120 protein-coding genes, 1 other RNA gene and 1 riboswitch are annotated in these 112,708 nt (G+C 58.5%); of the genes, 37 read left to right on the forward strand and 84 right to left on the reverse strand.

Translation table 11 applies throughout. The features are described from left to right. Positions 1-82 precede the first annotated feature (82 nt). From aceF to ampD, 4 genes are all read right to left on the reverse strand, one after another. Positions 83-1,960: a pyruvate dehydrogenase complex dihydrolipoyllysine-residue acetyltransferase gene (aceF, locus tag AACW87_RS16850; RefSeq protein ID WP_241325614.1), complete on the reverse strand. Its 1,878-nt coding sequence runs from the start codon at positions 1,958-1,960 to the stop codon at positions 83-85. Positions 1,961-2,045: 85 nt separating this feature from the next. Beyond that, on the reverse strand, positions 2,046-4,706 hold the full coding sequence (gene aceE, locus AACW87_RS16855) for a pyruvate dehydrogenase (acetyl-transferring), homodimeric type (RefSeq protein ID WP_042868032.1): 2,661 nt from the start codon (positions 4,704-4,706) through the stop codon (positions 2,046-2,048). Between the two features lie 68 nt (positions 4,707-4,774). After that, the gene (gene pdhR, locus AACW87_RS16860; RefSeq protein WP_042039018.1) at positions 4,775-5,539 is read right to left on the reverse strand and encodes a pyruvate dehydrogenase complex transcriptional repressor PdhR; all 765 of its coding nucleotides are present in this window, start codon (positions 5,537-5,539) and stop codon (positions 4,775-4,777) included. Positions 5,540-5,815: 276 nt separating this feature from the next. Further along, the gene (gene ampD / locus AACW87_RS16865) at positions 5,816-6,388 is read right to left on the reverse strand and encodes a 1,6-anhydro-N-acetylmuramyl-L-alanine amidase AmpD (RefSeq protein ID WP_241325615.1); all 573 of its coding nucleotides are present in this window, start codon (positions 6,386-6,388) and stop codon (positions 5,816-5,818) included. A 148-nt stretch (positions 6,389-6,536) separates the two neighbouring features. Here ampD and AACW87_RS16870 point away from each other — a divergent pair, with 148 nt between their 5' ends. From AACW87_RS16870 to yacG, 9 genes are all read left to right on the forward strand, one after another. Then, positions 6,537-7,007, forward strand: a complete 471-nt coding sequence (locus tag AACW87_RS16870; protein ID WP_181003660.1) for a retropepsin-like aspartic protease family protein — start codon at positions 6,537-6,539, stop codon at positions 7,005-7,007. Positions 7,008-7,012: 5 nt separating this feature from the next. Further along, the gene (gene nadC / locus AACW87_RS16875) at positions 7,013-7,870 is read left to right on the forward strand and encodes a carboxylating nicotinate-nucleotide diphosphorylase (protein WP_241325616.1); all 858 of its coding nucleotides are present in this window, start codon (positions 7,013-7,015) and stop codon (positions 7,868-7,870) included. Between the two features lie 321 nt (positions 7,871-8,191). Continuing rightward, positions 8,192-8,644: a type IVa pilus major pilin TapA gene (gene tapA, locus AACW87_RS16880; protein ID WP_103472236.1), complete on the forward strand. Its 453-nt coding sequence runs from the start codon at positions 8,192-8,194 to the stop codon at positions 8,642-8,644. A 3-nt stretch (positions 8,645-8,647) separates the two neighbouring features. Next, positions 8,648-10,354: a PilB family type IVa pilus assembly ATPase TapB gene (tapB, locus tag AACW87_RS16885; RefSeq protein ID WP_103472093.1), complete on the forward strand. Its 1,707-nt coding sequence runs from the start codon at positions 8,648-8,650 to the stop codon at positions 10,352-10,354. 132 nt (positions 10,355-10,486) lie between these two features. After that, positions 10,487-11,728, forward strand: a complete 1,242-nt coding sequence (locus AACW87_RS16890) for a type II secretion system F family protein (RefSeq protein WP_103472092.1) — start codon at positions 10,487-10,489, stop codon at positions 11,726-11,728. 94 nt (positions 11,729-11,822) lie between these two features. Beyond that, positions 11,823-12,623: a type IVa prepilin peptidase/methyltransferase TapD gene (tapD, locus tag AACW87_RS16895; RefSeq protein ID WP_241325659.1), complete on the forward strand. Its 801-nt coding sequence runs from the start codon at positions 11,823-11,825 to the stop codon at positions 12,621-12,623. An 18-nt stretch (positions 12,624-12,641) separates the two neighbouring features. Next, positions 12,642-13,256 (forward strand): dephospho-CoA kinase, encoded by a 615-nt coding sequence (gene coaE / locus AACW87_RS16900; RefSeq protein ID WP_241325617.1) that lies wholly within the window; start codon positions 12,642-12,644, stop codon positions 13,254-13,256. A 37-nt stretch (positions 13,257-13,293) separates the two neighbouring features. Next, on the forward strand, positions 13,294-14,016 hold the full coding sequence (gene zapD / locus AACW87_RS16905; RefSeq protein WP_241325618.1) for a cell division protein ZapD: 723 nt from the start codon (positions 13,294-13,296) through the stop codon (positions 14,014-14,016). A gap of 9 nt (positions 14,017-14,025) precedes the next feature. Next, entirely contained in the window at positions 14,026-14,220 is a 195-nt protein-coding gene (gene yacG / locus AACW87_RS16910; protein WP_043139929.1) for a DNA gyrase inhibitor YacG, read from the forward strand. A gap of 89 nt (positions 14,221-14,309) precedes the next feature. On the opposite strand, the gene mutT is transcribed toward yacG, so the two are convergent. The 20 genes from mutT to AACW87_RS17010 all read right to left on the reverse strand — a co-directional run bounded on the left by mutT (position 14,310) and on the right by AACW87_RS17010 (position 37,227). Beyond that, positions 14,310-14,717: an 8-oxo-dGTP diphosphatase MutT gene (gene mutT / locus AACW87_RS16915; protein WP_098981871.1), complete on the reverse strand. Its 408-nt coding sequence runs from the start codon at positions 14,715-14,717 to the stop codon at positions 14,310-14,312. Between the two features lie 8 nt (positions 14,718-14,725). Further along, a complete protein-coding gene (locus AACW87_RS16920) occupies positions 14,726-15,910 on the reverse strand; it encodes a tetratricopeptide repeat protein (protein WP_241325619.1) in 1,185 nt (394 codons plus the stop codon). Between the two features lie 73 nt (positions 15,911-15,983). Beyond that, positions 15,984-18,704, reverse strand: a complete 2,721-nt coding sequence (gene secA, locus AACW87_RS16925; protein ID WP_043139934.1) for a preprotein translocase subunit SecA — start codon at positions 18,702-18,704, stop codon at positions 15,984-15,986. Between the two features lie 59 nt (positions 18,705-18,763). Continuing rightward, the gene (locus AACW87_RS16930; protein WP_042868002.1) at positions 18,764-19,669 is read right to left on the reverse strand and encodes a M23 family metallopeptidase; all 906 of its coding nucleotides are present in this window, start codon (positions 19,667-19,669) and stop codon (positions 18,764-18,766) included. Between the two features lie 140 nt (positions 19,670-19,809). Continuing rightward, positions 19,810-20,733, reverse strand: a complete 924-nt coding sequence (lpxC, locus tag AACW87_RS16935; protein WP_043139938.1) for a UDP-3-O-acyl-N-acetylglucosamine deacetylase — start codon at positions 20,731-20,733, stop codon at positions 19,810-19,812. Between the two features lie 101 nt (positions 20,734-20,834). After that, complete coding sequence (gene ftsZ / locus AACW87_RS16940) at positions 20,835-21,986, reverse strand: cell division protein FtsZ (protein WP_005305686.1); 1,152 nt, start codon at positions 21,984-21,986, stop codon at positions 20,835-20,837. Between the two features lie 39 nt (positions 21,987-22,025). Next, a complete protein-coding gene (gene ftsA / locus AACW87_RS16945) occupies positions 22,026-23,285 on the reverse strand; it encodes a cell division protein FtsA (protein WP_042867998.1) in 1,260 nt (419 codons plus the stop codon). Beyond that, complete coding sequence (locus AACW87_RS16950) at positions 23,266-24,018, reverse strand: cell division protein FtsQ/DivIB (protein WP_172955262.1); 753 nt, start codon at positions 24,016-24,018, stop codon at positions 23,266-23,268. Before AACW87_RS16950 ends, ftsA begins: the two co-directional genes overlap by 20 nt. Positions 24,019-24,115: 97 nt before the next feature. Then, positions 24,116-25,570 carry a UDP-N-acetylmuramate--L-alanine ligase gene (gene murC, locus AACW87_RS16955; protein WP_042867995.1) on the reverse strand — a complete coding sequence of 485 codons (1,455 nt, stop codon included), beginning with the start codon at positions 25,568-25,570 and terminating at the stop codon, positions 24,116-24,118. Continuing rightward, a complete protein-coding gene (gene murG, locus AACW87_RS16960) occupies positions 25,567-26,652 on the reverse strand; it encodes an undecaprenyldiphospho-muramoylpentapeptide beta-N-acetylglucosaminyltransferase (RefSeq protein WP_043139943.1) in 1,086 nt (361 codons plus the stop codon). Before murG ends, murC begins: the two co-directional genes overlap by 4 nt. Continuing rightward, positions 26,649-27,833, reverse strand: a complete 1,185-nt coding sequence (gene ftsW / locus AACW87_RS16965) for a cell division protein FtsW (protein WP_098981864.1) — start codon at positions 27,831-27,833, stop codon at positions 26,649-26,651. Before ftsW ends, murG begins: the two co-directional genes overlap by 4 nt. Continuing rightward, complete coding sequence (murD, locus tag AACW87_RS16970) at positions 27,830-29,113, reverse strand: UDP-N-acetylmuramoyl-L-alanine--D-glutamate ligase (RefSeq protein ID WP_241325620.1); 1,284 nt, start codon at positions 29,111-29,113, stop codon at positions 27,830-27,832. Before murD ends, ftsW begins: the two co-directional genes overlap by 4 nt. Before the next feature lie 3 nt (positions 29,114-29,116). Next, positions 29,117-30,199, reverse strand: a complete 1,083-nt coding sequence (gene mraY, locus AACW87_RS16975; RefSeq protein ID WP_042867986.1) for a phospho-N-acetylmuramoyl-pentapeptide-transferase — start codon at positions 30,197-30,199, stop codon at positions 29,117-29,119. Further along, positions 30,193-31,548 (reverse strand): UDP-N-acetylmuramoyl-tripeptide--D-alanyl-D-alanine ligase, encoded by a 1,356-nt coding sequence (locus AACW87_RS16980; RefSeq protein WP_241325621.1) that lies wholly within the window; start codon positions 31,546-31,548, stop codon positions 30,193-30,195. Before AACW87_RS16980 ends, mraY begins: the two co-directional genes overlap by 7 nt. Further along, positions 31,545-33,029, reverse strand: a complete 1,485-nt coding sequence (gene murE / locus AACW87_RS16985; RefSeq protein ID WP_241325622.1) for a UDP-N-acetylmuramoyl-L-alanyl-D-glutamate--2,6-diaminopimelate ligase — start codon at positions 33,027-33,029, stop codon at positions 31,545-31,547. The genes AACW87_RS16980 and murE overlap by 4 nt, the downstream gene beginning before the upstream one ends. A 198-nt stretch (positions 33,030-33,227) precedes the next feature. Then, positions 33,228-34,979: a penicillin-binding transpeptidase domain-containing protein gene (locus AACW87_RS16990; RefSeq protein WP_043139955.1), complete on the reverse strand. Its 1,752-nt coding sequence runs from the start codon at positions 34,977-34,979 to the stop codon at positions 33,228-33,230. Further along, entirely contained in the window at positions 34,976-35,290 is a 315-nt protein-coding gene (gene ftsL / locus AACW87_RS16995; protein ID WP_043139958.1) for a cell division protein FtsL, read from the reverse strand. Before ftsL ends, AACW87_RS16990 begins: the two co-directional genes overlap by 4 nt. A gap of 3 nt (positions 35,291-35,293) precedes the next feature. Further along, positions 35,294-36,232: a 16S rRNA (cytosine(1402)-N(4))-methyltransferase RsmH gene (rsmH, locus tag AACW87_RS17000; RefSeq protein WP_043139960.1), complete on the reverse strand. Its 939-nt coding sequence runs from the start codon at positions 36,230-36,232 to the stop codon at positions 35,294-35,296. Further along, positions 36,233-36,691, reverse strand: a complete 459-nt coding sequence (gene mraZ, locus AACW87_RS17005) for a division/cell wall cluster transcriptional repressor MraZ (RefSeq protein ID WP_043139962.1) — start codon at positions 36,689-36,691, stop codon at positions 36,233-36,235. 239 nt (positions 36,692-36,930) lie between these two features. Next, positions 36,931-37,227, reverse strand: coding sequence for a hypothetical protein (locus tag AACW87_RS17010; RefSeq protein ID WP_042867971.1), 297 nt, complete (start codon positions 37,225-37,227; stop codon positions 36,931-36,933). A 257-nt stretch (positions 37,228-37,484) separates the two neighbouring features. On the opposite strand from AACW87_RS17010, the gene AACW87_RS17015 reads away from it, so the two are divergent. Then, the gene (locus AACW87_RS17015; RefSeq protein ID WP_241325660.1) at positions 37,485-38,339 is read left to right on the forward strand and encodes a lytic transglycosylase domain-containing protein; all 855 of its coding nucleotides are present in this window, start codon (positions 37,485-37,487) and stop codon (positions 38,337-38,339) included. A gap of 380 nt (positions 38,340-38,719) precedes the next feature. On the opposite strand, the gene lafU is transcribed toward AACW87_RS17015, so the two are convergent. The 23 genes from lafU to lfgB all read right to left on the reverse strand — a co-directional run bounded on the left by lafU (position 38,720) and on the right by lfgB (position 57,598). After that, the gene (gene lafU / locus AACW87_RS17020; protein ID WP_241325623.1) at positions 38,720-39,667 is read right to left on the reverse strand and encodes a lateral flagellar motor protein LafU; all 948 of its coding nucleotides are present in this window, start codon (positions 39,665-39,667) and stop codon (positions 38,720-38,722) included. Next, positions 39,667-40,524 (reverse strand): lateral flagellar motor stator protein LafT, encoded by an 858-nt coding sequence (gene lafT / locus AACW87_RS17025; protein WP_005314215.1) that lies wholly within the window; start codon positions 40,522-40,524, stop codon positions 39,667-39,669. Before lafT ends, lafU begins: the two co-directional genes overlap by 1 nt. A 47-nt stretch (positions 40,525-40,571) precedes the next feature. After that, complete coding sequence (lafS, locus tag AACW87_RS17030; protein WP_241325624.1) at positions 40,572-41,285, reverse strand: lateral flagellar system RNA polymerase sigma factor LafS; 714 nt, start codon at positions 41,283-41,285, stop codon at positions 40,572-40,574. Positions 41,286-41,292: 7 nt separating this feature from the next. Further along, positions 41,293-41,751, reverse strand: coding sequence for a lateral flagellar basal body-associated protein LafF (gene lafF, locus AACW87_RS17035; RefSeq protein WP_241325625.1), 459 nt, complete (start codon positions 41,749-41,751; stop codon positions 41,293-41,295). 38 nt (positions 41,752-41,789) lie between these two features. After that, a complete protein-coding gene (gene lafE / locus AACW87_RS17040; RefSeq protein WP_241325626.1) occupies positions 41,790-42,878 on the reverse strand; it encodes a lateral flagellar hook-length control protein LafE in 1,089 nt (362 codons plus the stop codon). Continuing rightward, positions 42,869-43,207 (reverse strand): hypothetical protein, encoded by a 339-nt coding sequence (locus tag AACW87_RS17045; protein ID WP_042867960.1) that lies wholly within the window; start codon positions 43,205-43,207, stop codon positions 42,869-42,871. The genes lafE and AACW87_RS17045 overlap by 10 nt, the downstream gene beginning before the upstream one ends. A gap of 122 nt (positions 43,208-43,329) precedes the next feature. Beyond that, positions 43,330-43,722 (reverse strand): lateral flagellar export chaperone LafC, encoded by a 393-nt coding sequence (lafC, locus tag AACW87_RS17050; protein ID WP_042867958.1) that lies wholly within the window; start codon positions 43,720-43,722, stop codon positions 43,330-43,332. A 54-nt stretch (positions 43,723-43,776) separates the two neighbouring features. Next, positions 43,777-45,060, reverse strand: coding sequence for a lateral flagellar capping protein LafB (gene lafB / locus AACW87_RS17055; RefSeq protein WP_241325627.1), 1,284 nt, complete (start codon positions 45,058-45,060; stop codon positions 43,777-43,779). A 120-nt stretch (positions 45,061-45,180) separates the two neighbouring features. Then, positions 45,181-46,020, reverse strand: coding sequence for a lateral flagellin LafA (gene lafA / locus AACW87_RS17060; RefSeq protein WP_042867953.1), 840 nt, complete (start codon positions 46,018-46,020; stop codon positions 45,181-45,183). A 186-nt stretch (positions 46,021-46,206) separates the two neighbouring features. Then, positions 46,207-46,482, reverse strand: a complete 276-nt coding sequence (locus AACW87_RS17065; RefSeq protein WP_241325628.1) for a hypothetical protein — start codon at positions 46,480-46,482, stop codon at positions 46,207-46,209. Beyond that, on the reverse strand, positions 46,479-47,765 hold the full coding sequence (locus tag AACW87_RS17070) for a motility associated factor glycosyltransferase family protein (RefSeq protein WP_241325629.1): 1,287 nt from the start codon (positions 47,763-47,765) through the stop codon (positions 46,479-46,481). Before AACW87_RS17070 ends, AACW87_RS17065 begins: the two co-directional genes overlap by 4 nt. Positions 47,766-47,815: 50 nt before the next feature. After that, positions 47,816-48,817 carry a hypothetical protein gene (locus AACW87_RS17075; RefSeq protein WP_241325630.1) on the reverse strand — a complete coding sequence of 334 codons (1,002 nt, stop codon included), beginning with the start codon at positions 48,815-48,817 and terminating at the stop codon, positions 47,816-47,818. A 21-nt stretch (positions 48,818-48,838) separates the two neighbouring features. After that, on the reverse strand, positions 48,839-49,738 hold the full coding sequence (gene lfgL / locus AACW87_RS17080; protein WP_241325631.1) for a lateral flagellar hook-associated protein LfgL: 900 nt from the start codon (positions 49,736-49,738) through the stop codon (positions 48,839-48,841). A gap of 10 nt (positions 49,739-49,748) precedes the next feature. Continuing rightward, entirely contained in the window at positions 49,749-51,068 is a 1,320-nt protein-coding gene (gene lfgK / locus AACW87_RS17085) for a lateral flagellar hook-associated protein LfgK (protein WP_241325632.1), read from the reverse strand. Further along, on the reverse strand, positions 51,068-51,466 hold the full coding sequence (locus AACW87_RS17090; RefSeq protein WP_059112804.1) for a rod-binding protein: 399 nt from the start codon (positions 51,464-51,466) through the stop codon (positions 51,068-51,070). Before AACW87_RS17090 ends, lfgK begins: the two co-directional genes overlap by 1 nt. Positions 51,467-51,474: 8 nt before the next feature. Next, positions 51,475-52,581, reverse strand: coding sequence for a lateral flagellar basal body P-ring FlgIL (gene fgIL, locus AACW87_RS17095; RefSeq protein ID WP_241325633.1), 1,107 nt, complete (start codon positions 52,579-52,581; stop codon positions 51,475-51,477). Positions 52,582-52,589: 8 nt separating this feature from the next. Then, entirely contained in the window at positions 52,590-53,261 is a 672-nt protein-coding gene (gene flgH / locus AACW87_RS17100) for a flagellar basal body L-ring protein FlgH (protein WP_059112802.1), read from the reverse strand. Then, positions 53,261-54,046, reverse strand: a complete 786-nt coding sequence (lfgG, locus tag AACW87_RS17105; RefSeq protein ID WP_005314259.1) for a lateral flagellar basal-body rod protein LfgG — start codon at positions 54,044-54,046, stop codon at positions 53,261-53,263. Before lfgG ends, flgH begins: the two co-directional genes overlap by 1 nt. A gap of 78 nt (positions 54,047-54,124) precedes the next feature. Beyond that, the gene (gene lfgF, locus AACW87_RS17110) at positions 54,125-54,859 is read right to left on the reverse strand and encodes a lateral flagellar basal-body rod protein LfgF (RefSeq protein ID WP_103472069.1); all 735 of its coding nucleotides are present in this window, start codon (positions 54,857-54,859) and stop codon (positions 54,125-54,127) included. 10 nt (positions 54,860-54,869) lie between these two features. After that, positions 54,870-56,063, reverse strand: coding sequence for a lateral flagellar hook protein FlgEL (flgEL, locus tag AACW87_RS17115; protein ID WP_241325634.1), 1,194 nt, complete (start codon positions 56,061-56,063; stop codon positions 54,870-54,872). Between the two features lie 18 nt (positions 56,064-56,081). Then, complete coding sequence (locus AACW87_RS17120; protein WP_065402449.1) at positions 56,082-56,777, reverse strand: flagellar hook assembly protein FlgD; 696 nt, start codon at positions 56,775-56,777, stop codon at positions 56,082-56,084. A gap of 3 nt (positions 56,778-56,780) precedes the next feature. Continuing rightward, on the reverse strand, positions 56,781-57,206 hold the full coding sequence (gene flgCL, locus AACW87_RS17125; protein ID WP_059112799.1) for a lateral flagellar basal body rod protein FlgCL: 426 nt from the start codon (positions 57,204-57,206) through the stop codon (positions 56,781-56,783). A gap of 2 nt (positions 57,207-57,208) precedes the next feature. Further along, entirely contained in the window at positions 57,209-57,598 is a 390-nt protein-coding gene (gene lfgB / locus AACW87_RS17130; protein ID WP_042867927.1) for a lateral flagellar basal body rod protein LfgB, read from the reverse strand. A gap of 57 nt (positions 57,599-57,655) precedes the next feature. On the opposite strand from lfgB, the gene lfgA reads away from it, so the two are divergent. The 3 genes from lfgA (at position 57,656) to lfgN (ending at position 59,242) form a co-directional block, all read left to right on the forward strand. Continuing rightward, on the forward strand, positions 57,656-58,450 hold the full coding sequence (gene lfgA / locus AACW87_RS17135; protein ID WP_059112798.1) for a lateral flagellar basal body P-ring formation protein LfgA: 795 nt from the start codon (positions 57,656-57,658) through the stop codon (positions 58,448-58,450). A gap of 76 nt (positions 58,451-58,526) precedes the next feature. Further along, positions 58,527-58,802, forward strand: coding sequence for a flagellar biosynthesis anti-sigma factor FlgM (gene flgM, locus AACW87_RS17140; protein WP_042867924.1), 276 nt, complete (start codon positions 58,527-58,529; stop codon positions 58,800-58,802). Next, on the forward strand, positions 58,799-59,242 hold the full coding sequence (gene lfgN, locus AACW87_RS17145) for a lateral flagellar protein LfgN (RefSeq protein WP_103472066.1): 444 nt from the start codon (positions 58,799-58,801) through the stop codon (positions 59,240-59,242). Before flgM ends, lfgN begins: the two co-directional genes overlap by 4 nt. On the opposite strand, the gene lfiJ is transcribed toward lfgN, so the two are convergent. The 16 genes from lfiJ to rsmI form a co-directional block, all read right to left on the reverse strand. Beyond that, the gene (gene lfiJ / locus AACW87_RS17150; protein WP_103472065.1) at positions 59,239-59,664 is read right to left on the reverse strand and encodes a lateral flagellar protein LfiJ; all 426 of its coding nucleotides are present in this window, start codon (positions 59,662-59,664) and stop codon (positions 59,239-59,241) included. The genes lfgN and lfiJ overlap by 4 nt on opposite strands. 9 nt (positions 59,665-59,673) lie before the next feature. Further along, entirely contained in the window at positions 59,674-61,005 is a 1,332-nt protein-coding gene (gene lfiI, locus AACW87_RS17155; protein ID WP_241325635.1) for a lateral flagellar FliI-like assembly ATPase LfiI, read from the reverse strand. After that, positions 60,998-61,690 (reverse strand): lateral flagellar assembly protein FliH, encoded by a 693-nt coding sequence (gene lfiH, locus AACW87_RS17160; RefSeq protein WP_241325636.1) that lies wholly within the window; start codon positions 61,688-61,690, stop codon positions 60,998-61,000. The genes lfiI and lfiH overlap by 8 nt, the downstream gene beginning before the upstream one ends. Positions 61,691-61,702: 12 nt before the next feature. Beyond that, the gene (gene fliGL / locus AACW87_RS17165; RefSeq protein WP_059112792.1) at positions 61,703-62,731 is read right to left on the reverse strand and encodes a lateral flagellar motor switch protein FliGL; all 1,029 of its coding nucleotides are present in this window, start codon (positions 62,729-62,731) and stop codon (positions 61,703-61,705) included. Beyond that, positions 62,718-64,460 (reverse strand): lateral flagellar M-ring protein FliFL, encoded by a 1,743-nt coding sequence (gene fliFL / locus AACW87_RS17170; RefSeq protein ID WP_241325661.1) that lies wholly within the window; start codon positions 64,458-64,460, stop codon positions 62,718-62,720. The genes fliGL and fliFL overlap by 14 nt, the downstream gene beginning before the upstream one ends. A 17-nt stretch (positions 64,461-64,477) precedes the next feature. Beyond that, complete coding sequence (lfiE, locus tag AACW87_RS17175) at positions 64,478-64,804, reverse strand: lateral flagellar hook-basal body complex protein LfiE (RefSeq protein ID WP_081097860.1); 327 nt, start codon at positions 64,802-64,804, stop codon at positions 64,478-64,480. An 11-nt stretch (positions 64,805-64,815) separates the two neighbouring features. Continuing rightward, positions 64,816-66,192 carry a lateral flagellar response regulator transcription factor LafK gene (lafK, locus tag AACW87_RS17180; RefSeq protein WP_241325637.1) on the reverse strand — a complete coding sequence of 459 codons (1,377 nt, stop codon included), beginning with the start codon at positions 66,190-66,192 and terminating at the stop codon, positions 64,816-64,818. Between the two features lie 139 nt (positions 66,193-66,331). Beyond that, a riboswitch (cyclic di-GMP riboswitch) is annotated at positions 66,332-66,419 on the reverse strand. 195 nt (positions 66,420-66,614) lie between these two features. Continuing rightward, the gene (gene lfhA / locus AACW87_RS17185; protein ID WP_241325638.1) at positions 66,615-68,690 is read right to left on the reverse strand and encodes a lateral flagellar biosynthesis protein LfhA; all 2,076 of its coding nucleotides are present in this window, start codon (positions 68,688-68,690) and stop codon (positions 66,615-66,617) included. A 3-nt stretch (positions 68,691-68,693) separates the two neighbouring features. Then, positions 68,694-69,830, reverse strand: a complete 1,137-nt coding sequence (gene flhB, locus AACW87_RS17190) for a flagellar biosynthesis protein FlhB (RefSeq protein WP_103472060.1) — start codon at positions 69,828-69,830, stop codon at positions 68,694-68,696. Continuing rightward, positions 69,827-70,609, reverse strand: a complete 783-nt coding sequence (gene lfiR / locus AACW87_RS17195; protein ID WP_241325639.1) for a lateral flagellar biosynthetic protein LfiR — start codon at positions 70,607-70,609, stop codon at positions 69,827-69,829. Before lfiR ends, flhB begins: the two co-directional genes overlap by 4 nt. After that, positions 70,606-70,875 (reverse strand): lateral flagellar biosynthetic protein LfiQ, encoded by a 270-nt coding sequence (lfiQ, locus tag AACW87_RS17200; RefSeq protein ID WP_005314303.1) that lies wholly within the window; start codon positions 70,873-70,875, stop codon positions 70,606-70,608. The genes lfiR and lfiQ overlap by 4 nt, the downstream gene beginning before the upstream one ends. 1 nt (position 70,876) lies before the next feature. Then, a complete protein-coding gene (gene fliP, locus AACW87_RS17205) occupies positions 70,877-71,611 on the reverse strand; it encodes a flagellar type III secretion system pore protein FliP (protein WP_103472058.1) in 735 nt (244 codons plus the stop codon). Beyond that, a complete protein-coding gene (gene lfiN / locus AACW87_RS17210; RefSeq protein ID WP_103472057.1) occupies positions 71,611-71,988 on the reverse strand; it encodes a lateral flagellar motor switch protein LfiN in 378 nt (125 codons plus the stop codon). Before lfiN ends, fliP begins: the two co-directional genes overlap by 1 nt. A 7-nt stretch (positions 71,989-71,995) precedes the next feature. Next, entirely contained in the window at positions 71,996-72,871 is an 876-nt protein-coding gene (gene lfiM / locus AACW87_RS17215; RefSeq protein ID WP_241325640.1) for a lateral flagellar motor switch protein LfiM, read from the reverse strand. A gap of 227 nt (positions 72,872-73,098) precedes the next feature. After that, positions 73,099-73,484, reverse strand: an RNA gene (gene rnpB / locus AACW87_RS17220) — RNase P RNA component class A. Positions 73,485-73,545: 61 nt separating this feature from the next. Then, positions 73,546-74,379 carry a 16S rRNA (cytidine(1402)-2'-O)-methyltransferase gene (gene rsmI, locus AACW87_RS17225; RefSeq protein ID WP_241325641.1) on the reverse strand — a complete coding sequence of 278 codons (834 nt, stop codon included), beginning with the start codon at positions 74,377-74,379 and terminating at the stop codon, positions 73,546-73,548. A gap of 199 nt (positions 74,380-74,578) precedes the next feature. On the opposite strand from rsmI, the gene AACW87_RS17230 reads away from it, so the two are divergent. Genes AACW87_RS17230 through dolP form a run of 4 tightly spaced genes read left to right on the forward strand, consistent with a single transcriptional unit; the run spans position 74,579 to position 77,862 of the window. Next, the gene (locus AACW87_RS17230) at positions 74,579-76,366 is read left to right on the forward strand and encodes a penicillin-binding protein activator (RefSeq protein ID WP_241325642.1); all 1,788 of its coding nucleotides are present in this window, start codon (positions 74,579-74,581) and stop codon (positions 76,364-76,366) included. Next, entirely contained in the window at positions 76,287-76,679 is a 393-nt protein-coding gene (locus AACW87_RS17235) for a YraN family protein (protein ID WP_241325643.1), read from the forward strand. The genes AACW87_RS17230 and AACW87_RS17235 overlap by 80 nt, the downstream gene beginning before the upstream one ends. A gap of 9 nt (positions 76,680-76,688) precedes the next feature. Beyond that, on the forward strand, positions 76,689-77,279 hold the full coding sequence (locus tag AACW87_RS17240) for a D-sedoheptulose-7-phosphate isomerase (protein WP_005305871.1): 591 nt from the start codon (positions 76,689-76,691) through the stop codon (positions 77,277-77,279). A gap of 4 nt (positions 77,280-77,283) precedes the next feature. After that, the gene (gene dolP, locus AACW87_RS17245) at positions 77,284-77,862 is read left to right on the forward strand and encodes a division/outer membrane stress-associated lipid-binding lipoprotein (protein WP_042867884.1); all 579 of its coding nucleotides are present in this window, start codon (positions 77,284-77,286) and stop codon (positions 77,860-77,862) included. 47 nt (positions 77,863-77,909) lie between these two features. On the opposite strand, the gene AACW87_RS17250 is transcribed toward dolP, so the two are convergent. From AACW87_RS17250 to zapE, 8 genes are all read right to left on the reverse strand, one after another. Further along, entirely contained in the window at positions 77,910-78,335 is a 426-nt protein-coding gene (locus AACW87_RS17250) for a ClpXP protease specificity-enhancing factor (protein WP_043554320.1), read from the reverse strand. Next, positions 78,332-78,961: a stringent starvation protein SspA gene (gene sspA / locus AACW87_RS17255; RefSeq protein ID WP_011707594.1), complete on the reverse strand. Its 630-nt coding sequence runs from the start codon at positions 78,959-78,961 to the stop codon at positions 78,332-78,334. Before sspA ends, AACW87_RS17250 begins: the two co-directional genes overlap by 4 nt. An 87-nt stretch (positions 78,962-79,048) precedes the next feature. Beyond that, complete coding sequence (locus tag AACW87_RS17260; RefSeq protein ID WP_065402434.1) at positions 79,049-79,783, reverse strand: cytochrome c1; 735 nt, start codon at positions 79,781-79,783, stop codon at positions 79,049-79,051. Continuing rightward, positions 79,780-80,997 (reverse strand): cytochrome b, encoded by a 1,218-nt coding sequence (locus AACW87_RS17265; protein WP_042867879.1) that lies wholly within the window; start codon positions 80,995-80,997, stop codon positions 79,780-79,782. The genes AACW87_RS17260 and AACW87_RS17265 overlap by 4 nt, the downstream gene beginning before the upstream one ends. A 2-nt stretch (positions 80,998-80,999) precedes the next feature. After that, positions 81,000-81,590, reverse strand: a complete 591-nt coding sequence (gene petA / locus AACW87_RS17270; RefSeq protein WP_005305890.1) for a ubiquinol-cytochrome c reductase iron-sulfur subunit — start codon at positions 81,588-81,590, stop codon at positions 81,000-81,002. 295 nt (positions 81,591-81,885) lie between these two features. Continuing rightward, positions 81,886-82,278 (reverse strand): 30S ribosomal protein S9, encoded by a 393-nt coding sequence (gene rpsI / locus AACW87_RS17275; protein ID WP_042019610.1) that lies wholly within the window; start codon positions 82,276-82,278, stop codon positions 81,886-81,888. Between the two features lie 15 nt (positions 82,279-82,293). Then, positions 82,294-82,722, reverse strand: a complete 429-nt coding sequence (rplM, locus tag AACW87_RS17280; protein WP_042039071.1) for a 50S ribosomal protein L13 — start codon at positions 82,720-82,722, stop codon at positions 82,294-82,296. A 266-nt stretch (positions 82,723-82,988) separates the two neighbouring features. Continuing rightward, entirely contained in the window at positions 82,989-84,083 is a 1,095-nt protein-coding gene (gene zapE / locus AACW87_RS17285) for a cell division protein ZapE (RefSeq protein ID WP_241325644.1), read from the reverse strand. 140 nt (positions 84,084-84,223) lie between these two features. Here zapE and AACW87_RS17290 point away from each other — a divergent pair, with 140 nt between their 5' ends. From AACW87_RS17290 to AACW87_RS17345, 12 genes are all read left to right on the forward strand, one after another. Further along, positions 84,224-84,604, forward strand: coding sequence for a YhcB family protein (locus tag AACW87_RS17290; protein ID WP_042867875.1), 381 nt, complete (start codon positions 84,224-84,226; stop codon positions 84,602-84,604). Between the two features lie 81 nt (positions 84,605-84,685). Beyond that, positions 84,686-86,047 carry a Do family serine endopeptidase gene (locus AACW87_RS17295; protein ID WP_042867873.1) on the forward strand — a complete coding sequence of 454 codons (1,362 nt, stop codon included), beginning with the start codon at positions 84,686-84,688 and terminating at the stop codon, positions 86,045-86,047. Between the two features lie 89 nt (positions 86,048-86,136). Further along, positions 86,137-87,276: an outer membrane-stress sensor serine endopeptidase DegS gene (gene degS, locus AACW87_RS17300; RefSeq protein ID WP_043139974.1), complete on the forward strand. Its 1,140-nt coding sequence runs from the start codon at positions 86,137-86,139 to the stop codon at positions 87,274-87,276. Positions 87,277-87,593: 317 nt separating this feature from the next. Next, positions 87,594-87,956 (forward strand): transcriptional regulator, encoded by a 363-nt coding sequence (locus AACW87_RS17305; RefSeq protein WP_043139978.1) that lies wholly within the window; start codon positions 87,594-87,596, stop codon positions 87,954-87,956. Further along, positions 87,957-88,322, forward strand: a complete 366-nt coding sequence (locus AACW87_RS17310; RefSeq protein WP_042039079.1) for a glycine-rich SFCGS family protein — start codon at positions 87,957-87,959, stop codon at positions 88,320-88,322. Beyond that, positions 88,322-88,618, forward strand: a complete 297-nt coding sequence (locus AACW87_RS17315) for a DUF4312 family protein (protein WP_103472048.1) — start codon at positions 88,322-88,324, stop codon at positions 88,616-88,618. Before AACW87_RS17310 ends, AACW87_RS17315 begins: the two co-directional genes overlap by 1 nt. Before the next feature lie 40 nt (positions 88,619-88,658). Further along, positions 88,659-89,435, forward strand: a complete 777-nt coding sequence (locus AACW87_RS17320; RefSeq protein WP_043554311.1) for a DUF4311 domain-containing protein — start codon at positions 88,659-88,661, stop codon at positions 89,433-89,435. 11 nt (positions 89,436-89,446) lie between these two features. Further along, positions 89,447-90,097, forward strand: coding sequence for a DUF4310 family protein (locus AACW87_RS17325; protein ID WP_043554310.1), 651 nt, complete (start codon positions 89,447-89,449; stop codon positions 90,095-90,097). A 42-nt stretch (positions 90,098-90,139) separates the two neighbouring features. Then, complete coding sequence (locus AACW87_RS17330) at positions 90,140-91,279, forward strand: amidohydrolase/deacetylase family metallohydrolase (protein ID WP_241325645.1); 1,140 nt, start codon at positions 90,140-90,142, stop codon at positions 91,277-91,279. Continuing rightward, positions 91,263-92,378, forward strand: a complete 1,116-nt coding sequence (locus AACW87_RS17335; protein ID WP_241325646.1) for a DgaE family pyridoxal phosphate-dependent ammonia lyase — start codon at positions 91,263-91,265, stop codon at positions 92,376-92,378. The genes AACW87_RS17330 and AACW87_RS17335 overlap by 17 nt, the downstream gene beginning before the upstream one ends. Then, positions 92,378-93,118, forward strand: coding sequence for a 2-dehydro-3-deoxy-phosphogluconate aldolase (gene dagF, locus AACW87_RS17340; protein ID WP_241325647.1), 741 nt, complete (start codon positions 92,378-92,380; stop codon positions 93,116-93,118). The genes AACW87_RS17335 and dagF overlap by 1 nt, the downstream gene beginning before the upstream one ends. Before the next feature lie 103 nt (positions 93,119-93,221). Beyond that, on the forward strand, positions 93,222-95,126 hold the full coding sequence (locus tag AACW87_RS17345; protein ID WP_241325648.1) for a BglG family transcription antiterminator: 1,905 nt from the start codon (positions 93,222-93,224) through the stop codon (positions 95,124-95,126). A gap of 18 nt (positions 95,127-95,144) precedes the next feature. Here the strand turns inward: AACW87_RS17345 and npr are convergent, their stop codons facing one another. From npr to AACW87_RS17395, 10 genes are all read right to left on the reverse strand, one after another. After that, positions 95,145-95,417: a PTS phosphocarrier protein NPr gene (gene npr, locus AACW87_RS17350; RefSeq protein WP_005314403.1), complete on the reverse strand. Its 273-nt coding sequence runs from the start codon at positions 95,415-95,417 to the stop codon at positions 95,145-95,147. Positions 95,418-95,437: 20 nt separating this feature from the next. Beyond that, positions 95,438-96,304: an RNase adapter RapZ gene (gene rapZ / locus AACW87_RS17355; protein ID WP_103472043.1), complete on the reverse strand. Its 867-nt coding sequence runs from the start codon at positions 96,302-96,304 to the stop codon at positions 95,438-95,440. A gap of 42 nt (positions 96,305-96,346) precedes the next feature. After that, positions 96,347-96,793, reverse strand: a complete 447-nt coding sequence (gene ptsN, locus AACW87_RS17360; RefSeq protein ID WP_241325649.1) for a PTS IIA-like nitrogen regulatory protein PtsN — start codon at positions 96,791-96,793, stop codon at positions 96,347-96,349. Between the two features lie 2 nt (positions 96,794-96,795). Beyond that, entirely contained in the window at positions 96,796-97,083 is a 288-nt protein-coding gene (hpf, locus tag AACW87_RS17365) for a ribosome hibernation promoting factor (protein WP_005305957.1), read from the reverse strand. A 21-nt stretch (positions 97,084-97,104) separates the two neighbouring features. Beyond that, entirely contained in the window at positions 97,105-98,544 is a 1,440-nt protein-coding gene (locus AACW87_RS17370) for an RNA polymerase factor sigma-54 (RefSeq protein WP_241325650.1), read from the reverse strand. Positions 98,545-98,609: 65 nt separating this feature from the next. Then, positions 98,610-99,335 carry an LPS export ABC transporter ATP-binding protein gene (lptB, locus tag AACW87_RS17375; RefSeq protein WP_042867841.1) on the reverse strand — a complete coding sequence of 242 codons (726 nt, stop codon included), beginning with the start codon at positions 99,333-99,335 and terminating at the stop codon, positions 98,610-98,612. 3 nt (positions 99,336-99,338) lie between these two features. Continuing rightward, positions 99,339-99,866, reverse strand: coding sequence for a lipopolysaccharide transport periplasmic protein LptA (gene lptA / locus AACW87_RS17380; protein WP_241325651.1), 528 nt, complete (start codon positions 99,864-99,866; stop codon positions 99,339-99,341). Further along, positions 99,853-100,413, reverse strand: coding sequence for an LPS export ABC transporter periplasmic protein LptC (lptC, locus tag AACW87_RS17385; protein ID WP_241325652.1), 561 nt, complete (start codon positions 100,411-100,413; stop codon positions 99,853-99,855). Before lptC ends, lptA begins: the two co-directional genes overlap by 14 nt. After that, positions 100,410-100,964, reverse strand: coding sequence for a 3-deoxy-manno-octulosonate-8-phosphatase KdsC (gene kdsC / locus AACW87_RS17390; protein ID WP_241325653.1), 555 nt, complete (start codon positions 100,962-100,964; stop codon positions 100,410-100,412). The genes lptC and kdsC overlap by 4 nt, the downstream gene beginning before the upstream one ends. Continuing rightward, positions 100,964-101,959 carry a KpsF/GutQ family sugar-phosphate isomerase gene (locus AACW87_RS17395; RefSeq protein WP_043140012.1) on the reverse strand — a complete coding sequence of 332 codons (996 nt, stop codon included), beginning with the start codon at positions 101,957-101,959 and terminating at the stop codon, positions 100,964-100,966. The genes kdsC and AACW87_RS17395 overlap by 1 nt, the downstream gene beginning before the upstream one ends. A gap of 207 nt (positions 101,960-102,166) precedes the next feature. Between AACW87_RS17395 and mlaF the strand changes: the two genes are divergently transcribed. The 7 genes from mlaF to murA are packed head-to-tail and all read left to right on the forward strand — an operon-like array spanning position 102,167 to position 106,686. Beyond that, on the forward strand, positions 102,167-102,967 hold the full coding sequence (mlaF, locus tag AACW87_RS17400; protein ID WP_043140015.1) for a phospholipid ABC transporter ATP-binding protein MlaF: 801 nt from the start codon (positions 102,167-102,169) through the stop codon (positions 102,965-102,967). Next, on the forward strand, positions 102,967-103,746 hold the full coding sequence (mlaE, locus tag AACW87_RS17405) for a lipid asymmetry maintenance ABC transporter permease subunit MlaE (RefSeq protein WP_042868353.1): 780 nt from the start codon (positions 102,967-102,969) through the stop codon (positions 103,744-103,746). Before mlaF ends, mlaE begins: the two co-directional genes overlap by 1 nt. Before the next feature lie 7 nt (positions 103,747-103,753). Beyond that, positions 103,754-104,245, forward strand: coding sequence for an outer membrane lipid asymmetry maintenance protein MlaD (mlaD, locus tag AACW87_RS17410; protein ID WP_241325654.1), 492 nt, complete (start codon positions 103,754-103,756; stop codon positions 104,243-104,245). A gap of 9 nt (positions 104,246-104,254) precedes the next feature. Further along, on the forward strand, positions 104,255-104,887 hold the full coding sequence (mlaC, locus tag AACW87_RS17415) for a phospholipid-binding protein MlaC (RefSeq protein ID WP_241325655.1): 633 nt from the start codon (positions 104,255-104,257) through the stop codon (positions 104,885-104,887). After that, the gene (locus AACW87_RS17420) at positions 104,884-105,156 is read left to right on the forward strand and encodes an STAS domain-containing protein (RefSeq protein WP_042868359.1); all 273 of its coding nucleotides are present in this window, start codon (positions 104,884-104,886) and stop codon (positions 105,154-105,156) included. The genes mlaC and AACW87_RS17420 overlap by 4 nt, the downstream gene beginning before the upstream one ends. Then, positions 105,156-105,413, forward strand: coding sequence for a BolA family iron metabolism protein IbaG (ibaG, locus tag AACW87_RS17425; protein ID WP_005306001.1), 258 nt, complete (start codon positions 105,156-105,158; stop codon positions 105,411-105,413). Before AACW87_RS17420 ends, ibaG begins: the two co-directional genes overlap by 1 nt. Before the next feature lie 16 nt (positions 105,414-105,429). Further along, positions 105,430-106,686, forward strand: a complete 1,257-nt coding sequence (murA, locus tag AACW87_RS17430) for a UDP-N-acetylglucosamine 1-carboxyvinyltransferase (protein ID WP_042868361.1) — start codon at positions 105,430-105,432, stop codon at positions 106,684-106,686. 86 nt (positions 106,687-106,772) lie between these two features. Here murA and pmbA read toward each other — a convergent pair whose 3' ends face one another. Then, a complete protein-coding gene (gene pmbA / locus AACW87_RS17435) occupies positions 106,773-108,116 on the reverse strand; it encodes a metalloprotease PmbA (protein WP_043140022.1) in 1,344 nt (447 codons plus the stop codon). 113 nt (positions 108,117-108,229) lie between these two features. Between pmbA and yjgA the strand changes: the two genes are divergently transcribed. Next, the gene (gene yjgA, locus AACW87_RS17440) at positions 108,230-108,754 is read left to right on the forward strand and encodes a ribosome biogenesis factor YjgA (protein WP_042868365.1); all 525 of its coding nucleotides are present in this window, start codon (positions 108,230-108,232) and stop codon (positions 108,752-108,754) included. Between the two features lie 87 nt (positions 108,755-108,841). On the opposite strand, the gene AACW87_RS17445 is transcribed toward yjgA, so the two are convergent. Both AACW87_RS17445 and tmaR read right to left on the reverse strand, forming a co-directional pair. Further along, positions 108,842-111,925 carry a transglycosylase domain-containing protein gene (locus AACW87_RS17445; protein WP_241325656.1) on the reverse strand — a complete coding sequence of 1,028 codons (3,084 nt, stop codon included), beginning with the start codon at positions 111,923-111,925 and terminating at the stop codon, positions 108,842-108,844. 217 nt (positions 111,926-112,142) lie between these two features. Next, positions 112,143-112,460, reverse strand: a complete 318-nt coding sequence (tmaR, locus tag AACW87_RS17450; RefSeq protein ID WP_042868369.1) for a PTS system regulator TmaR — start codon at positions 112,458-112,460, stop codon at positions 112,143-112,145. Positions 112,461-112,708 lie beyond the last annotated feature (248 nt).

Here is a 112,708-nt window from a genome sequence, read left to right on the forward strand (position 1 = left end):
ACCGTGAAAAAACGGGGCAAGTTTACAATCCTGTTAATGAAATGAGAAGTAAAAAGGGCAGGCTCTGGGCCCGCCCTCTCACTTACAGGACCAGTCGACGAATGTCGGACAGCACGCCACTCATGGTGGTGATGAAGCGGGCTCCATCGGCACCATCGATGACGCGGTGGTCATAGCTCAGGGCCAGCGGCAGCATCAGGCGCGGCACGAACTCCTTGCCATTCCACTTCGGCTTCATCTCGGACTTGGATACGCCCAGGATGGCCACTTCCGGCGCGTTGACGATCGGGGTAAAGCTGGTACCGCCGATGCCACCCAGGCTGGAGATGGTGAAGCAACCGCCCTGCATGTCGGCAGCGGTCAGCTTGCCGGCACGGGCCTTCTTGGAGATCTCGGCCAGATCGCGAGACAGCTCGTAGATGCCCTTCTTGTTGACGTCACGCACCACAGGCACCACCAGGCCCCCCGGGGTGTCTACCGCCACACCGATATGGATGTACTTCTTCATGATCAGCTTGCTGCCGTCTTCGGACAGGGCGCTGCAGAAGCGTGGGTGTGCTTCCAGGGCCTTGGCGGCGGCTTTCAGGATGAACACCAGCGGGGTGATCTTCACGTCCAGCTTCTGCTTCTCGGCCAGCAGGTTCTGCTCTTTGCGGAACGCTTCCAGATCCGTGGTATCGGCTTCGTCGAACTGGGTAACGTGCGGGATCATGGCCCAGTTGCGATGCAGGGCAGGACCGGAGATCTTCTGGATCCGGGTCAGTTCCAGCTCTTCGACCGGGCCGAACTTGCTGAAGTCAACCTTGGGCCACGGCAGGACACTCATGCCGTTGCCAGTACCTTGACCTGCAGCCGGGGCGGACTCGGCGCGCTTGACCGCATCCTTCACATAGGCCTGTACGTCTTCTTTGACGATGCGACCCTTGCGACCTGAGGCTTTCACCTTGGCCAGGTTGATACCGAACTCACGGGCCAGGCGACGTACGGCCGGGGCGGCATGTACGTAGGCGTCGTTGGCAACGAAGTCGGAGGAGGCAGCAGCCTGGGCAACCGGAGCCGGAGCCGCGGCAACAGGTGCAGCAGCGACCGGGGCGGCGGCCTGAGCAACCGGAGCGGCAGCGGCCGGAGCAGCGCCAGCCACTTCGAATACCATGATCAGGGAACCGGTGGAGACCTTGTCACCCGCCTTCACCTTGATCTCTTTGACGATGCCGGCGAACGGTGCAGGCACTTCCATGGAGGCCTTGTCACCTTCCACCGCGATCAGGGACTGGTCGGCGTCGACCTTGTCACCCACGGCGACCATGATTTCGGTCACTTCGACTTCGTCACCGCCGATGTCGGGCACGTTGACGTCTTTGGCAGCGGCAGCAATAGGCGCAGCAGCCACGGGAGCGGCAGCCTGAACCGGCGCGGCAACGGCGGCAGGAGCGGCACCGGCCACTTCGAATACCATCACCAGGGAACCGGTCGCAACCTTGGCGCCGGCGGCAACCTTGATCTCGACCACGCGGCCCGCGAACGGCGCCGGTACTTCCATGGAGGCCTTGTCACCTTCCACGGCGATGATGGACTGGTCGGCTTCAACCATGTCGCCCACGGCAACCATGATCTCGGTCACGTCCACTTCGTCGTCACCTATGTCAGGGACATGGACGTCTTTGCGAGCGGCGGCCACAGGGGCGGCAACCGGGGCGGCAGCCTGAACCGGCGCCGGCGCGGCAGCGCCTTCCGCTTCGAAGATCATGATCTGGGAACCGGTGGCAACCTTGTCGCCCACCTTGATCAAGATCTCTTTGACGATACCGGCAGCCGGAGCCGGGACTTCCATGGAGGCTTTGTCACCTTCCACGGCGATCAGGGACTGGTCGAGCTCGACCTTGTCACCCACGGCCACCATGATCTCGGTGACTTCAACTTCATCGGCGCCGATATCCGGAACCATAATCTGTTTGGACATAGTGCTTTATCCTCTTACGCGTCTGTCGCGTTAACCTTTGCAAGGCAGTGCCGGGCAATGTGTCCCGGCACTGCACTCGATCCTCTTACGCGTACAGCGGGTTGACCTTGTCGGCATCGATGCCGTACTTGGTGATGGCATCGGCCACAACCTGCTTGTCGATCTCGCCGCGCTTGGCCAGTTCGGTCAGGGCAGCAACCACCACGTAGAATTCGTTCACTTCGAAGTGACGACGCAGGTTGGCACGGCTGTCGGAACGGCCGTAACCGTCGGTACCCAGCACGCGGTAGTTCTCGGTCGGTACGAAGGCACGCACCTGATCGGCGAAGGACTTCATGTAGTCGGTCGCGGCTATGGTGGCATCGGAACCCAGTACGGTGGCGATGTAAGGCACGCGAGCCTCAGCAGTCGGGTGCAGCATGTTCCAGCGATCCACGTCCTGACCGTCACGGGCCAGTTCGTTGAAGGAGGTGACGCTGAACACGTCGGAACCCACGCCGTATTCGCTGGCCAGGATCTGGGCGGCGGTGCGCACATGACCCAGGATGGAACCACAACCCAGCAGCTGTACCTTGGCCTTGTTGCCGGCCACGGTTTCCAGCTTGTAGATCCCCTTGCGGATACCTTCCTCGGCGCCTTGCGGCATGGCCGGCATGGCGTAGTTCTCGTTCAGGGTAGTGATGTAGTAGAAGACGTTCTCCGGCTTCTCACCGTACATGCGGCGCAGACCGTCCTGCACGATCACTGCCACTTCATAGGCATAGGACGGGTCATAGGAGACACAGTTCGGGATGGTGTTCGCCAGGATATGGCTGTGACCATCTTCGTGCTGCAGACCTTCGCCGTTCAGGGTGGTACGACCCGAGGTCGCGCCCAGCAGGAAGCCACGGGCTTGCTGGTCACCGGCTGCCCACGCCATGTCGCCGACTCGCTGGAAGCCGAACATGGAGTAGTAGATGTAGAACGGGATCATCGGGCAGTCATTGGTGCTGTAAGAGGTCGCAGCAGCCAGCCAGGAGGACATGGCACCCAGCTCGTTGATACCGTCTTGCAGAACCTGACCCTGCTTGTCTTCCTTGTAGTAGGAGACGATGTCGCGGTCTTGCGGGGTGTACTGCTGACCGTGCGGGCTGTAGATGCCGATCTGGCGGAACAGGCCTTCCATACCGAAGGTACGGGCTTCGTCAGCCAGGATCGGTACTATGCGCTTGCCGATGGACTTGTCTTTCAGCAGCACATTCAGGGAACGCACGAACGCCATTGTGGTGGAGATCTCGCGAGCCTGCTCGCCCAGCAGGGGACCAAAGGTCTCCAGCGCCGGGATTTCCAGCTGAGTGGTGGTCTCACGCAGACGGGTCGGTACATAGCCCTTGAGCGCGGCACGACGGGCGTGCAGGTACTTGTGCTCTTCGGTACCCTCTTCGATCTTCAGGTACGGCAGCGCTTCCAGCTGCTCGTCGGTGACCGGCAGGTTGAAACGATCGCGCAGGTGACGCACCGAGCCCAGATCCATCTTCTTGACCTGGTGAGCAATGTTCTTGCCTTCGGCCGCTTCGCCCATGCCGTAACCCTTGATGGTCTTGGCCAGGATGACAGTCGGCTTGCCCTTGGTCGCTGCGGCTTTGGAGAAGGCGGCGAACAGTTTACGGGGGTCGTGACCACCACGGTTCAGGGCGAAGATCTCCTCGTCGGTCATGTCTTTGACCAGCGCGGCGGTTTCCGGGTAACGGTTGAAGAAGTGCTCACGCACGTAGCCGCCATCGCGGGACTTCATGGTCTGATAGTCGCCGTCCACGGTTTCGTTCATCAGCTGGATCAGCTTGCCGGACGTGTCTTTCTTCAGCAGCTCATCCCACTTGCGACCCCAGATAACCTTGGTGACATCCCAGCCGGCGCCTGCAAACAGACCTTCCAGCTCGTTGATGACCTTGCCGTTACCCACGACCGGACCGTCCAGACGCTGCAGGTTGCAGTTGACCACGAACACCAGGTTGTCGAGCTTTTCACGCACGGCAACGGTCAGGGCGCCCTTGGCTTCCGGCTCGTCCATCTCGCCGTCACCCAGGAAGGCGTAAACGGTCTGCTCGGAACAATCCTTGATGCCACGGTCGGTCAGGTACTTCAGGAAGCGAGCCTGATAGATGGCGGCGATGGGGCCCAGACCCATGGAGACGGTCGGGAACTGCCAGAAGTCCGGCATCAGTTTTGGGTGCGGATAGGAAGGGATACCCTTGCCGTCCACTTCCTGACGGAAGTTGTCCAGCTGATCTGCGGTCAGGCGACCTTCAGCGAACGCACGGGCATAGATGCCCGGAGAGATGTGACCCTGGAAGTAAACCAGATCACCACCGTCCTTCTCGCTGCGAGCGCGGAAGAAGTGGTTGTAGCAGACTTCGTAGATGGTCGCGGAAGAAGCGAAGGAAGACATGTGACCGCCGAGGTCCAGGTCTTTCTTGGAGGCGCGCAGCACTATCATCATGGCGTTCCAGCGGATGATGGCGCGGATGCGACGTTCCATCTCCAGATCGCCCGGGTAAGCCGGTTCGTCACTGGACGGGATGGTGTTGATGTAGTCGCGATTCGCCTTGGCAGCCACGTCCACGCCGCTTACGCGGGCTTTTTCGGCAAGCTGTTCAAGAATGAACTGAGCGCGTTGTGGACCCTCTTCACGCAGCAGGGATTCCAGAGAGGCAAGCCACTCCAGCGTTTCTATCGGGTCCACATCGTTCTTCAGGATATCAGACATGGCTGGTTCCTATTGTTATTGCACGGCGGTTAAGATGCGCAAGAATTCGACAATAAAGCCTTGTGGGATTAGTTTTCCTGCTGACGGATCCGACGCATGGATCGCTGGATCCGGCTGTCTTCCCTCTGCATATCCAACAAGGTGTCCTCGATAAAGGCCAGGTGCTCATGACAAGCAGCCCTGGCCCGCTCCGGAGCCCCCGACAGGATAGCCTCGATCAGATGCGCACGATGACGACGGATCTTGGCTACCACTCCCGGACGGCGATTCAAAATTTCGTTATTGCGTAAAATATTCTGCTCGAGCATGGGGCCCATGGCCCGCAACAGGTGCAGCAGCACCACGTTGTGGGACGCCTCGGCCACCGCCAGATAGAACTGGGTCACGGCGGCGGATTCGGTGACCAGCGAACCTTGCTGGCCGGCTTCCTCGATGGCGGACTGCGCCTGACGAATACGCTCGGCATCGGCTTCCGTCCCCCGCAACGCAGCATAGTAGGCACAGATGCCTTCCAGCGCGTGACGAAACTCCAGCAGGTCATACTGGGCTTCGGGGTGGGTGCTGAGCAGCTCGAACAGGGGATCTGCGATCCCCTTGCTCAAGGCATTTTGTACGTAAGTGCCACCGCCCTGACGGCGATACAAGAGTCCTCTGGCTTCCAGGCGCTGGATGGCTTCGCGCAGGGAGGGGCGCGATACCTGAAACTGGATGGCGAGTTCCCGCTCGGGCGGCAACTTCTGGCCCGGCTGCAAACTGCCTTCCAGAATCATGCTTTCCAGCTCGGCGACGATGGCGTCGGCCAGCTTGGGTTGAGTTATCTTGAGATAGGGCATGAGGCTACTTTGTTAAATTGGTATTACCAATTTCATGAATGGGGCGAAAATTAGCAGAGGAGTTGGGAAAAGTCCACCCAAAAGATGATCTGAATCAAGGTTCAGCCTTGCCACTAAAGGGGTAAAGAGAGGGATTTATGATTTAGCTCATAGAAATTGGTCTGACCAATATTTTTGAGCTGGCTCACAGGCAACATTTGATCAACAGCAGGAAAAAATGGCCTGCCATAAAGGCAAGCCATTGATTTTAAAAACACTAACTTATCTTTAGAAGATTTACTTAAAGTTGAGCGATTTTCGATATCGCTGCCATTCGAAACTGCCACCCGGATCCGTCTTGCGCCCTGGCGCTATATCACAATGGCCGACAATTCGTTGTGCCGTAATGGCAGGGTAATGGCTGGAGATGGTTCGACTGAGCCCCACCAGCACCTCATATTGCGCATCGCTGTAGGGCAGCTCATCGGTTCCCTCCAGCTCGATGCCGATGGAAAAATCGTTGCAGGCCTCCCTCCCCTCCCAGCTCGATATACCGGCATGCCAGGCACGTGCGCCAAACGGCACGTATTGCACCAGCTCGCCGTCCCGCCGGATCAGGCAGTGGGCCGAGACCCGCAACTGATGAATGCCGGCGAAGTAAGGGTGCGCCTCGGGGTCCAGCCGTCCCATGAAGAGATCGTCGATCCAGGGCCCGCCAAACTCCCCCGGCGGCAGGCTGATGCCGTGTACCACCAGCAGGGAGATATCGTCCAAACTGGCTCGCTCGTTGTGGTGCGGTGACGGCACCTTGCGGGCCTGCTCACACCAACCCTCTGAATCAATGGAAAAAACTGTTTTAGGCTGGGTCATCATCTACTCGATCTGCAATGGAATGACGCATGAGATAAAGCCGGATGGGCAACCAAGCGATCCACCTCTCAGGCTCGTCGCAATCGTCTCAATCCACCCAGGCAACTGTGATAGGCTGGACCATCTTCTGCTCAACTCTGGAAAGGATATGCACCCGATGGCACGCCGCTTCTGGTTGCTGGCCTGGCTCTCTCTGATGGGGCTGCTGACCCTCTATTTTCACGCCCGCTCGCAACCCACAGTCACCGCCAGCGGCGAACTGCTGCTCAAGGCCGATGCCAGCGGCCACTATCGACTGGAGGGTGCCATCAACGGCCAACCGGTGCAACTGCTGCTGGACACTGGGGCAACCCGGGTCACAGTGCCACGTCAGGTGGCCGAGCGCATCGGGCTGAGCCCCAACGGCAACAGCCTGGTCAACACGGCAGCAGGCACTATCCAGGTGCAGACCGGCCAGATTGAAACGCTGGTGATGGGTCCGCTGACCTTGTACGATTTGCCCATCTATATCAATCCGGCGGCCGATGGGGACGAGATCCTGGTGGGCATGAATGCCCTGGGCCGGCTGGAATTGCGCCAGAAAGACAGACAGTTGCTTCTCAGACCCTTGCAGGAATAACAGGCATGTTACAACAGGACATCCGCCGCGCCGTGCGCGCCGCACTACTCGAAGACTTAGGTCAAGCCCTCACCACGCTGGACCAACCGGATGCCAGCGCCGATATCACGGCCCAGCTGATCCCGGCGGATCGCCTGGCCAGCGCCCGGGTCATCACCCGCGAGGCTGGCGTATTCTGTGGCCAGCCCTGGGTGGATGAGGTGTTCGTCCAGCTCGGTGGCGAGGTAAAAGTGGAGTGGTTGGTACAGGATGGCGAACTGCTCTCCCCCAATCAGGAGCTGTTCCGCCTGCATGGCCCGGCCCGCGTGCTGCTGACCGGCGAGCGCAACGCACTGAACTTCGTACAGACGCTCTCCGGCGTCGCCACCCTCACCGCCCGCTACGTGGCCGAACTGACGGGCACCGACTGCCGCCTGCTCGATACCCGCAAGACCCTGCCGGGGCTGCGCAGCGCCCAGAAATATGCCGTGACCTGCGGCGGTGGCAAGAACCACAGAATCGGCCTGTTCGATGCCTATCTCATCAAGGAGAACCATATCCTCGCCTGCGGCGGCATAAGCGAGGCCATCAGCGCAGCGCGCAGCCTCAATCCGGGCAAACCGGTCGAGGTGGAGGTGGAATCCCTGGCCGAGCTGGAACAGGCGCTGCTGGCCGGCGCCGACATAGTGATGCTGGACAACTTCGATATGCCCATGATGCACGACGCCGTGGCCCTCAATCAGGGCCGTGCCAAGCTGGAGGTATCCGGCAATGTCACCCTGGACACGCTGGCAGATTATGCCGCCACCGGCGTCGATTTCATCTCGGTCGGGGCACTGACCAAGCATGTGCGGGCACTGGATCTCTCGATGCGCTTTGTCTAGTCGGGGAGGTGTCACAATCGCAGGATGACGCCGGTGACATATAACAAGATGAAGGACTTGCAAAAGGCGCCACGGGCGCCTTTTCTTTATGCAGGATCCCTCAGCAAAGGAGTGTGATGATGGACCCAGTCCCGCCAGTTAAAAAGAGTCGATAGAGACTCTTTGTCTATGATTTATATCAAGTTATCAGTAAATGATAGAAAAGTGGTTAACAAAGGCCACAACCTCTGTTGCCAAGCCGGACAGCTCGGATAAGATATTGACGTGTGGATAGTTTTCCACCGGCACTTCCCAGGAACCAAGGACAAAAGGATATTTGACATGAAGAAACAATCAGGCTTTACCCTTATCGAATTGATGATCGTGGTCGCGATCGTCGCCATCCTGGCGGCCATTGCACTGCCCGCTTACCAGACATACACGAAAAAGGCAAAATTTTCAGAGGTTGTCGCTGCAACGGGCGCATTTAAAACAGCTATTGAAGTATGTGCTCAGACAACCGCAGCTCCTGATGGCACTCTTGCCACCTGTGACTCAGGCTCGAATGGTGTTCCCGCAGATGTCTCTGCAGCAAATGGCAACGTTGCAACGGTAACGGTCAATGCCACTACCAACGCAATAACAGCCACAGCTGTCGGCGTCAGCGGAACTCCCGTAAATGGTTTGTCAGGTGAAACCTATATCCTGCTGCCAACAGTTGCTAGTGGGAAAGTAAACTGGGCCGCCAACCCCTCAGGGTCTGTAGGTACATGTGTTGCGGCTGGCCTTTGCTAACGCATGACATCTAGCCCCAATAGCGGCCTGGCGTTAAGCCTGGCCGCTTCTTCCCTGCTCAGTGAGTCCGACTCACAGCGCTACCTGAGCCAAGCCAAGGCCCAGCGCAAGCCCTTTGTGACCTTTCTGATAGAGAACGAGATCCTCGACAGCAAGGCGCTGGCGGATTTCTGCGAGCTGGAGTATGGGGTACCTCTGCTGGATCTTGCCGCCTTCGACCTGGCCGAGATCCCGCAGAAATACCTCAATCAGAAGCTGATTGAGAAACACCATGTGCTGCCCATCTATACCCAGGGCCATACCCTCTATATCGCCATGTCGGATCCGACCAACGTCTCGGCGCTGGAGGATTTCGGCTTCAGCTTCGGGCTGCATACCGAGGCGCTGCTGGTCGAAGAGAACAAGCTGACGACCGCCATCGGCAAGCTGTTGGAGAGCGATCAGGATGCCCTCGGCATGGAGGACATCGACGAGTCCGAGATCTCTGAGCTGGAAGTCTCGGACGAAAACTCACGACTCGATGAGAGCGTCAACACCACCGACGACGACGCCCCCATCGTAAAATACATCAATAAAATCATGATGGATGCCATCAAACGTGGCGCATCCGATCTGCACTTCGAGCCCTATGAGACCAAATACCGCATCCGCTTTCGGATCGACGGCATATTGCACGAAATCGCGACGCCACCGGTCAATCTGGCCAACCGCTTCTCCGCCCGCCTCAAGGTCATGGCACGGCTCGACATCGCAGAGCGGCGGCTGCCGCAGGATGGCCGCATCAAGCTGAAACTGTCCCGCAACAAGTCCATGGACATGCGGGTCAACACCCTGCCCACCATGTGGGGAGAGAAGATAGTCATCCGCTTGCTGGACTCCTCGGCGGCGCGGCTCAACATAGAGCAACTCGGCTTCGACGACCGGCAGAAGGCCCAATATCTGCGTGCCCTCTCCAAGCCGCAGGGCATGATCTTGGTGACAGGCCCTACCGGCTCGGGTAAGACGGTCTCCCTCTACACCGGTCTCAATATTCTCAACACCACGGAGGTGAACATCTCCACCGCCGAAGATCCGGTGGAGATCAACCTGCCAGGCGTCAATCAGGTACAGGTCAACCCCAAGGCAGGGCTTACCTTCGCCAGTGCCCTGCGCTCCTTTCTTCGCCAGGATCCCGACGTGGTCATGGTGGGGGAGATCCGGGATCTGGAAACCGCCGAGATCGCCATCAAGGCCGCTCAGACAGGCCACTTGGTGCTCTCCACCCTGCACACCAACTCGGCCGCCGAAACCCTGACCCGCATGATGAACATGGGAGTGCCCGCCTTCAACATCGCCTCCTCGGTGACCCTGATCATGGCCCAGCGACTCGCCCGCAAGCTGTGCGATCATTGCAAGGCCGCCGAGGTGGTACCCGAAGCCGAACTGCTGGAGCTGGGATTCACCCAGCAGCAGCTGGCAGCTGGACTACGCCTGTTCAAACCCGTGGGGTGCAAGGATTGCTCGGGTGGCTACAAAGGGCGGGTCGGTATCTACGAAATCATGCTAATGTCTGAAAACATTGCAAAATTGATCATGCAAGGTGCCAACTCTCTGCAAATTGCGGCCATTGCTCAAAAAGAGGGGATGCGCACTCTGCGTATATCAGGCCTTGAGAAGGCTCGTCTGGGAGTGACCAGCCTGGCAGAAATCAATCGGGTGACCACCAACTGACAGTGCATATCGATCGAGCTGATTCATCCAGGTGTCGCCAAGCCGGCGCCCCTGAGGATTTCCATCAGGCCAAGGCAACCCGCATAGCAAGGTATTGAGCGGGATACCAGAGCCCAATTGCAGGACGCAGTGATGGCAACGCTAACGCAGAAACAGAATGCCCCCAAGAAAGTCTTCGCCTTCCGCTGGAGCGGAGTGAACCGCAAGGGTCAGAAGGTCTCCGGTGAATTGCAGGCCGACAGTATCAACACGGTCAAGGCGGAACTGCGCAAGCAGGGCGTCAACGTCACCAAGGTGAGCAAGAAGAGCCAGGGGTTATTCTCCAAGGGCGGCGCCAAGATCAAGCCGATGGATATTGCCATCGTCTCCCGCCAGATGACCACAATGCTTACCGCTGGCGTTCCTCTGGTGCAGAGCCTGCAGATCATAGCCCGCAGCCACGAAAAAGCCGCGATGCGTGAACTCATGGGGCAGATTGCCGCCGACGTGGAAACCGGCACCCCCATGTCCGAGGCGCTGCGCCGCCACCCCCGACACTTTGACGATCTCTACTGCGATCTGGTGGAAGCGGGGGAGCAATCCGGTGCGCTGGAGACCATCTATGACCGCATCGCCACCTATCGGGAAAAGTCGGAAGCGCTCAAGTCCAAGATCAAGAAGGCGATGTTCTATCCAGCCATGGTCATGCTGGTCGCCATCGTTGTCACCTCCATACTGTTGCTGTTCGTCATCCCGCAGTTTGAAGATATCTTCAAGAGCTTCGGCGCAGAACTGCCCATCTTCACCCAGTTTGTCATCGGTATCTCCCGCTTCATGCAGAATTGGTGGTACGTCGTCTTTGGCGGCACAGCGCTCGCCATTTTCCTCTATGTACGCGCATGGCGCGCCTCCCAAAAGGTCAAAGACAACACCGACAAATTCATTCTCACCATACCCGTGGTCGGCATGATACTGCACAAGGCGGCCATGGCCCGCTTTGCCCGAACCCTCTCCACTACCTTCTCTGCCGGTATCCCGCTGGTGGATGCGCTGATCTCGGCCGCCGGTGCCTCCGGCAACTATGTCTATCGCACCGCCGTCATGGCCATTCGCAACGAGGTGGTCGCCGGCATGCAGATCAACGTGGCCATGCGCACTGTGGATCTCTTCCCCGACATGGTGATCCAGATGGTGATGATCGGCGAGGAGTCCGGCGCCATCGATGATATGCTCTCCAAGGTCGCTACCATCTTCGAACAGGAGGTGGACGATCTGGTTGACGGCCTAACCAGCTTGCTCGAGCCTCTCATCATGGTGGTGCTGGGGGTGCTGGTTGGCGGCATGGTCGTGGCCATGTACTTGCCTATCTTCAAGCTAGGGTCAGTTATTCACTGACCCTTTACAAATTCGAGATCTAACGTTGCTGCTCACCGATATATTCCATAGCCTACCCTGGCTCTATTTCTCGCTGGTATTTCTCTTTTCCCTGATGATCGGCAGTTTTCTCAACGTGGTGATCCATCGCCTGCCCATCATGCTGGAACGGGAATGGCAAGCCGAATATCGCAGCTACTTCAACCCTGATGACGAGGGGGTCGACGAGCCACCCTACAACCTGATGGTGCCGCGATCCTGCTGCCCCCACTGCAATCACCCCATCACGGCACTGGAAAACATCCCCCTGCTAAGCTGGCTCTGGCTCAGGGGTCGCTGCCGAGGCTGCCAGGCTCCCATATCGGCCCGCTATCCGCTGGTCGAGCTGCTGACGGCGCTGCTCTCGGTAGCCGTTGCCATGACACTCACACCGGGCTGGGGCACGTTGGCGGCCCTGCTGCTGACCTGGGTACTGATGGCACTCACCTTCATCGATCTCGACAAGATGCTGCTGCCGGACCAGCTCACCCTGCCCCTGCTGTGGGGCGGGCTGCTGTTCAATTTGCTGGGCGGTTTTGTATCGCTTGGCGATGCGGTGATCGGCGCCATGGCCGGTTATCTGGTGCTATGGAGCCTCTATTGGGCCTTCAAGCTGCTCACCGGCAAGGAGGGCATGGGCTATGGCGACTTCAAGCTGCTGGCCGCGCTGGGGGCCTGGCTAGGCTGGCAGGCGCTGCCCATAGTGCTGTTGCTCTCCTCCCTGGTCGGCGCCTTCATGGGCATAGGCCTGATCCTGTTGCGCAATCACCATCAGAGCAAACCCATTCCCTTTGGCCCCTATCTCGCCATCGCGGGCTGGATTGCGCTGCTGTGGGGCGATAGCATCACCCGCTGGTATCTCACGACTTTCCTCTGAAAAAGGGTGTGCTGACCCATGTATGTAGTTGCAATCACAGGTGGCATCGGCAGCGGTAAAACCACCATAGCCAATCAATTTGCCGAGCTGGGCATAGACGTAGTGGATGCGGACGTCATCGCTCGCGAAGTCGTGGAACCCGGCGCCCCGGCCCTTGCCGCCATCGCGGCCCATTTTGGCCCGGATGTCATCGCCTCTGATGGCCAGCTCGATCGACGCGGCCTGCGGGAGCGGGTATTCAGCGACCCGGACGCCAAGGTCTGGCTCAATGCCCTGCTCCACCCCCTGATCCGCCAGGAGATGCTGCGCCGGTGCGCCGCCACCCGCTCCCCCTATTGTCTGCTGGTGGTGCCGCTGCTGGTGGAGAACAAGCTCACCGGCCTTGCCAACCGGGTGCTGGTGATCGACGTGGACGAAGCGACCCAGATTGAGCGAACCTGCCGTCGGGACGGCGTGAGCCGAGAGCAGGCGCAGGCCATTCTGGCTGCCCAGGCGAGTCGTGCGGAACGGCTCGCAGCAGCCGATGACGTGCTGGATAACAAAAATGGCGCACCCGAGACCATAAAGCCGCGTATTTTAGCGCTGCACGAGACATATATGGCATTTGCCTCTCAACAAGCCAGCCAAGTGTGAGTACACTAGGCCGGTTTATGGCTGGCCAGGATTAGGCATGATTTACGATTTCCCCCTCAATGAAAAAAGCCGGACCTATCTTCGTCTGGAGTCCCTGTTTTCCCAGATCCGCGACAATCTGGAGAGTGACCAGTCCTGGGCACACATCGCCTTCTTCAAGGGGCTGTTCGATCTGCAGGAGCTGCTGGAACGTGGCGATCTGCGTGCCGATCTCATCAAGGATCTGGAACGTCTAGGCCAGCGTCTGAGCCACTGGGCCAACCTGCCGGATGTCGACCTGGAGCAGATCAAGCAGATGCAGCAGGAGAGCACCCAGCTCTCGCGCAACCTGCTCAGTGCCCCGCGTCCCGGTGCCAGACTGAAAGAAGATCGGCTGCTCGGCTCCATCCGCCAGCGCTTCTCCATCCCTGGCGGTCTGTGCGCCTTCGATGTGCCGCAGCTGCACCACTGGCTCGGCACCCCGGCTGTCGCTCGCCATCAGCAGATGCAGCTGTGGCTCAGCGACATCAACCTGCTGATGAATGCCATCTCCCTGCTGCTGCGGCTGTGGCGCGAATCCGGCAACTTCAGCGATCAGGTCGCCACCAACGGTTTCTTCCAGGATACCGCCGAGAGTGCCGAGCTGATCCGGATCCGCCTGCCAGGCGCCCAGCAGTGCTATCCGACGCTGAGCGGCCACAAGAACCGTTTCGCCCTGCGCTTCCTGCCAACCACGGAGCAGCAGATTGGCGATGTCCCCTTCCAGCTCGCCTGCTGCTAAGGAGCAAGAATGGTCACCAAGATAAAATGCCCGACCTGTAAAACCGAGCTGGAGTGGGGCCCCCAGAGCCCGTTTCGGCCCTTCTGTTGCAAACGCTGCCAGCTAATCGATCTGGGAGAGTGGGCCAATGAGGAGAAACGCATCCCGGGCCCCATCAATCCGGAGCTGCTACCTTACCCGGAAGAGGGTGAGCAGTGGCAATGAGCCGCGCACAAAAAAGGGCCCGCAAGGCCCTTTTTTAATTTATATGCCATATCCACGCAAATGATTCAGCGACAGATATCAAATCCGCATCAGGCGGTCAGAGAGGCTTGCAGCCGCGCCACGATAGGACCGTTGGCATCCGGGAACCGGTATTCATGCAGCGACGCCAGCGGCACCCACAGACACTCCTGCCCCTCCTTGCCGAACGGCTCGCCGCTGAAACGGGTCACCTTCCAGATATCCAGCAACACCTGCTTCTCGGGGTAGTCGTGGTGCAGCTCCATGAAGGGGGCGCAATCCAGCACCCGGATGCCAATCTCTTCCCACAGCTCCCTGTCCAGCGCGGTGAGCAGGTCTTCCCCCGCCTCCACCTTGCCACCCGGGAACTCCCAGCGATCGCCCTGATGGCGGTCTGAAGAGCGCTTGGCGATGAAGATGTCGCCTCGTTCATTCTCGATGACGCCAACCGCCACCCAGAGCCGTTTTTTCTGTTCCATCATTGTCCTCAACGTAAACACGGCAACCTGGTCATCCAGGGGGCCAAGCGGCGGGCCTGGCGTTCCCCTTGTGCCGTAAAGATATCCTGCCCCACATGCTCATTCCCATCGGGAGCGGGACGCGGCCAAGGGAGTGCCCCTGGCGGGGTGAAGCAGCGATCATGAACCAGACAGCTTTGGGCCAGGTAGCCCCAAAGCGTATCGCGCAGAAACCATTGATCTATGTTCGGCGTTTCCATCGCCTCGGGTTGATAGGCGTTGAGCAAGGGGGTCAACGGCGGCAGAACGCCGGCGATTCCCCCCCACATGCCCGCCAATACCAGATCGGTATGGCTCCACCAGTCCCGCATGATATGAAACCAGCTCCCCGATGCAAGCCAGTCATCGACGGCAACGCGCTCTCGCACGCTCAGCACTGAATCCACATCCCGCACCAGGAAGCGACCGACCCGCGGATCGTTGGCCACCTGGAAGCGCCAGCACAGACGCTGACGCTGAGATTGACCGGACACTTGCACCAGCACCTCGGCCCCCAGCTCCCGCAGACAAGCCACCAGTGCCGACGGCACGCTTTCATCCACATAGAAGCGCACGCGCCACCCGGGATAGAGATAGGTGGCCGCCAGCACGTTGTCGACAGCCCCTCGAAGATAGCGAGGCGCCTTGCCCCACAGGGAGAAGGCGATGACATCCTGCTTGCCTTCGCGGCTTGCCAGCCAGGTTTCCGGCTCATCGTCGGGCAGCGACCAACCCTCGGGCTGATATCGGGCCGCGCAATCTTTCAGGGTCAGCGCTCTGGTGCCTGCCACAGCCGCCTCGGCATGACGTCCCAGCTTGGCCAGCGAGGCGCAGAGCGCGTCCAGCGCATGGAAATCCGCCGGTGCTCGCACCAGCAGGATCTGCAGCCTCTCGACCGCACGTTCATATTGTCCCGAGCGCGACAGACTGATGCAGAGATTGCGCAGCACCTCGTCATTCTCGGGTGCCATCTGGTGAGCCATCTCCAGCACTTGCGCGGCAGAAGCCGGGTCATCACACAGGAAGAGGTAATAGGCAAACTGCAGTTGCCATGCCACAGGTTTGACGACGGCACCGTTCAGTCGCACCAGCAACTGCTGGATTGCCGCCTGTCGCTGGCCTCCGAGCCAGCACTCATGGGCACCGGCATCCCATCCTGTCGGCATCTTGCTCATCCACTCCCTCTCCTTTTGCCGCCCTTAAATGAATGCACCGCCCGGAGGCGGTGCATGAAGCGTCACTGACAGATCAGGTCAACTGACCGTGGCAGTGCTTGTATTTCTTGCCGGAGCCGCAGGGACAGGGATCATTGCGCCCGACCTTCTGCTCGTCCCGCACGAAGGTGGTGTGACCCTCTTCGGCAGCGGCCTCTTCATCGGCCAGCTGGCTCTCTGCGGCGGCATGGGTATAAGTGTGGGGAGCGGCTTCCGCCTGTTGCCGCTGCTGTTCTTCCAGCGCCTCCACGTCACGTCCCTGCACCTGTACCCGGCTCAGTATGCTGACCACGTCGCGCTTGAGGGTTTCCAGCATCTGGGTGAACAGATCGAAGGACTCGCGCTTGTACTCCTGCTTGGGGTTCTTCTGGGCGTAGCCGCGCAGATGGATGCCCTGACGCAGGTGATCCATGGCCGCCAGATGCTCCTTCCACAGGCCATCCAGGGTTTGCAGCATCACTGCTTTCTCGAAGTTGCGCAGCACATCGATACCGACCATCTCCTGCTTGTGGGCATAGAGCTTGGTGGCCTCTTCCAGAATGCGCTCGCGCAGCTTCTCTTCATACAACTTGTCATCTTCCGCCAGCCACTGCTGCAGCGGCAGATCCAGCGCGAAGTCGGCCTTCAGGCGCGCTTCCAGACCCGGTACATCCCACATCTCTTCCAGAGACTGGGGCGGAATGTACTCGTCGATCACGGCGCCGTAGACGTCGTCACGGATGACGTGAATGGTGTCGGAGATGTCGTTGGTGTCCAGCAGCTCGTTGCGCTGCTCATAGACCACCTTGCGCTGGTCATTGGCCACGTCATCAAACTCGAGCAGGCTCTTGCGGATGTCAAAGTTGCGACCCTCCACCTTGCGCTGGGCGTTTTCGATGGCCTTGGTCACCCAGGGGTGCTCGATGGCTTCGCCCTCTTCCATCCCCAGCTTCTTCATCATGCCGGTGACGCGATCGGAGGCGAAGATCCGCATCAGGGTATCTTCCATGGAGAGATAGAAGCGGGAGGAACCCGGGTCACCCTGACGACCGGAACGACCGCGCAACTGGTTGTCGATGCGACGGGATTCGTGGCGCTCGGTACCTATGATGTGCAAGCCACCGGCAGCCAGCACGGCATCGTGGCGGATCTGCCAGGCAGCCTTGATTTCGCTGATCTGCTCGTCACTCGGATTCTCCAACTGGGCAATCTCCGCCTGCCAGTTGCCACCCAGCACTATGTCGGTACCACGACCGGCCATGTTGGTCGCTATGGTGACGGCGCCGAGTTGACCCGCCTGAGCGACTATCTCAGCTTCCATGGCGTGGAACTTGGCGTTCAGCACCTTGTGCGGGATCTCTTCCTTGGTCAGGATGCCGGAGAGCAGCTCCGAGTTCTCGATGGAGACGGTACCGACCAGTACCGGCTGGCCCTTGGCCACGCACTGACGGATATCTTCGATGATGGCGGCGTATTTCTCATTGGCGGTCAGATAGACCAGATCGCCCATGTCTTTGCGCACCATCGGCTTGTTGGTCGGGATAACGACTGTATCCAGGCCATAAATCTGCTGGAATTCAAAGGCTTCGGTATCCGCAGTACCCGTCATGCCCGCCAGCTTGTCATAGAGACGGAAGTAGTTCTGGAAGGTGATGGAGGCCAGGGTCTGGTTCTCGTTCTGGATCTTGACCCCTTCCTTCGCCTCGACGGCCTGGTGCAGACCATCGGACCAGCGACGGCCCGGCATGGTACGGCCGGTGTGCTCGTCGACGATGACGATCTCGTCCTTCTGGACGATGTAGTCGACGTTGCGCTCAAACAGGGTGTGAGCACGCAGACCGGCATTGACGTGGTGCAGCAGGCTGATGTTGGTGGCGGAGAACAGGGAGTCCTCTTCTGCCAGCAGCCCCTCTCGCTTGAGCAGCTCTTCCACGAAGATCTGGCCGTTTTCGGTCAACAGGGCCTGACGGTTCTTCTCGTCCACCGTGTAGTGACCTTCACCCGTGTACTCCTCTGTGTCTTCCTTGTCCTGCTTGATCAGCTCAGGGATCAGCTTGTTGACCTGGATATAGAGGGCTGAGCTGTCTTCGGCCGGACCGGAGATGATGAGCGGGGTACGGGCTTCATCGATGAGCACGGAATCCACCTCATCCACCAGCGCGTAGTTGAGCGGACGCTGCACGCGCTGTTCCGGCGAAAACGCCATGTTGTCGCGCAGGTAATCGAAACCGAATTCGTTGTTGGTACCGTAGGTGATGTCGGCGGCGTAGGCGTCACGCTTCTGGGACGCATCCATGCCGGGCACGTTGCAGTCGACCGTCATGCCGAGGAAGGTGAACAGGGGGCGGTTCGCCTCGGCATCACGCTTGGCCAGATAGTCGTTCACCGTCACCACGTGCACGCCACGACCGCTCAGGGCGTTCAGGTAGGCCGGCAGGGTCGCGGTGAGGGTCTTGCCTTCACCAGTCTTCATCTCGGCGATGCGGTTGGAGTTCAGCACCATGCCACCGATCAGCTGCACGTCGAAGTGACGCATGCCAAACACCCGGCGGGAGGCTTCACGCACGGTGGCGAATGCTTCCGGCAGCAACTGCTCCAGCGTCTCACCCTGCTCCAGACGCTGACGATATTCAGCTGTCTTGGCCTGCAACTCCTGATCGGACAGGGCCTCGAACTGAGGCTCCATCGCATTGATCTGTTTTACAATTTTGCGCAAAGCCTTGAGCGTTCTGTCGTTCCGGCTGCCGATAATCTTGGTGAGCAGTGTGCTAATCATGGGTACCAACTATTTCTGGTTATATAAGTGTTCCGTCACTGGAACCTGGAGAAAAAAACCTAACCCCGTCTGGCGTTAAGAAAGCGTGCGGGGTTGACCTGACGACCGTCTTTCAACACTTCGTAATGCAAATGGACCCCGGTCGCGCGACCGGTGCGTCCCATCAAGGCAATCTTCTGGCCCTCATCGACCAGGGTGCCCACTTCGACCAGCAACTTGGAGTTGTGGGCATAGCGGGTCACCAAACCATTGCCATGGTTGATCTCCACCATGTTGCCAAATTCCGGATGGCGGCCCGCCCAGCTGACGATGCCCGGGCCCGTGGCCAGGATGGGAGTGCCGGGCTTGCCACGGAAATCCACCCCTTTATGCATCTTGGCGCGACCGTTGAACGGATCGACCCGACCACCGAAGCCAGAGGAGACCCAAACTCGCTCCTGCTTGACCGGCGAACCGGAAATAAAACCGGCATCGGTTATATGGTGATTCATGATGAAAGATTCAAGTACCGACAGCTGCTCTTCACGACTGCTGAGCTGCTGGCTGAGATGCTTCATGGAATCCTGCAGCTCGTTGAGGCTGACTTCCAGATCCGCATCATAGGAAGGCCCGCCCATGGGGGGCAACTCCTTGAAATTGAACTCCTCGGGATCGAGGTCTGCCTTCTCGGTCAGCCGCTCGCCGAGCGCATTGAGGCGACCCAGCTGCCCCTGCATGGTGCCCACCTGGGCAGCCAGCATGGCAAGCTGTTCGCGGGCCTCATCGGCCCCTTGCGTGGATTTTTGCTGTTCGGCCATGGCCAGCGCGACTTCCAGCGCCTCCATTTTCTGGTGCCAGCTCTGCCAGAGCCAACCACCACCCAGGGCCAATACAGTGAAGAGGATACCGCCGACCCAGGCCAGACGTTGTTTGGGTAAGTGCAACTTGCGTCGCTGCTTGCCGTTGAGGATCAGGGTAATGCTCATAGAAATCAGTCTGCTCGGTCAGGTGAGGCCAGGAGCCAGCACGGGGAATAAAACCGGGAGATAATCGGTATTAAAGGATGGAGTAAACAAATGACGGAACGTCGGTGCGGAGAGAGGACCGACGTTCCGTTGCACAGCTATCAGGCCAGAACCAGACCGTTATCGTAGTAAGCGATGGGCGCTTTGTCGCCCTCACCCTCGAAGGTCACCAGTTCCCAGGCCTCCTGCTTGGCCAGCAAGGCACGCAGCAGCTTGTTGTTCAGGGCATGACCCGTCTTGTAGGCACGGAATTCGCCAATGATGCTGCGGTTACACATGTACAGGTCACCGATCGCATCCAACATCTTGTGTTTGACGAATTCGTCTTCATAACGCAGACCATCTTCGTTCAGTACCCGATAGTCATCCAGCACCACGGCGTTTTCCAGGCTTCCGCCCAGTGCCAGGTTCTGGGAACGCAGGTACTCGATGTCACGCATGAACCCGAAAGTACGGGCACGACTGATCTCTTTCACGAAAGAGGCACCGGAGAAATCCAGCACGCAACGCTGATTGCGTCCTTCAAATACCGGATGCTGGAAGTCGATCTCGAGATCCATTTTGAAGCCATTGCGATAGGGGTGGAATTCCGCCCACTTGTCGCCGTCTTCAACCCGGATGCTCTGCTTGATCCGCACAAACTGCTTGGCCGCATTTTGCTCACGGATACCGACTTCTTGCAGCAGGTAGATAAAGGGGTGCGCACTGCCGTCCATCACCGGGATCTCGGGCGCGTCAACCTCGACATAGAGGTTGTCGATCCCCATCCCGGCCAGCGCGGCAGAAAGGTGCTCAATGGTAGAGACACGGACACCGGCTTCGTTGACCAGAGCGGTACAAAGCACGGTATCACGCACCTGATCGGCATTGGCTGGCAGCGCTACCACAGGATCAAGATCGGTACGCAAGTAAACGATCCCTGTGTTAACAGGCGCCGGACGGAACGTCATTGTGACTTTCCGGCCCGAATGCAGGCCCACACCGGTGGCCTGGACACTCGTTTTCAAGGTTCTTTGTCTAATCATGGGCGTATCCGCTTAACAGCTCATATTCCGGACCAGATGGTCGTTGGCAGGCCATCTTAGCACATTCCTTAAGCAACAAACAAACTAGTGCCATTAGAGGCTTAGTCAGCTTGCTTGCGCAGGAACGCAGGAATATCGAGATAATCCGGTTCGCGACGAGCTTGCGGCTCGGCGTTGACCACCTTGGCCGGAGCCTCTTCCATCACGCGAGACTGCAGGGCTTCGCTGATCAGGGGCTGACGGGCCGGACGCTCTTGTACCATGTTGTTCTTGACCAGCGTGATGTCGGGCTTGCGCTCGGCACCGATACCGGTGGCAACCACGGTCACACGCAGTTCGTCGTGCATTTCCGGGTCGATTACGGTACCCACCACCACGGTGGCGTTCTCGGAGGCGAAGGCCTTGACCGCGTTACCCACGGTTTCGAACTCTTCGATGGTCATGTCCATGCCGGCGGTGATGTTGACCAGGATGCCACGGGCACCGGCCAGATCCACGTCTTCCAGCAGCGGGCTGGAGATGGCTTTCTCGGCCGCTTCTTCGGCACGATCATCACCGGAGGCGGAACCTGTACCCATCATGGCGGTACCCATTTCACGCATCACGGTACGCACGTCCGCGAAGTCGACGTTGATCAAGCCCGGACGGGTGATCAGCTCGGCAATGCCCTGTACCGCACCCAGCAGCACATCGTTGGCTGCCTTGAAGGCGTCCAGCAGGGAGATGCCACGACCCAGCACCTTCAGCAACTTGTCGTTGGGGATGGTGATCAGGGAGTCGACGTTCTTGGACAACTCTTCGATGCCGTGGGCGGCGAAGCCCATCCGCTTCTTCCCTTCGAAGGAGAACGGCTTGGTTACGACAGCAACTGTCAGTATGCCCATCTCGCGGGCCACTTCGGCCACGATAGGCGCAGCACCTGTACCTGTACCACCACCCATGCCGGCGGCGATGAACACCATGTCGGAACCGGTCAGCAGCTCACGCAGCGCTTCCCTGTCTTCCATGGCCGCATCACGACCCACTTCCGGATTGGCTCCGGCACCCAGACCCTTGGTGATGCCACCGCCGATCTGCAGGGTTGTGTTGGCGCTGGAGTTACGCAGAGCCTGGGCGTCGGTGTTGACGGTAATGAACTCGACACCTTCGATGTTTTGACGAACCATGTGCTCGACCGCGTTACCGCCGCCGCCACCCACACCAATCACTTTAATGACGGCTTCGTCAGTGTGGCTATCCATAAATTCAAACATGTTGTCTCTCCGCTTTATTTGCCTGACTCAGCAAAATTCTTAGAACTCGCCACGCAGCCAGTTGCTAACCCGTTTGACCAGGCCACCGACGCTTGCCTTGGCGGCATATTCTTTGTTGCTACCAGTGGCTTGATGGGTGCGGCCATACTGCAGCAACCCGACCGCAGTCGAGTACACAGGCGCCTGCACGTAATCACTCAAACCACGTATGTTCATGGGCTCTCCTACCCGGACCTGGCTCTGGAATATCTGCTCTGCGCACTCCACAATGCCTTCGATCTGGGCAGCGCCGCCGGTCAAGACCACACCGGCAGCCAGCTGATGCTTGACCCCCTGCGCTTTCAATTCGCTTTGTACCCGCACCAGCTCATCATTCACCATGGAGAGCAACTCGGTGTAACGGGGCTCAATCACTTCGGCCAGTGTCTGCCGTTGCAGGCTACGCGCCGGACGACCGCCGACACTGGGTACTTCAATATTGTCTTCCTTGCTGACCAGACGGCCGAGGGCGCAGCCGTAGCGCACCTTGATCGCTTCTGCGTCCAGCGGCGGTGTGCCGAAGGCGTAGGCGATGTCGCTGGTCACAGTGCTGCCGGCGTACGGGATCACCTTGGTGTGGCGCAGGGCACCGCCGGTAAACAGCGACATGTCCATGGTACCGCCACCTATGTCCACTACGCAGACACCCAGCTCTTTCTCGTCTTCGGTCAGCACGGCATAGCTGGAAGCCAGCGCGGAGAAGATCAGCTGATCCACCCGCAGACCGACTTTCTCCACACATTTCTCAATGTTGCGGGCCATGTCGTTGTGGCAGGTGATCAGATGCACCTTGGCGGCCATCCGGACCCCGGACAGACCGACCGGGTTCTTGATGCCTTCCTGATAGTCGATGGCAAACTCCTGGGGCAGCACATGCAGCACCCGCAGCTCATCGGACAAGCGCACCGATTTGGCGGTGTGGATGACGTTATCCACGTCCTCCTGGGTCACCTCCTCATCGGAGATGGGCACCATGCCGGTTTCGTTGCGGCAATCGATGTGCTTGCCGGACAGCCCCAGATACACGGAGCTGATCTGGCAGTCGGCCATCATCTCGGCCTCTTCCACCGCACGACGCAGGGACTTGACCACGGAATCGAGATCGTTGACCCCGCCCTTATCCATGCCACGAGAGGCGTGACTGCCCATGCCGATGACATTGAGCTCACCGTCTGGCAGCACTTCGCCAACCAGAACCGCCACCTTGGTTGTGCCGATATCCAGTCCGACAATCAGATTTCTATCTGCGGTTTTGGTCATTCACTTTCTCTTCGTTCTTCTTCCAGCCAACTGCCATTCCGGTGTCGTATCGAAGATCCACATAAGCAACCTGCTCACGGGGTTCGATGATCGGAAAAGCATCGATAAACCGCTGCAGTCGAAGCGCTATATCCGAGCGCCCCAAAAACAGCTGAATGTTGCCATCCAGGGTCAGTTCCCAGGCATGGCGGGGAGTCAGATTCACTCCCAGCAGCTTGTATCCCTTGGCCGCCAGCTGCGCCTCGTACTGACGGCTGGCTTCCAGTACCTTGACGGCCTGATCTTCAGGCCCGGATAGCTGCATCAGGGGGCTCTTCACCCTGTCCGGCGCACTGAACACCTCACCCTTGGTGTTGACGAAGCGGTTGCCATTCCAGCGTGCCGCTACCGCCTGCTCGGTGAGATAGACCTTGATCTTGTTGGGCCACTTCTTGCGTACAGAGACCTGGGCCACCCAAGGCAAGGCGTTCAATCGCGCCTGCAATTCGTTTACATCCAGCTCGAAGAAGTTGCGCAGCTCGGCACCATCCAGCACGGCGTTACGCAACTCGTCGGTCTGCAAATACTGGTGTTGCCCCTGCAGCAACAGCTCGCTCATGGGCAACCGATTGGCATCCGTCAGCCAACCTTTAACATCCAGCGCTGTCTGGTAGAAGCCCCACATGACCAGGATGAAAAATCCCACCCCTGCAATGAAGCCACCCTTGGTGCGCCCTTGTGCCCTTGCCTCCACCCGATCTTTCCCCGTTTAACGCGCCATGCCGGCCCTTTGCAGACCGGTCCGCCATTATATAGGCCCCGGCTTGGCGGTCAAAATACTCATTGGGCCCTCAGGCGCCGGATTTCATGCTCTCTATGCTCAATTTCATCTCGCCGAGACGGCGTGCCAGTGCGCCTACGTTCCCCGCGCCCTGGGTCAATACCAGATCCCCCTCGCCGACCAGTCCTGCCAGCACGGCGGGTACGTCGTCCGGGGTAGCGACAAAGATGGGTTCCAGGTTGCCACGGGAGCGGATGGAGCGGCACAGGGCGCGGCCATCGGCCCCCGGGATGGGCTCTTCACCGGCGGCATAGACCTCCAGCATCACCAGTACATCCACCTTGGAGAGCACGTCCGCAAAATCTTCATAGAGATCGCGGGTACGGGTGTAGCGGTGCGGCTGGAATACCATGACCAGGCGCTTCTCGGGCCAGCCGGCGCGAGCGGCGTTGATGGTCACCTTGACTTCGCTCGGGTGGTGACCGTAATCGTCCACCAGCATGGCCTTGCCACGGCCGGTCTCGAACTCGCCATATTGCTGGAAGCGGCGACCCACGCCTTCAAACTTGGCCAGCGCCCGGATGATGGCATCATCGCCGATCCCGTCTTCGGTAGCGACCGCAATCGCTGCGGCGGCATTGAGCGCATTGTGGATGCCCGGCAGGTTCAGGGTCACTTCCAGCTCACCGGCGCCGGCGCGACGGACCCGGAAACGACTGCGATTGCTGGTCTGCACGAAGTCCAGCACCTGTACGTCGGCATCATCGCAGAGACCATAGGTGATGGTCGGACGGGCGATCTCGGGCAGCATGCCACGGATCACGGGATCATCCACACACACCACGGCCAGACCGTAGAAGGGCAGGTTGTGCAAAAAGTCGATGAAGGTGGCCTTCAGGCGGGAGAAGTCACCGCCGTAGGTGTCCATGTGATCCGCTTCGATGTTGGTCACGATGGAGACCATCGGCTGCAGATGCAGGAAGGAGGCGTCGCTCTCGTCCGCTTCGGCGATCAGATAACGGCTGCTGCCCAGGCGGGCATTGGTGCCGGCGCTGTTGAGCAGACCGCCGATGACGAAGGTCGGATCGCGATCGGCTTCGGCATAGATGCTCGCCACCAGACTGGTGGTGGTGGTCTTGCCGTGGGTGCCGGCGATGGCGATGCCGTGACGGAAACGCATCAGCTCGGCCAGCATCTCGGCGCGGCGCACCACGGGGATGCGCAGCTCGCGGGCGGCCAGCAGCTCGGGGTTGTCCTGCTTGATGGCGGTAGAGACCACCACCACGCTCGCCTCGCTCACATGCTCGGCGCTGTGGCCCACGAAGATATGGGCCCCCAGCGACGCCAGCCGCTCGGTCACCGCATTGCGGGCCAGATCCGAGCCGGTTACCTGATACCCTTCGTTGGCAAGCACCTCGGCGATCCCGCCCATACCGGCGCCACCTATGCCGATAAAGTGGATGCGACGCACGCGACGCATTTCGGGGATCACGGTACGCAGTTTTGCCAGTTCAACCTTGGTCATAGTTCTCTCTCAGTCTGCCCAGCGGCGAGTCGTTTACACTCATCGGCAACCCGCTCGGCGGCATCGGTAATAGCGACGCGACGGGCAGCTTGGGCCATGTTCAATAGGGTTTCCCTGCGGCCGGCAAGCCAGCTGAGGCGTGCGGCCAGCGAGGCCGTGGTCAGCTCGGATTGGGGCAGGAATTCAGCACCGCCGCCGTCGACCAGGGTCAGGGCATTGCGGGTCTGGTGATCATCCACCGCATGGGGCAGTGGCACAAAAATGGCGGCGACCCCGGCGGCAGCCACTTCGGAGACGGTCAGGGCCCCCGCGCGGCACACCACCAGATCGGCCCAGGCGTAGGCATCGGCCATGTCCTTGATAAATTCGCTCACCTCGGCCTCGACGCCCTGACCGGCATACGCCTGCGCGACGGCCTCACGGTTGCCCTTGCCGCACTGATGACGCACCGCAATGGAGACACCGGCAGCGGCAACGGCTGGCGGAACCTGCTCGTTGAGCACCCGGGCCCCCAGGCTGCCACCGACGATCAGCAGGTGCAGCGGCTCTGCGCTGCTGCGCAATTGCGGATCCGGCAGGGCAACCACTTCGGGGCGCACCGGATTGCCCACCACTGCGGTGCGACGACTCGGCGCAAACGCCCCCGGGAACGCCATCAGCACCCGCTTGGCGAGGCGCGCCAGCAGCTTGTTGGTCAGGCCGGCCGCCGCATTCTGCTCGTGCAACAGCAAGGGAATGCCGGACAGCCAGGCCGCCACGCCACCCGGGCCGGAGGCAAAGCCCCCCATGCCGAGCACCACATCGGGCCGTATGGTCTTGAGCACACGGCGCGCCTGCAGCACGGATTTGACGATGCGATAAGGGGCCGCCAGCAGACGCTTGATGCCGTTGCCGCGCACCCCCTGAATGTCGATGAAGGAGATAGGATAACCGTGGGCAGGCACCAGCTCTGCCTCCATCCGGTCGGCGGTGCCGAGCCAGTGAATAGTCCAGCCCTGGGCCTTGAGGCGATCGGCCACGGCTAGGCCGGGGAACACATGGCCCCCGGTACCGCCCGCCATCACCAACAGAGTCTTGCTCACGAAACCTCCCGCACGCGCGCCTGGGCACTGGCCTGGCGCAACTCGAAATCGATACGAATCAACATGCTCACCGCCACCATCATGATGATGAGACTGGAACCACCGTAGCTGACCAGCGGCAGGGTCAGACCCTTGGTCGGCATCATGCCGCTGGCGGCACCGACGTTGACGAAGGTCTGGAAGCTGAACCAGATGCCTATGCCGATGGCCAGATAGCCTTCATACAAGCGCTCGGCCACCAGTGCCTGGTGCCCCAGCTTGAGTGCCTTGAACGCCAGCGCGAAGATGAGGAAGAGCGCGCCCAGCACGCCCACGTAGCCCAGCTCTTCCCCCAGGATCGCAAACACGAAGTCGGTGTGCGCCTCCGGCAGGTACTCCATCTTCTGGATCGAGTTGCCAAGCCCCTCGCCAAACCAGCTGCCACGACCGAACGCCATCAGCGACTGGGTCAGCTGGTAGCCGCTGCCGAACGGATCGGCCCAGGGGTCGAGGAAGGAGGTCACCCGCCGCATCCGGTAAGGCTCGGCGATGATCAGGGTCACTACCGCGCTAACCCCCACCAGGATGAGGCCGATGAACTGCACCAGCCGCGCCCCCGCCAGGAACAGCATGCCCAGCGAGGTCACAAACATCACCACCACGGATCCCAGGTCGGGCTGGGCCAGCAGCAGTATGGCCACCACGAACAGCACGGCCATCGGCTTCATGAAGCCGATGAAGCGCTCGCGTACCTCGCTCTGACGGCGCACCAGGTAGCCCGCCAGATAGACGAACAGCGCCAGCTTGCCGAACTCGGCCGGCTGCAGGTTGAAGGGGCCGAGCGGCAGCCAGCGGATGGAACCGTTGACGCTGCGGCCCACCAGCAGCACCAGCACCAGCATTATGATGGCGAGCACCAGCATGGGGCCGTTGTAGTGCTGCCAGCGGGCCATGGGCACCTGCAGCACGAACCAGGAGATGCCGAGCGCCATCACCAGGAAGAGACCGTGGCGCTTCACGAACATGAAGGGATCGTTGTTGATGGCGATCCCCTCCGGGATCGAGGCCGAGGCCACTATCACCAGACCCACCGCCATCAAGGCCAGTGCCAGCACCACCAGTTGCCGATCGTAGAGACCCGCCGGGCGCGCCGGTAACAACCAGCGTTGCAGCACACCTGCGACGGCGCCAAGGGCGTTCATAAGGTCTGCACCAGCTCGGTGAAACGATCACCGCGCGCTTCGAAAGACTTGAACTGATCCAGGCTGGCGCAGGCCGGCGCCAGCAGCACCCAGTCACCGGGTCTGGCATCGGCGGCGGCCTTGGCAACCGCGGCTTCGAGGGAGGCGACCAGCTCGGTCTGCTCGCCCAGGGCCAGCAGCACCTCGGCATCCTGACCGAAGCAGTACATGTGATCGATCTGGCTGCCGAGCAGCGCCTGCACAGGGCCAAAGTCCTGGCCCTTGCCCTGGCCACCGGCCAGCAACAGCAAACGGCCCTTCACAGATTCACGCACACCGGCCACGGCGGCCAGGGTGGCCCCCACGTTGGTGGCCTTGGAGTCGTTGATCCAGCGCACCCCATTTACCTCCCGCACGAAGCGGGCGCGGTGGGGCAGGCCTTCGAAGCGGCGCAGCACGGCGAGTTGCGGCTCGCGGGGAATGCCCACCGCATCGCACAGGGCCATGGCCGCCAGCGCGTTGGCCTGATTGTGGGCACCGACAATTTTCATTTCGTCCACGGCGAGCAGTGGCTCCCCATGCAGGGTCAGCCAGTGGCGGCCCTCCAGCAGGCAGCGGCCATAGCCGTTGCAGTCGAGGCCGAAGCTCTGCCACACCTGACCCACATCGGGCAGAGTCTGGGCATCGTCGCGATTGATCAGAATGTGCTGGGAATGCTGATGGATCTCCATCTTGGCGGCGCGGTAGTCGGCCATGCCCTTATAGCGATCCATATGATCTTCACTGAGGTTTAACACCACGGAGGCGGCGGCACGCAGGCTGTGAGTGGTCTCCAGCTGGAAGCTGGAGAGCTCCAGCACGCAGAGATCCATCGGCTGCTTGAGCAGCTCCAGCGCCGGGGTACCTATGTTGCCACCGACGCCGACCTTGAGGCCCGCCTCGGCAATCATCTCGCCGACCAGGGTGGTGACAGTGCTCTTGCCGTTGGAGCCGGTGATGGCGATGACAGGTACCTGGGTCTCGCGCACGAACAGCTCGATATCGCCGACTATGCTCACTCCGAACTCGGCCGCGGCTTTCAGCTCGGGGGTCGCCAGGGCAATGCCCGGGCTCGCCACTATCATGTGGGCCTGCTTGAGCAGATCGCCGTCCAGCCCCTGGATCAGTTCGACCTCGGCGGGCAGTTGATCCTTGCCCGGCGGGTTGGCGCGGGTATCCATCACCAGAGGCGTGACGCCACGGCCGAGTAAGTAATCGACGCAGGAGAGTCCGGTTTTGCCGAGTCCTATGATGATGACCATGGCTTACCTCACCTTCAGGGTGGCGAGGCCGAGCAGCACCAGCATCAGAGTGATGATCCAGAAGCGCACTATGACGCGCGGCTCCGGCCAGCCCTTCTTCTCATAATGGTGATGGATCGGGGCCATGCGGAAGATCCGCACGCCGCGCAGCTTATAGGAGCCCACCTGCAGGATCACCGAGACGGTCTCCATCACGAAGACGCCGCCCATGATCACCAGCAGGAACTCCTGACGCACCAGCACGGCTATGGTACCGAGCGCACCGCCGAGGGCCAGGGAACCTACGTCCCCCATGAAGACCTGGGCCGGATAGGTGTTGAACCAGAGGAAGCCCAGACCCGCACCCACGATGGCGGTACAGACGATCACCAGCTCCGAGGTATAGGGCACATAGGGAATGTGCAGGTAGTTGGCGAAGTTGACGTTGCCGGTCGCCCAGGCGATCAGGGCGAAGCCCCCCGCCACCATCACGGTCGGCATGATGGCCAACCCATCCAGACCGTCGGTCAGGTTGACCGCGTTGGAGGTGCCGACGATCACGAAGTAGGTCAGCACTATGAACATCAGGCCGAGCTGCGGCATCACATCCTTGAGGAAAGGCACCACCAGCTGGGTCTGGCCATCGTGGGTGGCCGTGGTGTAGAGGAACACGGCTACGCCCAGCGCGACCGCCGACTGCCAGAAGTACTTCCAGCGGGCGATCAGACCGTCGGTATTCTTGCGCACCACCTTGAGGTAGTCGTCGGCAAAGCCGATGGCACCGTAGGCACCGAGCACGAACAGCACCAGCCACACATAGGGGTTGTCGAGGCGGCACCAGAGCAGCACAGAGGTAAAGATGGCGGCAATGATCATCAGGCCGCCCATGGTCGGGGTGCCTTTCTTGCTGAGGTGGGACTCGGGACCGTCGTTGCGGATCACCTGGCCGAACTTCATGATCTGCAGACGGCGGATGAGGCGCGGCCCCATCCAGAGCGCCACCACCAGGCCGGTGATGATCGACAGGATGGCGCGAAACGTCAGGTAGGAGAAGACGTTGAAGAAGGTGAAGTGTGGGGTGAGCAGTTCCGCCAGCCAGACTAGCATGTGGCCGACTCCTGACGGTCAACGACCATCTTGACGATATCTTCCATGCGGGAGCCGCGGGCGCCCTTGACCAGAATCGAAATTTCTTGATGTGTATTTATCATTTGCGCAAGCACTTCAAACAACGACGCCTTGTTATCGAAATGTCGACCAGCCGCGGCATCTGCGGTGTGGCGACTCTGTTCCCCTACTGTCAGCACGGCATCCAGACCACGCTCACGGGCATGGCGTCCCACCCGGGCGTGTTGCTCGGCAGACTCCTCACCCAACTCCTTCATGTCACCGAATACCAGCACCTTGTAGCCGCCCATGGCGGTCAGGGCATCGATGCCCGCCAGCACAGATTCCACGCTGGCGTTGTAGGTGTCATCCACCAGAGTGAGACCACCCCAGCGCTGGACGCAGAAGCGGCCCTTGACCGGCGCCATCTGCTCCAGCCCCGCCTTGACGGAGGCGAGCGAGGCACTGAGCGCCAGACAACCGGCGGCGGCCGCCAGGGCATTGGCCACGTTGTGGCGACCTGGAATGGCCAGGGTCAGGCTTATTTCACCCTGCGGCGTCACCATCACGAATTCGGCGCAGCCCTGCCCGTTGAGCACTATGTTGCGGGCATGGAAGGGTTGGCTCTGATCTGCGAGGGAGAAGGCACACTGGATGCCCAGTTCACGCCACTTCGGCCAGAATTCATTGTCGGCATTGACGATGGCGGTGCCGCCCTCGCCCAACCCCTCAAAAATCTCGCTCTTGGCGTGGAAGACCCCTTCCAGAGAACCGAAGCCCTCCAGATGAGCCGCCGCCACGTTGTTGATGAGGGCGGCATCGGGCTGAGCCAGTGAGGTGGTCCAGGCGATCTCGCTCGGATGGTTGGCACCCAGCTCCATCACCGCAAACTTGTGTTGCGGCTCGAGCCGCAGCAGGGTCAGCGGCACGCCCACTTCGTTGTTGAAGTTGCCGGCGGTAGCCAGCACCTCGCCTTCATGACGCAGGATGGCGGTCGCCATCTCTTTCACCGTGGTCTTGCCACAGCTGCCGGTGATGGCCAGCACTTTCGGGTTGATGCGCTCGCGCACCAGCTTGCCGAGGCGACCCAGCCCCTTGAGACTGTCGGTGACAACCAGCTGGGGAATGGCCAGTCGCAATTCCCGTTCGACCAGCAGGGCAGAGGCCCCGGCAGCAACCGCCTGCGCGCAGAAATCGTGGGCGTCGAAACGCTCGCCGCGCAGCGCGACAAACAGGGCACCCGCTCCCAGGGTGCGGGTGTCGGTACTGACAGCCGTGATCTCGCCGTCATCACCAATCAGACGGGCATCGAGTACCTGCGCCAGCTCGGCAAGCCTGAGGGTCATCATCTGAATGACTCCAATAATGTGTGCAAGGCGGCCGCGACGGTTTCCCGGTCGCTGTAGTGCCGCTTGTCGGTTCCAATGATCTGATAATCCTCGTGACCCTTACCGGCCACCAGGATGATGTCCTGTTTGCTCGCCTGGCCGAGAGCCAGGGTGATCGCCTTGACCCGGTCGTGCTCGATCTGCACGGCAGCAGGATCGCGAAGGCCCGCCACCATGTCGGCCATGATCTGGGCCGGCTCCTCGGTACGGGGGTTGTCGTCGGTCAGGATCACGCGATCCGCATGTTGCTCTGCCATGGCGGCCATCATGGGACGCTTGCCACGATCCCGGTCGCCACCACAGCCAACCAGACACCAGAGCTGGCCCTCGCAGTGCACCCGCAGGGCCTGCAATGCCTTCTCCAGCGCATCCGGGGTATGGGCATAATCGACCACGGCGAGCGGCGCATTGCCGCCACCGAAGCATTCCATGCGACCGGTCACCGGCTGCAATTGAGGTGCCGTTGCCAGCAGCTCGTTGAAGTCATAACCGAGCACCAGCATGGCGCCCATGGCCGCCAGCACATTGCTGACGTTGAAGCGACCGAGCAAGGGGGCGGATAATACACCATTCCCCCAGCTGGAGTTAATGCGTGTGTGAAAACCTTGTTGGTGGAAGTGGGGATCCTGCGCCGTTAACTGTCGCCCCGGGTGGTTTTCAATCGGGCCGTGCACGCTGAAGGCCACAGCGGCAGGATAGGCGGCAAGCCACTGGCGCCCCAGCCGGTCGTCGGCATTGATGACGGCGCAGGGCTCGTCGACCAGTTTCAGCAGCTCTTCCTTGGCGGCGCCATAGGCTTCCATGGTGCCGTGGTAGTCCAGATGATCCCGGCTCAGGTTGGTGAACACGGCCGCCGCGAAAGGCAGGGCCGCCACACGATGCTGTACCAGACCGTGGCTGGAAACCTCCATCGCCACCAGATCTGCCCCCTGCTGTTGCAGAGCCGCCAGATTGGCCTGCACCTGCACCGCGCTGCCGGTGGTGTTTTCGGCTTCCACTAGCTCACCGAACAAGCCATTGCCTATGGTGCCCATCACCCCGGCCCTGCCACCCAGCAGGGTACGCCAGTTGGCGACCAGCAGCGCAGTGGTGCTCTTGCCATTGGTACCCGTGATGCCGACCAGTTCCAGCCTGTTGGCAGGCTGCTGGTAGAAGTAACCGGCCAGCTCGGAGAGTCTGGCGGGCATATTAGGGATACCTATGCAGGGCACGGCCAGCTGAGGCGCGACGAATTCCCCGTCCTCCTCAAACACGATGGCGGTCGCTCCCTGAGCCACCGCCTGTTCCATGAAACGTCTGCCATCCACCTGGTGACCCCGAATGGCCACGAAGAGACAACCGGGCCCGACCCGCCGGCTGTCCAGCTGGATATCGGTGAGGGCGAGCGCCGGGGCACGGATGCCGAAGGGGCGCAGTAATGAATCAAGTGCGCGGTGCAACATGAGAAGCCTCCGTATAGGCAGGAATGCAGACGCTCACACCGTGAAACAGCATGGAATACGCCCCGGAACAGATGGGATGGAGGGCTAGGTCAAGTACGCGGTGCAACATGGGAAGCCTCCGTATGGGCAGGAATGCAGATGCTCACACCGCGAAACAGCATGGAATACACCCCGGAACAGATGGGATGGAGGGCCAGGTCAGGTGCGAGGTGCAAGGGGGGCCTCCGTACGGGCGAGTTTGGCGGGTACTGCAGGCGGTACCGCATCGGGACGAATATTGAATAGCTGCAGCACACCGCCCATGGCTTCGGCAAAGGGCGGCGTCGCAACGGCACCACCGTAGTAGGCATCGCCCTTGGGCTCGTTGATCACCACTACCATGACGAAACGGGGGTTGCTGGCCGGGGCGAAACCGGCGAACCAGGCCATGTAATCCTTGCCGTAGCCGCCGGCGACGGCGACCTTGGCGGTACCACTCTTGCCGCCGACCCGGTAACCGGGGATCTGCGCTTTCGGAATGGCATTGCTCACCACGTACTCCAGCGCCTGCAGCATGGCGCTGGCGTTATTGTGGTCGATGACCTGCTCACCCTTGGGCGGCTCGGTCACCTTGACGATGGAGAGCGGCACTCGCTTGCCCTTGTTGGCCAGGGTGGCGTAGGCGGAGGCCAGCTGCAGCGGAGTGACCCGCAGACCGTAACCGAACGAGAGAGTGGCCCGCTCGATATCGGACCAGCGACGACGCTGGGGCAGCATGCCGCTGCTCTCGCCCATCAGGCCGCTGCCGGTATCCATGCCGAAACCGACCATGCTGAGGGTGTTGATCATCTCCTGCGCCGGCATCCGCAGCGCGATGCGCGACATGCCGATGTTGGAGGAGTAGCGCAGTATGTCGTACAGGTTGGTCGCCTTGTGGATGCTCACGTCACGGATCTGCTTGGCCCCGATATACAGAGGTCCGCCCGGAATGGTGTCCTTCCAGCTGGTGACGCCCGCCTGCAGGGCACTCAACAGGATCAAGGGCTTGATGGTCGAACCCGGCTCATAGGTATCGGTCACGACCCGGTTGCGCACCCGGAAACTCTGGTACTGGCCGCGGTTGTTCGGGTTGTAGGAGGGGGTGTTGACCATGGCGAGCACTTCGCCGGTCTTCACATCCAGCATCACCATGGAGCCGGAGGTCGCCTTGTTCTCGTCGGTGGCCCGCTTGAGCGCCCGATAGGCCAGTGCCTGGACCCGCTGGTCGATGCTCAGTTGCAGATCGTTGGCGTTCTTGCCCTCCTTGACCAGGCCAAGCCGCTCGATGACCCGACCCTGACGGTCTTTACGCACCCGCATCTCGCCCGGAGTCGCCGTCAGCCACTCGTTGTAGCTGCGCTCTATCCCTTCGATACCGCTGCCATCTATGTTGGTGACCCCCACCAGGTGGGCGCTGATCTCGCCGGTTGGATAGAAGCGGCGCGCCTCTGGCCGCAGATAGATGCCGCCCAGCTTGAGGCCCTTGATGTATTCCGCCACCGCCGGCGTCACCTGGCGCTGCAGGTAGACGAAGCGCTTGCTCGGGTTGGAGATGCGATGCTTGAGGGTGTTGATGTCGAGCTTGAGTACGGCGGAGAGCGCCAGCCAGGCGCGCTCGTTATGGATGGCGCCGGATTCATGCACCGTCTTGGGATCGGCCCAGACGGCTTCCACCGGCACAGACACGGCAAGCTGTTCGCCGTTGCGGTCGGTGATCATGCCGCGCACCGCCTGGGTGGCAGTGGTACGCAGCGAACGCATGTCCCCTTCCTGGCGCAGCCGATCCGGATCTATCACCTGGATCCAGGCCAGCCGCAGGATCAAGCCAGCAAACGCAATGCCGATGAAGAACACCAGCGTGCGAAAGCGCCACGGATAGAGTGACGGTGCTTTCGCCTTGGGTGGGGCCTTGGCAGATGCCTTGCGTTTCATGGTTGTGTTATTACCTTCTCGGTGGTCACCAGCGGGCGAGCCATCTGCAATTTATCCATGGCCAGACTCGCGACACGGGAGTGCTCGGCCAGCGTCCCCTGTTCCAGCAAGAGGTGACGCCATTCGATGTTGAGCCGATCCTCTTCCGCCATCAGATCGTTCTGCTTGGCGGTCATGCCACGGGTCATGTTGGTGACCAGGATCACGGCAAAGGCGGTGATCAGCACGGCAACGGCCAGCACGACCTGCAGCTTGTGCCGCCAGAGATCGCCGAGGATCTCCCTGGCCAGATGAACACGCACCTCGCTCATGACTTACTCCGCCAGTCGCTGGGCGACCCGCAGCACAGAGCTGCGCGATCGGCTGTTTTCGGTGACTTCATGCTCGGAAGGCTTGAGCGCCTTGCCGACCGACTTCAATTTGCGACCGCCGGCCAGCTGGGCCTCGGTCAACGGAATGCCGCGCGGCACCTCGGGGCCTTTCTCGTGCTTGCGGATGAAGTGCTTCACCAGCCTGTCTTCCAGCGAGTGGAAGCTGATGACGGAGAGCCGTCCCTCGGGAGCCAGCGCCTGCAGGGCACCGTCCAGCGCTGTCTCGATCTCGTCCAGCTCGCTGTTGATATAGATGCGGATGGCCTGGAAGCTGCGGGTGGCGGCGTGTTTGCCCTTCTCCTTGCTCGGGTTGACCCGGGCAATCATCTCCGCCAGCTGGCGGGTACGTACATAGGGCTCGGTGACCCGATCGTGGACAATGGCACGGGCAATCTTCTTGGCGAAACGCTCCTCGCCGAAGGTCTTCAAGACCCAGGCGATGTCATCCACATCGGCACGAGCCAGCCACTGTGCGGCGCTCTGGCCTGAGGTGGGGTCCATCCGCATATCGAGCGGGCCGTCTTTCATGAAGCTGAAACCACGCTCGGCATCGTCCAGCTGGGGGGAAGAGACCCCCAGATCCAGCAGGAAGCCGTCGACCTTGCCCAGCAGACCGCGCTCGGCCAGATAGGTGGTGATGCCGGAGAAGGGGCCGTGCACGATTTCGAAACGGGGATCCTGGATCTTGGCTGCCTCGGCTATGGCCTGGGGATCCCGGTCGATGGCGATCAGCCGGCCGTTCGGGCCAAGGTGCTGGAGAATGAGACGAGAGTGACCACCCCGGCCAAAAGTACCGTCGACGTAGATGCCGTCCGGCTTGATGGCCAGCCCTTCAACGGCTTCGTGCAACAGCACTGTGATGTGTTCAGCGGCTTGGGTCATTTATAAAGAAAAATCCTGTAGTCGTGGCGAGCTTGCCCAGTCGTCCTCGGGCAGGCCCTGAATGTCGTCATTGACCTGTTGTTGCCAGCGGGCTTCATCCCACAGCTCAAACTTGTTGAGCTGGCCCACCAGCATGATCTTCTTGTCCAACCCGGCGTGGCTACGCAGTGGCTGGCTCAGCAGCAGACGGCCATTGCCATCCAGCTCGCATTCGGTCGCATGGCCGAGCAACAGCCGCTGCAAGCGGCGCTCTACGGGGTTCATGCTGGAGAGCATCTTGAGCTTGCGCTCTATCTCTTCCCATTCGTTCAGGGGGTAAAGCAGCAGGCAGGGATGGGCAATATCTATGGTGCAGACCAGCTGGCCCTCGCTTTCGTCGCGCAGCCAATCACGGTACTTGGTCGGAATCGCCAGTCGCCCTTTGCTGTCCAGGCTGATGGCGTGAGCACCACGCAACAAATTGCAGTCCCTGAAAATGAGTTAAGGGGGCAAATCGCCCGATAAAAACCACTTTGATCCACTTTTCCCCACCTTGAAGTTTAAGGACGTGCTGAAGGCTTTTCAAGCGAGGATATCGGGCATGGGGAACATATTGACGCAGTGTTTGGGTAGCACTGATTAAATGAGTTGATTTTCCACAAGTTATTTGTGCAGAAATAAAATCGATTAATTAGGGACTGGGGTATAAACCGCCATAATCAGGGAGAAATAATGAAGCGGTACAATACAACTGCGCACAAAATGATGCTGACGCCTACCACGGGGTAGATGATGTAGTCATCCCCTGCTCGCCGTGCCCGCAAGCAAACCAGCTGGCACAGCAACAGGTTGTAGATGATCAGCAGAAATGTCAGCAGGAGATTTGTACCAAAAGCCAGCTCCCCAGCATGCATGACATAGAGGCCCATCAACACAAAATTGGCGAGAATCAAATACAGTAAAAATTTCTGGATCGCCTTGCCCGCTGTCGGGGTCTTTTTTACTCGTGTTATCATGCTTATCACGTCCTGGATTCCACATGAACAGTCGACAAAAATTGTCAAAAACTGTTGAGATACATCATGTTTTTATTGTTCAGCCCTCCTTGCATCACCCTGAAATCATGACTCGGGTACTCTGTTGGCTAGTTGGTACTCTGTTACTGACCTCTCCCTATTGTTATTCCTATCATAACTATCATTGGCAGGCTGGTTTTCCTACCCCTGTACAAGGAAAAGGAGCCGAACTAGTCACTCAACAGACTCAGTTTCTACTGCAGCAACGTGACCATCTGCAAAAACGGATCACTCAGTCACAGCCAATGATCCGGTGGGTCGAACAACAGGTTCGGGCACGCAAGCTACCCGCCATGCTCGCTTTCCTTCCTTTGATTGAGAGCAGTTATCGACTGGATGTGGTATCTACTGCAGGAGCCGCCGGACCTTGGCAGTTGATGCCCGCTACGGCAGTGCGCTTCTCCATTCCCATGATGTCGGGTTTCGATGGACGCTACTCGCTACCGCTCGCTACCGATGCGGCACTGACCTATCTCAGTTGGCTCTATCAATTTTTTGGTCAAGACTGGCTACTGGCTCTGGCGGCTTACAACGCGGGAGAGGGGCGGGTGCTGAAGGCAGTACTCGATGCAGGTACTCGCAATGTGTGGGAGCTATCGCTCCCGACAGAAACGCGGCTATATGTGGCCCGCTTCATTGCCCTATCTCAACTACTGGCTCGTGCGGAACAATACCAATTTGTTTTGCCATCTTGGCAAGAAGGGGAAAATTTGCAGGTGATACGGCATCCGAATAGCTGCTCATTGCTGGATTGGGCAATGGCAAAAGGGGTGGCCATGAATGAGGCCAGTCGCTGGAACCCTGCCTGGCAGCTACCCAACGTACCCGGGGTAACCAACTGTCCCATCGTCTATAGCCGTGGAACATCCCCTACCCCAGTCACCAAAAAGGGGCAGATCCTCCTTCACAAAGCCATTTCATTGGAAAGCTTGCACGATCCCTTGCTGCTGCAAGCAGCAAGGGGGCTGGATATGAGTCGTGGCGCTATCAGACTGGAGTCGTTACCGGATCCACTGGGACTGGGGACGAAGCGACCCCTCCTGACACCATGAAGCAATGTCGCCAATGGCTGAGCACTGGCGACAAGTCTACCGATTCTGGATCTGACCAACGGGCGCCATAGAAGCTCAGGTATTGGCCAATTGAACGCCGATGGGTGATTTGGCAATCCAGCACAATACGTGGAGAGAGTGACAGGCTGACAATCTCGGGCAGGATAAAACGTGCAGGAGCCAGAAAACCAACCCCTCCCGGCCCTATATCCTTGATCACAGCCCGGCCGATGCTCTTATCGAACAGAAGACCCGACACCATGAGACGGGCAGCAATGCCACAGCTCTGTGACTCCAGCGGGGTACTGCCGTCATGCAGATACCAGCGGGGGACCTTACGCCGAGGATCGCTCAGCGTATCCGATCCCGGCAGATCCATTTCAAGGTTGTCCATGAGAAGTGTCGTCCTTGGCTTGCTTCACTGCGGCTTGTGTTTGCGCACTGAATAACTGTTCCAGATTTTTTTCCGCCTGGCTTGTCATCACCAGCAGTTCGATACGGCGGTTTTGGCTGCCTCGGGGATCGGCTGTATTCTCCAACATGGTATCTGACATGGCCACGACCTGCCCCACCCGCTCGGGGGGCATGCCTCCGGCAAGCAAGACCCGCCTTGCCATCATGGCGCGATCGGATGAAAGCTCCCAGTTGCTGTAGTTGTCACCCGCAAAGGGGGTGCTATCGGTGTGGCCCGAGATCATGACTCGGTTTTCAACTCGCTGAAATATAGGGGCCAACGCCATCAGCATATGCCGGAAGAAGGGGCTGATCCGGGCGCTGCCACGGCTGTACATCTCGCGCTCATCATCATCGCGAATGAGGATCCTCAAGCCTTGTGGAACCAGTTGCAGCTCAAGGTTGTTCTTGGCTTGCATCTGATCGGCCAGCGAGCCAATGAACCCGGCCAGTTGCCTCATCTGAGCCTCACCTTCAATTTTCCCCACAAGAAGGTTCTCGTAACCGCCGCTGGCCCCATCAGAAAAGATGCTGCGATTTCGCTCCATATGCTTTGGCATCCGCTGCCCTTCCTCGACAAACTTGGGACTGAGCTCTTCCAGCACGGATGGGTTGCCTCCCAGATCCACCGGGTAGGGGCTGTTGCGGATATCGAACGGGTTAGCTTCACTGTCCATGATGCTGTAGTCACGCAGGCGACTGGCGACGACCTCACGCTCCTCCTGACTTGAGACAGCCAGGATCCATAACACCATGAAAAATGCCATCATCGCCAGGGTGAAGTCGGCAAAGGCCACTTTCCAGGCCCCACCACCCTTGGGTGCGCTGTTACGCCGTTGCTGGCGTTTGATGATGATCTGCTCGTGATTGCGCATTACATGGCCCTGTTTGTCACCCACTCTTCCAATTCAAGGAAGCTGGGTTTAACGTCAGGCTCCAACATCTTGCGACCCGAATCGACCGAGATGAGCGGGGTCTTGCCACGAAGCTGGGCGATCAGAATAGATTTGATGCACATCAGCAGCCCTATCCGACGCTTGACCATCTCCTCCATGGCGTTGCTGATGGGCTCCAGCAAGCAGTAGCAGAGGAAGATGCCAATGAAGGTTCCCACTAATGCGGCCGCGACATGTACGCCGATATTGCTCAAGGGGCCATCCAGCTGCTGCATGGTGATGATGATCCCCATCACCGCAGCCAGAATACCGAACCCTGGGCATGCCTCGCCCGTCTTGTGTAGGGCATGTGCCGGTTTGAGCATGTCCTCCTCAATAGCCATGATCTCCTGCTCCAGCATGGTATCCAGCTCATGAGGCGTAATCTTGCCCATTCCCAGTAAACGCAAGTTATCGATGATGAAACCGAGCAGTTGAGGATCTTCCGATATCTGGGGATACATCAAAAATACTGAGCTCTGTTGTGGATTCTCAATATGTTCATCGAGTGCCTTCATGCCCTTATTGCGGGTCTCCTCCAGCAATTGGTGCATCAAGGTCAGCAACTCGCGGTAGATCTCTTTCTCATCCTTGTTGGATTTGAAGCACTGCTTCATCTGGCGCCACATCTCATGCATCACCTCTTTCGAGTTACCAAGAAACATGGAGCCGACTGCAGCACCTATGATGATGATCAGCTCAGCGGGCTGCCACAAGGCGATCGGTTTGCCGCCCGCCATCATGAAACCACCCAGCACACAAATGAAAATGACGCCAAGACCAATCTGTTTTTGCATGAACGCTCCCGCAGAATTCAAGGAGCCTCACCACAAGTGGTGAAGCATTAATATATGGAGTCGACCAAACGCTGCTTGAGCTGAAGGACGCACTGTTTGTGCAATTGGCAGACTCGTGATTCGGTCAGGCCCAACACCAGCGCGATCTCTTTCATATTCAACTCTTGCTGGTAATAGAGTGAGAGCAGCAGTTGCTCTCGCTTGTCCAATGAGGTGAGTACCTTGCTGATGGTCATGGCCATATCGACATCATCAGACTCAGTGGCCGGCGCCTTGCCTCCATTCTCCAGCCACTCTTCCAGGCTCTGTAACGCTTCAGCCTGACTGGCATAGGCCAATTGGCGCACTTCTTCCACGGTACAATTCAGAGACGCAGCCAGTTCCTGCTCCGTAGGTGATCGTCCCAAACGGTTATACAGCTCTCGCTGGGCTTGATTGTGGCTGTGCACCTGCTGGCGTAGTTGACGAGGCCGCCAATCCAGACGCCGAAGCTCATCAAGCATGGCACCACGGATACGCTTGAAGGCGTAGCTTTCAAACTGGGGGTCCGGTTCACTATCGTAACGACGCCAGGCCTCCAGCAGCCCCATCATGCCAACCTGTTCCATATCCTCCTGATCGAAGCAGGCAGAGACCTGACTGCGAAGGTGGCTGGCGGCCCGTTTCACTAACGGCAGATAACGAGTCAATATTGCCTGCTCACCCGTGCGAGGAGGTGAAGTGGCAAACTCAGGCGGCGTATCCCAGTCGGTATTCATCATATCGGTGTTATTGCACCAATACCTTGGTGATCAACACTTCATCCAGGTAGGGCTTGTACCCATAGCTCTGCAGTGTCGTCACCAGCTTGCCGAGCAGAGAGCCTTGCAATGCCGTGATGTTCTGCAGCTCTTTTTTCACATCATCGTGCGTACGATGACTGAAATACTGCACCATCGCATTGCGGATGAGCGGGGTCAGCTCATTGAGGGTATTCAGTTGTGCCGGATTGTGAGTAACCAGAGCCAATTCCAGCACGAGATAATGGGACTCGGCGCCTCCTTCCAGACTGATGACAAAGCGCTCCATCGGCTTGAACAATGGAGTCGCACTCAACTCTGGCTTGGGTTCGGCCAGCCCCAGCCACACTGCGACCACATCACGCTTCAGATAAACGCCATAGGCCAGCACGGCTAATAGACACAGGGCCATCACGACCACCATCAACCACTTCATGACACGCCGCATAATATGAAATCACTCTCGCTATTGCCGGATAATAAAAATCAGACCAGGGTATTCAGCCAATCCTGCATAGTGCCGTCAGTTGGCTCGAGCTCCTCTTGCCACTGCCGCCTGCCGGCCATGATTTGCGGTTGCTGCCATTTTTCCTGCTGCCCCTGCTCGCTTCCCTGACCAACATTGACCTCGACACCACCAGCATGATGGGGGGCCAAGCTCATTCGCAGTCTCTCCATTGACTGGATCAATGCCTCTCGCACAGCAGGATTGCTTACATTGAGCTGAACGTTGAGACGGTCACCATCGACCCGAACTGTCAGTTCAAGCCGCCCCAGCTCAGGCGGGTCAAGACGGATATGTGCTTGTTTGATCTGTTGATTGACCTGGAGCTCAACCTTGTCCTTCAACACATCTACCAGTTGCTGGCCCCACTGCGCCGGGTTATCGGCCAACTTGGCGGGGGCCCATTGATACTCCGCCGGCCTGGAAAGAGGCGATGACAACAGGTTTCCCATCACCCCCTTGAGCTCGGGTACACCAGGCTCCTGCTCGACTGGCACCTCACCGCCCAGCAAGGGCTGCAAACTTGCTATCAGCTTGCTGCGCAATGGCAAGTCGCCGGTCTGGGCAGCTTGCTGTCCCACCATCATTCGGGAGAAATCAGTTATGGAGAGCACAGGTTTATCCTGGCCCAATGTGGCCTGTTCAACACCATGGGGTAGTGCCGTCTCCGACTGCCCATAGGTCGACAACGAACGCAATGCCACCGATATGGAGGGGGCGCGATCGTGAACGGTTCCTCCCTCCTTCCCGCTGCTCATCTCCGCATCAGGCTGAGCAAGTCGTGCAGATGATAACCTCGTGACTTCATCATTCAGGATGAAGACGGGTGGCATGTTGGTGAAGGACTCCAATTGTTCGGTCGCATCTTCTGGCACGGCATCGACCACATCAGTATCCGCATCCGCGTCGTCAACAACCTCTGCCGGCAGCGTAATGAGTTCTTCTGTAAACGGAAGGTCCAGAGGTTGGTACATCTCGCCTTGCTCGTCAGGCTGACGGGCAAGGCGGTTGAACCCGGTCGATTCGAGGCTAACTAAACTGTCGACACCGGCAAGCTGGATCATGCCCATTCTTGTACCTCACCATAAGCCTGCAACCCCTCCCGTTTCCGAGACAGATCGTGCCATTCCTGCTCACGCTGTGCCGTTTCTTGCTGACATAACAACAAGGCCTCCTGTTGCCAGTTGCGCACCTGTGCACGGGCTGGCTCCAATGATGACCACAAATCCGGTTGCTTGAGCATGTGTTGAATGAATTGGGCCAGCCGGCTATCGGTCAGACGCACAGCATCCCATTGGCCAGCACGCGCCTGTTGCAAGATCAGACGACCCAGCCCCAACAGCTGACGCTGGCGAGTCTCGAGTTCTGTGCTGAGCGGCTTAGACTCTGTCATCGACATGATAATGGCCCCTAATTAAGATGACCTTACCGACTAGCAAGGAGCAGGCCAGATATGGAGCTGAGGAATTTCAGATAATGGCTGCGGTATCAAGTTGAAACAGGGGAAGGATAGCTTCCGCATTAGCGAGGATGCTGTGCCATCGCTTCCCAACCTTCCTTTAATTCCAGCAGAATACGACGAACCTCGGCAAACCCGGCGACATCGTTGGACACGCTGATCTCAAACAAACGCTGCCCACAATAGTCGTAAAGGCGATGCAGGTTGGCTGCAAGCTCCCCGCCCTTCTCCATGTCCAGAGCACTATCAAGTCCCCCCAGAATTTGCAGGCACTTGTTGATAGTCTGCCCTTTACGTTCAAATTGCTTGGCAAGAATATGGCCTTCCGCCCTGGCCATCTCATCAAGCAGACCATCCATCAGCATCAGTACCAGCTGATGTGGATCGGCACTGGCTGCCTTGGCCTGAGTAGCAGCAAACTGATAGGCATCGTAGCCATCTTGGTGTTCAAACATGTACAACTCACTTGTTCGGGATAAGACGCAGCGGATGGTGGGACTGACTCTGACTTAGAGTGAGCCCATCGTCTGCAGCATCTGGTTCATGGTGGTGAACTGGTTGAGATAGCGCTTATACGCGGAATCCATACGACGATCCAGTGCTTCCATTCGCTCATTTACACGCTTTTCACTGGCCTCCAATCCGCTCTTGCGCCCCTTCAAAGCACCATCGCGTTTGGTATAAGGATCCAGTGAGTCACTCATCCTTTTGAGCAGACCATCATCCCCCATCAGCGCCTTGCCAAGTAACTCAGGGTCCTTCTCCAACGCCTTGTTGAAATCCGTTTCACTGAAAGAGAGCTTGCCTGCCTTGTCGGTCTTGATCCCGAGACTGCTGAGACTCAGGCCATTGGGCAGGTCACGCACACTGTTAGAAAGTACGCTCTTGAGGCTGCGTACCCCGCTGTCGGAAGAAAGCGCGCCAGGTGCCTTGGGATCGCTGGAGGTCATCTTGGCCAGCTCATCGATCAGTTCGTTGTAGCTGTCGACAAACTTCTTGAGAGAGCCGGTCACGGCCTCCTTGTCCTGCTCTATGTTTACCAGCAAGGGAGCATCACCGCTCTTCTGAGCCTTGGTCAGCTGCAGCGTCAGACCATCGACCACATTTTCAATCTTGTTGCTGGCAGAGGTGATGGTCAACGGATTGTCCCCCCCCATCCGCAACTTGGCATCCTGAGCTTTGGTAATATCTGTCTTGCTGCTTATCGCTGCTCCCAGTGAATTGCTCACATCCCCGCGGTAATTGACCGCGATGGCATTCTCCAACCCGCTATCCTTGCTGGTCAGCACCATGTTGACCTTGCCGTCGGTTCGGACCAGGGTCGCCTTGACGCCGGGATTGTCTTTGGCATCGTTGATGTGGGAGACCAGATCCTTGACGGTTGAGCCTGCCGGCAGGGTGGCCAGATCGATGTCGATGGTCTTCCCCTTGACGGTGAGCGAGAAGACACCATCCGCAGGCAGGGGGGCCGTTTCACTATCCAGGCTGAGACCGATCTGATGGGACTGGGCAAGCTGCTCCACAAAGAAGTTGTACTGCCCCGAGCTCGCCTTGCCGTTACTCGTCACCGTCATGATCCCGTCCTGGGACATGGTCGCCTTCTGCGCCTGTAAATTGGATGCCTTGTTGAGATCTTTGAGCATGGTCTGGAAGGTCGACAGCTTGGTATTGAGCGTGCTGAGCGCACTCTGCTGACCCTTGATCCCATCCATCTGCTTCTTCAGCAGTGCATCCATGTTCTTGCGTTCGATAGCTACCAGTTGCATTGCCGTGCTGGCCGGATCTATTTGCATCTTAATCCCTCTTCATTTCACTCAACTGGCATGCCTGTTGGGAAAAGCCGTTTCGACTCTTTCCAACCGACAAACCCTTATCAGACAAAGGCCGCCCCACGGGAGCGGCCATGCAATCCATTAACGCAGCAGACCAGTTACCATACCGGTCATCTGGTTGGAGTTGGACAGAACGGACATGCCAGCCTGCATCAACATCTGGTTCTTGGTCATATTGGTGCTTTCCTGAGCGAAATCGGCATCCATGATGCGACCATTCGCCATGTCGGTGTTCTCTTTCATGTTGGAAAGGTTGTTGACGGTGTGCTCCAGACGGTTGATGTTGGCACCGAAGGCAGAACGAGCTTCACCGATCTTCTCCAGCATGCTGTCCATGGCAGTGATCTGGGCAGCTGCACCAGTGGTCAGGGCGGCAGTAGAGGCAGTACTGATAGCGGTGTTGACGCTGGTTACTTTGGTGGATGCATCGAAAACAAGTTTCTCATCAACGCTGGCACCAATTTGGAAAGTCACGCCACCGGTAGCCTGGAATTTGCCACCGGTTTTCAGCAGAGAAGTGCCGCCGAAAGTGGTGTTGTCACGGATGTTACCCAGCTCTTTACCCAATTCCTTGAACTCGGCGTCCATGGCATCAAGGTCCTTGGTGCTGTTGGTACCGTTGGCAGCCTGGGTAGCCAGATCTTTCATGCGCTGGGTGATGTTGGTCATCTCGTCCATGGCGCCTTCAGCGGTCTGGATCATAGAGATGGCATCCTGAGCGTTGCGCATACCCACTTTCTGACCATTGGACTGAGCCTGCAGACGAGTGGCGATTTGCAGACCGGCAGCATCGTCGGCAGCGGAGTTGATGCGCAGACCGGTACCCAGACGCTGCATGGCGGTGCCCAGCATCTTGTTGGTAGAGTTCAGCTGGTTCTGGGTGGTCATGGAAGCAAAGTTGGTATGAATGGACAAGCCCATGGTTATTTCCTCGATTTAGACGCTGCACTGCAGCTTGTTAGGTAGACAAAATAGAAGGACGACCAGGGCATGGAGAAAATTGAGCCGGAGACGACAATTTATTAAGTGTGCTGCTCAAAAAAGCGGGAATGGGCATATCAAAACAGCTGCGGGGCCATAGGCCCCCGCAAAAAACGATAGGTAGTCTCAGACAAGCGCCAGCTCGATCTCATCCAGCAAGTGAGGCAACTCATATTCCAGGTAATCACAGAGCCCCACCCAATCGTGCCGTTCTTGGCATTGGAGCAACTGCTTGGCCAATGTGACCAAACGGACTTGCAGCTCGCCGGGAAAATGACTCATCAGCGGCGTCAATAATTGCAGCAAGCGGCCACATTCAAAACAAGCGCTCTCGTCCCTTCCTTCTCGCAGCATAGTGGCTAGCGTCTCGGCCCCCGTTTTGAAACTGGCGACATCAATCATCCGGCAAACTCCTCGTGATAGCAGGTACCCAGAATGCGAGCACCTTCACGACTGCTGTTTTTGAACACGACTTCTGGATGGGTCTTGATATAGAGCTCCATATAGTTCAGATAGATACAGAAGCTCAGCAACGTTCTGACAGGTTGGCCGTTACCGTTTGGAACGGTCCGTCGACCGTAACGGGCATGTCCACCCAACACGCCGTCATCCCAGCCGGTGTGGCTTTTGTCGCCTGGATAGGAAAAGTCGACACCAAAGAGTGTCACTTGCCCAGCCCCCATCCTAACGGCCAGATCCGTTGCCGGATGTATCACGCTGCCACCGGTAAAGAGGCTGGCCCGCCGCAGTTTGCTGCTTAGTCGGACATAGGTATCGAGTGCCTCATAGGCACCATAACGTGGTCCCAGCCAACTGGCCAAGACCCCATTGTCAACCATAGGTATGTAGACCAGCTTGATATCATGGGACCAGTCAGGATGCAGGATGCCACTGTGGATATTGCGATCCACGGTAACGACGATATCAGGCCTGATCCCATGCTCCAGCAGTGGTCGCAAGGCCGTGTCAACACAGATAAACAGGGGGCGTTCAGCCTGCTCGCGAACCTGTTTCAGGCGTTCAAAATGGCCTGCCAATGTTGGTCCTGTTGCCAGCACATAAGCTTCTCTACCTTTCATCGTCCCGAACAGAGCTGCAACATCCTGATCTTGCCGGAGCAAGGCCAAGTTTTCATCAAACCGCTTGAAGACCCACTCATCTTCGAACTCCCCATTCAGGACTTCGCGCCTGCTCTGGATCAAGACCCGGTCCCGGATCTTGGCACTGCGTTCGTCAGCCAGTTCCAGTTCTGCACTCAAAAACAGAAATGGAGTCATGACCAGCTCATTTTCCTCCGCAAGCAACAGGTTGACCCTGGGGTCGGACAGCCAGTCCAGCTGCTCCGTCAAGTGCAAGACCAGAGCAAAGATGGCAGAGTTCATGATCTTGACATTTAGTCGGCGCAGGCGTTTTCGCTGCAGCAGCACCCGCGGCACGTCACCCAACCCAGTGCCATACAGCGTCAGCTCTGCCACCTTCGTTGGAGCCATGGCAGCAATCCGCTCAGCTTCCCGCATCCGGTCATGGCGGCTAGTCAGCTGAATACCGTTGATGGCAAGGGTAGAGCTGAGCCCTTCAACCAATTCGGCGGGTACGCTGTTGACATCCTGTTCTTGCAGACATGCCAAAATAGCAGGCCAACGGCGGGCGATGAGCTCTGCGTGCTGGGGGAAATAGTCGATCATGATGTGTTATGTCACTTGCAGAAGAGGAACGGGAAAAGAGAAGAATGTGTTCAGGTCAGCAACGCCACCACATTCTGGCGGGAAACATTTGCCTGAGCCAGCAAGCCGGCCATGGTGCCCATGAAGCCACCCTCCTTGAGCTGCAGACTGAGCTTGCCTTGCAACTGCTCGAGCTCTTCCTGTTTAAGGTTCTGGCTACGCGCCTTCACTCGATCGAGCTGTTTGACCATTTTCTGACGAAACTGCCTGAGCTCACGCACTGACTGTTCAATCTCGCCAAGCAGCCGCTTCAGGCGCTGTTGTTCCTGCTTGAGTTCACCCTTGTCAATGCCCTCACCCAGTTGAGTGAGTTGCCCCGGTTTGGGTTTGAATTGAACTGGTACCGGATTACCCGCAGGGATCCGGATGCCTTCTCCACTCAACAACACAGGTTCATCCAGTTTACGTCTGTGCTGATCAGGCACGCTCAATTCAAGCTTGCCGAGTTCGTTTAACCGTACCTGGATATTTTCTTTGCGCAGAGCCCGATCCAGCCTGGAGACCACTTCAGCCTCATTGGCTCCAGCAGGCAATATAACTTCAGCTGCACTACTGGTTTGTGGAAAAGAGAACACAAGACGCTCGGCACTCGCCTTGGGGGTAAGCAAATCGAGTCGCTCTGAACTGTAATGAACGCGGCTATCCGTTGCAGAAGCCAGCAGCCGCGGTCTCAACTCGGAGGTCAAGGGTGCCTTAGGTTGGGTCAACTTGTCTTCTAACAATTTCAGGCGCGATACCAGATCCCCACTCGCAGCACGATTTTGGCCGAGTTGCTGCTCCAGACGTTTGAGCTCCCCCCACACCTGGCTCAAGGCTTGCTCCCCTCCCTGGGCATGGGCTATTCGCTGCTGAGCCGTGCCGATCAGAGCCCAGCGATCCAGTCGGACAATATTGGGGTGACGTTCCGTTTTGCTGGCTGACTGGGACGTAGTTTGAGCAGCCACGCGCCCGCGCAGTCGGGGCTGGGCAGGTGTTTCGGCCACTCCGCCCAAACGGGTTTGTTGGATCTGCATCATGGCTCCCTGAACCTGAATTTATGGCATGTAGTTGAACAAGCTCAAGCCGTTGACCTTGGCAAATGCCTGTTGTTGCACTTGCAAGGCCATCAGCACATGAGCCTGCTGGGTGACGGCACTGGCATAATCGAGGGACTCTATCTGATTACTCACTTCCTTGCTATAGACGCCCTTCTCGGCATGCCCTTCATCCACTTGATCAAGCAAATTAATACGAGCACCGATAGAACTCACCATCTGGCTAATATCGTCCTGTAATGTCTTGCTTCTATCCAGCATGTTCCGGGCTTGATCCGCTGCATCGGGAGCACCGCTTTCCATGGCTTCCACCATGGCATCCAGCTGCTTGAAGAAGTCTCCGTTCTGGATGAAAAGCTGGTCTGCAGTCTGATTGAGCCCCACGGTAACACCTTTGGCGATCCCAACCTCTCTTATCAAGGCATCTCCCTGATATTGGTAATCACCAGCAGGGGTTTTAACAATCGCAATCTGGTTCACCTGACTGCCGGCAAAAAGGCTCGAACCACTCTCGTTGCGGGCATTGGCCAGATCCAGCAAACCATCCTTGATAACAGCAGCTTCACTGGCCACCGCGCGACGGTCACCTTCAGAAAGTGAGCCCGTTGCCGCAGTTTGAGTCAGTTCGCGCAGCCGCATCAGCATGTGGGTCATTGTTTCCAACTGCTGCTCACCTTGAGATAGCTGGCTTTTGGCATTGGCAATATTTTTCTGATACTGCTCCATTGCCACCTGCTCTTTCTTCAGCCCGAGCAAACGTACACTCCCCACGGGATCATCCGAGGGTTGCAGGATACGTTTGTTAGCCGATATCTGGCGATCAAGCCGGGCATATTCACCGAAACCATGCTGCAGGTTGTCGAGCATGCTGAGTTGTATTTGGTTGGTGCTGATGCGCATGGTCACTCCGTCAGAACATGTTCAGGATGGAATTGAAAAGCTGATCGGAGGTACTGATCACTTTGGCATTGGCCTGATAGGCCTTGGTATAGGCCATGATCTTGACCCCTTCCTCATCCGTGTTGACTCCACTGACACTGCTCAGTTTGGTGGCCAGCTGCTTCTCCATATTGGCATCCGCCTCCATGGTGGCCTTGGCCTGGCCACTTTGTACCGCCATCCGACCAAGCAAGGCACTGTACGCATCATATTGGCTATCTTTGATGGTCAACAACTCCTGCAAGTTACTGTTATCGCCTTTACCGCCGCCCGACTTGGCAAAGGCAAGGTGATCACCGGTAAAGCCGCTGGCCACCTTGAGGGTACCGGACGGATTGAGCGGGTCATAGCTGAACAGCGGCTTGCCCGGATCACCGTTCAGATCGATCCCGCCCGCCTGCTTGGCGTTGAAGTCATCCGCCAGTTTCTTCGCTATCTGATTCAGCTCGTCACGCAGCGGGCGCAATACTGTCGTCCTGTATTCCATCACCCCGGCCAGGCTGCCGCCATGCAGCTTGGGGACATCGAAGGACTGAGGACCAAAGCTGAGGCTCAGCGAATCACCGGCCAAAGAGAGAGTACTGTTGCTACCGGCCAATACCAGGGGCTGTCCCTGAGGCAGGCTTAACGAAAATGAACCGTCGCTTTGCCGGTTGACCCTAACTTCCATGAAGGTCGACAACTCACGTACGATCTGCTCGCGACTGTCTTCCAGTACCGAGGTATTGACCCCCTTGGAAGCCTGCTCACTGATCTGGGTATTCAACTCGGCCACTTGTTTCAGATAACTGTTGACCTGAGAGACAGTGCTATTCAGTTGATCGTCGATCTGCTTCTCTTGCGTCAACATGCTCTCGTTCAACTGGCCAAAACGGTTGGCCAAGGCACCGGCAGAACTGACGATCTGGCTGCGCTGCGCCGGCGTCTCCGGGCTGTCGAGTGCGGCACTCAAGGAGGCAAAGAAACTGTCCAGTCCCTTGGCGATATTCATCGACTCGCTACCCAACAACTGCTCGGTGGTATTGATGTACTGATGAAAGGAATAAGAGGCGCCAGTGGAAGAGCGACTGCGCCAATGCTGTGAAACCAGGTAGTCATCCGTGATCCTGCGAACACCGGTTACCTCTACCCCCATACCGTTGTCCAATCGGCCAAAGCCGGACAGACTGCCCATCATGGCTTCCTGGCGGCTATAGCCTATGGTATTGACGTTGGCGATATTCTGGGCGGTGACATTTAACGCGATCTGGGCCGCGTTAAGTCCGCTAAAACCGATATTGAGCATCGACATCAGTCAACTTTCCTCATTTTTGCCGAATTCAGAGGCTGACTGAAGGCAGCCAGGGTCTGTGATTCTGAAGCGACCACAGGCTCGGCATTCTTTAATGTCGGCGCCAATTGGCTGACCATCTGCTCTTTCAGCCCCATACCGCCACGCTTGACCAGACTCATCGCCAGTTGACTGTCATACATGTCGCGATATAGCTCTTCTCCTTTAATGATCTTGTCATCTTCATCCTGCATGGCGTCAGAGGCTGAACGCATATGCTTGAGCACAGTCTGTAAAAAGCTCACTTCAAATTGGCCCGCAGCGGCATCCAGCGCCGCACGTTGATCCGGATTGCTCTTTATCTGCTGCAATTCATTGAGATCCTGATAAAAACCAGGCTCTGACGTTATTCTGGTCATAGCGATCCTTAGATGACCACCAGTTCTCCCTCGAGGGCACCTGCCTCATCGAGAGCTTGTAAAATGGCCATGACATCATCGGGAGTTGCCCCGAGTGAATTGACTGCCTTGACGATCACCTCGAGCGAAGTGCCATCCGGCCAGACAAACATGTTGTTTCGTTCGCGATCCACCTGGACCTTTGAATTGGGTGTCGTCGTCGTTTGCCCATTGGAGAAGGCATTGGGTTGACTGACATTCTGGCTCTCGCCTATGGTCACGGTCAGACTGCCATGGCTAACCGCAGCCTTGTGTACCTTGACCCCTTGCCCCATCACCACTGTCCCGGTCCGGCTGTTGAACACAACTCTGGGCCGCTCCTTGCCCATATCAACTTGAATGTCTTGCAGCAACGCCATGAAAGAGATCCGCTGACTCTCATCCTTGGGAGCTGTGACCTGGATCCGCCCTGCACTCACAGCTCTGGCAACTGGACCCAGCTGGCGGTTGATTTCTCGCTCAACATTGCGGGCCGTTTTAAAATTAGGCTGGTGCAGGTTGAGCGTCACCTCGGGTTTATCCGCAAAGTTACTGACGGCCTCGCGCTCAATGATGGCGCCATTGGGAATGATGCCTGCCGTCGGCACATTGATGGTCACAGAAGAACCGGATTGCCCCTCAGCCTTGACCCCGGCGACCACCAGATTTCCTTGGGCAACGGCGTACACGTCCCCATCGATACCACGTAATGGCGTCAACAGCAGTGAGCCACCACGCAGGCTCTTGGCATCCCCGATTGAGGTCACGGTGACATCCACCAGCTGCCCCTTGCCTGCCAAGGCCGGCAGCGTCGCCTGTACCGATACGGCCGCGACGTTCTTTAGCTTGGGGTCGAGATCATCGGGCAACTGTACGCCAAACTGCTTGAGCATGTTGGCCATGGATTGGCCGGTAAATTTGACCTGGCTGCGATCTCCCGTACCCGACAGGCCGACGACCAGGCCATAACCCACCAGTTGGTTGGTTCGCATTCCCTGCACATCGGCAATATCCAGCAAGGCCCGCTTGGCAGGGGGCGCGGCATTAGCCCACCAGGGAAGACTCAGACAGAGCAAGGCGATAAACCATTTGTTCATGTAAACCCTCAAAAAGGTGCGAATGCGGAACTGAAGAAACGCCCCAGCCACCCCATCTGGTTACTGTCGGCAAGGGCACCACGCCCCGCATAGGTAATGCGGGCATCGGCAATGCGCTGAGAGGAAATACGGTTGCTCTGATCGATATCTTCCACTCTCACCATGCCACCCAGACGGATATATTCGTCTCCTTGATTGAGTCGGATCCATTTCTCCCCCCGGATCCCCAGCACCCCGTTTGGCATCACTTCGGCAACCGTTACCGTAATGGAACCGGCTAGCGTGTTTTGCTGGCTGGAGGTAGCGCCACCATCGAAATCACGATCTGCACTCAAGCTGGCACTCCAGTCTGAACGCACTTTTCCACCGATAGAGGGTGCTGGCACGTTCATGCTGCTGTTCTTGCTCATGCTGGTGTTGGCTTTCTTGCTCGACTGGGTACGTTCTTCCAGTACCACGGTCAGAATATCGCCGATACGATAGGCACGACGATCCTGAAACAGAGTCATCATGTAATCGCCACGATAGAGGCTACCGTCTTCTCCCCGAGCCGAGACAGATAACTTGGGTCGGGAAGGGGCCCACTTTTCGTCACCTGGCTCGGGGGCCTTGAGTTCATAAGTGGCACAGCCACCCAGCAGCAACACTACCCAGAGATAACGCCACATCGCCTTCATCATCACAGCGCCTGAGTGACGAACTTGAGCATCTGATCTGCGGCGGATACCACCTTTGCGTTCATCTCATAGGCACGCTGAGTGGTGATCATGTCGACCATCTCCTCCACCACGTTGACGTTGGAACTTTCCAGCGTGAACTGCTTGATGGCGCCCATCGCCTCCTCACCCGGTACCCCTTCGATAGCTTCACCGGAGGCACCAGTCGCACGGTAGAGGTTGCCCCCAAGCGCTTCCAACCCAGCGGGGTTCGTGAAATTGGTCAAGGTAATACGCCCCAGCTCCACATTTTCTTGCTGGCCTGGCAGCGTTGCGCTTACGGTCCCATCTGTACCGATGGAAACCTTGGTCGCATTATCGGGGATCTGGATCTGCGGCAACATGGGCAGCCCATCCGAATTCACCAGTAAACCTTCAGCATTGCGATGCCACTGACCATTACGGGTATAGGCCGTTTCCCCATCAGGGCGTTCGACACCAAAGAAACCGGCACCGACAACCGCCATATCCAATTCCTGGTTGGTATTCTGAAACTGCCCAGGGGTAAACACTTTCTGTGTTCCAACCACACGCACACCATTACCCATCTGAATGCCGATGGGTGACAGGTTTTGCTGATCCTGCTGCGCGCCAGGCTGGCGCTGTACCTGATAGAACAAGTCTTCAAAAGCCACGCGATCGCGCTTGAAACCAACCGTATTCACGTTGGCCAGGTTGTTGGAAATGCTGGCCATCTTGGCATCTTGTGCCGACAGACCCGTTTTACTCACCCAAAGTGCTGCATGCATCTTTGCTTCTCCACCTAATTCATTCGGGGCGCTATCGCGCATCCATCAAGGGTCTTGTGGCTCTGGCGGGCTAACCTGCTAGCCCTGACCGGAAATAAGTCTGGCCCCTTGCCGGGCCTGATCATCTGCGGTTTTCATCAATTTGACCTGAAGCTCGAAATTGCGGGTCAATGACATACTGCTGATCAGCTCGTCGACCGCATTCACATTGGCGCCCTCAAGAAAACCTGAGGCCAGTACCACCTGCTCGCTGGCCTCGGCATCGCCCCCCTGACGCAAGCGGAAGAGGCCATCTGGACCTTTTACCAGTTCAACCGGATCCGGGTTGACCAGCTTGAGGCGACCCACATCCAAGCGGGCACCACCACCCGGTGGCGTGATGCTGAGGGAACCATCCTTGCCAAAGCTCAAGTCGCGATAGGCAGGCAGTACCATTTCCCCACCATCTCCCAGCACAGGGCGGCCATTGAGCGTCAATAGCCCTTCAGCATCCACTTCCAGGTTACCTGCCCGGGTATAGGCCTCTTTGCCATCAGCAGTTTGCACCGTGATAAAGCCTTCCCCACGCACCGCCACATCCAGTTTGCGGCCCGTTTGCATCAGAGCGCCCGCCTTAAAATCCGTGCCGGCCATCTCTTCGCGCGCCATGACCCGGCTTGGGTAGCCATCACCGGTCAGTGCATAGGCTGAGACCCGCTCAAAATCGGCCCGAAAACCGGCGGTATTGACGTTGGCCAGGTTATTCGCCCGAATTTGCTGGGCCATCAGGGTATGTTGCGCCCCCGACATGGCGGTATAGATAAGCTTTTCCACGCATCAAACCTTAGAAGGAGTTGAAGAGAACCTGAGTCATCTTGTCAGCTGAGCTGATGGTTTTGGCGTTGGCCTGATAGTTACGCTGGGAAGTCATCAGGCTGACCAGCTCACCGGTTAAGTCCACGTTGGAGCTTTCATAAGCCCCCGCAGTGAGTGAGCCCATGGTCCCGGTTCCTGGTGCGCCCAACACAGGCTGACCTGAGCTGAAGGATTGTTGCCAGGTGGTGTTGTTGGTTTGCATCAGGCCATTCGGGTTGGTGAAATTGGCCATCACCACTTGCCCCTGCAGCAAACTCTGACCATTGGTGAAGGTGGCATACACACCACCATCGGCATCGACCTTGACCCCGGTCAGATCGCCGGCAGCATAGCCATTGGACTGGTTGCGGGTAGCGTTGAAGTCGGAGGCATACTGACTGACACGTGCGACATCAACACTGAGAGCAATTTTCTCTGCGCCTGGGGGCGTCAAATTCAGCACAGGGGAAGTGGTCGGGGATTTCAGCGTACCGTTGGTATTGAACTCCATGGTTACCGGCGACCCCGTCTTGGTGCCATTGAAGGCGTAGTTGACCTGCCAGGTATTGTCCGCCGTTTTGACAAAATACTGGGTCACTGTGTGTTCAACCCCCAGCGAGTCATAAACCTTGCTGGATTGTGAATAGCTAAAACTGTCAGATTTGGCAGGATCGAACGGATGGGCAGTCTGATCGATCATACTGGCATCCGCCTTGAGGTTGGCGACGAACTCCAGCTTGTCTGACGATTTGGCAGGTAAACTGCCCGCCTTGACCTGAATATCACCAACCACGCCGGACTGCAGTTCGCCTGCATCATTGGTGGTATAGCCTTGCAGGCGGGTGCCGCTGGCGGTGGTCAGGTAATTATTGGGGTCCCTTTGGAACATGCCAGCCCGGGTATAGGAGGTCTGACCGTTGCTGTCCTTGAGCACAAAGAAGCCGCTGCCCGAAATCGCCAAATCCAAGCCTCGGCCGGTACGGGTCACATCGCCATTACGGTCAAAGTTCTGGGAGACGTTGTTCATCTCGACACCACCAGCCTGTCCACCACCATAGATAGCGGCGAATTCGGCGCGGCTCGATTTGAAACCAGCCGTACTAGCGTTAGCCACGTTGTTACTGATAACACTCAATTCCTGGTTCACGGCGCGCAGGCCGCTCAATCCGATACTGAAAGACACAGTTCCGCTCCTATCTGATTACGCCGATTTACCAAACTGGATGGCACTGAAGAGAGGCACATCACCCACTCCAGCCACCTGTAACATGATCTCGCCTGTGCCTGGCAAGGTGACACGCTCCACCTTGCTGGCCACAAAATTCTTGGATGTGGTCGCCACGCCATCGAGCGAGGCTTTTACCTCGAAGCTATATTCACCGGCAGGCAAGGGAGGCAATTCATAATCGAGTCCCCCAGCCTTGCTATCACCCCAATTTTTGGTCGCAACCAGGGTGCCATGTTCGTCATATACCTTGAGCTCAACCTGATCCGCAGCGCCAGCCAGCTCAATCTGCCCACGAATCGTCTTTTCAGCGCTCTGGGTCAGCGTCTTGCTGGGAACCATTACTTCCTTGTCGATCAGAGCCGTACTCTGCAATACCTGCTGGGTATCCATCATGTTGATCGACTTTTGCTGCAGGACTTTGAGGCTCTCAACCCCTTCCACCATGCTGAACTGAGCCAGCTGGGTGACGTATTGGGCACCATCCAGTGGATTGGTCGGGTCCTGGTTCTGGATCTGGGCAACCATCATCTGCAAAAATTCGTTGCGCAGTTGCATGCCGCCCTGGGGGTTCTGGCCCGCTGCCGCACTGTTGGGGGCTATATCCGGTGTTGCGGTACGCTGGCTGGTGCTACGCGCAGTATCCAGGCTACTCACCTGAGGCAGGCTCATGGCTTACACTCCCTGGCCCAGGCGCAGCAAACCTTGCTGCATGCTATTGATGCGATTGATCACTTCGACCGAGGTTTCAAAACCGCGCGAGGCGCTCATCATGTCGGCCATCTCTTCAACCGCGTTGACGTTGGAGTAGTAGACGAAGCCATCCTGATCGGCCAGGGGGTTGGTCGGCTCGAGGCGCTTCTCTACCTGGCGATCAGACTGCACGATTCCTGCGATCTGTACCTGAGCCGCCCCCAGCGAATCAGCATCCTGTACTCGTTGATACAGAGTGGAGAACACCGGCTTGATGGCACGAAAAGCGGCCTCTTCACTGCCTGCGGCACTGTCCACGTTGGCCAGATTGGAGGCCACCGTATCCAAGCGTACGGTTTGCGCGCGCATGGCACTGCCTGCAATGTCATAGATTCGATTAAACGACATGATTAACGGCCCTCGATCGCTTTGGCGATCCCGGTGATTTTCATATTCAGGAAGGTGAGACTGGTCTGAAAGTCGGTGGCATTATTGGCAAATTTGCTTTGTTCAACGCTGAGCTCGGCAGTATTGCCATCCATGGAAACCTGATAGGGAATACGATACAGAGGATGTTGCATATCATTGGCCATGACGCCCTGACTGATGGCTGCACTCGCATCTCCCGTCGCCACTTGCTGCGCGACACGCCCCAGAATCGTCTTATAATCGACATCTCGGGCCAGATAGCCAGGGGTATCCACATTGGCCAGATTCCCTGCCAGAATACGCGCCCGATCCGCTCGCACATCGAGGGCATAAGGGTGTACACCAAGAGCGCTGTCAAATGAGATACTCATGCTTCATCCTTCTATGAATCTGTCAGACCGGTGCATTCTTTATCAAGACTCATGCCAATGATGAATATCCTTTATTCCCGCTGGTTACCGCTTCAGCAGTGGCTGATAACACTGATAAAAGGGGAAGTGTTGTTTCCCGTATGGAAGCGCATAGGCCTGTTGTGCCTGCTGATGCTGCCATACCCGCTGCAAGCCGCACCAACAGACTTGTCGCGGCATTTGGAGACCCAGCTGAAAGAGGATGCCAGTGAAGCGCTGAATACCTATTTGCAGCAACAAGGCTGGTCAGCACCTGAAGTCGACTACCAAGTCTGGCTCTCTCCCGCAGTAGCCCATTTGCCCCCCTGCCAACAAGCCATTCGTCTGCAAGCAGGAGGGCAATATCGGCAACCTTGGGGGCGACGTCCCTATCTGGCTGAATGCACGGAACCTGCATGGCAACTAAGGGCTCGTGTCGAAGTGACGCTCATGTTGCCAGTGTGGGTCACGGCACAAGAAATCCAGAAAGGCCAAACCATTCGTGCCGGAGATCTCGTCGAGAAATCTCTTGATATCAGTCGATTGCAACGCGGGTTTGTTCCAAGCTCCGAATCCCTTGTGGGGAGCAAGAGCAATCGGAATCTCAGAATGGGTCAGTTGATTGGTGAGCTGGATTTGCAGAAGGCCTGGGCCGTTCGGGAAGGGGAAGGGGTGCTGATAAGAGCCGGTCTCGACAGTTTTTCCGCAACCACCCGCGGTAAAGCATTGGCAAACGGCGCCATTGGCGACGGCATTAAGGTAAGAAATATCAGCTCAGGCAAAGAGATTCAGGCCTGGGTGATCGAGAAAGGTGAAGTCGAAACCCGTTTTTAACCCAAAGGGCGGGTTTGATTTAAGTTAGGCCGGCCTTGGGTCGCTTGTCAGAGATAGACCATCAGGAATTGACGTTATGAAAATCACACGCACCGACCCGCTCTATGTTCAAACCCAGCTGCAACGCAAGCCTGAGTCTGCGACTGCACAGCCACAAGCACGCGCCAGCCAGGCTGATGCCCAGATAAGCACCACGGCGCAGTTTGTAAACCAGGCAAGATCGCAACTGGCAACTACATCGGATGTGGATATGGAGAAGGTGAACCAGATCCGTCAAGCCATCAGCGACGGCAAGCTCGAACTCGATATGGATGCGCTGAGCCAAGCCATTCTGGATATGCATCGTCGATGAGCCTGGATCCCAAGCTGCGGGTCAAGCAACTGATCATCGGTATCCAGCAAGATTGTGGTCGCTACGCCGAGCTGCAACAGCTGCTGCTGCGCCAACACAGCCTGCTGGCAGCTCACGATGTTGACGGGCTGGCTGAACACAATCAGCTGCAGACCCAACTGATGGTAGTGGTTCAGCAGCAGGCACAACAACGCTGTCAACATCTGCTCGCATTGGGATTGAAACCTGACGAAAAAGGGATGGCGACACTGATCGCAAAACTGCCAGCCAGTTTGCAAAGAAACGTTGCCAGCCAATGGCAACAACTTGAACAATTGTTACAGCAATGCTTGCGCCAAAACGAACTCAATGGGCGCCTGCTGGCAGGGCAGATCGAAACAATCAACACGCTATTGGGACAAGAACAGCCCTATGGCCAACTGGAACGCTTCCCGGACTAACCCTTACCCCTCTCTCTCAACGCGCGATGACGCAGACTGGATAACTCATCCAGCTGTCGCTGATCCCGTGACTCCTGTTGCTGACGTAGGGTCAGGTCACGCTTATCCAGCAGCAACTCCAATCCTTTGACCCGACCAAATTGCTTGAGCACCTGGCCTTCGTGGCGCTCCAAATCCAATTTGGCCAAGGCAGACTGTTGTACCTGATGAACCAGCAGATGGCGCAGTTGTCCCTCCATCTGCTGCTTGTTCTGCCACAGCAGGGGATGGAATGTCGCCGAACCTGGGCTCAGAGAGCTGATCACATCCTGCAACCTCAGCGCCCTATGCTCTTCTCGCATGGCCTCTTCTCGCAAACGCTGGCGCTCCTTGCCCATCACCTCCAACGCATCCTGCTGCAAACCAAGATAGGATTTCAACATGGTGGATCCTTAAGACTTCCCAAGCACTTGCTTCAGCCCTGTCATCACCTGAGCAAAAGGCGTCTCCTCATGGATACCCTGTTGCAGGAAGGCCGCGATGGCAGGGTAACGCTGTACCGCCTCATCCATCTGGGGGTCGGCTCCCGGCTGATAACCGCCCAATGGCAATAACTCGCGCACCTGTTGATAACGCCCCCACAACTGCCGCAGCGTCACCGCCAGCGTCTGCCATTCGGCAGGGACAACCTGTGGCATGACTCGGCTTACGGAGGCACCTATATCGATCGCGGGGTAATGTCCCTCCTCCGCCAATCGGCGCGTCAGAACAATATGACCATCCAGAATGGCGCGGGCCGCATCCACCACAGGATCCTGCTGGTCGTCCCCTTCCGCCAAGACTGTATAGAAAGCACTCAGAGAACCATCTGGGCGTGTGCCATTACCGGCCCGTTCAACCAGCTGGGTCAACATGCTGAACACCGAAGGTGGGTATCCCCGGGTCGCGGGCGGCTCCCCTATTGCCAGTGCGATCTCACGCTGAGCCTGGGCATAACGGGTCAAGGAATCCATGAGCAACAGCACATCCCGTCCCTGCTCGCGGAAATACTCGGCGATACGGTGACACAATTGTGCCGCGCGCAGACGCATCAGCGGGGATTGATCCGCTGGGGCCGCCACGACGACTGCGCGCGCCAACCCTTCCGGGCCCAGGCTGTGCTCGATAAATTCGCGTACCTCTCGCCCCCGCTCACCAATCAGTCCCACCACCACTATCTGCGCGGTCGTATTGCGGGTCATCATGCCCAGCAGCATACTCTTGCCGACCCCGGAACCCGCAAACAGGCCCAGGCGCTGTCCCTTGCCGACCGTCAACAGACCATTGATGGCACGAATGCCCACATCGAGCGGCTCGCGCACTGGCGTGCGCAGCAAGGGATTGGGGGGGGAGGAGAACAGAGCAACACGCTCACCTCCATCGCGCAACGGACGACCATCCAGGGGTTGCAACAGACCATCGACCACACGTCCCAAGAGATGCTCACCGACCTGTATTGTCTCTTCACCATCAATGGGAAGCACACGTGCACCGGCATAGAGGCCACTCATGGGTTGCAGCGGCATCAGGTAGGAAATATCCCGGTTGAACCCTACCACTTCGGCCAGCAGCTGTGCCCCTGTCGCCGTATCAACCCGGCAACGCTGGCCCATCACCAGCTGACAGCCAACCACCTCCAGTGTCAGCCCTGTGACTCGAACCAGCCGGCCATAACGGCGAAAACCGGGAACATCCTCAAAACTGTCCAGCGCTGAAGTGAGCGCCTGTTGCAGCGCTTCATGCATCCTGTGGCAATTCCAGCGTACTATTCAGCTGCTCGATACAAGAGGTGAGGCGCTCGCCTGTATTGACTTCGATCACCGCAGCCCGCGTTTCTATGCGGGCATCGCCCACACTCAGGGTGCCATCCACCTGCAATGGCCACCCCTCACAACGGGTAACGCCTTGCTCGGCCAGGCGCTGGCGATCCCCCTCACTGAGATAAATCACCAGCTCTTCCGATGCCGCTGGCAGACTCGCCAAGGCCTGCTCCACCTGATTGAGTACCTGCTGGGGATTGAGGGTAAATTCAGCCTGGATCACTCGTTTCGCAACCTGCGCCACCAGTTGGGCAACCAGCTCTTTTTGTTCCTGCATACGAGAACGGGTCAAGGACTCCCATTGCGCCTGCAGCTTGGCAAAGGGAACCAGGGCCTGATCGAACGAGGCACGCCCTTCTGCCAGTCCCTGTGAAAAACCACGAGTTTGCCCCTGTTGCAGTCCCTTGACCTCCCCGTCAACAAGACCGCTGGTCAACCCTTGCTGATAGCCTGCCTGATACCCTTCATCATGGCCTTGCTCCAGACCCTGTTGATAGCCGAATTCAAACTGCTCCTGCTGGCTCTGCGCCTCTGCTCCGCTTTGCCCCAACGAAGGGAAACGGTAAAGACGAGTAGCGCCCGTCGCCAACTTGCGAACATTGTGACTCATGAACGCCTCCTGTTAATTGACGGTGGGCTCTTCGAACAGCTGGAATTCGACCTCGCCCTGCTCCACCAATTCGCGGACCAGTTGCATGACCTCTTCCCTTGCCTGCTCGACCTTGCGCAAGGAGACACTGCCCTGCCCCTGAATTTGGGCATCCAGCGCCTGGGCCATCCGTTTCGGCATGGCTCCCAGCACCACTTTGCGGAAGCTGGCTTCGGTATTTTTCAGCGCCAATGCCAGCAGATCGCTTGGCAGTTCCTGTACCAGACGTTGCAGGGTTTCATCCGATTGACGACGCAACGCCATGAAGTCAAACATGTTCTTCTCGATTTCCAGCGCCATATCGCCATCGTGTTCCCGCAACAGGGAGAGCATCTGCTCCTTGTCTCCCTGATAACGGTTCAAGATGTCAGCCACCTGTCGTACGCCATTGACCTTGGCTCCGGACTGATCCGCCACGTAGGCGAGGCAGCGGTCCAATGTCAGACGCAGCTCTCCCAACACGTGTTCACTGACACTATTGAGGCTGGCAACCCGCACCAGCAGATCATCGTGGACGGAACCAGGCAGAGCATCCAGTACGGCAGATGCCGTCTGGGGTGGCAGGAACGCCAGCAGAACCGCCTGCATTTGCGGATGCTCGTTACGGAAGAAGCGGGCCAGCACATCGGCAGGAACCCATTGCAAACGCTGGATATCCTGGCTCATGACATCGCCATACAGGCTGTCGAGCAGACTGCGGGAGAGCCGCTGCCCCAGTGCGAGATCCAGCGTCTGTTCCAGATATTCCCGCGAAGCGCTGCCAATCCCGCTCTGCTCACGGTACTGGTTGAAGAACTGCTGCAAAGTCCACTTTGCCTCCATAGAGCTGACGCCAGACAGACCCGCCATCTTGGAGATGAGTCGCTGTACTTCGTCACGGGAGAGTTTCTGCATGACCTTGGCTGCCGCCTCTGTGCCCATGCTCAACAACAAAATCGCTGCCTTTTCCAGATTATCGATGTCGATATCGACGGCATTTTGGTTCAGATTAACGTTGTTCATTGCCACTCACCCATGCTCTGACCACTTCCGCTACCCGAGCGGTGTCCTTCTCGACCAGCAACTGCAGATGCTGAAGCTGTACTTCCAGTTCGGAACCCGGCTCTGGCAATGCCTCCAGATTCAAGGAGGAGAACTGGGGTTCCATCTGATTATCTGCACGGATCAAACCATTATTCATCATTGGAGCCGTCAGGGCGGCATCGTCATCGCGTCGCATGGAGAGACCCACAGTTGGTTCTTGCTGCTCGTCCTGCTCTTCGGCTGGTTCCTCATCGGGTAGCTGCTGGGTACGTACCAGATGCTTCACCAACGGACGAATCCCGAAGAACACCAGCGTCAAGCCAAGCAGGCCTCCGACCAGATAACGCAGTGAGTCTTGCCAATAAGGCGTTTCCCACCAGCCAGATTCAGGAGGAACAATCGGCACCGCACCGGTAAAGTCGAAGACTTGCAGACTGATCTGATCGCCCCGCGCATCATCAAATCCGACCGAGCGCTCCACCATCTGGCGGATTTGCTCCAGTTGTTCTGCACTCCAGCCATTTTTGGGGGCACTTTGCTGATTTAGCAAAATGGAGACATTCATCTTCTCCAGCCGGCCCTGCTGATAGCGGGTATGCACTATGGTTCGGCTATTTTCGTACTGTTTGTTGATCTCTTGGCGCTCGGTACGAGAGTCGTTCTTCTGGGCTTCCGAGCTGGTAGCCCCCTGATTCGGAGCGGGCTGCTCACTTTTAGGCGTTGTTTCGGGAGGACGATTGGACAAGGCTCCGGGGATCCCCAACGCCAACGCGTCTATGGTTTTATCCGACTTGCTGGACTCCTTGGTGACCACGCCCTGTGGATCCAGCTGCTGCTGAGTCTCCTCCACCGCATTGAAGTTCACATCGGCAGCGATCTGCACCCTGAAATTGCCCGTGCCCAACATGGGATAGAGCATGTCGCTGGCCCGCTGGCGGATGTACTGCTCAAGCTTGCGCACATATTCCATCTGCTGCACGCTCTGCTTGCCGAAACCAGCCTTGTCACCCAGCTCGGCGCTGAGCAGCTGACCCGCCTGATCCACTATGGTCACAGCACCCGGCTTCATGCCGGAGATGCTGCCAGCCACCAGATTGGCTATCGCCTCCACCTGTCCTGGCTCCATTGCCTGACCCGGTTGCAGATCCAGCATCACAGAGGCACTGGGTTTTTCCTCATCACGACCGACAAACAGGGTCCTCTTGGGAATCGCCAGATGAACACGAGCACTGCGCACCGCATCCAGCGAGATGATGGTTCTCGCCAGCTCACCTTCCAATGCATGCCGATAACGGGCGCCCTCCATGAATTCGCTGGTGCCAAGGCCTGTGACATTATCCAACCCTTCCAGACCGGCAGGCATGGCCGCTCTGACCCCTCTGGCAGCCAACGCCATGCGAACATGGGCAAGCTGACTCTCGGGGACCAGAATTTGACCCGTGCTCTTTTCCAAACGGAATGGCACTTGCTCCTTTTCCAGCATCTCCATGATGTTGGCGGTATCGTAAAGCTCCTGCTTGCCATACAGGGGCACGTAATTCTTGCTGGAGGTCCACAGGATTACGACGATCGTGCCAGCCACAATGGCCGCCAATAGTGCGATTGTAAGAATGGATTTGTTGTCGCGAGAAAGGCTACGCCAGTTGCGCAACCCTTCCTGGACTCGTGTTCTGAAGGAATCCGAAGCCCCTTGCGGGGACGTTACCAGTTCAGTCATCACTTACCTCAGAGTGGCATGCGCATAATGTCGTCAAAGCCTGTCATCAGCTTGTTTCGCACCTGCATCAGGGCTGAGAAGCTGAGACCCGCTTTCTGGCTGGCCACCATGGCCCCCACCAGGTCATCACTCTGACCCGCATCGACAGCGGTCATCAGTTTTGAGGCGGTATTTTGCTGCTCATTGACTCGCCCGACGACATCGCGCATGGCATCGGTGAATGACACATTCGATGCATCATTTAATTCGATGGAAGGGGTTTGGTTGGCGACTCGCTGCATCTCCTGCATCTGCTGCAAGAGCGTCACCTGTGATGACATCATTTCAATCTTCACTCGGTTATCCCTTAGTTTTGAAGCTGCTGCTCAATATCTATGCCCTGCTCACGCATGGCCGCCAGCTTGTATCTCAGTGCCCGGGTCGTCATACCAAGGGCCTCTGCCGTGCGGGTCCGATGGCCGCGAAAGCGGCGCAGGGTCTCTAGTACAAATTGAAATTCGGCATACCGACGCGTCTCGCTAAGCCCTTCCGGGGCGGAAAACGCTTCCGGTAACGCATTGTCGGATTCAATGGTGTAACTGGGCAGCATCAAATCGACTGCTTGAATATGCAATCCGCGAGCCATGATTAATGAACGTTGCATGACGTTATCCAGCTCCCGGACATTGCCAGGCCAGCCATACGCCAACAGCTGCTGACGGGCGCTTTCGCTCAGACGATAGCCTTGCTGAGGAGCATGTCGCTCGATGAAATATTCGGCCAATGGCAGTATGTCATCCGGGCGCTCCCGTAGCGCTGGCCAATTCATGGGCAGCACGTCGAGACGATAAAACAGATCTTCCCGAAACTGGCCCACGGCAACAAGCGTCCGTATGTCTTTGTTGCTGGCAGCGATAATCCGTACATCCAGTACGATAGTTTGGTGACTGCCGAGCCGCTCGACTTCCTTCTCTTGCAAAACACGCAGCAACTTGGCCTGCAGCGACAACGGCAACTCAGAAATTTCATCGAGTAGCAGGGTACCACCTTGTGCCAGCTCAAATTTGCCCGGTTGCATGCCTGTCGCACCGGTGAACGCCCCCTTGTTATGGCCAAACAAAATGGATTCGAGCATGGATTCAGGAATGGCAGCACAGTTGATGGCGATAAAAGGTTTGCCGGCACGGTTGGACATGTCGTGGATATAGCGAGCCAGTCGCTCCTTACCCGTCCCCGACTCCCCACCAATCAGAATGGTGGCAGACGTCTTGGCAGCACGACGAGCCAGTTGCAACACCTGCAGGCTCATGGCAGAGGTAGCGATCAGATTGGGTATGGATTGGCGCAGACGTAGCGCCCCCTTCACCGCATCGAGCATTTGCTGACAGCCAAAGGGTTTGACGATGTAGTCAATTGCCCCCGCCCGCATGGCTTCTGCCGCAAGATAAGCCTGCTGTTCATTAACCAGGATGACGCAATCGACGCCGCAGAATTCATGCACTAATTGAGGGCCTGCCTCGGTCATGAGATCCATGTCGAGCAAGATCAGAGCAACTGAGTTATTGGCGATAATTAATTTGGACTTCTTGATCGAGTCAACACAGGAAACAGCGTATCCCTGCGCCAACAATATCCCCTCAATATCGTTTCCATTTGATAACGCAGGTCTGATCAATAACAAATGAGGAGCTGTCTCAATACCAATGGGTCTTGAGTTTTTCTTGATAGATATATCCGAAAGCATATGAACCCGAACCCGTGATTGTGGACAAACCAATCAACAGAACTGATGTGTCAAAAATAAAAGCGCACCATGCCGGAAATGGCGCCTCTAACGGGCGTCTCATTTATGCAGAGAATGGTATCAAGGCAGTAACAATGGCCTTGGTAACCCCGCTATCATTAGCATTGCAGCTATTAGACCGGAGGCTTTGCGTCCTGACTTTTCAGTTCAGTTTGCCTTTATCATGCGACTGTCCGTTTTGGGACAAGACAGCTCCACCTATCCAGTGATAGCTGTGTGACACATGTGAATTGTTATATTTGTTATTTATTTTTAACACTTGGTGCGTCAAAAACAGTCACATCATAGCGGCTTCCAATGACAATTCAAGTAGATATGCGGAATATAACCTTCCTATCAATTCATAACATGGCAGTTCAGCTTCAGCCCAGTGTCCCAATAACTTCCACCCTCAGATCTTCAGGTATTTCATTATAAGAGAGTACTTTGAGACCTTTTGAAAAAGAACGGGCATATCGCGCCATCAGAGGTCTGAGCTGAGGCATGACAACCAATACCGGAGCATGGCCTTGCTGTTGCAACTGCTCTTTCACCAAGGGCATATTTTGCTGCAACTGCGCCAGCAGCTGAGGATCAACCGGGAAGCTATCCAACTGAATCTTGCCCTGCTGCTGGGACTGGTTCATTGCAGCCAACAGCGTCTGCTCCAGACGATCCTCCAAGGTAAACGCGGCTAAAATATCGCGCGACCCAATCGCCTGTCTGACAATCTGGCGTTTCAAGGCACATCTGACATCGGATGCCAGCAAGACAGGATCCTTGGTCAGTTCGCTCGCATCCAGCAAGGTGGTGGCGATGGTTCGAATATCGGTGAGGCTGATCTGCTCCTTGAGTAACTGGCGGAAAACCCTCAGTTGCTGCATCTGGGTCAGCGCCAGATTAAGTTCTTCTGCCAGACGGGGTGACTGGGTAGCCAGATATTGGCCCAACTTGCCCACCTCATCATGGCCAAACAGAGAATCAAGCTGCTCTCTCAACAACTTGCTGGCATGAGTGGCGATAACTGTCGCGGAGTCGACTACGGAATAACCCAGGTTCAAGGCCTTGGCCTTGTTTTCCGGCGAGATCCAGACTGCATTCATGCCATAGGCGGGATCCTGGGTCAGCTCACCGTCCAGGACTCCATACGTCTCCCCACTGCTGATGGCCATCAGTCGCTGACAGTCGACGTTACCAGCCGCAAGCGCCACCCCGGACAACTTGATCCGGTATTGATCGGGTTGCAACTGCAAGTTGTCACGCACCCGGATCTCGGGCAGCAGGAAGCCATATTGCTCAGACAGGGTTTTGCGAATACCCCGTACCCGGGCAAGCAGTTCGGCTCCCTTGTCCGCTTCTGCCAAGGGTACCAGCCGATAGCCCAGCTCAATGCCGACCGCATCGACAGGAGGCAGGTCCTGCCACTCCAGTCCCTGTGGCTCGGACTGCACCATCTGGCGCGTCAGCTCCTGGGCTGCATCGAGATCAGGATCATTGACCCGACGCTTGCTGACACTCCAACCTGCCCATGCCAGCACGGCGGCAAAGCTGAGAAAAGCCAGCATAGGCATACCTGGCACCAGACCCAGGATCAACATGATGGCAGCGGCGGTGTAGATAACCCGCGGCGATGCCAGGATCTGCTGACCCACTTGATCCGACATCTCGCCTTCATCGCTGACCCGAGTCACTATGATGGCCGCGGCGGTAGACATCAGCAAAGAAGGGATCTGAGCGACCAGACCGTCACCTATGGTGAGCAGTGCATAACTCTGGAATGCCTCCGCAACCGGCAGCGAATGCTGGAAGATACCGATCGCCAAACCACCGACCAGGTTGATGATCAACACCAGCAAGCCGGCGATGGCATCACCTCGCACGAACTTGGACGCACCGTCCATCGCACCGTAAAAATCAGCCTCTCTGGCAATCTCGTCACGCCGCGCGCGGGCCTGATGCTGATCCATGGTGCCGGCGTTGAGATCGGCATCGATCGCCATCTGTTTACCAGGCATGGCATCCAGGGTGAAACGAGCGGATACCTCGGATATCCGCTCGCCACCCTTGGTGATCACCACGAAGTTGATGATCATCAGGATCACGAAGACCACCAGACCGACGACATAGTTACCACCGATGACAACTTCCCCGAAGGCCTGAATGACCTTACCAGCAGCCTCATGCCCCTCGTGACCATGCAACAAGACGACGCGGGTAGAGGCAACGTTGAGCGACAACCGCATCAGGGTTGCCACCAGCAACACTGTGGGGAAAACGGAAAAATCGAGCGGACGGCGGGCCGAGACAGAAACCAGCAGTACCAGAACCGCCAACACTATGTTGAACGTGAACAGGACATCCAGCAGCCAACCGGGCAGAGGCAAGATCATCATGGCCAGAATGGCCAGGAGCAGCATGGGGATCGCGGTATAGGATTGGGTCAATACACGCCAGTTCACAACTTACCTCTCAGGTTGACGTAACTCGGGCGGCACATGCAAAGGGGCAAGAGGAGTTGGTTTCTTCCCCTTGCCAGCCGCATAGGCCCGTAACTGCAATACATGGTTCAGCACATAGGCCACAGCGGTGTAAAGACCCGCAGGCACTTCTTGGTCTACTCGGGTGGAGTAATAGATGGCCCGGGTCAGATCCGGCAGACTCATGACCATCTTGTCGTGCTGCTTTGCGACCTGGCGGATCCGCTCCGCCATGCCGTCAATCCCTTTGGCAATCACGTAAGGGGCATTTGCCCTCTCAGGATCATATTTAATGGCCACCGCATAGTGGGTCGGGTTGACGATGATCACATCGGCCTGTGGTACACGCTGTTCGATGCGGGCACGGGCAAGCATCCCTTGCACCTGGCGGATCTTGGCCTTTATCTCGGGCCGCCCTTCACTGTTTCTATGCTCATCCTTGACCTCTTGCTTGGTCATCCGCAGTTGCTTGTTCAGGGACCAACGCTGATACGGCACATCCAGCACGGCAATCAGCATCTGCACACTGCCAAGCAAAATAAATGCCTGAGAGAGGATCCGCAGCGCCTGCTCCATCGCGGCCTGGGGCGGCATGCGGTTCATCATCATCAGCAAGGGCCATTGGTGCTGCAGCATCAGTGCCAACGTTGAGCCAATCAGCAGGATCTTGAGCACTGACTTCAGCAGTTCCATCAGGCTGTGAGTTGAGAACATCCGCTTGAGCCCCTTGAGCGGATTGAGCTTCTCTGCGCTGGGCAGTAATTTCTTCCAGGTCAGCACCATGCCGCCTGGCACTATGCTGAGCAGTACCAGCAACAACGCCAGAAAACCGAACAGAGGTAGCAGCACCCACAACATGCTGAGCAGGGCTTCAGCCGTCCAGTGAATCATCATTTGCGGATCACGGGCGCCTTGCCAGTCAAAGCGTTGAGGACGTTTCATCAACTCGGCAAAGAAGTGGCCAAAGCTGGGCACCATCCATTGCATGGCGAGGCCCCCCAGCAGCAGCAGCCCGGCGGAGCTCAACTCCTTGGAGCGCGCTATCTGTCCCTCTTCCCGAGCCTTGCGCAGTTTCTGGGAAGAGGCCTCTTCGGTTTTATCCTGGGCGCTATTCTGGCTCATGACGGGGTCAGCGCCCTGAGTTGCTCCAGCACATGCGTCACCAGGTCAAGGTAGCGAGCCGGTACGCCACTGATGGAAATAGCCATGGTCACCAACCCGAGCAACAAGGTCATGGGAAAACCCAGCGAAAATATGTTCAGGGATGGCGCAGTACGGTTCATGACCCCGAAGGTAAGGTTGACCATCAACATGGCCACCACTGCAGGCAAGGTCAGGATCAATGCGGCACCAATACACCAGCCAAACAAACCTATGACCCCTTTCATATCCAGCAAGTCGAGTGAAGATCCCGGTGGCCAGCTACGCAGACTCTGTACCAGCACATCCAGAGTGACCAGATGACCGTTGAGCCCAAGAAACAACAGTGAGCAGAAGATAAGCATCAGCTGGCTGACGATAGGTGCAGAATCCCCGTTGCTGGGATCATTCATTACTGCCATCGCAAGACCCATCTGCATGGAGAGGATCTGCCCAGCCATGGTCATGATCATGAACAACATCTGGACACAGAGTCCGAACAACAGCCCGAACAACAGTTGCTCTACAGTCAGTACCAGGGCGCCAGTGCTGAAAGGATCGACCACTGGCATCTCTTTTAACATGGGAGCGATCAACAGGCTGACAATGAAGGCAAGGAGCAAACGCACTTGTGGCGGGATCCGGCCATCACCAAATACCGGCATAACCCAAAATGCGGTGGCGATCCGGATGAATGGCCACCACCACTGCCCCAACCAGGCCGTCAGGTCGGCAGCACTGAGGGACAGCAGGGAATTCATCCAATAAGCCCGGGTATCTTCAGAAACAGATCGTGGAACAGGGTCGTGATTTGGGAGAGCAACCAGTTGCCAGTGAAGATAAGCGTCATCAAGGTCACCAGAAAACGTGGCAAGAAGCTGAGTGTTTGCTCCTGGATCTGGGTAGCTGCCTGAAATACGCTGACGACCAGACCGACGATAAGGCTCGGTACAATCAATACCGAAACCATCACTACCACCAAGTTAACGGCACCACCAATGAGCGCCACACTCTGCTCCGGCGTCACGTCAGCCTCCACTACCAAAGCTAGCTGCGAGGGTGCCTACCGTCATGGACCAGCCATCCACCAGCACGAACACCATCAGCTTGAACGGTAACGAGATGATCAGGGGCGAGAGCATCATCATCCCCATCGCCATCAGCACGCTGGCAACGACCAGATCTATCACCAGAAAGGGGATAAACAACATAAATCCTATCTGGAAGGCCGTATTCAGTTCACTCAGCACAAAAGCAGGCAACAAGACCCCGAACGGGACCTCAGCCTTGGTGAGGGAGGTAGGTTCACCGGAGATCCGCAGCATCTGTTCCAGGTCCGGTTCGCGGGTCTGCGCCAGCATAAAATGACGCAAGGGCTTTTCAGCCCGAGAAATCCCCTCCGACAGGCTAATTTCATTCTGGTCGTAAGGGATGAATGCATGCTGATACATGTCAGTCCAGACAGGGCGCATGATCACTATCGTCAGTATCAAGCTGATGCCTATCAGTACACGGTTGGGAGGGCTCTGCTGCAAGCCCATCGCCTGGCGCAGAATCGCCAGCACTATGATGATCCGGGTAAAACTGGTCATCATGAGCAATAGCGTCGGAAGTAGCCCCAACAGGGTCATGAAGAACAGGATCTGCAACTTGATGTTGTAGTCCTCCCCACCTTCCGCCCCCGGTAAAACCGAGAACAATGTCATGTCTGCCCCCCAACTGGGCAGTGAACACAACAGCAGAGCAAACAGCAGGTGGCGCATCAGTCGTCCATGCCACCCAGCAGATTGGTGTCGATCACATCCACTAGACGCAGACCATATTTACCATTGACCACAACGACTTCCCCCTTGGCCAGCAGGCGGCCATTTACCCGGACGTCAAGCGGCTCACCAGCCAATTTGTCGAGCTCGATAACAGCCCCTTCTTCCACTCGCATCAATTCCCCCAGCGAGACCTCGGTACTGGCCACTTCCAGCGTTACCTTGACCGGGATCTGGCGAAAGAAAGAGAGATCCCGCTGCTTGCTGCTACTGGTGGGAGCCATATAGTCTGCCGCACTCGGCATGCTGATATCATCGCCAAACAGTTGATCCAGACCATCCAAATCCAGCGGGTCATTCATATTGTGCTCGTTCATGATTCGATTATTCCTCTACGACCGTCGCGACCTGATAAACCAGGCTGCCTTTATGTTCAGCGATACGTCCACTAAAGCAGGGACGGTTACCAATGAGGGCTGGCACCACTTCCGGTAAATCCAGCGAGAGTACATCGCCCACCTTGAGGCACTCCAGGTCGGCCAGCGTCATGGACAACTGCCCCATCACCACGCGTAAACGTGTGGGAATGTGTGTCAATACCTGCTCCAAGGCACCATCTTGCAAGGTGTACCCTGCCACAGGGCTTGTTCTCTCAGCGGGCGGAACCAGCCACAACTGCCAACCATGCGAAAAGCTCCCCACCGTCAGGGTGGCGGCGGCCATCCACAGTCGTGACACCGGGAGGGCATCACGTGTAATCAAGGTCAATTGCCACTCGAGATCACCCAGCCCCAGGCAGGAGGACCAGATGTCGACCTGATATTGGCAAAGACGCAACACCAGGCGTTGCTCGGTATCCGTCAATCCTTTGCTATGAGAGACGGTGTCTCCTTGATTGCGTAAAGAGCCGCCGAAGAAAAGCACCGCCAAGCGATAGATAACTGAAGGGGATATGGAGAAATAAGCGACCCGTTGGGTATCAAGCGGACTACGGGCCTCAATCCAGATCAAGCCATCATCATGTTCCTGAGATGAAACGGCGATGAACTCCTGATAAGTCAGCTCGCAATCAGCGCTATTGAATAGCTGGGCCATGCAGCCGGCGGCCTGCAGGGAAAAAGTCCCCAGCTGGGCATTTACTTGTTTGAGTCGTTCCCGGTCTGCTCGCTCGACACCCAGAAGATCATAATGGGGAAGGGTTTTGCCCCGCTCAGCACAAAGCAACCGAGAAGGTGTGAGCATTACGCCGCTTGATGACATTAAGAATCCACCTTAGCCATTTTTATCTCGCCTTACTGCCACAGAGACATCTATCAGGCCAGCCATGTGATCGGTACAAATAGTCCAGCCGACATAGAACGACCAGAATGGGCGAGAACTTTATTACAAAACCCTAAAAGGCGCCACGAGACAGTCTGGCAACCCAAAAATAAAAATCCCGGCACCAGAAGGTGCCGGGATTTTAAGGTACTTGCATACCTTGAATAGGTCGGAGTCGGCCTGTAAGCCGGGTTCTGTTCCGGGTTGCCCCGGTAGCAATCATTCCTCTAGGCCAGCAATCGCTCACTGACTCAAGCAACCTACCCGCCCCCAACGCGGGCCGCGCCAATAGGGGCCTATTTGGTCTTGCTTCGGGTGGAGTTTACCGTGCCACGAACTGTTGCCAGTCGCGCGGTGCGCTCTTACCGCACCCTTTCACCCTTACCTGATCCCTTGCGGGCCATCGGCGGTTTGCTCTCTGTTGCACTGGTCGTAGGCTCACGCCTCCCAGGCGTTACCTGGCACCCTGCCCTATGAAGCCCGGACTTTCCTCCCCTCCGCCCGTCTGTCCCGAGGGACACAACGACGAAGCAGCGATTGCCCAGCCGACTCCGGGCGCGGATTATAGCCTTGTCCAGCGCCCCGGGTAAACCTGCAATTGGCCTTTCCCCAGATTAATAGTGCTCGAGACCGTATTTGTAGAGGGCATTCTTCTTGATGCCATGGATCTCGGCGGTGAGCGCTGCCGCTTTCTTCAGCGGCAATTCGGCCACCAGCAGCCCCAGGGTGCGGATCGCCTCAGCGGGCAGCTCTTCATCTACCTTGCTGGCACCGGCGACCACCAGCACGATTTCGCCACGGCAGCGGTTATCGTCCTGACCGAGCCAGGTCAGCATCTCTGAGGCGGGCAGACCATGGATGGACTCGAAGGTCTTGGTCAGCTCACGGCATACCACCACCTGACGCTCCCCCAGGATGCGAGCGATCGCTTCTACCGTATCCTGCACCCGGCGTGGGGATTCGTAAAACACCAGCGAACGGGTATCTTCAATCACCGCCTGCAGCCGATCGTCACGGCCCTTGGTTTTCGCGGGCAGGAATCCTTCGAAGGCAAACCGGTCAGTCGGCAAACCGGCGGCGCTCAACGCCGTGATGGCGGCACAGGGACCGGGCAGCGGCACCACCTTGACCCCAGCCTCACGACAGCGGGTGACCAAGTGGTAACCAGGGTCGCTGATGAGCGGGGTGCCGGCATCAGAGACCAGGGCGACGTTCTTGCCCTCCTTGATCCTGCCGATCAGCACATCGGCTTTCTGCTGCTCGTTGTGATCGTGCAGCGCGAAGGTCGGCACCGAGATTTGGTAGTGGCTGAGCAGGATACCGGTATGACGCGTATCCTCGGCAGCCACCAGATCGACACTGCGTAAAATGTCCAATGCACGCTGGGTGATGTCCGCCAGATTACCGATCGGAGTGGGGACTATATACAGGGTTGGGATGTCACTCATGGGATCTCCGCGTGTCCCGACAATTGTGTCGCCATATTGGCCCGTTTACACTATGGAGAACTTCAACACTGGTCGGGGAATGAACTTGAACCGGGTTACAAAGCAGCTAAGTGTATCACGACTCTTCGGCATCCTACTCGCGGCAGTACTGCTCGCCGCCTGTGCGTCGGAGCCCAACCAACCTTCCGGGCAACCAGGCATGCCGTCTGCGTTCTCCAATCTGACCAAGAATGCCCAGTGGTATCTGGAGCAGGTGGACCCGGCCAAACCGGCCGAAGCCTTCACCTGGCAGGTGATGGCGGCGCGCAGCTATCTGGCGCTCGGCCAGGCCAAACCGGCCTCGGCCCTGTACCAGCAATTGCAGAAGCAGGCCCAGAGCACGGAGCAGAAGGCACAGCTGCAACTGTTGCAGGCACATCTGTTGCTCGCCCAGGGCAACGCCAACCAGGCGCTGATCCTGCTGGAGGGCAAGCCGGCGGTGGCGCTGGATGCCGATACCCAGAAGGACTGGTATCGCCAGCGGGTAGTGCTGCAACTGGACATCAACAACAAGTTTGGTGCCGCCAAGTCGTTGATCCTGCTGGAGCCCTATCTGGCCCAGAATGAGCTGGCGACCAACCATCAGCAGATCTGGTCGCTGCTCAAAAGCATGACCCCGTCCACCCTGCAGGCGCTGGAAGAGGCCCCGGCCCCCGATGTGACCACCGGCTGGCTGCGACTGGCGGCGCTGGTGAACGAGTTCGGTGCCCAGCCCAATCAGCTGGCCCGCCAGCTGGCAGGCTGGAAGCAGGCCTTCCCGAACCACCCGGCCCAGAAAGACATGCCGGCGGGCCTGGGTGATCTCGCTACCAGCAACCTCAATACCCTGCAGCAGATCGCCGTGTTCCTGCCGCTCTCCGGCAACCTGGAGCCTCAGGGCGCCGCTATCCGCAACGGCATGTTGATGTCTTACAAGGAGAATCAGGGCCAATTCACCCTCAACTTCTACGACACCCAGGCCAAGGCGATGGGCGAGCTCTACAAGCAGGCCATTCAGGAAGGGGCCAACATGATCATAGGCCCTCTGCTCAAGGACAGGGTCGAGGAGCTGCTCAAGTCCAATCCGAGCGTGCCCGTGCTGGCACTGAACGAGCTGGACAAGCCGATCGTCAATGACAACACCTTCTACTTCTCCCTCTCGGCTGCCGCCGACGCGACCCAGGCCGCGCAATATCTCTACGGTCAGGGTTATCGCAAGCCCTTGCTGATCGCAGCCCAGGGGCGGATTGGCTACAGCAGCATCAAGGCATTCGAGCAGGCATGGGCCACAGTGAGCCAGGACAAACCGGTCGTTGCCACCTTCGGTGCCCGCAACGAGGTGCAGGGGATGGTCAAGAATGCCCTGAGCGGCCGCTCGACCGCCCGGGCCGGGGAAGTGGTGCAACTCTCAGCCGCCGCTCCGCGCAGCATAGATGTGGTCTATGTGGTCGCCAACAGCCTGGAAACCCGGATGATCAAGCCCTATGTGGACATCTCGGTCAATCCCATGGGCAGCCTGCCGATCTACAGCAGCTCGCGCAGCTACGACAGCGCCACCACCGAGGTCGCCTCCGAGCTCAATGGCATGCACATCTCCGACATGCCGCTGCTGCTGGGTGGCTACGAGAAGCAACGGGAGCAGATCGCCCTGCTCTGGCCACAGACCCAGGGTGACCTGCTGCGCCTGTTCGCACTCGGCTACGATGCCGTCAGCCTGGCGGAAAACCTGCAGCAGATGCGCAAGGTCAATGCCATGCAGCAACCGGGCATGAGCGGCCAGCTGAGCGTGGACGCCGGCGGCAACATAGTGCGGGTACTGGACTGGGCCACCTACCAGAATGGCAAGCTGGTCAGCGACAGTGCCATGCCCCAGCTCGAGGGAGCCCCCCATGAAGGGTCTATTGGCACGGATGAGCCAGCAGTGGCAGAACCTGTTCCCGTCACCGACGAGCAAGGGACAGCACTTTGAGCAGGTAGCGGAGCGCTGGTTGCAGGCCCGCGGCCTGCAACCCGTGACCCGCAACTACCGCTGTCGGGGTGGCGAAATCGATCTCATCATGCGCCAGGGGGAAACCCTGGTGTTTGTTGAGGTCCGCTACCGCGCCAACACCTGCCATGGCGGAGCAGCCAGCTCGGTCACCCGGCGCAAGCAGCACAAGATCGTGCTGGCAGCGCGCCACTATTTCAAGCAACATGCCATCAACGAGGCCAGCCAGGCCTGCCGATTCGATGTGATTGCGTTCGAGGGCGACCAGCCAGACTGGATCCAGAACGCATTTTAAGAGGACCCTATGACTGACCGCATCAAAGAGAACTACACCGAAAGCATCCAGACCAAGATTGCCGCCGCCGAGGCGCTGCCGGACGCTATCCATACTGCGGCCCAGATGCTGACCATCTGTCTGCTCAATGGCCACAAGGTGATGGCATGCGGTAATGGTCCTTCTGCGGCGCTGGCCCAGCTGTTCATCTCCGAGCTGGTCAACTGCTACGAGACAGAGCGCCCCTCCCTGCCCGGCATGGCACTGACCCCCGACATGGCCACCATCAGCGCCATCGCCACCGACCATGGCTTCGAGGAGGTGTATGCCAAGCAGATCCGGGCGCTGGGTCAACCCGGCGACATCCTGGTGGTCATCACCACCACGGGCAACAGCCGCAGCCTGATCAAGGCGGCCGAAGCCGCCCTCTCCCGCGACATGACCATAGTGGTGCTCGGCGGCGGTGACGGTGGCGAGATCGCCGGCCTGCTCGGTCCCAACGATGTGGAGATCCGGGTGCCATCCGCCCGTCGCCCCCGCATTCTGGAAGTGAACCTGTTGACCCTGCACTGCCTGTGTGATCTCATCGACCAGACTCTTTTCCCGCAACAGGAAGATTGAAACCATGAAGAAACAAACTCTCCTGCTCGGCCTGCTGGCCGGCACCCTGCTGCTGCAAGGCTGCGCGGCCGTGGTGGTGGGCGGTGCCGCCGGTACTGCCAAGGCTTCCGGCGATCGCCGCACCCTGGGTGCCCAGTGGGACGATCAGGCCATAGAGCTGAAAGCGGCCAACTTGCTGGCCGACAACAAGCCGCTGAGCGCGGCCAGCAAGATCAGCGTTTACAGCAACAACGGCCGCGTGTTGCTGGTCGGTCAGACACCTTCTGACGCCTACAAACTCGAGGCGGGCAAGGTCGTTGCCCGGATCGAAGGGGTGCGCCACGTCTACAACGAGCTGCGCCTCGGCCAGCCGGTCAGCATAGGGGTTCGCAGCAATGACTCCTGGATCACCTCCAAGGTCCGGGCGGACATGCTGGGAGCCAAGAACTTCGACAGCGCCAAGGTCAAGGTGGTCACCGAGAATGGCGAGGTGTTCCTGATTGGCTTGGTCACTCGCCAGGAAGGGGATCAGGCCGTCGAGATAGCCCGCCACGTCAGCGGCGTGAAGCGCGTCATCAAGGCTTTCGAGTTCGCCCAGAACTGAGCGATGAACAAACCGCCATAAAAAAACGCAGCCAACTGGCTGCGTTTTTATTTGATGACTTTCAGCGTCGGACGACCGGTCGGACGCGGTGGTTCCGGCTCGGGCTCCACGGGTGCTTCGGCCTGCTCCAGCCAGAGGTCATAACCCGGCTCGGGCGGGAACAGCGTACCCACGCCGTTTTCCCGGGCATGAATGGCCAGCACGGCCGCCATCGGGATATAGACCTGCTGGGAGACACCACCAAAACGGGCACTGAAGCTGATGGCTTCATTGTCCATGTGGAACTGTCCCACCGCACGCGGCGCTATGTTCAACACGATTTGTCCATCCTGGACAAACTGCATCGGCACCATCACATGAGGGATGTTGACGTTGACCACCAGATGCGGGGTCAGCTCGTTATCCAGCAACCAGTCAAAGAACGCCCGCAACAGATACGGGCGACTGGGTGTCATTGTCGGTTCCATGCTCATACGCCAGCGCGGATCTCGCGCTCGGCTTCGGTCAGGGAAGCCTGGAAGGATTCACGCTCGAACAGACGAACCATGTAGGCCTTCAGCTCCTTGGCACCACGACCGGTGAAGTCGATGCCGAGGCTCGGCAGACGCCACAGCAGCGGGGCCATGTAGCAGTCGACCAGACCGAACTCTTCGCTCATGAAATAAGGCATTTCACCGAAGATGGGCGCGATGGCCAGCAGGTTGTCACGCAGTTCGGCACGCGCCGCATCCACGTCAGTCCCCGCCATGATCTTGTCGGCCAGGGAGTACCAGTCCAGCTCGATGCGATGCATCATCAGACGGCTGTTACCACGGGCAACCGGGTAGACAGGCATCAGGGGCGGGTGCGGGAAGCGCTCGTCCAGATACTCCATGATGATGCGTGAGGTGTACAGTGCCAGCTCACGATCGACCAGAGTCGGTACAGTGTTGTACGGGTTCAGCTCGGCCAGCTCATCCGGCAGGTTGCTTGGGTCAACCTGGCAAATATCTACGCTAACACCCTTCTCCGCCAGGACAATGCGCACCTGATGGCTGAACATATCGTTGGCACCGGAAAACAGCGTCATTACCGAACGCTTATTGGCAGCTACAGCCATTGAACCCTCCCGTCATTAAAAAGCAGAAACGGCAATGAAGCATCTTGGTCTTCATTGCCGTGCATTATATTACCCGGATCTGGTCGCTTAGTGAACGTCGCGCCAGAATTCCTTCTTCAACAGCACAGTGAAGATGAAGAAGATCACGATGAATCCGAGTACCCAGAAGCCCATGCGTTCGCGCTCCTGTTGTACCGGTTCAGCCGAGTAGACCAAGAAGTTTACCAGATCCAGTACCGTCTGATCATACTCTTCGTTATTCATTTCACCGTTGCCGTCAGATTTGACACTGACAACCTGCTGGGTTTCCACCCCGTCAACCGTATGAGTGGCAAACTCGGCACGCGGCGTGCCTTGCAGCGGTTCCAGTACGTGGGGCATGCCCACGGACGGGAACACCACGTTGTTCACGCCAAACGGACGAGTCTCGTCCACGTAGAAGGAGCGCAGATAGGTGTAGATCCAGTCTGCACCACGCACCCGCGCCACCAGGGTCAGATCGGGGGGCGGCGCGCCGAACCACTTGGCCGCATCCTTCTCTGAAACCGAGTTCTCCATCAGATCACCGATCTTGGCACCGTTGACGATCAGGTTGGCCGCCATCAGGTCTTCCGGAATGCCTATGTCTGCCGCAACCCGGTTGTAACGCTGGTACTGGGTGCTGTGGCAGCCAAAGCAGTAGTTCATGAAGGTGGTTGCACCACGCTGCAGGGACGCCTTGTCGTTCAGGTCATAGCTGGCCTTGTCCAGATGCACGGCACCGGTATTGGCAAATACCAGCGCCGGCAGCAGGGTCAGCACCGCAAAAATTATTCTTTTCATTTGAATGTCACCCTCTCCGGCAGCGGCTTGGTGCTTTCATTCTTGCTGTAGAAGAACAGCAGGACGAAGAACCCGAAATAACCCAGGGTACAGATCTGGGCAATCAGCGTCAGGGTCGGGGTCGATGGCAACACGCCGAGGACACCGAGAATGACGAAGCAGACCACGAACTGGGCGATGTTCAGCTTGTGCAGGGTGCTGCGGTAACGCACCGAGCGCACCTTGCAGCGATCCAGCCAGGGCAACAGGAACAGCACTACGATGGAGAGACCCATCATGATGACGCCCAGCAGCTTGTCAGGCACCGCACGCAAAATGGCGTAGAAGGGTGTGAAGTACCAGACCGGGGCTATGTGCGCCGGGGTCTTCAGGCCGTTGGCCACTTCAAAGTTCGGCTTCTCGAGGAAGTAACCCCACATGTCCGGCTTGAAGAAGATGATAGCGCAGAATAGGAACAGGAAGCCTGCCACCCCGATCATGTCCTTCACAGTGAAGTAAGGGTGGAATGCCACCGCATCCAGCGGCCAGCCTTTCTCGTCCTTGTGCTTCTTGATGTCGATGCCGTCCGGGTTGTTGGAGCCCACCTCGTGCAGCGCCAGTATGTGCATGGCCACCAGCATCACCAGCACCAGCGGCAGCGCGATGACGTGCAACGCGAAGAAGCGGTTCAGGGTCGCCCCCGAGATGACATAGTCACCACGGATCCACAGGGTCAGATCGTCGCCGATCACCGGGATGGCGCCAAACAGCGAGATGATGACCTGAGCCCCCCAGAATGACATCTGGCCCCAGGGCAGCAGGTAGCCCATGAAGGCCTCGGCCATCAGGCAGAGGAAGATCAGCATGCCGAAGATCCACAGCAGCTCGCGCGGCTTCTGGTAGGAGCCGTAGATCATGCCGCGGAACATGTGCAGATACACCACCACAAAGAACGCAGACGCGCCTGTGGAGTGCATGTAACGCAACAGCCAGCCGTAGTCCACATCCCGCATGATGTACTCCACGGAGGCAAAGGCGCCTTCTGCGGAGGGGTTGTAGTTCATGGTCAGCCAGATGCCGGTGATGATCTGGTTGACCAGTACCAGCATGGCCAGCGAGCCGAAGAAGTACCAGAAGTTCAGGTTCTTTGGCGCCGGATACTTGGCCATATGGTCGTTGTACATGGCAGTGAGCGGGAAGCGATAGTCGATCCAGCCCATCAGTTTGGCAAACATGGTCAAGCCTCCTTGCCGTCGGCACCGACCAGGATGGTGGTGTCGCTAAGATATTGGTACGGCGGAATGACCAGGTTCAAGGGTGCAGGCACCCCCTGGAACACTCGACCAGCCATGTCGAACTTGGAGCCATGGCACGGGCAGAAGAATCCGGAGGTCACGCCCTGAACCTGCTCACCGAAGTTGTCCGGCAGATAGGAGGGAGAGCATCCCAGATGGGTGCAGATGCCGACGGCCACGAAGATTTCCGGCTTGATGGACCTGTACCCATTGTGGGCATAGTCGGGCTGCTGGGGTTCGTCGGAGGCTGGGTCGCGCAGCTTGTCATCATGGGCGGCCAGGGCATCCAGCGTCTGCTTGGTACGTTTTACCACCCAGACCGGCTTGCCTCGCCACTCCACGCGGATGAGCTGACCTGGTTCCAACTTACTGATATCCACTTCTACCGGAGCACCCGCCGCTTTGGCTTTGGCACTCGGGTTCCATGACTTTATAAACGGCACTGCGGTAAAAGCAGCTCCTACCCCACCAACGGCGACCGTTGACCAGGTAAGAAATCTGCGGCGACCGGTATCAACTGGCGCATTGCTCATCCAAAAACTCTCCCATGTGGACTCCGCACATTCTTATTGTGTCCCTGTTCCCCTTTCTTCCGTGACAACAGCGGCGGAAGCGGAGTTACAATTGTCACAGAAAAACCGAGGGAATTTTAAAGAAAAGATAACAACTTGACAAGAAAGAGAAGCGAAGGGCAAAAACAATAAATACACAAATATTTGTCTTTTGTGACGTGGTGTTAGCATTGGCGTAGGTAATATTACCAATAAAAAAAGCCTGGCACATGGCCAGGCTTTTTTGACACTCGTGAGAGTGCGTACCAAAAGCAAATTAACGCTTGGAGTACTGCGGACGCTTACGAGCTTTGTGCAGACCGACTTTCTTACGCTCAACCTTACGGGCATCGCGAGTAACAAAGCCTGCTTTACGCAGTTCGGCACGCAGGGTTTCATCGTACTGCATCAGAGCACGAGTGATACCGTGGCGGATTGCACCAGCTTGACCGGAGATGCCGCCACCGTTAACGGTGATGTACAGATCCAGTTTCTCGGTCATCTCAACCAGTTCCAGCGGCTGACGAACTACCATGCGGGCAGTCGGACGGCCAAAGTACTGCTCCAGGGAGCGCTGGTTGATGATGATTTTACCGCTACCCGCTTTGATAAACACGCGAGCAGTGGAGCTTTTGCGACGGCCGGTACCGTAGTATTGATTTTCTGCCATGTTGCCAGTTCCCGATTAGATATCCAGTACTTGAGGTTGCTGAGCAGCATGAGCATGCTCGGCGCCTGCGTAAACTTTCAGTTTACGGAACATGGCACGGCCCAGAGGACCCTTCGGCAGCATACCTTTGACAGCAGCTTCGATTACCATTTCCGGTTTACGCTTGATCAGCTTGTCGAAGCTGATTGACTTGATACCACCCGGGAAACCGGAGTGAGCATGGTACATTTTGTCGGTAAATTTCTTACCGGTTACGTGTACCTTCTCAGCATTTACAACGATGATGTAATCACCGGTGTCAACGTGCGGAGTGTACTCAGCTTTGTGCTTACCACGCAGACGAGAAGCGATCTCGGTTGCGATACGACCCAGAGTTTTACCTTCTGCGTCCACAATGTACCAGTCACGTTTTACGGTTTCTGGCTTGGCAACGAAAGTTTTCATTAAGTTAAACCCAATTACCTGTTACAGACCCAATTGCTTATGGGGGCTCTCCCACAAACAACAAACGATGGCCTACCTGTACCCCTTCGAATACAAGTAAAGCTTAAAGTGTTGCTGTCTTATCGACAGCTGTAACGTGGGCCGGGCGATTATAAGTGAAGTTGCCTTAAATATCACCTGCTAATTTCACTGCCATGAAGCTAGCAAATGTCGCCCGGCCCTACCTGCCGCAGATGCCCATCCGACTGGCAGGCGCGGTATTGTGACTAAGGAAGGTGCACTCTGGCAAGGTATTCGTGCGATTGCATTTCCTGAAGCCGTGAAAGACAACGTTTGAATTCGAAATTCAGCAGCCCGTCCCCGTAGAGTTCTGTCATGGGGACTGCCGCCGACATGATGAGTTTGACGTGCCGTTCATAGAACTCGTCCACCATGGCGATGAAGCGGCGAGCCGCGTCATCCGTGCCCGCCCCCATGGGTTGCACATTGGCCAGCAGCACGGTGTGAAACAGTCGGGCCAGCTCTATGTAGTCGCTCTGTGAGCGAGGAGTGCAACAAAGTTGCTCGAACTCCATGTAGAGCACCCCTTCCCCCATCCCCAGCGACGCCAATTGACGATGGTTGATCTCGACACTGCCCACCCGAGCCTCTTCCAGCCCGGTTAACTGTTGAAAATAACGATCCAGATTCGCTTTTGCCTGCTGATCCAGCGGAGAGTGATAAATCTCAGCCTGCTCCAGGGTCCGCAAGCGATAGTCGATCCCGCCATCCACATTAAGTATCTCGCAATGACGCTCGATCAATGCGATGGCTGGCAGAAAACGGGCGCGCTGCAGGCCATTTCGATAAAGATCCTGTGGCGGTATGTTCGAGGTGGCAACCAGTACCACGCCGTGACCAAACAACTCCTGGAACAAGGTACCCAGCAGCATGGCATCCGTGATGTCGGAGACAAAAAACTCATCGAAGCAGATGACGTCTATCTCGCTGGCGAGCTTGCTGGCGATGAGCTTGAGCGGATCGGCCTGGCCGGTCAGCCCCTTGAGTTCGTCGTGCACCCTGTGCATGAAACGGTGGAAGTGGATCCGCAGTTCTCGCGTCCCCGGCAGGCTCTCGAAAAAAGTATCCATCAGCCAGGTCTTGCCTCTGCCCACTCCGCCCCACATATATAGCCCGAGGACGGGTTCCTTGGCCTTGGGCTTTTGCAACCAGCCCAGCAGGCCGCGGGATCTGGTCGGAGTCGGGCTTTGGCACAAATCCTGATAGAGTCGCTCCAGGCGGGTCACGGCCATCGCCTGAGCCTGGTCTGCCACAAAGCCGGGGCGCTGCAAATCCTGCTGATATTTTTGCTGCGGGGTCATCCTGTCAACCGCCTCCAAGTCCCTGAATGAAGGACAAAATGGTATCACGCTCTCGGGGTGCACGGTATAGTGCCATCAAGGCGTAGCGGTCATCCGGGCCGCATCAACACACATTGATTTAGCTGTAACAAGGAGCATCTATGAGTCTGTTAAACGGGATCCTGCTGGCTGTCGCCGCCTTGATTATCGGTATCATCATCGGTCGCTTCACGGTGCGCAGCCGGGATGCCGGACGTCTGGAACAAGAGCTGAAAAAAGCGCACACGGAGCTGGAAAGCTACCAGGGCCAGATCAATACCCACTTCGCCGACAGCGCCGCCCTGATGGAGCAGCTGGCCGAGCAGTATCAGACCCTCTATCGCCACATGGCAGAGCAGAGCAAATTCCTGGCCAAGGCACAGGAGCCACTGTTCCGCGAAGCGCTGCTCGACGAGAGCAACGATGCACCGGCCAATGAAGAACCGGGTATCCCCCCCCGTGACTATGCCGGCGCCTCCGGTCTGCTCAAGCAGTCCAGTTAGTTCCTTGCGGAACTAATTGCGCTGTATCGTGGTCAGACCTTGACGATTGCATTGCAACTTTTTCTGGGAGCTGTTTTTCATATGCGTAAACCTCTTTCTGTGTTCAGTGTGTTAGCCCTCAGTGTCGGTATCGCCATGTCAGCGGCCCCTGTGCAAGCTGCACTGCCCTCCTTGCTGGCGAACAACCAGGAGATGCCGAGCCTGGCGCCGGTTCTCGAACAGGTCACGCCTGCCGTGGTCAATATTTCCGTCTCTGGCAAAAAAATTACCCGCCAGCGTCTGCCGGAACAATTCCGCTTCTTCTTCGGCCCCAACATGCCTGACGAGCAGGTGAGCGAGCAGCCCTTCCAGGCGCTGGGCTCAGGCGTCATCATAGATGCCAAGAAGGGCTACGTGATCACCAACGCCCACGTCGTGCACGAGGCGGACGAGATCAAGGTCAATCTGAAAGATGGTCGTGAATATGCGGCCAAGAAGATAGGTGAAGACAAGCAGTCCGACATAGCGCTGCTGCAAATCAAGGCCGAGGATCTGGTCCAGATCAAGTTTGCCGATTCGGACGAACTGCGAGTCGGCGACTATGCGCTGGCCATCGGCAACCCGTTTGGCCTGGGCCAGACAGTCACCTCCGGCATCGTCAGTGCGCTCGGCCGCAGCGGTCTCAACATCGAAAATCTGGAAAACTTCATCCAGACCGATGCGGCCATCAACTCCGGCAACTCGGGTGGCGCCCTGCTCAACCTGCGCGGTGAGCTGATCGGCATCAACACCGCCATCCTGGGCCCGAACGGTGGCAACATCGGTATCGGCTTCGCCATTCCGTCCAACATGGTGCGCGATCTGTCTGAACAGATCGTCAAATACGGTGAAGTACGCCGTGGCCAGCTGGGGATCACGGGGACCGAGCTGACCTCAGAGATCGCCAAGACCTTCGGCTACAACAAGAAGGATGGTGCCTTCGTCAACCAGGTCATGCCCGACTCCGCCGCCGCCAAGGCCGGCATCAAGGCGGGCGACATCATCATCAGCATAGATGGCAAGGCCATCCGCTCGTTCGGTGAGTTGCGCGCCAAGATAGCGACCATGGGGGCCGACAAGCAGGTTGCCCTGGGCCTCATCCGCGATGGCAAGGAGCAGACCGTCAAGGTCATCCTGAAGAAGGCGGATGACAGCGAGATCCTCGCCAGCGTGCTGCACCCGGCACTGGAAGGGGCCAAGCTCAGCACCACGGCCGAACCGGTCACCGGCGTGGCCGTCTCCGATATAGATCCGCGTTCCCCTGCCGCCGCCTCCGGCTTGCAGAAAGGCGACATCATCATCGGAGTCAACCGCCTGCGCATCAACTCGCTGGACGAGCTGACCAAGGCGCTCAAGAACAAGCCCGAGGTGCTGGCACTGAACATACAGCGCGGGGAGTCTTCCCTCTACCTAGTGATACGTTAACGCCCTCACACCCGCGGCCCTCGCCGCGGGTGATTTTTATCCACCGATAGTGTTATTCTCTGCGCGCTGCATGTACGGATGAGAATGACATGAAAATCCCACCTTTGATCAGTTACTTGGGCAAGTCTGTCGGCTTCGGTTTAACCGTGGCGGCTCTCCTGTTGCTGCTGTTTCCCGATTTCCGTGGCGGTGCCCAGCTGCCCGGCATCATCACCAATGCCCGCGAGCTGAGCTTCTCCTACGCCGCCCATCGCGCCGGCCCTGCCGTCGTCAACATCTATACCCGCAGCTTCGCCCGCAATCAGGGCAACCAGGCCGAACTCAGGCCGCAGGGGCTGGGTTCCGGCGTCATCATGAGCCAGCGTGGCCATGTGCTGACCAACTACCATGTCATCGCCGATGCGGACCAGATCATAGTCGCGCTGCAGGATGGCCGCGTGTTCAGTGCCGAGCTGGTCGGCACCGATCAGCTGACCGATCTGGCGGTGCTCTACATAGAATCGGACAACCTGCCGGTGATCCCGCAGGATCCCGAGCGGCTGCCGGATGTGGGGGACGTGGTGCTCGCCATCGGCAACCCCTACAACGTCGGCCAGACCATCACCCAGGGCATCATCAGTGCCACCGGCCGGATCGGCCTCTCCAGCATGGGGCCGGACAGCAACGGCCGACAGGATCTGCTGCAGACCGATGCCGCCATCAACGAGGGCAACTCGGGTGGCGCCCTGGTCAACGCCCGCGGTGACCTGGTCGGCATCAATACGGCCGCCTATCACCTCAACGGCAATCAGGAGAGCTACGGCATCAGCTTCGCCATCCCCTACAAGCTGGCCAAGCGGATCATGGACGAGCTGATCGCCAATGGCCGGGTCATCCGAGGCTACCTCGGCATCTCCAGCGTCGAGATCAACCCCATAGTGGCCCGCATGATGAACCTGGGCGATCTGCGCGGCCTGGTGATCGAGAGCCTGGATCCCAACGGCCCGGCGGCCAGGGGCGGGCTGACGCGAGGCGATGTGCTGCTCAAGATCAACGGGGAAGCCATCAGTGGCGTGCGCTCCGCCATGGACAAGATCGTCGAGAGCCGCCCCGGCACCAAGCTCACCATCTCGGTGTTTCGCGATGGCAAGCCACTGGAGGTGCAAGTCACCATAGAAGAAGACCTACGCTACCAGCAAAAGCAGCAGAACAAGGGCAATGCCAGCGCGAGCGCCGCTGCCGCCAGCTGACGCCCGGCTCTCTCCATCACAAGGGCGGGATACCGCCCTTTGTCATCTCAATACCCTCCTATTTTCCTTGCCATCCGTGAGGCGACTCACAGTTTGCACCAAGCCTTGCCGGGTCAGTCCCGCGGGCCAAGTGCGCCATCGATCACACTAAGTCGGCCCCAATAAGTGCCCTTTCCCCCTCCAACGCACAAAAATCACAGTTTTCAGCTCAGGCGCGCGGGAATTTCCGCTTCGAATCGGAAAAACGCTGCCTCCTCTGCACGCCCCTGCGGGCTTAGGGTAAAGCCATCCCTTCTGCCAGCCTTGGAGAGCAGACATTGCAAACAGAGACTCATGACCAGAACCTGACTCCGGACAGCCCGGCGTTGCTGCGCAAGACCGACCTAGTCCTGGCACGCATCCACTCCCTGCTCGGCGAGCAGGGCATTCGTCCCAACGAGGTGCAGACACAGATGCTGGCCTCCCACGTCAAGGCCATGGTGTGGCGCTCCCATAGCGGCGAATCCCTGCCGGAGGTCGACCTCAGCCTGTTCGAGGAGATCTCCCCCCTCTCCCTGCGACTGGCCGAACAGGTCGTCGCCTGGCTGGACAAGCTGGCCTATGAAGAGGCTCACCTCTTGTCCGTCCATTTCGAAGTCGCCAAAGAAAACGAACTCAGCTCACTCAAAGGAGATATCTAAATGTCAGCCATCAAACTCGTGATTGGAGATCGTCTCGGCAAGGGTCAGAAAGTGGGGGCCGGGGCAGAAACCGCCGGCGCCAGCGTGACCGTGATCCCTGGCATGGCCGCCGACATGAAGCTCGGTGATGTGATGAACAAGGAACAAGCTGATCTCGGCATCTCCTTCTGCGGCAGCGGCGGCGCCGGTGCCATCACGGCCCAGACCAAGTACGGCTACAAGTGCCGTTACGGCATGCGCTCCGTCGAGGAGGGTGTCACCGCCATCAATGACGGCTGCGTGGTGCTGGGCTTCGGCTTCATGGACAAGGAAGAGCTGGGCCAGAAGCTGGTCGAGGCCTTCGCCAAGAAGCACGGACGCGTCTGATGAAAGAGAACTTCACCACCCAGGTCATAGTCAACGGCAAGGGGGCGACCCGCCAGCAGGCGTTCGCCGCCGCCCTCAGCCAGGTGCAGCCCAGCCTGCTCAAGGACAACCCGCGCGTGATGCTGCGGATCGAACCGGTCGAGGTGCAGGTGCTCAAGGCCGAAGAGTCGGTCCGGGTGGAGAAGTTCCTGTTCTTCTTCCTGCCGCGCCAGCGCCGCGAGTTCCGCGTCCAGCTGGAGATAACGGTCAAGGTCACCAGCCTGGACGCCGAGCAAGTAACGTTCACCCTGGTGTGACGCCACCCGCTGGCATCCCCTCACAAGAAGGATACCCTGGATGTTTCTAATCATATTTATCAAGTCACTCATCGTCGGCGGCCTGGTGGGCGTCGGGGTGGGGGCTGGCGCGGCACGCATGTTCCACGCGCCAACCGTACAGGGCATGGGCGCCTTCCGTACCCTGGGCGAGCTCAACTCCTGCGAAGGGGATCCCGCCTCCCACTTCTCGTTCGGCCTCGGCTTCTTCTTCAACGCCTGGGCCTCGACCGTGGCGGCCGGTGCCTTCACCCAGGACGTGGATCACCGCATCATTCCGCACTGGGCCACGGCCGCACTGCTGGTCAAGAACCGGGATCTCGCCACCACCCTGCACGATCCCAAGAAGATGGCCATCGCCGGCGGCATCATAGGCGCCATCGTCGTCGCTTTCCTCAACAGCACGGCCGCCGCTGTGCCGGAAGCCCTGCAGGTCACCGCCGTCAAGGTGCTGGTGCCGGCTGCAAACCTCTTGGTCAACACCGTCATGCCGGTGATCTTCTGGCTGGCGGCCATAGAGGCGGGCAAGAAATCCGGCTTCTGGGCCACCATCTTCGGCGGTCTGGCACAGCTCATCATGGGCAACGCGGTACCGGGTCTGGTGCTCGGCATCCTGATCGGCAAGGGGGTGGAAGAGAGCGGCTGGAACCACGTCACTCGCGTGATGATGGCCGCCATAGTGCTGCTGTTCGTGCTGAGCGGATTCTTCCGCGGCTTCGACATGAAACTGATTGAATCCTTCCATATGGGCATTCCCCTGTGGCTGGAGAACGTCCATAACCTGCTTAGCGGCAAATAAGGGGCCACCACATGGATGAGAAACTGAGAAACAACTTCTGGTACGCCGACTGGTCCTTCCCCATCTTCGTCGGCCTGCTCTCGGCCGGCGTCTTTGCCGGGACCCACATGTACTACCTGTACGGGGTCGGCGCCTTCAACGAGGTGGCCTTCGTCGCCATGTTGAAAGCCGGCATGGACACAGGGGCCTACGGCGCTGTGGCGGCCTTCGGTGCCAGCTTCCTGTTTGCCCGCATCATAGAAGGCTCACTGGTGGGGATCCTGGACATAGGCGGCGCCATTCAGACCGGAGTCGGCCTGGGCGTGCCTGCCCTGCTGCTGGGTGCCGGCATTCTCTACCCGGTGGAGAACTTCGGTGCCTCGCTGGCGACCGGCATGACCATAGGGGTCGCCATCGGCGGCATCATCATCCTGGCGCGCAAGTTCACCATCAACCAGAGCAACTCCACCTACGGGGCGGATGTGATGATGGGCGCTGGCAACAGCTCTGGCCGCTTCCTCGGCCCCCTCATCATCCTCTCCGCCATGGGGGCCTCCATCCCCATAGGGCTGGGTTCCCTGCTGGGTGCACTGCTGTTCTACGTGTGGAACAAGCCCATCACAGGCGGCGCCATCCTGGGTGCCATGCTGCTCGGTACCTTCTTCCCGATCGCCCTTGCATAAGCCCCCGCCGCCCGGTGGGGCGGCCTCTTCGAGGTCATTACCATGCATGACATGATCATCAGAGCGGGACGCCAGGGAAATGGCCAGCTCATCGACATCGCCATCCAGGACGGCAAGATAGCGGCGCTGGGTGCACTACCAGAGTCCGCCGAGGCGAAGCAAACCCTGGATCTGGCGGGCAGGGTGCATGTGAGCGCGGGCTGGATCGACGGTCACACCCACTGCTACCCCGCCTCCCCCATCTATCAGGATGAACCGAACAAGGTGGGCGTCGAGTCCGGCGTCACCACAGTCATAGACGCGGGCAGCACAGGCGCCGACGACGTGGATGCGTTCCAGCGCCTAGCTTCGGGCTGCAAGACCCGGGTGCACGCCCTGCTCAACATCTCCCGCATCGGCCTGCTGCGCCAGAACGAGCTGGCGGACAGCCGGGATCTGGACATGGCGCTCGCCTCTGCAGCCATTGCCCGCCACCCCGGCTTTGTCGTCGGCATCAAGGCACGCATGAGCAGCAGCGTGGTGGGTGAGAACGGCCTGCAGCCGCTGCGCATGGCCAAGGCATTGCAGCAGGTCCATGGCCAGCTGCCGCTGATGGTGCACGTGGGCAACACGCCGCCGGATCTGGACGAGATAGTCGCCCTGCTGGGAGAAGGGGATCTGCTGACCCACTGCTTCAACGGCAAACCGAACCGCATCCTGACCCCGGCCGGCGAGCTGCGGGTCGCGGTGCGGGAGGCGATGAAACGGGGCCTTTTGCTCGACATAGGCCACGGCGGCGCCAGCTTCAGCTTCGAGGTGGCGGAGCTTGCCATCCGCCAGGGGATACTGCCCCACACCATCAGCTCGGACATCTACTGCAAGAACCGCATCAAGGGACCCGTCTACAGCCTGGCTCACGTGATGTCCAAGTTTCTCGCCATCGGCATGACGCTGGAACAGGTGCTCGCCTGCGTCACCGACCAGGCCGCCGATGCGCTGCGCCTGACCGGCAAGGGACGACTCGAGGTGGGTGCGGATGCCGATCTGACCCTGTTCGAACTGGCCAGCGGCCCGACCCTGTTCATGGATACCGAGGCGCAATCGCGCAGCGGCGACCTGCAACTGCTTCCCCTCGCCGCCCTGGTGGGCGGTGACCTGGTTCTGACTCACTATGGGAAATCACACCATGCCTTCTGTTTATGAGAAATATCAGCTCAAACCCGTGATCAACGCCTCCGGGCGCATGACCATTCTCGGCGTTTCCACCCCCGAGCAGGAGGTGGTCGATGCGGTCAACTTCGGCCTGGGCCACTACTTCGAGGTGAAGGATCTGGTCAACAAGACGGGGGCCTACCTGGCAGGCTTGCTGGATGTGGAAGATGCTGTGGTGGTCTCCTGCGCCAGCGCCGGCATAGCCCAGTCGGTGGCCGCCGTGATAGTGCGTGGCGACCCTTACCGGCTGGAGCAGCTGCATGCCCATCGCCATGACGTGCCGAGCGAAATCGTGCTGCCCAAGGGGCACAACGTCAACTTCGGCGCGCCGGTCGGCACCATGGTCAATCTGGGGGGCGGCAAGGTGGTGGAGGCCGGCTATGCCAACGAGTGTTCCCCCGCCCAGCTGGCTGCCGCCATCAATGCCAACACAGCTGCCATTCTCTACATCAAGTCCCACCACTGCGTGCAGAAGAGCATTCTGTCGGTGGCCGAGGCGGCCGAGGTGGCCAAAGCCCACCAGCTGCCGCTCATCGTCGATGCGGCGGCCGAAGAGGATCTGCGTCTCTATTACAACCAGGGGGCGGATCTGGTCATCTACAGCGGCGCCAAGGCCATCGAAGGCCCCACCAGCGGGTTGGTGCTCGGCAAACGCCAGTATGTGGAGTGGGTCAAGCAGCAGGCCAACGGCATAGGCCGCGCCATGAAGGTGGGCAAGGAAGGGATCCTTGGCCTGACCCACGCCATCGAGCGCTATCTGGAAAAAGAGAAGGAGAGCGGTGCCGCCATGGTGGCCAAGATGAGCCCCTTCATCGAGCACCTCAACCAGTTGCCAGGCGTCAGCGCGAAAGTGGTGTGGGACAGCGCGGGGCGCGACATAGCCCGCACCGACATCGCCTTCGACCATGCCAGCATCGGCATGACGACTGTGCAGGTCGTCACCCGCCTGCAGCAGGGCACGCCTGCCATCTACTGCCGTGGCTACAAGGCCAACGAAGGGCATATCGAGATCGACGTGCGCAGCGTCACCGCCCCCCAGCTCGACCAGATCCATGCCGCCATTGCCAACCTAGTACAGGAGAATCGTTGATGTCCTTAATTCCCAACTACTACCGTGACCGTGTCTGCCTCAACGTACTGGCAGGTTCCAAAGATAATGCCGTCGCGGTATACGACGCAGCTGAAGGCCATGTGCTGGTCGGCGTGCTCTCCAAAAACTATCCGGATGTGCCCTCTGCGGTCGCCGATATGAAGGAGTACTCGGCCCTTATCGACAACGCCCTCTCCATCGGGCTGGGGGCGGGCGATCCACGCCAGTCCGCCATGGTGGCCGAACTGGCTCGCCAGCTGCAGCCCCAGCACGTCAATCAGGTGTTCACCGGGGTCGGTGCCAGCCGGGCGCTGCTGGGCCAGCCCCACAGCTTGGTCAATGGCCTTATCTCCCCCACCGGCACCCCCGGCATGGTGAAGATATCCACCGGGCCCCTCAGTGCCGGGCAGCCGGACGGGATTGTGCCTATCGACACCGCTATTGCCCTGCTCAAGGACATGGGCGGCAGCTCGGTCAAGTTCTTCCCCATGGGCGGCCTCACCTGCTGTGACGAGTATCAGGCGGTCGCTGAAGCCTGTGCCCGTCACGGCTTCTGGCTGGAACCCACAGGTGGCATAGATCTGGAGAACTTCGAGGAGATAGTCCGCATCGCGCTGGACGCCGGTGTCGAGAAGGTGATCCCCCACGTCTACAGCTCCATCATCGACAGCGCGAGCGGTCAGACCCGTCCCGAGGACGTGCGTACCCTGCTCGCCACTGTGAAACGACTGTTGGCGTGACGAAAGATGGCACCGGTCCGATCACTGGCCGGTGCCTGGCTTGTTAATGAGTCGCTTGTTAACATCGACCCTTTATTTCGCGACAGGAGTCCCGTCCCCTCTCATGACCAAGCTGCCCCACCCCAGACTCCATCAACTGCTGACCCAGCTCCATGCCGAACCGCTGCCGCAGGAGGAGCTGGCTCGCCGCCTCAATGTCTCCACCCGCACGGTACGCACCGACGTGGCGACCCTCAATGAGCTTATCGCCACCCACGGCGCCCACCTGATCCACCAGCGCGGCAGCGGCTACCAGCTCAAGATTTACAATCAGGGGCTGTTTGACGAGTTGCTGGCGGCCCAGGAGCAGGAGAGCTGCCTGCCCCGAACCAGCCGCGAGCGGGTGCTGCACCTGCAGATCCTGCTGCTGACGGCGGAACAGGGGATCAAGCTCGACGAGCTGGCGGATACCTGGTATCTGAGCCGGGCGGCGCTGCAGGGAGACATGGCGGAGGTGCGGGAGCGACTCGCCCACTTCGGCTTGCTCATCGACAGCAAGCCACGGCTGGGCATGCGCATCCAGGGGAGCGAGACGGCGATCCGGGCCTGCCTCACCCAGCTGCTCTATCAGGAGCTGATCCACAACAACCAGTTGCAGAGCCTGCTGCCCAACCTTTGCCCCAGCAAGACGCTGGAGGTAGTGGGCAATCACATCCATGCCCAGCTCGGCCATCACCAGCTGCGCCTCGCCGACGAGAGCCTGCAGCAGCTCGCCATCTACTGCGCCGTCGCCCTGCTGCGCCAGGCGGCCGGCCACGAGCTGCGCCAGTTTGCCAGCGACGACATCACCCAGACTCTGGCCGCAGTGGCCCGCGACATCTACGCCGAGCTGCCGACCCTGACACCGCCGGGAGCGGAGGAGATCGCCTGCCTCGCCATCCAGATCCAGGCCCGCCTCACCGCCGACACGCCCAGGCTCAGCCCGGCCATGGCCGCCGAGAGCGAGCAGCTGGTCGAGCATCTGCTCGCCTATATCCAGCAGCACTACCCCTATGATCTGCGCGGCGATCTGCAGCTGCAGGCGGATCTGCAGACCCACATCAGCGCCATGCTGCTGCGGGTCAAATACCAGATTGGCAGCCACAATCCGCTGGCGGATCACATCAAGCAGTACTATCCCCTCGCCTACGACATCACGCTGGCGGCCATCTCTGAGTGGATCAGGCAGACTCCCTACCGGCTGACCCATCACGAGATAGGTTATCTGGTAATCCATATCGGAGTCGGGCTGGAGCGCCACTATGACATCGGCTATACCCGTCGCCCCCAGGCGCTGCTGCTGTGCGACGCCGGCAACGCCACCTTCCGGGTGCTGGAGGCGCGCATCAAGCGCGAATATCCCCAGCTCCAGCTGACGACGCTGGAGTCGGTGCGAGATTACGAGGGATTGGCGCGGATCGAGCAGGACTTCGTCATCAGCACCGTCAAGGTGGCCGAGAAGAACGCGCCTGTGGTGCAAGTCGCCCCCTTCCCGACCCAGTATCAGTTGGAGCAGCTCGGCAAGCTGGTGCTGATCGACCGCACCCGCCCCTACCTGATCGACAAATACTTCGATGCCGACCACTTCATGGTGGTGAGTGAGCCACTCAGCCAGAGCCAGTTGTTTGCCCGGATCTGCGATCAGCTGGAGGCCGAAGATCGGGTGGAGAGCGGATTCAGAAGCTCGTTGCACGAGCGGGAGCGCATCGTCTCCACCCTGCTGGGGGAAGGCATAGCCCTGCCCCACTCCCTCGGCCTGCTGGCACGGCGCACCCTGGTCTATACAGTACTGGCACCACAGGGGATCGACTGGGGCAATGGCGAGACGGCCACCCTCATCTTCGTGCTGGCCATCAGCAAGGCGGACTACGAAGAGGCGATGGGGCTCTACGACCTGTTTCTGGCGCTGATGAACGAAAAAGCCAGCAAAAATTTGCTGGCTTGTCGGGATTTTGCCAGCTTCAAGGGGCTGGCGCGCACCGGTTCCTGAACCAGGGCGGGGAGTGGGTCACTCCTCGTTGAAGCCGGAGGTGAACAGTGCCACCACGGCAGCCAGCGCCTCCACTTCTTCGGGGCCCTCCACCTGGACTTCCACCTGCTTGCCCTGAGCGGAATCCAGCATCAACAGGCCGATCACGCTGTCCGCATCGGCCTCTATGCCATCCTCGTTGCGCAGCAGCACGTGGGCGTCGAAGCCCTGCACCAGTTCGAACAGCATCATGGCCGGTCTGGCATGCATACCCAGTTTGTTTTTGACTTCCACCGAGGCTGAGACGGTCATCTGATCTCCCTATTGGTCCATCAATATTGCGGCGCACTCTTGTCGAGGGTGCGGTGGCGGATCTGGACGTTCTTGCCCTGCAGCCGGAATGCGCTGGCCAGCTGTTCTGCGATGAACACGGATCTGTGCTGACCACCGGTGCAACCTATCCCCACAGTCACATAACTGCGATTGTTGCGCTCCAGATGCGGCAGCCAGGTCGCCAGCATGTTCTCAATCTGCAGGATGAACTGCATCACGTCCGGCTGGCTGGAGAGATAGCGGGCCACAGGCTCGTCCTTGCCGGTAAAGGGCTTGAGTTCGGGGATCCAGTGCGGATTGGGCAGGAAGCGGGCATCGAACACGAAGTCGGCGTCCTTGGGGATGCCGTACTTGAAGCCGAACGACTCGAACACCAGCACCAGCTCGTTCTCTTTCTTGCCGAGCACCCGGGTCTTGATGAGCTCGCTCAGGTCGTGAATGCTGAGGTTGGTGGTGTCGATCCGCAGGTCGGCAGTCGAGGAGAGCGGTGCCAGCAGGTGGGTCTCTTCCCGGATTGCCTCATCCAGCGACAGCTGTTTGCGCGACAGGGGATGCAGCCGGCGGCTCTCGCCGTAGCGCTTGAGCAGGGTGGAGTTTTCCGCATCGAAGAAGAAGCTGGAAAATTCGACCCGACCCTCGTTGCGCACCTGGGCCAGCAGGGTTTCCAGCTTGTCCGGGCTCACCGGCAGGTTGCGCACGTCTATGCTGACCGCCAGCTTGTCATACTGGCTCTCGACCGACACGATCAACTGGGGCAGCAGGTTGACCGGCAGGTTATCCACGCAGTAATAACCGAGATCCTCCAGCACACGCAGGGCAACTGTCTTGCCCGAGCCGGAGCGCCCACTTACCACTATTAATTGCATCTTGTTCCCTCACCGCTTGGGGTCATGACGGGGGCCTGCATCTCAGGCCGAGGTCATGATCTGATAGAGATCTTCATCGCTGGTTGCCTGGCGCAACTGGCGGCAAACCGCCTTGTCACCCAGTTTGGATGCCATCAGGGAAAGGGTCTTGAGGTGCTGCTTGCACTCGCTTTCCGGCACCAGCAGGGCAAAGAGCAGGTCAACCGGTTGATTGTCGATGGATTCGAAGGGGATTGGCTCTGCGAAGGTCATCAGGATGGCGGTCGGCGGAAACTCGTCACCGATCCGGCCGTGGGGAATGGCGATACCGGCACCGATACCGGTACTGCCCATCTTTTCTCGGGCCAGCAGGCACTCGAATAACGCCTGACGAGAGGTCCCCAGGCGCTCAGCGGCTAATTCACTGATGATCTCAAGGGCGCGTTTCTTGCTGGTACAAGGGACCGCACTTTTGGTGCAGTCCCGACTCAGTATGTGTTCAAGTTGCATAGTTATTTTTGATTTAACTTATCTTTGTGCTTGATGATCTGCCGATCCAGCTTGTCCAGCAGGGTATCAATCGCAGCATACATGTCGGCATGCTGTGAATTGGCGAACACCTCGCCACCGCTGACATGCAGCTTGGCTTCGGCGATCTGGTTCAGTTTTTCTACGCTCAACACCACATGAACATTGTTGATGTGGTCAAAGTGACGCTCGAGTTTGGCAAATTTGTTGTTCACATAATCACGCAGAGCTTCGGTGATCTCGACATGGTGTCCGGTCAGGTTAATTTGCATAACGTCTTCCTTTTGTTTTGCCTAAACCAGGCGTTTGCGCTGATTGGATGGCGGGATCAACAAGGATTCACGGTACTTTGCGATCGTGCGTCTCGCCACCATAATACCCTGTTCGGCCAGCAAATCCGCGATCTTGCTATCACTTAGCGGCTTGGCGGGATTCTCTGCCGTCACCAGCTTCTTGATCAGCGCGCGAATTGCGGTCGATGAGCACTCTCCTCCTCCTTCGGTATTCACATGACTGGAGAAAAAAAACTTCAGTTCGAAGATGCCGCGGGGCGTATGCATGTATTTCTGGGTCGTTACCCGGGAAATGGTCGACTCATGCATCTCCACCGCTTCGGCGATGTCGTTGAGCACCATGGGCTTCATGGCCTCTTCACCATACTCGAAAAAGCCCTGCTGCTGCTCGACAATACAGCTGGCCACCTTGAGCAGGGTGTCATTGCGACTCTCCAGGCTCTTGATGAACCACTTGGCCTCTTGCAGATGGGAACGGATGAACTGGGTGTCCTGGCTGGTGCGCGCCTGGCGTGCCATTGCGGCATAGGTCTCGTTGACCCGGATGCGCGGCGCGGAATCGGGATTGAGCTCGACCACCCATTTGGTGCCCTTCTTGACCACGGTCACATCCGGGATCACGTACTGGGAGTCGCTCTGTATGATGCCATTGCCCGGTCTGGGCTCCAGCTGCTGGATGAGATCCAGCACCTCCTTGAGGTCGCTCTCCTTGAGCCGGGTCTTGCGCGCCAGGGTGCGATAATCGCGATTGCCGAGCAAGTCCATGTGCTCGTTGATCACCTCTCTGGCCTCGGTGAGCCAGGGCAGTTCGGGGGCGTATTGACCGAGCTGGATCAACAGGCATTCCTGTACCGAACGGGCGGCGATGCCGACCGGATCGAAATGCTGCACTCGCTTGAGCACGGCCTCGACCTCGTCGAGTTCCACCTCGACATCCTCGCTGCTCACCGCCGCCTGTATATCTTCGAGGGAGACGGTCAGATAACCGGAATCGTCGATGGCATCTATGATGGCGAGGGCGATGGCGGCATCCAGATCGCTGAACGGCGTGAGTCGCATCTGCCACAGCAGATAGTCCTGCAGATTCTCGGTTGTTTCGCCCTGATAGACGCTGTCTTCCCCATCGTGGATGGGGCCTGCGCTCTGGGCCGTGCCGGCCGAGTAGACATCCTCCCAGGTGGTATCCACCGGCAACTCGTCCGGCATCTGATCCTGGGCCATGGCATCGCTGGTGTCGAGCTGACTGGCATCGACCGGCTCTTCCGGGCTGGTCTCCTGCACCTCATTCTCCTCTTGCTCCAGCAAGGGGTTGTTATCGAGCGCTTGCTGAATTTCCTGCTGGAGTTCCAGGGTGGAGAGCTGGAGCAGACGAATCGCTTGTTGTAATTGCGGCGTCATGGTCAGGGACTGACCGAGACGCAACTGTAATGTCGGCTTCATCTACGTCGGGATATCCTTATGTTCAGCGAGGCAGTCGTCACAGGAAATGAAGAGATGCCCCCTTACTATAGACTGAATTGATCGCCCAAATAGACGCGCTTGACCTGTTCATCGGCCAGTATCTCGGCCGGTGCACCTTCGGCAATCATCTTGCCGTGGCTGACGATATAAGCCTTCTCGCATACGTCCAGAGTCTCTCTGACGTTGTGGTCGGTGATCAAGACGCCCAGGCCTCTATCTTTCAGATGCTGGATGATCTTCTTGATGTCTATCACAGAAATGGGGTCGACCCCGGCAAACGGCTCATCCAGCAGGATAAAACGCGGCTCGGCCGCCAGCGCGCGGGCGATCTCGACCCGACGTCGCTCCCCCCCGGACAGACTCTGACCCAGGTTGTCGCGAATGTGGGTGATATTGAACTCTTCCAGCAGCTGTTCGACCTTGTCTTCCCGCTCTTCGCGGCTCAGCCCCTTGCGGGTCTGCATGACCCCCATCAGGTTGTCGAACACCGACAGGCGGCGGAAGATGGAGGCCTCCTGCGGCAGATAGCCGATGCCGTTGCGGGCTCGGATATGCATGGGCTGCAGGCTGATGTCCTGATCGTCTATGGTGATGAGACCGGCATCGCTCTGCACCAGTCCCACTATCATGTAGAAGGAGGTGGTCTTGCCGGCGCCATTTGGACCTAACAACCCGACGATCTGGCCGGTACCCACTTCCAGGCTCACATCGCTGACCACCATGCGGCGCTTGTAACTTTTTTGCAGGCCGACTGCTTTCAACACTGCCATGGCTTATTTTCCCTGCTTCTTCTGATCGGCGGGCTTGTCGAAGTTCTCTACCTGATCCGGCAGGAACACCGTCTTGACACGCTGGGTCGGGCCCTTGCTCTCGGCGATCATCTTCTGTTTGACTATGTCGTAGCGGATCAGATCGCCGTTGACCTGGCTGTCTTCCTGCTTGAGCTGGCCATTGCCGCTGATGGTCACCAGCCGGTTCTTCAGCTCGTAGCGGATGCTGTTGCCGTGGGCATTGACCGGCTTGCCGTTGTCCAGGATCTGAAAGAAGGTGGCGGGATTGCCATAGGCCGTCATGACCTCGGCCCCTTTCTCGCCGGAGCGGATCACCACTACCTTGTCGGCCTTAATCTTGATGGTGCCCTGAGTGATGATGACATCGTCACTGAAGGTGATGCGGTTGTCCTGCATCTCGGCCACCTGTTTGACCGCATCCACGTAGACCTTCTCGGCAAAGTCGGACTCTTTGGCGCTCACGGTGCCGCACAGCAGCAAGGCCGCGAGGGCCAGATTAACGTTTTTCATTGAAATAGATGGCATGGCCCTGGTCCAGTAATTCAAAATATTTGCGTTCCAGATGACCCTTCAGGCCAACGCCCTCGGTCTGGAAATCCTTACCCACTATGCTGACTTGCTGATTGCTTCTCACGTTCTGGGTCACCAGATCCAGCTCCATATAGGGGGTATCCAGCGTGGAGATGAAGGAGGTGGGCAGCAGGCCGTCCAGATGTACCTTGTCCCGCAGGATCACATTGTCATCCGTGTTGAGCACGCCGGTATCGGCGGTGACTTTCCACTCGGCCTCGCCCTGCTTGTCGAACATGTAGACCACCGGCTTGTTGAAGGCAGCCTGTTCGAGGAGCTGGTAATACTCCGCATACTCTGACTCCAGCCGCTCGGTGCGCCGCCCATCGGCGTCAAAGCGGGTGGTGACCAGATTCTTGGCAGTGAAGTCCGGCTGATAGTTCTCGACCTTGGCGGTCGGCTCCGGCACCAGCTCTATGTCGCCGAGCTGCCAGGCGGCCAGCGCCACCAGAAACAGCAGGGCGAACAGCAGCGTCTGTCTGCTCATACCGAGGCCTCTGGCTGATAGTCACCCAGCCCTTGTGCCTGCAGTATCAGGTCGCACACCTCGCGCACAGCACCCAGCCCACCGGCCAGTCGGGTCACCATATCGGCCCGGGCCAGCACCAGTGGGTGGGCATCGGCCACGGCGATGCCAAGGCCACAGGCCTGCATCACCGGCAGATCTATGGTGTCATCACCCATGTAGGCGGCCTGCTCCGGCGTCAGTCCCAGCTTGGCCAGCAGTGCCTCGAAGTGGGGCAGCTTCTGATCCGCCCCCTGCACCAGATGCTGCACACCCAGGCTCTTCATCCGGTCGCTGACGATGCGGGAGTTGCGCCCCGTGATGATGGCAATCTCGATCCCTGCGTTGAGCAGGGCGCGCATGCCGGCGCCGTCGCGGGTACAGAAGGTCTTCAGCTCTTCGCCATCATTGCCCATATAGATGAGGCCATTGGAGAGGACTCCATCCACATCGCACACCAGCAGGCGGATCTGCGCCGCCCTGTCATACTGGCTGCGCGTCACCGGACCGTAGAGGGTCGGTACGTTTTGCATCAAATTACTCCGGCTTTCAGCAGGTCGTGCATGTTGAAGGCACCGAGCGGGCGCTTGTCTTCATCCACCACCAGTAATCCGTTGATCTTTCTGGTTTCCATCAATTTGACGGCTTCTGCCGCCATCATCTCGGGTCCTACGGTAACACAGTTGGCCGTCATCACCTTGGCGATCGGGGTGTGATGGATATCCACCTGCAGATCCAGGATGCGGCGCAAGTCTCCATCGGTAAAGAGCCCGGCCAGCCGGCCATCGGCGTCGACGACCGCCGTCATCCCCAGCCCCTTGCGACTCACTTCCAGCAGCGCCTGGCTGATGGTGGCATCTATCCCCACCCGGGGCAACAGCTCGCCGCTGTGCATCAGGTCACCGACCCGCAGCAGCAGCCGCTTGCCCAGCGACCCGCCCGGGTGAGAAAGGGCGAAGTCATCGGCGGTGAAACCGCGGGCTTCCAGCAGGGCAACCGCCAGTGCATCCCCCATCACCAGAGTGGCCGTGGTGCTGGAGGTGGGCGCCAGCCCGAGCGGGCACGCCTCCTTCTCGACCCGCACGCACAGGTGCACGTTCGCTTCCTTGGCCATGGTGGAGGCGGGGTTGCCCGTCATGCAGATCAACTGGATGCCACGGCGTTTGAGCACCGGCAGCAGGGCCAGGATCTCGTCACTCTCGCCCGAGTTGGAGATGGCGATGATGAGATCGCCGCTGGAGATCATCCCCAGATCCCCGTGACTGGCTTCGCCAGGGTGCAGGAAGAAGGCGGGGGTGCCGGTGCTGGCCAGGGTGGCAGCAATCTTGCTCCCGACATGACCTGACTTGCCCATGCCGGTGACCACTATCTTGCCACTGCAGCGCAGCACCAGGTTGCATGCCTGATCGAAGGCATCATTCAGGTACTGATAGAGTCCATCAATCGCTTGTTTTTCAATGTCCAGCACGGTACGGGCGCTGCGACGAAAATCGAACAGTTCAGACACTTTTTCAGGCTTTACAGACATAAAGGCACAGCTCCGGGCCGAAATTTGCTGCGGGATTATAAAAAAGTCTGTCGAGATAAGCGAATCGGATACTTCTCGGTCCTAAAAGAGAGACAATTGGTTACACAAAACTGTCGCGCTTTTGGGCAGGCAGGCTGTTCAATAGTTGTTCCTTGCTGTTGCTTAGACCTAGACTAGCCCATAAAATTCGCTCTTCATTTACACCGGATGGACAATTGTTTGAACAATGACCTGATCACCATCTCCGACCTGACCTTCAGTCACGGAGATCGGCTGTTATACGACGGGATCAACCTGACCATTCCCCGTGGCAAGGTCACTGCGGTCATGGGCCCCAGCGGCATAGGCAAGACCACCTTGCTGCGGCTGATCGGTGGCCAGCTCAAGCCTGAGTCCGGTCATATCCTGTTTGACGGGGAAGATATCCCCACCCTCTCCCGCTCCCGCCTGTACGAGGTGCGCAAGCGGATGAGCATGCTGTTCCAGAGCGGCGCCCTGTTTACCGGCATGACGGTCTACGACAACGTGGCCTTCCCGCTGCGGGAGCATTCAGGCCTGCCGGAGGAGCTGATCCACACCATCGTCATGATGAAGTTGCAGGCGGTCGGTCTGCGTGGTGCAGCGAAACTGATGCCGTCCGAACTCTCCGGCGGCATGGCCCGCCGCGCGGCGCTGGCCAGATCCATAGCGCTGGATCCGGACCTCATCATGTATGACGAGCCGTTCGTCGGCCAGGACCCCATCACAATGGCGGTGCTGGTCAAGCTGATCAAGGAGCTGAACGGTGCCCTCGGCATCACCTCCGTCATCGTCACCCACGACGTGAAAGAGGTGCTGAGCATAGCCGACTACGCCTATATCATCGCCAACCGCAAGGTGGTGGCACACGGCACGCCGGATCAGCTGCGTGAGGAGCACAATCCCGAAGTCGAGCAGTTCCTCAAAGGATTGCCCGACGGTCCTGTTCCGTTCCATTTTCCGGCAGGCGACCTGCTACAGGATCTGTGATGTTGATAAGCCAAGTAAGCAAGCTGGGCCGGGTCGGAGTGCGTTTCATCAGCTCCATCGGCCGAGCCACCATAATGCTGTTTCATGCGCTGGCGGGCAAACCCGAGCCGCGCAAGCACTTCCCCCTGCTGCTTCAGCAGCTGTATGTGGTGGGCGTACAATCCGTTGCCATCATACTGGTGTCCGGCCTCTTCATCGGCATGGTGCTCTCGTTGCAGGGTTACAACGTATTGAAGGACTTCGGCGCCGAACAGAGCCTGGGCCCACTGGTTTCCCTCTCCCTGTTGCGGGAACTGGGTCCGGTCGTGACGGCGCTGCTGTTTGCCGGCCGTGCCGGTTCGGCCCTCACCGCCGAGATCGGCCTGATGAAGGCCACAGAACAGCTCTCCAGCCTGGAGATGATGGCGGTGGATCCGCTGCGCCGGGTAGTGGCTCCCCGCTTCTGGGCCGGGGTCATCAGCATGCCGCTGCTGGCCTTCATGTTCAGCCTGATCGGTATATTCGGCGGCAAGCTGGTCGGTGTGGATTGGCTGGGGGTGGATGAAGGGGGCTTCTGGTCCGCCATGCAGGCCTCAGTCGACTGGCAGGATGACATCATGCAAGGGGCGATCAAGAGTGTGATCTTCGCACTGGTTGTCACCTGGATTGCGCTCTTTAACGGTTATGATGCCAAGCCGACCTCGGCCGGGATCAGTCAGGCCACGACCCGTACCGTGGTCCACTCCTCCCTGGCCGTGCTCGGCCTGGATTTTATACTCACCGCAGTCATGTTTGGATAAGGTAAAGATGAAGTTCAGCAAAGTAGAATTCCTGGTTGGCGCCTTCATGCTGGCCGGCATCGGTGCCATTCTGGCGTTGGCACTGCAAGTGGCAGGTTTGAGTTTCAAACCGGAAGGAGAAACCTATACCCTGCGCGCCCATTTCGATAATATCGGCGGCCTGAAAGTACGTTCACCGGTCAAGGTCGGTGGCGTCGTCGTCGGCCGGGTCAGCGACATCACCCTGGATGCCAAGAGCCAGGTGCCAGTCGTATCCCTGCAGATGCAGAAGAGTGCCGGCGAGTTTTCCGAAACCAGCACCCTCTCCATCCTGACCTCGGGGCTGCTCGGTGAGCAGTACATAGGCCTGATGCCCGGTTTCACCGATGAGGAGATGGGCACCAACATGCTCAAGGATGGCGACATGATTGAAGACACCAAATCCGCCATTGTGCTGGAAGACCTGATTGGCAAATTCCTCTACAGCCAGTCTTCCGACACCAAGTCAGACAGCAAGTAAGGAGTAACCATGTTCAAGAAGATCGCCCTGCTGCTGGGCCTGATGACCAGCATGCTGTTTTCCCTGGTCGCTCACGCCACCGATGCCACCGATCCCTATGCCCTGGTGGACGAAGCGGCCAAACAGACCTTTGCCCGCCTGAAGGCGGACAAGTCCCAGGTGAAGAGCAACCCGGATCACCTGCGAGTCATCATACGTGAAGAGCTGCTGCCCTACGTGGACAACCGCTTCGCCGCCTACAAGGTGCTCGGCAACCAGATCAAGCAGACCACCCCGGCCCAGCGTGACGCCTTCGTCGAGGTATTCACCGAATACATGGTGAGCTCCTACGCCGATGCGCTGGCGCACTTCGACAAGCAGACCGTCAAGGTCGAGCCGGGCAAGGCGCCGGGTGACAGCAACATCACAGCCGTCAACGTCAGCGTGAAAGAGGCCGGCAAACCGGACATCTTCCTCGAGTTCAAGCTGCGCAAGAACAACAAGACCGGCGAATGGAAAGCCTTCGACATGGTCGCCGAAGGGATCAGCCTGCTCTCTGCCAAGCAGAACGAGCTGGGTGGCCTCATTCGCCAGAACGGCATAGATGCGGTGATCGCCCAGCTGCGCGCCCACAATGCCAAGCCGCTGGTCATCAAGTCATGAGACTGAGCGGCGAGCTGCAGGCACCCCAGGTCGTTGAGCTGTGGCAACGCCGCGCCGACTGGTGGCAGGAAGATCGGCTCGAACTGGGCGAGGTCACCACCCTGGACTCCGCCGGACTGGCCCTGCTGGTCAAATGGGCCAAAGCCGCACTGGCACGAGGCGCCACACCGCAACTGGTGGGCGCCTCCACTGATTTTTATACCCTGGCCAACCTGTACGGGGTGGCCGGGCTGTTTCAGTCAACCCCGCTCACAACTGAGGACGCATAATGCAAGTCTCTGAAATTGAAGCGATACTCCTCGAGGCTCTGCCATTGTCCGAAGTCCATGTCAAAGGGGACGGTAGTCACTATCAAGTGATCGCCGTCGGTGACATGTTTGACGGTATGAGCCGGGTCAAGAAGCAGCAGGCCATCTATGCCCCGCTGATGGACAAGATCGCCAGCAACGCCATTCACGCACTCTCCATCAAGGCCTTTACCGATGCCGAGTGGAAGCGCGAACGTAAATTCCTACTGCCCTCCTGATTTGGTATCTAAGTAAATGGACAAATTTAAAATTGATGGTCGTTGTACTCTCAACGGCGAAGTGACCATCTCTGGCGCCAAAAACGCCGCCCTGCCTATCCTGTTCGCCACCCTGCTGTGTGATGAAGAGATCCACCTCTCCAACGTACCGCGCCTGAAAGACGTGGGTACCACCATCAAGCTGCTGGAGATGCTGGGTGCCACCACCAAGGTCAACGGCAACGTGACAGTGCTGACCGGTGCGGTGAACAACCACGTCGCCCCCTACGAGCTGGTGAAGACAATGCGCGCCTCCATCCTGGCGCTGGGCCCGCTGGCCGCCCGTTTCGGTGCCGCCGACGTCTCCCTGCCCGGCGGCTGCGCCATTGGTGCCCGTCCGGTCAACCTGCACGTCCACGGCCTGGAGCTGATGGGTGCCAAGATCACCATAGAGGATGGCTACATCAAGGCCCGCGTCGACGGCCGCCTGAAAGGTGCCCACATCCTGATGGACATGGTTTCCGTTACAGGTACCGAGAACCTGATGATGGCCGCTACCCTGGCCGACGGTCGCACCGTGATCGAAAACGCCGCGCGCGAGCCGGAAGTGGTCGATCTGGCCCACTTCCTCAACGCGCTGGGTGCCAAGATCCAGGGCGCGGGCACCGATACCCTGACCATAGACGGTGTCGAGCGTCTGCACGGGGGCAGCTACAGCGTGCAACCTGACCGCATCGAAACCGGTACCTTCCTGGTGGGCGCAGCGGTTACCGGCGGCAAGATCACCTGCCGCAAGACGGATCCCTCCCTGCTGGAAGCCGTGCTGGTCAAGCTGGAAGAGGCGGGTGCCCTGATCGAAAAGGGCGCTGACTGGATCAGCCTCGACATGACGGGTCGTACCCTCAAGCCGGTCACCATCAAGACGGCCCCTTACCCGGCCTTCCCGACCGACATGCAGGCACAGTTCACCGTGCTGAACGCCGTCGCCAAGGGCACAGGCATGGTCACAGAGACCATCTTCGAGAATCGCTTCATGCACGTACCTGAACTGGTGCGGATGGGCGCAGATATCGAACTGCAGGGCAATGTGGCCATCTGCCGTGACACAGAGCAACTCAAGGGTGCCCAGGTGATGGCGACCGACCTGCGCGCCTCCGCCAGTCTGGTGCTGGCCGGCTTCGTGGCCGAAGGCTCCACCATAGTCGACCGCATCTATCACATCGACCGTGGCTACGAAGACATAGAGCACAAGCTGCAGGCCCTGGGTGGCCGCATCGAGCGCATCAAGGGCTGATTTTCCCTGATCGCAGGCTGATAAAAAGGCCCCCTCGCGTTGGCGAGGGGGCCTTTTTCATGGCATCGATTTCGTGGGAACGGGGATCAGTGACCCGCCAGCTTCATATTTTCGACCAGCACAGAGCCGGTCTTGAGGCTGGAGCGCTCATCTTCGTCGCTGCCCACCGCCACTATATGGCTGAACATCTCGGTCAGATTGCCGGCTATGGTGATCTCTTCGACCGGGTAGGCTATTTCGCCATTCTCGACCCAGAAGCCGGCGGCGCCGCGGGAGTAGTCGCCATTGACGATGTTGACCCCCTGCCCCATCAGCTCGGTCACCAGCAGGCCGGTGCCCAACTCCTTGAGCATCTCCTGGAAATTCTGACCCGTGCTGGAAACCTGCCAGTTATGGATGCCACCGGCATGACCCGTGGTGGTCAATCCCAGCTTGCGGGCCGAATAGGAGGTAAGCAGCCAGCTCATCAGCTCGCCGTTGCGCACTATGTCCATGTCACGGGTACGCACCCCTTCCCCATCGAACGGCGTGCTGGCCAGCCCGCCCAGCAGGTGGGGGAACTCCTGAATGGTGAGCCACTCGGGCAGGATCTGCTTGCCCAGCTTGTCCAGCAGGAAGCTCGACTTGCGATAGAGATTGCCACCGCTGATGGCCATCACCAGATGGCCCCACAGGCCTGCGGCCGTGTCGGGGTGAAACAGCACGGGAGCGTGGCGGGTGGAGATCTTGCGGGCGCCGAGGCGGGAGACAGTGCGTTCCACCGCCTCGTCGGCGATGCGCTGCGGGCTCCAGAGCCCGGCCAGATCGCGGCTGGAGGAGTAGCCATAATCCCGCTGCATGTCGCCATCCTGCTCACCGATCAGCACACAGCTCAGGGAGTTGCGTGACGCCGCATAGCCTTTGACGAAGCCGTGGCTGTTGCCATAGACCTTGATGCCGAGGTGGCTGGAGAAACCGGCCCCGTCGGAATGCTTGATGCGGGCGTCGCGACCCAGCGCCAGTCGCTCGCACTCGATGGCCAGCTCGATGCCGCGCTGGGGATCCAGTTCGATTTGGTGGCACAGCTGCAGATCGGGGGCGTCCCAGGCCAGCAGGTCTGCATCAGCCAAGCCGGCACAGTCATCGGGCGAGGTGTGGCGGGCTATCTCCATGGCCGCTTCGACGGCGGCGCGGATGGCCGGCTTGCCCAGATCGGTAGTCGAGGAGGAGCCCTTGCAGCCATCGCGATAAACGGCGATGCCGAGGGCACCATCCTTGTTGAATTCGATACTTTCCAGTTCACAACCGCGGGTGTTCACCGACAACCCGGTCTGCTTGCTGATGGAGACTTCGGCCAGCGAGGCACCCAGTCCCTTGGCTATCTCCAGTGCCTCGGCAACGACGGCCTCGAGATGGGCTTGATCCTGGCGAATTTGGTCTTGCTGATCCATAACTCACATCTGTATGAAGGAAGGAAAGGGGGCTAAGCATATCAGACCCCTGCGCCCAGCGGGAGAAGCTGGTAACATATCCACCAACGTGAATGACAGGAATCAAGAGACCGATGAGTCAATATCAAGACGACAACGAGTTGGAAGACTGGGGCCCCAGCAAGACCCAGCTCAAGCGCGATGCGGAAGTGCTGCAGAAGCTGGGCGCGGAGATAGTCTCCCTGAGCCACAGCGAGCTGGAAAAAATCCCGTTGGATGAAGAGCTTGCAGATGCTGTCGAGCTGGGCCGCAAACTCAAGCCCAAGAAGGATGAGTCCTTCCGTCGCCATTTGCAGTTCATCGGCCGTCTGATGCGCAGCCGTGATATCGAACCGATTGAAGAAGCGCTCTCCATCATCAAGAACCGCCACTCCACCGTGAATGCCCGCCTGCATCGTCTGGAGCAGTGGCGTGAGCGCCTGATCACCGAAGGTGACAGCGCCTTGAACGAGCTGATGTCCCAGTTTCATGAGCTGGACCGCCAGAAGCTGCGTCAGCTGATCCGTTCCGCCAACAAGGAACGGGAACTGAACAAGCCGCCGGTCGCCTATCGTGAAATGTACCAGTACCTGCGCGGTGAAATCGAAAACCTGCTGTAAGTGATGACTCACGCCGCATGGCGAGCAGCAATCGACACAGCGTAAAACGGGGCCATATTGGCCCCGTTTCTTATGCTGCTCTGCGCGCTAGTTGCCAGCGAGGCACTGGGTATGGGTACCGGGCTGCAGATAAGGCATCAGCAGTGGCGCCATTCCCTTGAGCACCTGCACCGGCAAGGCCGAGGTGAAGCGGAACTTGTCAGACTGGCTGCCCGGCACATAGGCGGTCAGGGTACCGAAGTGATCCTCCCCCAGATAGAAGACGAAGGTCGCGGTCCGGTTGCGAGCCAGCGAGCTGGTCACGTTGCCGTAGCGACCAACCGTTTCGATCCTGTTGTCACCCGTGCCCGTCTTGCCCCCCATCGGCAGGACAGTGCCATCCGGCAGGGCAAAGGCGCCGGCTATGCGCCTGGCCGTTCCCCCTTCCACCACCTTCGACAGCGCATTGCGCAACGCGGTCGCCACCTCGGCCGGCAGCACCCGGGTGCCTTCGGTATGAAGCGGTTCAAACGCTGTCTCGAACGGCGTGCCCTTGGCGAACGAGAGGTGCTCGATACGCAGGGTCGGCGCACGAATGCCACCGTTCTGGATGATCCCCATCAGTTCGGCCAGTGCTGCGGGTCTGTCCCCCGAGCTGCCCAGAGCTGTCGCCAGCGAGGGGACCAGGTGATCAAACGGGTAGCCCAGTCTGGCCCAGCGTTGGTGAATGTCGAGGAAGGCCTCGACTTCCAGCATGGTGCGGATACGGCTGTCCCTGGCACTGCGGTGACGGGTCTTGAACAACCAGCTGTACACCTCTTGGCGCTCATCACGACTGGCTTCGACCGCATCGGCAAAGGTCGCCTTGTCGAACTCCTTGAGATAGGAAAGCAGCCACAGCTCCAGCGGGTGAACACGGGCTATGTAGCCCTGATCCGGCAGCGAATACTTGCCGGGACCATAGCTGGTGTAGAGCTGATCTATCCGTCTGTCGCTCAGCTTGTCACGCGGCAGCCGCTTGGCCAGGAAGGCGGCAAAGGTCTCCTGCGAGGCATCCGGCATCAGGTAGCGATGCACGGCGGCGAGCCGTACTGCACTGGGCTTGAGGCCATCCAGGAAGGTGTCGAGCTGCTCATCTGCTGTCTTGCCGCGATACTTGCGCCAGAAGCGCAGCAGATAGGTCTGGCCCTCTTTATCGGCGAACTTGGCCAGATACTCGGTACGGCGCGGATCCTTGTCATCCTTGAGCAGCTGGGCACGGTTACCCTCCCGATACAGGCTGTAGCGCACTATATCGCGCATCAGCCGCACGAACGGCAGGTTGATGGACTCGCGCAGCGCGTCGCGGATCGCCGGAATGCGGCCGTTATCCTCACGGCGGAAGTTGTTGAAGGTATGCATACCGCCACCGGTGAAGAAACCTTCGCTCGGGCTGGCGGAATACTTGCGATCCAGCGCAGCCTCCAGCATAGGCGGCAGGCTCTTGTCCTTGGCCGTCATCAGATAGGAGACGGCCCAGCGGCTGATGTTGTCCTGATTTGATACCTCGATCTTGCGCAGGCTCTCCGCAGACATGTCCGCATAGCTGTCGTGCAGCTCAGACACTATCTCCAGATAGGTGGTCAGTACCCGCAACTTGGCGGTGGAGCCCAGCTCCAGCTTGCTGCCCTCGTTGATATCGAACGGCTGATCCGTGTTGTCAGTCTGCACCCGCACCTTGAAACCTTCCGGCGACTTCTCGAACAGGGTAAAGCTGTATTTCACGTCCCCCGTCTTCTCCGGCGAGAGCAGGCGCTCACCAAACAGGCCGACCTGGGCGGCGATGGCGGGATCCGCCAGTTGCTGCAGGTAACGGGAAATCTCGTTTTGCAGCGGCATGTTGAGGCTGGTGTCAGCGGTCAGATCCATCCGGTCCAGATCATACAACTGCACCCCGAGCTGACGGCTCAGGCGGGTACGCGCGACCTGCAAGCCCTTGTTGTTGTTCACCTTGGTCATCGCAGGGGACAGCAGGAAGTCGCGGAAACCTATCTTGGCCTTGAGAGCAGCCTCCATCAATGGCGGTGTGATCATTCCCTCCTGCACGAACAGGCGCAGATAGCTGTCGGTCAGGGTCGCCAGTGCATCGCGCCCCTGTGCCAGATAGTAGGAGGGGCGACGGTGGGCAATCATCAGCGAGACTACCTGACGCAAGGCGAGCCCTTGCTCTGCAAGCGGTGCATCCTGGTTTCGGGCCGGATCCAGCAGACGATTGACCTCGTCCACGTTGGCACCAAACCAGACCCAGAGGCCATCACCCAAGCCATGCACCTCGCCATAACCCGGAGCGGCGGAGAGCGGAACCGAGTTGAGGTAGGCCCAGGCTACCAGCTTGCGTGCCTCCAGCGTCTTGGGGCCCAGGCGATAGGCGCGCACGCTGGCCGAGGCCATCTGGCGGATCTTCTCGGTGGGAGAGAGCGTCAGACCGTCCGGTGAGTGACGATACTTTTCGACCTGAGTCGCCAGTGTGCTGCCGCCGGCGGACTGATCCTGCATATCCAGCGCCTTGCCGACCTGGGACATGGCCGCCTTGGCAAAACGGGGCCAATCCACCGCCGGGTTCGCCAGCGGTTGTTCGTTGCTCAGCAGATCACGGTTCTCGATGAACAGCAGCGACTGTATGACCAGCGGTGGGATGGAGGCAAAATCCGGATAATAGTGGGTCGGATACTTGAACTGATAGAAGGGCTCGGCCCGGCAGTCATGCAGCGTCAGCCCGGCCTGCACCTTCTCGGTATAGGGAACGAAGAAGCCACGACTGGCGTAGTCATAAAGTGCATCGGAAAAATGCACCTGCTCGCTGACCTGATAACCCCGTTGCAGCAAGCGCTCCTGCATCATGGGCAGCAGCACGTAACCGAGCCGCTTGTCAAAGGGGCCATCGTCGGGGAAGGCTATCTGTTTGCTGGGGCCCGGCTCGACCTGATAGGTCAGCTTGGCAGCATAGCGGGAGATCTCCTGCGACTGCAGCCTGGATGTCTGCATCTCATAGCCAACCAGGGCGATCACGGCAGCCAGGCACAGCAAAAAGAGAAAACAGAACAACCAGCGCCACCAGGGACGACGTTTGCGCGTGTATTTGCCGTCCGCGCGTGGGACGGATGAATCCTGAGATGCCACTTTGTTCAAATCCGTCTGTTCTGATGCGCCCATATCAGCCCCACCATGGTTGCGCAATTTATTGTGTTTCACTCAAGCTTAGTCTTTTCAAGTCAATGGCTTGAAAACTATTGACCGCTTTGTAGTGATGGTAACAGGGCGATTATAAAAAGGGGAGCCGATTGTTGCAGCGCGCGAAGAGATCCGAGCTGATGGCGGAAAACAAAACACCGGCCAAAAGCCGGTGTTTTCAGGTAGCAGCTAGGCTGGACTACTTGCTGGAGCTCATGGCCTTGAGCTTGGAGCTCAGATCTTTACGCTCTTTGGACAGCTCGGCATTCTTGATGATGTGATCGTCGACGCGCTCTTCATAGTCGGTACGCATGTTGGCGATGATGGCCTGAACCTCATCTATGCTCATACCCGGCTTGATGTAGTCGCTCAGGTTGTCGAGCAGCAGTACCCGCTTCTGGTTATCACGGATCTTCTTCTCGTTGTCGGCGATCTCGCGCTTGAGTTTGTTCTGGCGACGGGACATACGCACATATTCCAGTACATCGCTGAAGGTGGACTTGTTTACTTGTTCCATATCGATACCACTGACTTAAGGTTGATAAAAGCAGGCCAAGTTACGCCCGTACCAGAGAGAAAAAAGGAGAGGGTACAGGCAAACTCAAGATGCCCTTTACTCTACCGAGTTATGAAGCAGATACAACCCTAATTGCAGGCTTGGCGCCGTGTTTCGGCGGCAGAGAGTCGAGTGGAGAACCAAATGGACAGGCCACCATGAGGTAGCAATTATCACATCAGCAACAAGGGAGCGAAGGGCCTTGCTGG

Source organism: Aeromonas sp. MR7 (assembly GCF_963899385.1).
GTDB lineage: Bacteria > Pseudomonadota > Gammaproteobacteria > Enterobacterales > Aeromonadaceae > Aeromonas > Aeromonas bestiarum.

Excerpts from the sequence above, each read along its gene's own strand:
- aceF (WP_241325614.1), bottom strand. The coding sequence starts at position 1,960 with ATGTCCAAACAGATTATGGTTCCGGATATCGGCGCCGATGAAGTTGAA.
- aceE (WP_042868032.1), bottom strand. The coding sequence starts at position 4,706 with ATGTCTGATATCCTGAAGAACGATGTGGACCCGATAGAAACGCTGGAG.
- pdhR (WP_042039018.1), bottom strand. The coding sequence starts at position 5,539 with ATGCCCTATCTCAAGATAACTCAACCCAAGCTGGCCGACGCCATCGTC.
- ampD (WP_241325615.1), bottom strand. The coding sequence starts at position 6,388 with ATGACCCAGCCTAAAACAGTTTTTTCCATTGATTCAGAGGGTTGGTGT.
- AACW87_RS16870 (WP_181003660.1), top strand. The coding sequence starts at position 6,537 with ATGCACCCGATGGCACGCCGCTTCTGGTTGCTGGCCTGGCTCTCTCTG.
- nadC (WP_241325616.1), top strand. The coding sequence starts at position 7,013 with ATGTTACAACAGGACATCCGCCGCGCCGTGCGCGCCGCACTACTCGAA.
- tapA (WP_103472236.1), top strand. The coding sequence starts at position 8,192 with ATGAAGAAACAATCAGGCTTTACCCTTATCGAATTGATGATCGTGGTC.
- tapB (WP_103472093.1), top strand. The coding sequence starts at position 8,648 with ATGACATCTAGCCCCAATAGCGGCCTGGCGTTAAGCCTGGCCGCTTCT.
- AACW87_RS16890 (WP_103472092.1), top strand. The coding sequence starts at position 10,487 with ATGGCAACGCTAACGCAGAAACAGAATGCCCCCAAGAAAGTCTTCGCC.
- tapD (WP_241325659.1), top strand. The coding sequence starts at position 11,823 with ATGATCGGCAGTTTTCTCAACGTGGTGATCCATCGCCTGCCCATCATG.
- coaE (WP_241325617.1), top strand. The coding sequence starts at position 12,642 with ATGTATGTAGTTGCAATCACAGGTGGCATCGGCAGCGGTAAAACCACC.
- zapD (WP_241325618.1), top strand. The coding sequence starts at position 13,294 with ATGATTTACGATTTCCCCCTCAATGAAAAAAGCCGGACCTATCTTCGT.
- yacG (WP_043139929.1), top strand. The coding sequence starts at position 14,026 with ATGGTCACCAAGATAAAATGCCCGACCTGTAAAACCGAGCTGGAGTGG.
- mutT (WP_098981871.1), bottom strand. The coding sequence starts at position 14,717 with ATGGAACAGAAAAAACGGCTCTGGGTGGCGGTTGGCGTCATCGAGAAT.
- AACW87_RS16920 (WP_241325619.1), bottom strand. The coding sequence starts at position 15,910 with ATGAGCAAGATGCCGACAGGATGGGATGCCGGTGCCCATGAGTGCTGG.
- secA (WP_043139934.1), bottom strand. The coding sequence starts at position 18,704 with ATGATTAGCACACTGCTCACCAAGATTATCGGCAGCCGGAACGACAGA.
- AACW87_RS16930 (WP_042868002.1), bottom strand. The coding sequence starts at position 19,669 with ATGAGCATTACCCTGATCCTCAACGGCAAGCAGCGACGCAAGTTGCAC.
- lpxC (WP_043139938.1), bottom strand. The coding sequence starts at position 20,733 with ATGATTAGACAAAGAACCTTGAAAACGAGTGTCCAGGCCACCGGTGTG.
- ftsZ (WP_005305686.1), bottom strand. The coding sequence starts at position 21,986 with ATGTTTGAATTTATGGATAGCCACACTGACGAAGCCGTCATTAAAGTG.
- ftsA (WP_042867998.1), bottom strand. The coding sequence starts at position 23,285 with ATGACCAAAACCGCAGATAGAAATCTGATTGTCGGACTGGATATCGGC.
- murC (WP_042867995.1), bottom strand. The coding sequence starts at position 25,570 with ATGACCAAGGTTGAACTGGCAAAACTGCGTACCGTGATCCCCGAAATG.
- ftsW (WP_098981864.1), bottom strand. The coding sequence starts at position 27,833 with ATGAACGCCCTTGGCGCCGTCGCAGGTGTGCTGCAACGCTGGTTGTTA.
- murD (WP_241325620.1), bottom strand. The coding sequence starts at position 29,113 with ATGGTCATCATCATAGGACTCGGCAAAACCGGACTCTCCTGCGTCGAT.
- mraY (WP_042867986.1), bottom strand. The coding sequence starts at position 30,199 with ATGCTAGTCTGGCTGGCGGAACTGCTCACCCCACACTTCACCTTCTTC.
- AACW87_RS16980 (WP_241325621.1), bottom strand. The coding sequence starts at position 31,548 with ATGATGACCCTCAGGCTTGCCGAGCTGGCGCAGGTACTCGATGCCCGT.
- murE (WP_241325622.1), bottom strand. The coding sequence starts at position 33,029 with ATGTTGCACCGCGCACTTGATTCATTACTGCGCCCCTTCGGCATCCGT.
- AACW87_RS16990 (WP_043139955.1), bottom strand. The coding sequence starts at position 34,979 with ATGAAACGCAAGGCATCTGCCAAGGCCCCACCCAAGGCGAAAGCACCG.
- ftsL (WP_043139958.1), bottom strand. The coding sequence starts at position 35,290 with ATGAGCGAGGTGCGTGTTCATCTGGCCAGGGAGATCCTCGGCGATCTC.
- rsmH (WP_043139960.1), bottom strand. The coding sequence starts at position 36,232 with ATGACCCAAGCCGCTGAACACATCACAGTGCTGTTGCACGAAGCCGTT.
- AACW87_RS17010 (WP_042867971.1), bottom strand. The coding sequence starts at position 37,227 with ATGATAACACGAGTAAAAAAGACCCCGACAGCGGGCAAGGCGATCCAG.
- lafU (WP_241325623.1), bottom strand. The coding sequence starts at position 39,667 with ATGCGCAATCACGAGCAGATCATCATCAAACGCCAGCAACGGCGTAAC.
- lafT (WP_005314215.1), bottom strand. The coding sequence starts at position 40,524 with ATGCAAAAACAGATTGGTCTTGGCGTCATTTTCATTTGTGTGCTGGGT.
- lafS (WP_241325624.1), bottom strand. The coding sequence starts at position 41,285 with ATGATGAATACCGACTGGGATACGCCGCCTGAGTTTGCCACTTCACCT.
- lafF (WP_241325625.1), bottom strand. The coding sequence starts at position 41,751 with ATGCGGCGTGTCATGAAGTGGTTGATGGTGGTCGTGATGGCCCTGTGT.
- lafE (WP_241325626.1), bottom strand. The coding sequence starts at position 42,878 with ATGGGCATGATCCAGCTTGCCGGTGTCGACAGTTTAGTTAGCCTCGAA.
- AACW87_RS17045 (WP_042867960.1), bottom strand. The coding sequence starts at position 43,207 with ATGTCGATGACAGAGTCTAAGCCGCTCAGCACAGAACTCGAGACTCGC.
- lafC (WP_042867958.1), bottom strand. The coding sequence starts at position 43,722 with ATGTTTGAACACCAAGATGGCTACGATGCCTATCAGTTTGCTGCTACT.
- lafB (WP_241325627.1), bottom strand. The coding sequence starts at position 45,060 with ATGCAAATAGATCCGGCCAGCACGGCAATGCAACTGGTAGCTATCGAA.
- lafA (WP_042867953.1), bottom strand. The coding sequence starts at position 46,020 with ATGGGCTTGTCCATTCATACCAACTTTGCTTCCATGACCACCCAGAAC.
- AACW87_RS17065 (WP_241325628.1), bottom strand. The coding sequence starts at position 46,482 with ATGATTGATGTCGCCAGTTTCAAAACGGGGGCCGAGACGCTAGCCACT.
- AACW87_RS17070 (WP_241325629.1), bottom strand. The coding sequence starts at position 47,765 with ATGATCGACTATTTCCCCCAGCACGCAGAGCTCATCGCCCGCCGTTGG.
- AACW87_RS17075 (WP_241325630.1), bottom strand. The coding sequence starts at position 48,817 with ATGCAGATCCAACAAACCCGTTTGGGCGGAGTGGCCGAAACACCTGCC.
- lfgL (WP_241325631.1), bottom strand. The coding sequence starts at position 49,738 with ATGCGCATCAGCACCAACCAAATACAACTCAGCATGCTCGACAACCTG.
- lfgK (WP_241325632.1), bottom strand. The coding sequence starts at position 51,068 with ATGTCGATGCTCAATATCGGTTTTAGCGGACTTAACGCGGCCCAGATC.
- AACW87_RS17090 (WP_059112804.1), bottom strand. The coding sequence starts at position 51,466 with ATGACCAGAATAACGTCAGAGCCTGGTTTTTATCAGGATCTCAATGAA.
- fgIL (WP_241325633.1), bottom strand. The coding sequence starts at position 52,581 with ATGAACAAATGGTTTATCGCCTTGCTCTGTCTGAGTCTTCCCTGGTGG.
- flgH (WP_059112802.1), bottom strand. The coding sequence starts at position 53,261 with ATGATGAAGGCGATGTGGCGTTATCTCTGGGTAGTGTTGCTGCTGGGT.
- lfgG (WP_005314259.1), bottom strand. The coding sequence starts at position 54,046 with ATGCATGCAGCACTTTGGGTGAGTAAAACGGGTCTGTCGGCACAAGAT.
- AACW87_RS17120 (WP_065402449.1), bottom strand. The coding sequence starts at position 56,777 with ATGAGCCTGCCTCAGGTGAGTAGCCTGGATACTGCGCGTAGCACCAGC.
- flgCL (WP_059112799.1), bottom strand. The coding sequence starts at position 57,206 with ATGTCGTTTAATCGAATCTATGACATTGCAGGCAGTGCCATGCGCGCG.
- lfgB (WP_042867927.1), bottom strand. The coding sequence starts at position 57,598 with ATGAGTATCTCATTTGACAGCGCTCTTGGTGTACACCCTTATGCCCTC.
- lfgA (WP_059112798.1), top strand. The coding sequence starts at position 57,656 with ATGATGAATATCCTTTATTCCCGCTGGTTACCGCTTCAGCAGTGGCTG.
- flgM (WP_042867924.1), top strand. The coding sequence starts at position 58,527 with ATGAAAATCACACGCACCGACCCGCTCTATGTTCAAACCCAGCTGCAA.
- lfgN (WP_103472066.1), top strand. The coding sequence starts at position 58,799 with ATGAGCCTGGATCCCAAGCTGCGGGTCAAGCAACTGATCATCGGTATC.
- lfiJ (WP_103472065.1), bottom strand. The coding sequence starts at position 59,664 with ATGTTGAAATCCTATCTTGGTTTGCAGCAGGATGCGTTGGAGGTGATG.
- lfiI (WP_241325635.1), bottom strand. The coding sequence starts at position 61,005 with ATGCATGAAGCGCTGCAACAGGCGCTCACTTCAGCGCTGGACAGTTTT.
- lfiH (WP_241325636.1), bottom strand. The coding sequence starts at position 61,690 with ATGAGTCACAATGTTCGCAAGTTGGCGACGGGCGCTACTCGTCTTTAC.
- fliGL (WP_059112792.1), bottom strand. The coding sequence starts at position 62,731 with ATGAACAACGTTAATCTGAACCAAAATGCCGTCGATATCGACATCGAT.
- lafK (WP_241325637.1), bottom strand. The coding sequence starts at position 66,192 with ATGCTTTCGGATATATCTATCAAGAAAAACTCAAGACCCATTGGTATT.
- flhB (WP_103472060.1), bottom strand. The coding sequence starts at position 69,830 with ATGAGCCAGAATAGCGCCCAGGATAAAACCGAAGAGGCCTCTTCCCAG.
- lfiR (WP_241325639.1), bottom strand. The coding sequence starts at position 70,609 with ATGAATTCCCTGCTGTCCCTCAGTGCTGCCGACCTGACGGCCTGGTTG.
- fliP (WP_103472058.1), bottom strand. The coding sequence starts at position 71,611 with ATGCGCCACCTGCTGTTTGCTCTGCTGTTGTGTTCACTGCCCAGTTGG.
- lfiN (WP_103472057.1), bottom strand. The coding sequence starts at position 71,988 with ATGAACGAGCACAATATGAATGACCCGCTGGATTTGGATGGTCTGGAT.
- lfiM (WP_241325640.1), bottom strand. The coding sequence starts at position 72,871 with ATGTCATCAAGCGGCGTAATGCTCACACCTTCTCGGTTGCTTTGTGCT.
- rsmI (WP_241325641.1), bottom strand. The coding sequence starts at position 74,379 with ATGAGTGACATCCCAACCCTGTATATAGTCCCCACTCCGATCGGTAAT.
- AACW87_RS17230 (WP_241325642.1), top strand. The coding sequence starts at position 74,579 with ATGCCGTCTGCGTTCTCCAATCTGACCAAGAATGCCCAGTGGTATCTG.
- AACW87_RS17235 (WP_241325643.1), top strand. The coding sequence starts at position 76,287 with ATGAAGGGTCTATTGGCACGGATGAGCCAGCAGTGGCAGAACCTGTTC.
- AACW87_RS17240 (WP_005305871.1), top strand. The coding sequence starts at position 76,689 with ATGACTGACCGCATCAAAGAGAACTACACCGAAAGCATCCAGACCAAG.
- dolP (WP_042867884.1), top strand. The coding sequence starts at position 77,284 with ATGAAGAAACAAACTCTCCTGCTCGGCCTGCTGGCCGGCACCCTGCTG.
- AACW87_RS17250 (WP_043554320.1), bottom strand. The coding sequence starts at position 78,335 with ATGAGCATGGAACCGACAATGACACCCAGTCGCCCGTATCTGTTGCGG.
- sspA (WP_011707594.1), bottom strand. The coding sequence starts at position 78,961 with ATGGCTGTAGCTGCCAATAAGCGTTCGGTAATGACGCTGTTTTCCGGT.
- AACW87_RS17260 (WP_065402434.1), bottom strand. The coding sequence starts at position 79,783 with ATGAAAAGAATAATTTTTGCGGTGCTGACCCTGCTGCCGGCGCTGGTA.
- AACW87_RS17265 (WP_042867879.1), bottom strand. The coding sequence starts at position 80,997 with ATGTTTGCCAAACTGATGGGCTGGATCGACTATCGCTTCCCGCTCACT.
- petA (WP_005305890.1), bottom strand. The coding sequence starts at position 81,590 with ATGAGCAATGCGCCAGTTGATACCGGTCGCCGCAGATTTCTTACCTGG.
- rpsI (WP_042019610.1), bottom strand. The coding sequence starts at position 82,278 with ATGGCAGAAAATCAATACTACGGTACCGGCCGTCGCAAAAGCTCCACT.
- rplM (WP_042039071.1), bottom strand. The coding sequence starts at position 82,722 with ATGAAAACTTTCGTTGCCAAGCCAGAAACCGTAAAACGTGACTGGTAC.
- zapE (WP_241325644.1), bottom strand. The coding sequence starts at position 84,083 with ATGACCCCGCAGCAAAAATATCAGCAGGATTTGCAGCGCCCCGGCTTT.
- AACW87_RS17290 (WP_042867875.1), top strand. The coding sequence starts at position 84,224 with ATGAGTCTGTTAAACGGGATCCTGCTGGCTGTCGCCGCCTTGATTATC.
- AACW87_RS17295 (WP_042867873.1), top strand. The coding sequence starts at position 84,686 with ATGCGTAAACCTCTTTCTGTGTTCAGTGTGTTAGCCCTCAGTGTCGGT.
- degS (WP_043139974.1), top strand. The coding sequence starts at position 86,137 with ATGAAAATCCCACCTTTGATCAGTTACTTGGGCAAGTCTGTCGGCTTC.
- AACW87_RS17310 (WP_042039079.1), top strand. The coding sequence starts at position 87,957 with ATGTCAGCCATCAAACTCGTGATTGGAGATCGTCTCGGCAAGGGTCAG.
- AACW87_RS17315 (WP_103472048.1), top strand. The coding sequence starts at position 88,322 with ATGAAAGAGAACTTCACCACCCAGGTCATAGTCAACGGCAAGGGGGCG.
- AACW87_RS17320 (WP_043554311.1), top strand. The coding sequence starts at position 88,659 with ATGTTTCTAATCATATTTATCAAGTCACTCATCGTCGGCGGCCTGGTG.
- AACW87_RS17325 (WP_043554310.1), top strand. The coding sequence starts at position 89,447 with ATGGATGAGAAACTGAGAAACAACTTCTGGTACGCCGACTGGTCCTTC.
- AACW87_RS17330 (WP_241325645.1), top strand. The coding sequence starts at position 90,140 with ATGCATGACATGATCATCAGAGCGGGACGCCAGGGAAATGGCCAGCTC.
- AACW87_RS17335 (WP_241325646.1), top strand. The coding sequence starts at position 91,263 with ATGCCTTCTGTTTATGAGAAATATCAGCTCAAACCCGTGATCAACGCC.
- dagF (WP_241325647.1), top strand. The coding sequence starts at position 92,378 with ATGTCCTTAATTCCCAACTACTACCGTGACCGTGTCTGCCTCAACGTA.
- AACW87_RS17345 (WP_241325648.1), top strand. The coding sequence starts at position 93,222 with ATGACCAAGCTGCCCCACCCCAGACTCCATCAACTGCTGACCCAGCTC.
- npr (WP_005314403.1), bottom strand. The coding sequence starts at position 95,417 with ATGACCGTCTCAGCCTCGGTGGAAGTCAAAAACAAACTGGGTATGCAT.
- rapZ (WP_103472043.1), bottom strand. The coding sequence starts at position 96,304 with ATGCAATTAATAGTGGTAAGTGGGCGCTCCGGCTCGGGCAAGACAGTT.
- ptsN (WP_241325649.1), bottom strand. The coding sequence starts at position 96,793 with ATGCAACTTGAACACATACTGAGTCGGGACTGCACCAAAAGTGCGGTC.
- hpf (WP_005305957.1), bottom strand. The coding sequence starts at position 97,083 with ATGCAAATTAACCTGACCGGACACCATGTCGAGATCACCGAAGCTCTG.
- AACW87_RS17370 (WP_241325650.1), bottom strand. The coding sequence starts at position 98,544 with ATGAAGCCGACATTACAGTTGCGTCTCGGTCAGTCCCTGACCATGACG.
- lptB (WP_042867841.1), bottom strand. The coding sequence starts at position 99,335 with ATGGCAGTGTTGAAAGCAGTCGGCCTGCAAAAAAGTTACAAGCGCCGC.
- lptA (WP_241325651.1), bottom strand. The coding sequence starts at position 99,866 with ATGAAAAACGTTAATCTGGCCCTCGCGGCCTTGCTGCTGTGCGGCACC.
- lptC (WP_241325652.1), bottom strand. The coding sequence starts at position 100,413 with ATGAGCAGACAGACGCTGCTGTTCGCCCTGCTGTTTCTGGTGGCGCTG.
- kdsC (WP_241325653.1), bottom strand. The coding sequence starts at position 100,964 with ATGCAAAACGTACCGACCCTCTACGGTCCGGTGACGCGCAGCCAGTAT.
- AACW87_RS17395 (WP_043140012.1), bottom strand. The coding sequence starts at position 101,959 with ATGTCTGTAAAGCCTGAAAAAGTGTCTGAACTGTTCGATTTTCGTCGC.
- mlaF (WP_043140015.1), top strand. The coding sequence starts at position 102,167 with ATGGACAATTGTTTGAACAATGACCTGATCACCATCTCCGACCTGACC.
- mlaE (WP_042868353.1), top strand. The coding sequence starts at position 102,967 with ATGTTGATAAGCCAAGTAAGCAAGCTGGGCCGGGTCGGAGTGCGTTTC.
- mlaD (WP_241325654.1), top strand. The coding sequence starts at position 103,754 with ATGAAGTTCAGCAAAGTAGAATTCCTGGTTGGCGCCTTCATGCTGGCC.
- mlaC (WP_241325655.1), top strand. The coding sequence starts at position 104,255 with ATGTTCAAGAAGATCGCCCTGCTGCTGGGCCTGATGACCAGCATGCTG.
- AACW87_RS17420 (WP_042868359.1), top strand. The coding sequence starts at position 104,884 with ATGAGACTGAGCGGCGAGCTGCAGGCACCCCAGGTCGTTGAGCTGTGG.
- ibaG (WP_005306001.1), top strand. The coding sequence starts at position 105,156 with ATGCAAGTCTCTGAAATTGAAGCGATACTCCTCGAGGCTCTGCCATTG.
- murA (WP_042868361.1), top strand. The coding sequence starts at position 105,430 with ATGGACAAATTTAAAATTGATGGTCGTTGTACTCTCAACGGCGAAGTG.
- pmbA (WP_043140022.1), bottom strand. The coding sequence starts at position 108,116 with ATGGATCAGCAAGACCAAATTCGCCAGGATCAAGCCCATCTCGAGGCC.
- yjgA (WP_042868365.1), top strand. The coding sequence starts at position 108,230 with ATGAGTCAATATCAAGACGACAACGAGTTGGAAGACTGGGGCCCCAGC.
- AACW87_RS17445 (WP_241325656.1), bottom strand. The coding sequence starts at position 111,925 with ATGGGCGCATCAGAACAGACGGATTTGAACAAAGTGGCATCTCAGGAT.
- tmaR (WP_042868369.1), bottom strand. The coding sequence starts at position 112,460 with ATGGAACAAGTAAACAAGTCCACCTTCAGCGATGTACTGGAATATGTG.